Origin of the sequence: Lysobacter yangpyeongensis (genome assembly GCF_042655745.1) — a bacterium.
GTDB classification, from domain to species: domain Bacteria; phylum Pseudomonadota; class Gammaproteobacteria; order Xanthomonadales; family Xanthomonadaceae; genus Agrilutibacter; species Agrilutibacter yangpyeongensis.
In genome coordinates this window covers 1,257,925-1,370,466 of the sequence record NZ_JBHSNM010000001.1, presented here as the reverse complement: position 1 = coordinate 1,370,466, position 112,542 = coordinate 1,257,925, and the positions used below count along the sequence as shown (strand labels likewise).

The 112,542-nt window shown below is 67.3% G+C and carries 106 protein-coding genes, 10 tRNA genes and 1 other RNA gene (2 of these 117 cut by a window edge); 87 read left to right on the top strand and 30 right to left on the bottom strand.

The window, feature by feature from the left end; translation table 11 throughout:
• The 6 genes from ACFPN1_RS05885 to ACFPN1_RS05860 all read right to left on the bottom strand — a co-directional run.
• Positions 1–134 carry the 5' portion of a hypothetical protein gene (locus ACFPN1_RS05885; protein WP_386753745.1) on the bottom strand. Its footprint begins 310 nt before the window's first position, so the window shows 134 of its 444 coding nt (coding positions 1–134); the start codon lies at positions 132–134; its stop codon lies beyond the left edge, outside the window.
• 15 nt (positions 135–149) lie between these two features.
• Positions 150–944, bottom strand: coding sequence for a L,D-transpeptidase family protein (locus tag ACFPN1_RS05880; protein ID WP_386753744.1), 795 nt, complete (start codon positions 942–944; stop codon positions 150–152).
• A 17-nt stretch (positions 945–961) separates the two neighbouring features.
• Entirely contained in the window at positions 962–1,813 is an 852-nt protein-coding gene (locus ACFPN1_RS05875; protein ID WP_386753743.1) for a MurR/RpiR family transcriptional regulator, read from the bottom strand.
• A gap of 275 nt (positions 1,814–2,088) precedes the next feature.
• Positions 2,089–3,186, bottom strand: a complete 1,098-nt coding sequence (locus tag ACFPN1_RS05870) for a dipeptide epimerase (RefSeq protein ID WP_386753741.1) — start codon at positions 3,184–3,186, stop codon at positions 2,089–2,091.
• 189 nt (positions 3,187–3,375) lie between these two features.
• Positions 3,376–4,764, bottom strand: coding sequence for a C40 family peptidase (locus ACFPN1_RS05865; protein WP_386753739.1), 1,389 nt, complete (start codon positions 4,762–4,764; stop codon positions 3,376–3,378).
• A 3-nt stretch (positions 4,765–4,767) separates the two neighbouring features.
• Positions 4,768–5,937, bottom strand: coding sequence for a DUF819 family protein (locus tag ACFPN1_RS05860; protein WP_386753737.1), 1,170 nt, complete (start codon positions 5,935–5,937; stop codon positions 4,768–4,770).
• A gap of 228 nt (positions 5,938–6,165) precedes the next feature.
• Between ACFPN1_RS05860 and ACFPN1_RS05855 the strand changes: the two genes are divergently transcribed.
• The 5 genes from ACFPN1_RS05855 to ACFPN1_RS05835 all read left to right on the top strand — a co-directional run bounded on the left by ACFPN1_RS05855 (position 6,166) and on the right by ACFPN1_RS05835 (position 14,540).
• A complete protein-coding gene (locus ACFPN1_RS05855; protein ID WP_386754056.1) occupies positions 6,166–7,626 on the top strand; it encodes a transglutaminase-like domain-containing protein in 1,461 nt (486 codons plus the stop codon).
• Positions 7,627–7,668: 42 nt separating this feature from the next.
• Complete coding sequence (locus tag ACFPN1_RS05850; protein WP_386753735.1) at positions 7,669–10,587, top strand: TonB-dependent receptor; 2,919 nt, start codon at positions 7,669–7,671, stop codon at positions 10,585–10,587.
• Positions 10,588–10,669: 82 nt separating this feature from the next.
• Entirely contained in the window at positions 10,670–11,941 is a 1,272-nt protein-coding gene (gene lysA, locus ACFPN1_RS05845) for a diaminopimelate decarboxylase (RefSeq protein WP_386753733.1), read from the top strand.
• Complete coding sequence (locus ACFPN1_RS05840; RefSeq protein WP_386753731.1) at positions 11,938–13,479, top strand: serine hydrolase; 1,542 nt, start codon at positions 11,938–11,940, stop codon at positions 13,477–13,479. The genes lysA and ACFPN1_RS05840 overlap by 4 nt, the downstream gene beginning before the upstream one ends.
• The gene (locus ACFPN1_RS05835; protein WP_386753730.1) at positions 13,476–14,540 is read left to right on the top strand and encodes a serine hydrolase domain-containing protein; all 1,065 of its coding nucleotides are present in this window, start codon (positions 13,476–13,478) and stop codon (positions 14,538–14,540) included. Before ACFPN1_RS05840 ends, ACFPN1_RS05835 begins: the two co-directional genes overlap by 4 nt.
• Before the next feature lie 92 nt (positions 14,541–14,632).
• On the opposite strand, the gene ACFPN1_RS05830 is transcribed toward ACFPN1_RS05835, so the two are convergent.
• Positions 14,633–15,673, bottom strand: coding sequence for a LysR family transcriptional regulator (locus ACFPN1_RS05830; RefSeq protein WP_386753729.1), 1,041 nt, complete (start codon positions 15,671–15,673; stop codon positions 14,633–14,635).
• Between the two features lie 202 nt (positions 15,674–15,875).
• Between ACFPN1_RS05830 and ACFPN1_RS05825 the strand changes: the two genes are divergently transcribed.
• The 17 genes from ACFPN1_RS05825 (at position 15,876) to ACFPN1_RS05745 (ending at position 34,724) form a co-directional block, all read left to right on the top strand.
• A complete protein-coding gene (locus ACFPN1_RS05825) occupies positions 15,876–16,145 on the top strand; it encodes a DUF2798 domain-containing protein (protein WP_386753728.1) in 270 nt (89 codons plus the stop codon).
• On the top strand, positions 16,142–17,101 hold the full coding sequence (locus ACFPN1_RS05820; protein ID WP_386753726.1) for an SDR family oxidoreductase: 960 nt from the start codon (positions 16,142–16,144) through the stop codon (positions 17,099–17,101). The genes ACFPN1_RS05825 and ACFPN1_RS05820 overlap by 4 nt, the downstream gene beginning before the upstream one ends.
• Positions 17,098–18,312 (top strand): efflux RND transporter periplasmic adaptor subunit, encoded by a 1,215-nt coding sequence (locus ACFPN1_RS05815; RefSeq protein WP_386753725.1) that lies wholly within the window; start codon positions 17,098–17,100, stop codon positions 18,310–18,312. Before ACFPN1_RS05820 ends, ACFPN1_RS05815 begins: the two co-directional genes overlap by 4 nt.
• A gap of 187 nt (positions 18,313–18,499) precedes the next feature.
• Complete coding sequence (locus tag ACFPN1_RS05810) at positions 18,500–21,685, top strand: efflux RND transporter permease subunit (protein WP_386753724.1); 3,186 nt, start codon at positions 18,500–18,502, stop codon at positions 21,683–21,685.
• A gap of 124 nt (positions 21,686–21,809) precedes the next feature.
• Complete coding sequence (locus ACFPN1_RS05805; RefSeq protein WP_386753723.1) at positions 21,810–22,547, top strand: SDR family oxidoreductase; 738 nt, start codon at positions 21,810–21,812, stop codon at positions 22,545–22,547.
• Positions 22,541–24,034 carry an efflux transporter outer membrane subunit gene (locus ACFPN1_RS05800; RefSeq protein WP_386753721.1) on the top strand — a complete coding sequence of 498 codons (1,494 nt, stop codon included), beginning with the start codon at positions 22,541–22,543 and terminating at the stop codon, positions 24,032–24,034. The genes ACFPN1_RS05805 and ACFPN1_RS05800 overlap by 7 nt, the downstream gene beginning before the upstream one ends.
• 167 nt (positions 24,035–24,201) lie before the next feature.
• Positions 24,202–24,609, top strand: a complete 408-nt coding sequence (locus ACFPN1_RS05795; protein WP_386753719.1) for a GFA family protein — start codon at positions 24,202–24,204, stop codon at positions 24,607–24,609.
• A gap of 499 nt (positions 24,610–25,108) precedes the next feature.
• Entirely contained in the window at positions 25,109–27,007 is a 1,899-nt protein-coding gene (gene thrS / locus ACFPN1_RS05790; protein ID WP_386753717.1) for a threonine--tRNA ligase, read from the top strand.
• A 120-nt stretch (positions 27,008–27,127) separates the two neighbouring features.
• Positions 27,128–27,649 (top strand): translation initiation factor IF-3, encoded by a 522-nt coding sequence (gene infC / locus ACFPN1_RS05785; protein WP_386754055.1) that lies wholly within the window; start codon positions 27,128–27,130, stop codon positions 27,647–27,649.
• Between the two features lie 636 nt (positions 27,650–28,285).
• The gene (rpmI, locus tag ACFPN1_RS05780) at positions 28,286–28,483 is read left to right on the top strand and encodes a 50S ribosomal protein L35 (RefSeq protein WP_027083463.1); all 198 of its coding nucleotides are present in this window, start codon (positions 28,286–28,288) and stop codon (positions 28,481–28,483) included.
• 14 nt (positions 28,484–28,497) lie between these two features.
• Entirely contained in the window at positions 28,498–28,857 is a 360-nt protein-coding gene (gene rplT / locus ACFPN1_RS05775; protein ID WP_207525558.1) for a 50S ribosomal protein L20, read from the top strand.
• Positions 28,858–29,088: 231 nt separating this feature from the next.
• Positions 29,089–30,084 (top strand): phenylalanine--tRNA ligase subunit alpha, encoded by a 996-nt coding sequence (pheS, locus tag ACFPN1_RS05770; RefSeq protein ID WP_386753715.1) that lies wholly within the window; start codon positions 29,089–29,091, stop codon positions 30,082–30,084.
• Between the two features lie 103 nt (positions 30,085–30,187).
• On the top strand, positions 30,188–32,575 hold the full coding sequence (gene pheT / locus ACFPN1_RS05765; protein WP_386753713.1) for a phenylalanine--tRNA ligase subunit beta: 2,388 nt from the start codon (positions 30,188–30,190) through the stop codon (positions 32,573–32,575).
• Positions 32,576–32,596: 21 nt separating this feature from the next.
• Positions 32,597–32,899, top strand: a complete 303-nt coding sequence (locus ACFPN1_RS05760) for an integration host factor subunit alpha (protein WP_386753711.1) — start codon at positions 32,597–32,599, stop codon at positions 32,897–32,899.
• The gene (locus tag ACFPN1_RS05755) at positions 32,892–33,248 is read left to right on the top strand and encodes a MerR family transcriptional regulator (protein WP_386753710.1); all 357 of its coding nucleotides are present in this window, start codon (positions 32,892–32,894) and stop codon (positions 33,246–33,248) included. Before ACFPN1_RS05760 ends, ACFPN1_RS05755 begins: the two co-directional genes overlap by 8 nt.
• 154 nt (positions 33,249–33,402) lie before the next feature.
• Positions 33,403–33,479, top strand: a tRNA-Pro gene (locus tag ACFPN1_RS05750).
• Between the two features lie 36 nt (positions 33,480–33,515).
• On the top strand, positions 33,516–34,724 hold the full coding sequence (locus ACFPN1_RS05745; RefSeq protein ID WP_386753708.1) for a TraB/GumN family protein: 1,209 nt from the start codon (positions 33,516–33,518) through the stop codon (positions 34,722–34,724).
• A gap of 16 nt (positions 34,725–34,740) precedes the next feature.
• On the opposite strand, the gene ppx is transcribed toward ACFPN1_RS05745, so the two are convergent.
• The 5 genes from ppx to ACFPN1_RS05720 all read right to left on the bottom strand — a co-directional run bounded on the left by ppx (position 34,741) and on the right by ACFPN1_RS05720 (position 42,372).
• The gene (gene ppx / locus ACFPN1_RS05740; protein ID WP_386753706.1) at positions 34,741–36,270 is read right to left on the bottom strand and encodes an exopolyphosphatase; all 1,530 of its coding nucleotides are present in this window, start codon (positions 36,268–36,270) and stop codon (positions 34,741–34,743) included.
• 122 nt (positions 36,271–36,392) lie between these two features.
• Complete coding sequence (gene ppk1, locus ACFPN1_RS05735) at positions 36,393–38,492, bottom strand: polyphosphate kinase 1 (RefSeq protein ID WP_386754054.1); 2,100 nt, start codon at positions 38,490–38,492, stop codon at positions 36,393–36,395.
• A gap of 17 nt (positions 38,493–38,509) precedes the next feature.
• The gene (phoR, locus tag ACFPN1_RS05730) at positions 38,510–39,868 is read right to left on the bottom strand and encodes a phosphate regulon sensor histidine kinase PhoR (RefSeq protein WP_386753704.1); all 1,359 of its coding nucleotides are present in this window, start codon (positions 39,866–39,868) and stop codon (positions 38,510–38,512) included.
• 117 nt (positions 39,869–39,985) lie between these two features.
• The gene (phoB, locus tag ACFPN1_RS05725) at positions 39,986–40,693 is read right to left on the bottom strand and encodes a phosphate regulon transcriptional regulator PhoB (protein ID WP_386753702.1); all 708 of its coding nucleotides are present in this window, start codon (positions 40,691–40,693) and stop codon (positions 39,986–39,988) included.
• Between the two features lie 101 nt (positions 40,694–40,794).
• Complete coding sequence (locus tag ACFPN1_RS05720) at positions 40,795–42,372, bottom strand: M48 family metalloprotease (protein WP_386753700.1); 1,578 nt, start codon at positions 42,370–42,372, stop codon at positions 40,795–40,797.
• Positions 42,373–42,571: 199 nt separating this feature from the next.
• Here ACFPN1_RS05720 and grxC point away from each other — a divergent pair, with 199 nt between their 5' ends.
• The 17 genes from grxC to ACFPN1_RS05635 all read left to right on the top strand — a co-directional run bounded on the left by grxC (position 42,572) and on the right by ACFPN1_RS05635 (position 55,373).
• Entirely contained in the window at positions 42,572–42,841 is a 270-nt protein-coding gene (gene grxC, locus ACFPN1_RS05715) for a glutaredoxin 3 (protein ID WP_465262149.1), read from the top strand.
• Complete coding sequence (locus ACFPN1_RS05710; RefSeq protein WP_386753699.1) at positions 42,838–43,230, top strand: carboxymuconolactone decarboxylase family protein; 393 nt, start codon at positions 42,838–42,840, stop codon at positions 43,228–43,230. Before grxC ends, ACFPN1_RS05710 begins: the two co-directional genes overlap by 4 nt.
• A 108-nt stretch (positions 43,231–43,338) precedes the next feature.
• Positions 43,339–44,346: an isocitrate dehydrogenase gene (locus ACFPN1_RS05705; RefSeq protein WP_386753698.1), complete on the top strand. Its 1,008-nt coding sequence runs from the start codon at positions 43,339–43,341 to the stop codon at positions 44,344–44,346.
• Positions 44,347–44,645: 299 nt separating this feature from the next.
• Positions 44,646–44,722, top strand: a tRNA-Pro gene (locus ACFPN1_RS05700).
• 46 nt (positions 44,723–44,768) lie between these two features.
• Positions 44,769–44,845 (top strand) — tRNA-Arg (locus ACFPN1_RS05695).
• A 25-nt stretch (positions 44,846–44,870) separates the two neighbouring features.
• Positions 44,871–44,947, top strand: a tRNA-His gene (locus ACFPN1_RS05690).
• 62 nt (positions 44,948–45,009) lie between these two features.
• A tRNA-Lys gene (locus ACFPN1_RS05685) sits at positions 45,010–45,085 on the top strand.
• Positions 45,086–45,239: 154 nt separating this feature from the next.
• A tRNA-Leu gene (locus tag ACFPN1_RS05680) sits at positions 45,240–45,324 on the top strand.
• A gap of 229 nt (positions 45,325–45,553) precedes the next feature.
• A complete protein-coding gene (gene tig / locus ACFPN1_RS05675) occupies positions 45,554–46,849 on the top strand; it encodes a trigger factor (protein ID WP_386753696.1) in 1,296 nt (431 codons plus the stop codon).
• Between the two features lie 148 nt (positions 46,850–46,997).
• The gene (clpP, locus tag ACFPN1_RS05670; protein ID WP_386753694.1) at positions 46,998–47,624 is read left to right on the top strand and encodes an ATP-dependent Clp endopeptidase proteolytic subunit ClpP; all 627 of its coding nucleotides are present in this window, start codon (positions 46,998–47,000) and stop codon (positions 47,622–47,624) included.
• A gap of 136 nt (positions 47,625–47,760) precedes the next feature.
• Complete coding sequence (gene clpX, locus ACFPN1_RS05665; RefSeq protein WP_386753692.1) at positions 47,761–49,044, top strand: ATP-dependent Clp protease ATP-binding subunit ClpX; 1,284 nt, start codon at positions 47,761–47,763, stop codon at positions 49,042–49,044.
• A 305-nt stretch (positions 49,045–49,349) separates the two neighbouring features.
• Positions 49,350–51,791, top strand: coding sequence for an endopeptidase La (gene lon, locus ACFPN1_RS05660; protein WP_386753691.1), 2,442 nt, complete (start codon positions 49,350–49,352; stop codon positions 51,789–51,791).
• A gap of 225 nt (positions 51,792–52,016) precedes the next feature.
• Complete coding sequence (locus ACFPN1_RS05655; RefSeq protein ID WP_386753689.1) at positions 52,017–52,289, top strand: HU family DNA-binding protein; 273 nt, start codon at positions 52,017–52,019, stop codon at positions 52,287–52,289.
• 131 nt (positions 52,290–52,420) lie between these two features.
• Positions 52,421–52,495 (top strand) — tRNA-Val (locus ACFPN1_RS05650).
• Between the two features lie 66 nt (positions 52,496–52,561).
• Positions 52,562–52,638 (top strand) — tRNA-Asp (locus ACFPN1_RS05645).
• A 117-nt stretch (positions 52,639–52,755) separates the two neighbouring features.
• Positions 52,756–54,732, top strand: a complete 1,977-nt coding sequence (locus ACFPN1_RS05640) for a SurA N-terminal domain-containing protein (RefSeq protein WP_386753687.1) — start codon at positions 52,756–52,758, stop codon at positions 54,730–54,732.
• Between the two features lie 29 nt (positions 54,733–54,761).
• Positions 54,762–55,373 (top strand): hypothetical protein, encoded by a 612-nt coding sequence (locus tag ACFPN1_RS05635; RefSeq protein ID WP_386753685.1) that lies wholly within the window; start codon positions 54,762–54,764, stop codon positions 55,371–55,373.
• 70 nt (positions 55,374–55,443) lie between these two features.
• Here the strand turns inward: ACFPN1_RS05635 and ACFPN1_RS05630 are convergent, their stop codons facing one another.
• The 3 genes from ACFPN1_RS05630 to gloB form a co-directional block, all read right to left on the bottom strand.
• Positions 55,444–56,241 carry an enoyl-ACP reductase FabI gene (locus ACFPN1_RS05630; RefSeq protein ID WP_386753684.1) on the bottom strand — a complete coding sequence of 266 codons (798 nt, stop codon included), beginning with the start codon at positions 56,239–56,241 and terminating at the stop codon, positions 55,444–55,446.
• Positions 56,242–56,343: 102 nt separating this feature from the next.
• Positions 56,344–57,567 carry a lytic transglycosylase domain-containing protein gene (locus ACFPN1_RS05625; RefSeq protein ID WP_386753682.1) on the bottom strand — a complete coding sequence of 408 codons (1,224 nt, stop codon included), beginning with the start codon at positions 57,565–57,567 and terminating at the stop codon, positions 56,344–56,346.
• A complete protein-coding gene (gene gloB, locus ACFPN1_RS05620; RefSeq protein ID WP_386753680.1) occupies positions 57,564–58,328 on the bottom strand; it encodes a hydroxyacylglutathione hydrolase in 765 nt (254 codons plus the stop codon). The genes ACFPN1_RS05625 and gloB overlap by 4 nt, the downstream gene beginning before the upstream one ends.
• Positions 58,329–58,373: 45 nt before the next feature.
• Here gloB and ACFPN1_RS05615 point away from each other — a divergent pair, with 45 nt between their 5' ends.
• The 3 genes from ACFPN1_RS05615 to dnaQ all read left to right on the top strand — a co-directional run bounded on the left by ACFPN1_RS05615 (position 58,374) and on the right by dnaQ (position 60,408).
• Positions 58,374–59,123: a methyltransferase domain-containing protein gene (locus ACFPN1_RS05615; protein WP_386753678.1), complete on the top strand. Its 750-nt coding sequence runs from the start codon at positions 58,374–58,376 to the stop codon at positions 59,121–59,123.
• 7 nt (positions 59,124–59,130) lie between these two features.
• Positions 59,131–59,598 carry a ribonuclease HI gene (gene rnhA, locus ACFPN1_RS05610; protein ID WP_386753676.1) on the top strand — a complete coding sequence of 156 codons (468 nt, stop codon included), beginning with the start codon at positions 59,131–59,133 and terminating at the stop codon, positions 59,596–59,598.
• Between the two features lie 63 nt (positions 59,599–59,661).
• Positions 59,662–60,408, top strand: coding sequence for a DNA polymerase III subunit epsilon (gene dnaQ, locus ACFPN1_RS05605; protein WP_386753674.1), 747 nt, complete (start codon positions 59,662–59,664; stop codon positions 60,406–60,408).
• Between the two features lie 25 nt (positions 60,409–60,433).
• On the opposite strand, the gene ACFPN1_RS05600 is transcribed toward dnaQ, so the two are convergent.
• Complete coding sequence (locus ACFPN1_RS05600) at positions 60,434–61,138, bottom strand: PP2C family protein-serine/threonine phosphatase (protein ID WP_386753672.1); 705 nt, start codon at positions 61,136–61,138, stop codon at positions 60,434–60,436.
• 148 nt (positions 61,139–61,286) lie between these two features.
• Positions 61,287–61,377, bottom strand: a tRNA-Ser gene (locus ACFPN1_RS05595).
• A 142-nt stretch (positions 61,378–61,519) separates the two neighbouring features.
• On the opposite strand from ACFPN1_RS05595, the gene ACFPN1_RS05590 reads away from it, so the two are divergent.
• Positions 61,520–61,927, top strand: coding sequence for a DUF6165 family protein (locus tag ACFPN1_RS05590; RefSeq protein WP_386753671.1), 408 nt, complete (start codon positions 61,520–61,522; stop codon positions 61,925–61,927).
• 3 nt (positions 61,928–61,930) lie between these two features.
• Here ACFPN1_RS05590 and ACFPN1_RS05585 read toward each other — a convergent pair whose 3' ends face one another.
• Positions 61,931–62,380 (bottom strand): nuclear transport factor 2 family protein, encoded by a 450-nt coding sequence (locus ACFPN1_RS05585; RefSeq protein WP_386753669.1) that lies wholly within the window; start codon positions 62,378–62,380, stop codon positions 61,931–61,933.
• A gap of 10 nt (positions 62,381–62,390) precedes the next feature.
• A complete protein-coding gene (locus tag ACFPN1_RS05580; RefSeq protein WP_386753667.1) occupies positions 62,391–63,449 on the bottom strand; it encodes a glycosyltransferase family 9 protein in 1,059 nt (352 codons plus the stop codon).
• Positions 63,450–63,470: 21 nt separating this feature from the next.
• Between ACFPN1_RS05580 and ACFPN1_RS05575 the strand changes: the two genes are divergently transcribed.
• Genes ACFPN1_RS05575 through ACFPN1_RS05550 form a run of 6 tightly spaced genes read left to right on the top strand, consistent with a single transcriptional unit; the run spans position 63,471 to position 67,211 of the window.
• Complete coding sequence (locus tag ACFPN1_RS05575) at positions 63,471–64,220, top strand: 3-deoxy-D-manno-octulosonic acid kinase (RefSeq protein WP_386753665.1); 750 nt, start codon at positions 63,471–63,473, stop codon at positions 64,218–64,220.
• Positions 64,220–64,975 carry an MBL fold metallo-hydrolase gene (locus tag ACFPN1_RS05570; protein WP_386753663.1) on the top strand — a complete coding sequence of 252 codons (756 nt, stop codon included), beginning with the start codon at positions 64,220–64,222 and terminating at the stop codon, positions 64,973–64,975. Before ACFPN1_RS05575 ends, ACFPN1_RS05570 begins: the two co-directional genes overlap by 1 nt.
• A gap of 5 nt (positions 64,976–64,980) precedes the next feature.
• The gene (gene moaA, locus ACFPN1_RS05565) at positions 64,981–66,006 is read left to right on the top strand and encodes a GTP 3',8-cyclase MoaA (RefSeq protein WP_386754052.1); all 1,026 of its coding nucleotides are present in this window, start codon (positions 64,981–64,983) and stop codon (positions 66,004–66,006) included.
• Between the two features lie 44 nt (positions 66,007–66,050).
• The gene (gene moaC, locus ACFPN1_RS05560; RefSeq protein WP_386753662.1) at positions 66,051–66,542 is read left to right on the top strand and encodes a cyclic pyranopterin monophosphate synthase MoaC; all 492 of its coding nucleotides are present in this window, start codon (positions 66,051–66,053) and stop codon (positions 66,540–66,542) included.
• Complete coding sequence (locus ACFPN1_RS05555) at positions 66,542–66,787, top strand: MoaD/ThiS family protein (RefSeq protein ID WP_386753660.1); 246 nt, start codon at positions 66,542–66,544, stop codon at positions 66,785–66,787. The genes moaC and ACFPN1_RS05555 overlap by 1 nt, the downstream gene beginning before the upstream one ends.
• Position 66,788: 1 nt before the next feature.
• The gene (locus tag ACFPN1_RS05550; protein ID WP_386753658.1) at positions 66,789–67,211 is read left to right on the top strand and encodes a molybdenum cofactor biosynthesis protein MoaE; all 423 of its coding nucleotides are present in this window, start codon (positions 66,789–66,791) and stop codon (positions 67,209–67,211) included.
• 60 nt (positions 67,212–67,271) lie between these two features.
• On the opposite strand, the gene ACFPN1_RS05545 is transcribed toward ACFPN1_RS05550, so the two are convergent.
• From ACFPN1_RS05545 to ACFPN1_RS05535, 3 genes are all read right to left on the bottom strand, one after another.
• Positions 67,272–67,790 carry a hemerythrin domain-containing protein gene (locus tag ACFPN1_RS05545; protein ID WP_386753656.1) on the bottom strand — a complete coding sequence of 173 codons (519 nt, stop codon included), beginning with the start codon at positions 67,788–67,790 and terminating at the stop codon, positions 67,272–67,274.
• A 335-nt stretch (positions 67,791–68,125) separates the two neighbouring features.
• Positions 68,126–68,222, bottom strand: an RNA gene (ffs, locus tag ACFPN1_RS05540) — signal recognition particle sRNA small type.
• Positions 68,223–68,286: 64 nt separating this feature from the next.
• A tRNA-Ser gene (locus ACFPN1_RS05535) sits at positions 68,287–68,379 on the bottom strand.
• Between the two features lie 175 nt (positions 68,380–68,554).
• Here ACFPN1_RS05535 and dnaX point away from each other — a divergent pair.
• The 4 genes from dnaX to ACFPN1_RS05515 are packed head-to-tail and all read left to right on the top strand — an operon-like array spanning position 68,555 to position 71,655.
• Positions 68,555–70,306, top strand: a complete 1,752-nt coding sequence (gene dnaX / locus ACFPN1_RS05530) for a DNA polymerase III subunit gamma/tau (RefSeq protein ID WP_386753654.1) — start codon at positions 68,555–68,557, stop codon at positions 70,304–70,306.
• 53 nt (positions 70,307–70,359) lie between these two features.
• Positions 70,360–70,680 carry a YbaB/EbfC family nucleoid-associated protein gene (locus tag ACFPN1_RS05525; RefSeq protein ID WP_386753652.1) on the top strand — a complete coding sequence of 107 codons (321 nt, stop codon included), beginning with the start codon at positions 70,360–70,362 and terminating at the stop codon, positions 70,678–70,680.
• A 13-nt stretch (positions 70,681–70,693) separates the two neighbouring features.
• Positions 70,694–71,287 carry a recombination mediator RecR gene (recR, locus tag ACFPN1_RS05520; protein ID WP_386753651.1) on the top strand — a complete coding sequence of 198 codons (594 nt, stop codon included), beginning with the start codon at positions 70,694–70,696 and terminating at the stop codon, positions 71,285–71,287.
• Positions 71,288–71,304: 17 nt separating this feature from the next.
• Positions 71,305–71,655, top strand: coding sequence for a histidine triad nucleotide-binding protein (locus ACFPN1_RS05515; protein ID WP_386753650.1), 351 nt, complete (start codon positions 71,305–71,307; stop codon positions 71,653–71,655).
• An 87-nt stretch (positions 71,656–71,742) separates the two neighbouring features.
• On the opposite strand, the gene ACFPN1_RS05510 is transcribed toward ACFPN1_RS05515, so the two are convergent.
• From ACFPN1_RS05510 to ACFPN1_RS05495, 4 genes are read right to left on the bottom strand one after another with little or no spacing between them, the layout of a single operon-like run.
• Positions 71,743–72,228 (bottom strand): Slp family lipoprotein, encoded by a 486-nt coding sequence (locus tag ACFPN1_RS05510; protein ID WP_386753649.1) that lies wholly within the window; start codon positions 72,226–72,228, stop codon positions 71,743–71,745.
• A gap of 57 nt (positions 72,229–72,285) precedes the next feature.
• Positions 72,286–74,259, bottom strand: coding sequence for a transglutaminase TgpA family protein (locus ACFPN1_RS05505; protein ID WP_386753647.1), 1,974 nt, complete (start codon positions 74,257–74,259; stop codon positions 72,286–72,288).
• Positions 74,256–75,224 carry a DUF58 domain-containing protein gene (locus ACFPN1_RS05500; RefSeq protein WP_386753645.1) on the bottom strand — a complete coding sequence of 323 codons (969 nt, stop codon included), beginning with the start codon at positions 75,222–75,224 and terminating at the stop codon, positions 74,256–74,258. Before ACFPN1_RS05500 ends, ACFPN1_RS05505 begins: the two co-directional genes overlap by 4 nt.
• Positions 75,225–75,241: 17 nt before the next feature.
• Positions 75,242–76,195, bottom strand: coding sequence for an AAA family ATPase (locus ACFPN1_RS05495; protein ID WP_386753643.1), 954 nt, complete (start codon positions 76,193–76,195; stop codon positions 75,242–75,244).
• Positions 76,196–76,244: 49 nt separating this feature from the next.
• Here ACFPN1_RS05495 and ACFPN1_RS05490 point away from each other — a divergent pair, with 49 nt between their 5' ends.
• On the top strand, positions 76,245–78,113 hold the full coding sequence (locus ACFPN1_RS05490; protein WP_386753642.1) for an ArnT family glycosyltransferase: 1,869 nt from the start codon (positions 76,245–76,247) through the stop codon (positions 78,111–78,113).
• A 15-nt stretch (positions 78,114–78,128) separates the two neighbouring features.
• Here the strand turns inward: ACFPN1_RS05490 and ACFPN1_RS05485 are convergent, their stop codons facing one another.
• A complete protein-coding gene (locus tag ACFPN1_RS05485; protein WP_386753641.1) occupies positions 78,129–78,704 on the bottom strand; it encodes a Maf family protein in 576 nt (191 codons plus the stop codon).
• A gap of 5 nt (positions 78,705–78,709) precedes the next feature.
• On the bottom strand, positions 78,710–79,081 hold the full coding sequence (locus ACFPN1_RS05480; RefSeq protein ID WP_386753639.1) for a hypothetical protein: 372 nt from the start codon (positions 79,079–79,081) through the stop codon (positions 78,710–78,712).
• Positions 79,082–79,226: 145 nt separating this feature from the next.
• On the opposite strand from ACFPN1_RS05480, the gene ACFPN1_RS05475 reads away from it, so the two are divergent.
• The 14 genes from ACFPN1_RS05475 (at position 79,227) to ACFPN1_RS05410 (ending at position 91,735) form a co-directional block, all read left to right on the top strand.
• The gene (locus tag ACFPN1_RS05475) at positions 79,227–79,772 is read left to right on the top strand and encodes a YceD family protein (protein ID WP_386753638.1); all 546 of its coding nucleotides are present in this window, start codon (positions 79,227–79,229) and stop codon (positions 79,770–79,772) included.
• Between the two features lie 28 nt (positions 79,773–79,800).
• Positions 79,801–79,995 carry a 50S ribosomal protein L32 gene (gene rpmF / locus ACFPN1_RS05470; RefSeq protein WP_386753636.1) on the top strand — a complete coding sequence of 65 codons (195 nt, stop codon included), beginning with the start codon at positions 79,801–79,803 and terminating at the stop codon, positions 79,993–79,995.
• A gap of 312 nt (positions 79,996–80,307) precedes the next feature.
• On the top strand, positions 80,308–81,288 hold the full coding sequence (locus ACFPN1_RS05465) for a beta-ketoacyl-ACP synthase III (RefSeq protein WP_386753634.1): 981 nt from the start codon (positions 80,308–80,310) through the stop codon (positions 81,286–81,288).
• A 126-nt stretch (positions 81,289–81,414) separates the two neighbouring features.
• A complete protein-coding gene (gene fabD / locus ACFPN1_RS05460) occupies positions 81,415–82,350 on the top strand; it encodes an ACP S-malonyltransferase (RefSeq protein ID WP_386753632.1) in 936 nt (311 codons plus the stop codon).
• Positions 82,347–83,093 (top strand): 3-oxoacyl-ACP reductase FabG, encoded by a 747-nt coding sequence (gene fabG / locus ACFPN1_RS05455; RefSeq protein WP_386753631.1) that lies wholly within the window; start codon positions 82,347–82,349, stop codon positions 83,091–83,093. Before fabD ends, fabG begins: the two co-directional genes overlap by 4 nt.
• 131 nt (positions 83,094–83,224) lie before the next feature.
• Positions 83,225–83,464: an acyl carrier protein gene (acpP, locus tag ACFPN1_RS05450; RefSeq protein WP_200613703.1), complete on the top strand. Its 240-nt coding sequence runs from the start codon at positions 83,225–83,227 to the stop codon at positions 83,462–83,464.
• 185 nt (positions 83,465–83,649) lie between these two features.
• Entirely contained in the window at positions 83,650–84,888 is a 1,239-nt protein-coding gene (fabF, locus tag ACFPN1_RS05445) for a beta-ketoacyl-ACP synthase II (protein WP_386753629.1), read from the top strand.
• 434 nt (positions 84,889–85,322) lie between these two features.
• Positions 85,323–86,678 carry an aminodeoxychorismate synthase component I gene (locus tag ACFPN1_RS05440; RefSeq protein WP_386753627.1) on the top strand — a complete coding sequence of 452 codons (1,356 nt, stop codon included), beginning with the start codon at positions 85,323–85,325 and terminating at the stop codon, positions 86,676–86,678.
• Positions 86,675–87,514 (top strand): aminodeoxychorismate lyase, encoded by an 840-nt coding sequence (gene pabC / locus ACFPN1_RS05435; protein ID WP_386753626.1) that lies wholly within the window; start codon positions 86,675–86,677, stop codon positions 87,512–87,514. Before ACFPN1_RS05440 ends, pabC begins: the two co-directional genes overlap by 4 nt.
• Entirely contained in the window at positions 87,511–88,575 is a 1,065-nt protein-coding gene (mltG, locus tag ACFPN1_RS05430; RefSeq protein WP_386753625.1) for an endolytic transglycosylase MltG, read from the top strand. The genes pabC and mltG overlap by 4 nt, the downstream gene beginning before the upstream one ends.
• On the top strand, positions 88,572–89,222 hold the full coding sequence (gene tmk / locus ACFPN1_RS05425) for a dTMP kinase (protein ID WP_386753624.1): 651 nt from the start codon (positions 88,572–88,574) through the stop codon (positions 89,220–89,222). Before mltG ends, tmk begins: the two co-directional genes overlap by 4 nt.
• Positions 89,219–90,205 carry a DNA polymerase III subunit delta' gene (locus ACFPN1_RS05420; RefSeq protein ID WP_386753622.1) on the top strand — a complete coding sequence of 329 codons (987 nt, stop codon included), beginning with the start codon at positions 89,219–89,221 and terminating at the stop codon, positions 90,203–90,205. Before tmk ends, ACFPN1_RS05420 begins: the two co-directional genes overlap by 4 nt.
• On the top strand, positions 90,202–90,567 hold the full coding sequence (locus tag ACFPN1_RS05415; RefSeq protein ID WP_386753621.1) for a PilZ domain-containing protein: 366 nt from the start codon (positions 90,202–90,204) through the stop codon (positions 90,565–90,567). The genes ACFPN1_RS05420 and ACFPN1_RS05415 overlap by 4 nt, the downstream gene beginning before the upstream one ends.
• A gap of 154 nt (positions 90,568–90,721) precedes the next feature.
• On the top strand, positions 90,722–91,735 hold the full coding sequence (locus tag ACFPN1_RS05410) for a diguanylate cyclase (protein WP_386753619.1): 1,014 nt from the start codon (positions 90,722–90,724) through the stop codon (positions 91,733–91,735).
• 41 nt (positions 91,736–91,776) lie between these two features.
• Here the strand turns inward: ACFPN1_RS05410 and ACFPN1_RS05405 are convergent, their stop codons facing one another.
• Positions 91,777–93,819 carry a 3-hydroxyacyl-CoA dehydrogenase NAD-binding domain-containing protein gene (locus tag ACFPN1_RS05405; RefSeq protein WP_386753617.1) on the bottom strand — a complete coding sequence of 681 codons (2,043 nt, stop codon included), beginning with the start codon at positions 93,817–93,819 and terminating at the stop codon, positions 91,777–91,779.
• A 247-nt stretch (positions 93,820–94,066) separates the two neighbouring features.
• On the opposite strand from ACFPN1_RS05405, the gene rpoE reads away from it, so the two are divergent.
• The 9 genes from rpoE to recO all read left to right on the top strand — a co-directional run bounded on the left by rpoE (position 94,067) and on the right by recO (position 102,839).
• Positions 94,067–94,693: an RNA polymerase sigma factor RpoE gene (gene rpoE / locus ACFPN1_RS05400; protein ID WP_386753615.1), complete on the top strand. Its 627-nt coding sequence runs from the start codon at positions 94,067–94,069 to the stop codon at positions 94,691–94,693.
• Positions 94,690–95,589: a sigma-E factor negative regulatory protein gene (locus tag ACFPN1_RS05395; RefSeq protein WP_386753614.1), complete on the top strand. Its 900-nt coding sequence runs from the start codon at positions 94,690–94,692 to the stop codon at positions 95,587–95,589. The genes rpoE and ACFPN1_RS05395 overlap by 4 nt, the downstream gene beginning before the upstream one ends.
• Before the next feature lie 82 nt (positions 95,590–95,671).
• Positions 95,672–97,204: a DegQ family serine endoprotease gene (locus ACFPN1_RS05390; RefSeq protein ID WP_386753612.1), complete on the top strand. Its 1,533-nt coding sequence runs from the start codon at positions 95,672–95,674 to the stop codon at positions 97,202–97,204.
• Between the two features lie 109 nt (positions 97,205–97,313).
• Positions 97,314–99,107, top strand: a complete 1,794-nt coding sequence (gene lepA / locus ACFPN1_RS05385) for a translation elongation factor 4 (protein ID WP_386753611.1) — start codon at positions 97,314–97,316, stop codon at positions 99,105–99,107.
• Between the two features lie 135 nt (positions 99,108–99,242).
• Positions 99,243–100,046 carry a signal peptidase I gene (lepB, locus tag ACFPN1_RS05380; protein ID WP_386753610.1) on the top strand — a complete coding sequence of 268 codons (804 nt, stop codon included), beginning with the start codon at positions 99,243–99,245 and terminating at the stop codon, positions 100,044–100,046.
• A gap of 30 nt (positions 100,047–100,076) precedes the next feature.
• Positions 100,077–100,460, top strand: coding sequence for a DUF4845 domain-containing protein (locus ACFPN1_RS05375; RefSeq protein WP_386753609.1), 384 nt, complete (start codon positions 100,077–100,079; stop codon positions 100,458–100,460).
• Positions 100,461–101,120 (top strand): ribonuclease III, encoded by a 660-nt coding sequence (gene rnc, locus ACFPN1_RS05370; protein WP_386753608.1) that lies wholly within the window; start codon positions 100,461–100,463, stop codon positions 101,118–101,120.
• 63 nt (positions 101,121–101,183) lie between these two features.
• The gene (gene era / locus ACFPN1_RS05365; RefSeq protein WP_386753607.1) at positions 101,184–102,092 is read left to right on the top strand and encodes a GTPase Era; all 909 of its coding nucleotides are present in this window, start codon (positions 101,184–101,186) and stop codon (positions 102,090–102,092) included.
• 15 nt (positions 102,093–102,107) lie between these two features.
• Positions 102,108–102,839, top strand: a complete 732-nt coding sequence (recO, locus tag ACFPN1_RS05360) for a DNA repair protein RecO (RefSeq protein ID WP_386754051.1) — start codon at positions 102,108–102,110, stop codon at positions 102,837–102,839.
• A 14-nt stretch (positions 102,840–102,853) separates the two neighbouring features.
• Here the strand turns inward: recO and ACFPN1_RS05355 are convergent, their stop codons facing one another.
• Positions 102,854–103,564 carry an Hpt domain-containing response regulator gene (locus ACFPN1_RS05355; protein WP_386753605.1) on the bottom strand — a complete coding sequence of 237 codons (711 nt, stop codon included), beginning with the start codon at positions 103,562–103,564 and terminating at the stop codon, positions 102,854–102,856.
• 40 nt (positions 103,565–103,604) lie between these two features.
• Here ACFPN1_RS05355 and ACFPN1_RS05350 point away from each other — a divergent pair, with 40 nt between their 5' ends.
• The 10 genes from ACFPN1_RS05350 to ACFPN1_RS05305 all read left to right on the top strand — a co-directional run.
• Complete coding sequence (locus ACFPN1_RS05350) at positions 103,605–105,614, top strand: hypothetical protein (protein WP_386753604.1); 2,010 nt, start codon at positions 103,605–103,607, stop codon at positions 105,612–105,614.
• Between the two features lie 49 nt (positions 105,615–105,663).
• The gene (locus ACFPN1_RS05345) at positions 105,664–106,287 is read left to right on the top strand and encodes a YdbL family probable chaperone protein (RefSeq protein ID WP_386753602.1); all 624 of its coding nucleotides are present in this window, start codon (positions 105,664–105,666) and stop codon (positions 106,285–106,287) included.
• Between the two features lie 180 nt (positions 106,288–106,467).
• Positions 106,468–107,805: a 23S rRNA (uracil(1939)-C(5))-methyltransferase RlmD gene (rlmD, locus tag ACFPN1_RS05340; protein WP_386753601.1), complete on the top strand. Its 1,338-nt coding sequence runs from the start codon at positions 106,468–106,470 to the stop codon at positions 107,803–107,805.
• Positions 107,806–107,883: 78 nt separating this feature from the next.
• Positions 107,884–108,399 carry a CYTH domain-containing protein gene (locus tag ACFPN1_RS05335; protein WP_386753599.1) on the top strand — a complete coding sequence of 172 codons (516 nt, stop codon included), beginning with the start codon at positions 107,884–107,886 and terminating at the stop codon, positions 108,397–108,399.
• Between the two features lie 59 nt (positions 108,400–108,458).
• Positions 108,459–109,454 (top strand): beta-N-acetylhexosaminidase, encoded by a 996-nt coding sequence (gene nagZ, locus ACFPN1_RS05330; protein WP_386753597.1) that lies wholly within the window; start codon positions 108,459–108,461, stop codon positions 109,452–109,454.
• A complete protein-coding gene (locus ACFPN1_RS05325; RefSeq protein WP_386753595.1) occupies positions 109,454–110,002 on the top strand; it encodes a hypoxanthine-guanine phosphoribosyltransferase in 549 nt (182 codons plus the stop codon). Before nagZ ends, ACFPN1_RS05325 begins: the two co-directional genes overlap by 1 nt.
• Before the next feature lie 2 nt (positions 110,003–110,004).
• Positions 110,005–110,772: an S-methyl-5'-thioinosine phosphorylase gene (locus ACFPN1_RS05320; RefSeq protein ID WP_386753593.1), complete on the top strand. Its 768-nt coding sequence runs from the start codon at positions 110,005–110,007 to the stop codon at positions 110,770–110,772.
• A 128-nt stretch (positions 110,773–110,900) separates the two neighbouring features.
• Entirely contained in the window at positions 110,901–111,104 is a 204-nt protein-coding gene (locus ACFPN1_RS05315) for a cold-shock protein (protein WP_386753592.1), read from the top strand.
• Between the two features lie 96 nt (positions 111,105–111,200).
• Positions 111,201–112,460 (top strand): FAD-dependent oxidoreductase, encoded by a 1,260-nt coding sequence (locus ACFPN1_RS05310; protein ID WP_386753590.1) that lies wholly within the window; start codon positions 111,201–111,203, stop codon positions 112,458–112,460.
• 31 nt (positions 112,461–112,491) lie between these two features.
• Positions 112,492–112,542, top strand: the beginning of a protein-coding gene (locus tag ACFPN1_RS05305) for an acyl-CoA dehydrogenase family protein (RefSeq protein WP_386754050.1). Its footprint extends 1,590 nt past the window's final position; the window shows 51 of its 1,641 coding nt (coding positions 1–51); it begins with the start codon at positions 112,492–112,494; its stop codon lies off the right edge, out of view.

The following is a 112,542-nucleotide window of genomic DNA, read 5'->3' as shown; positions in this document are numbered from 1 at the left end:
AACAGCAACAACAGCAACAACAGCAACAACAGCAACAACAGCAACAACAGCAACAACAGCAACAACAGCAACAACAGCAACAACAGCAACAACAGCAACAAAGCAACAACGGCAACAACAGCAACAACAAACATCAGACGCAGGTGGCGCTACCGGGGCGGCGCAGGCAACTGCCACTGCAAAGCCACTCGTCGGTACTCTGCCTCCGGCAGCAGCACGAACACCGGTGCGCTTCGCGGATCCAGCCACTCCAGCAACTGCTGCATCACGCCATCGGCCATCGCCGTGCATCCCGCGGTCGGCTGGCCCGGCGCCTTCCACAGGTGCGCGAAGATGCAACTGCCGGCACCCGGTTGCGCGCCGGGGTTGTGTTCGATGACGAAGCCCAGGCGGTAGCGCGTGTCGCCGTTGGCATGCAGGTCGCGGCGCATCGGTTCGGTGGAACCGGCGACGGCCTGCTCACCGACATCCGCTGCGCTGACGATGGCGTTGTAGTGCGGTGAGCCGACCACGTCGATGCAATAGTCGGTCGCGTCCATGCCCCGATACGGCCACGCCGTCGCGGCGCTATCCGCGTAGCCGAACGCCGTGCCGAGGGCGAAGACGCCGGCGGGGGCGCGGCCGTCGCCCTCGCGTTTCTGCGGCCCGGTGGATTGCGCAGGATGCAGGCCGATGCCCCAGGCACTGCCGTTGCGGCCGACCATCACCGGCGCGGCGACACCGACTTCGCGCCAGTGCGCGGTCTGGCCTGCGTCAGTCGTCTTCTCGAAACGGCGCAGCTGTCCGCTGTCGGCATTCCAGTCGGCCGTAGTCACCAGGATCAGTTGCCGCGCATCCGACCAGGGCAGCGCGGTGCGTGGCGCGCTCGCGCAGGCGCTCAGTGTCAGCAGCAAGGCGGCGAGCGCGAGGCGAGGCAACCGGCGTAGCGGATTCGATCGGGACATGGTCGATGGGTCCGGATTCAGCTGTCGAGCAGATCCTGCATGTGTTCGAGGTTCTGATCGAGCAATCCGCGGCGCGCCTCGCTGGATTCGCACAGCAGCACGAAGATCAGGTCGAGCAGGTGCGACAGCGCGGACTGGTAGAGCAGCGGTTCGATATAGCGGCGGTCGTCGTGCGCCGACACCAGCAGCGCGAGTTCGGCGTGTGCGCGCAGCGGGTTCGGCGTGTGTCGCGTCACCGAGACCACGTGTCCGCCGCGTTCGCGCGCGCGGTGGCTGATCTGGCACAACGTGGGCTGGCGGCCGTGTTCCGAGAACACGAACAGGACATCGTCGGCCGATGTGGTCGACACGCCCGCGTGCATCAGTGCGGCGTCGACGTAATGCACCGTCAGCACGCCCAGCATCGACAGGCGTGTCGCGAAGGCACGCGCATGGATGCCGTCCTCCCCCAGTCCGATGATGTAGACCTTGCCGGCATCCTGGATCAGCCGCGCCACCGCATCGATCTGCTCGGGCGGGTTGATCAGGCGCGTCGCTGCCTCGGCCTGCGCCTTCAGCTGCCACAGCGCATCGGCCAGGGCGCTGTGCGGGTGCCCGACCGCGGGTATGGAAGTAGCGGCAACCTCTTCCTTGCCGTCGCCGCGCGCCATCGCCTGGACGATGGAGTACTTGAGGTCGGGATAGCCCTTGAAGCCGAATTTCTGGCTGAATTTCACCACGCTGGACTGGCTGATCCCCAGCGCGTTGGCGAGTTGCTGCGAGGAGTAGTCGCGCAGCAGATGCGCATTCTCCAGCAGGAAGTCGGCGATGCGGCGTTCGATCGCGGACATCTGGTCGCGCTCGGCGCGGATTTTCAGCAGGGGCGACATGGAACGCATTCCGACATTTGCGACCAATCCGTGTGAGGTCTTCGTTCGTCCCGAGCGTAGCGGACGTGGTCCGCGGAGTCGAAGGGCGTGGCTTTGAGGGGTGCGGGCACGAGGTCCTTCGACTTCATGCCTGCGGCGCTACGCTCAGGACGAACGGGAAGCGGAACGGTGTGTCGAGCCGACGAAGCCGCGGCTTGAGGCGGGCCCTTCGACTTCGGTGCTTCGCACCTACGCTCAGGGCGAACGGGCGGGTGAGGTGACTTCATACCCATTGCCTACGCCGCAATCGGCTCCATTCCCTGGATGCTACGGATGCCCAGTCCCGGCGCATCCGTGATCGAAATCTCCGACTCGTTGAAGAGCACGCCGCCGTCCACCGGGTTGTAGGCGCACAGCGAGGGGCCGTCGAGGTCGACCTTGGTGATCGCGTGCGACTTGGCCACCGCCAGGTGCACCGCGGCGGCGACGCTGATGCTGGATTCGAGCATGCAGCCGATCATGCATTCCACGCCGTACAGCGCGGCGATGTCGGCGATGCGGATCGCGTTGGACAGGCCGCCGGTCTTCATCAGCTTGATGTTGATGATGTCCGCGGCACGCATGCGGATCAGGTCGATGACTTCGGTCGGGCCGAACACGCTTTCGTCGGCCATGATCGGCGTGTGCACGCGCGAGGTGACGTAGCGCATGCCTTCCAGGTCCTGCGCCTTGACCGGCTGCTCGACCAGTTCCAGGTGGACGCCGGCTTCCTCGAGCATGGTGATCGCATAGACCGCCTGCTTCGCGGTCCAGCCCTGGTTGGCGTCCAGGCGCAACAGCGCGCGGCCTTCGACCGCGGCGTAGATCGCCTTGACCCGCTCGATGTCGACGCCGATGTCCTTGCCGACCTTGATCTTCAGCGATTCGAAGCCGCGGTCCACCGCGCTGATCGAATCGGCCACCATCTTGTCGATGTAGTCGACGCTGATGGTGATGTCGGTGGTGATCACCGGATCGCCACCTCCCAGCATCCTGTACAGCGGCACGCCGTAGAGCTGGCCGAACAGGTCGTATACCGCGATTTCCACCGCGGCCTTGGCACTGGTGTTCTTCTCCAGCGCGCCCTGGATCAGCTGGGTGATCCGGTTGAGGTTGGCGACGTCCTGGCCGATCACGCGCGGCGCGATGAACTTGCGGATCGCCTCGAGGATCGAGCCGTGCGTGTCGCCGGTGATCACCGCCGTCGCCGGCGCTTCGCCGTAGCCGATGTGGCCGGTATCGGTATGCAGTTCGACGACGATGTCCTCGACCGCCTCGACCGTGCGCAGCGCGGTCTTGAACGGAGTCTTCAGCGGGACCTTCAGCAGGCCGAAGCGGATGTCGGTGATTTTCATGGGTGGATTGAGCGGGGAAGTAGAAGCGGGAACGGGGAACCGGGAAGCGGGAATGAGGGAGCGCCGTGGCCCCTGCGATGCGGTGGCGATGAGCATGGGGCGGGAGTACGCACCTGGAGCGGACGCGGGATCGCCAACTTGCGCTTCCCCGTTCCCTGTTCCCCGTTCCCGCTCTTCATTCCCCCGCCCTCACTTCCGGATGCGCTGGATGTTGGTGATGCGATCCACGTAGCTGTGCTCGCGGCTCGCCATCAGCGGCGTCAGCGGCGAGACGGTCACGCCATTGGTTTTGGCGCGATGCGCGGTGCCGTCGCGGTCGTACCAGGTGAGCCCGGTCGTGTCGTGGATGACGTAGGGCTCGCCGTCGATCTGGCCGATCACCATCATCACGTGGCCCGGGATGTAGACGAGGTCGCCGACCTGCAGATCTCGCACGAGCGCCATGCGGCGGGCGCGGTCGTCCTTCGCGGTCAGTTCGATGCGGTTGAGCGCCGGACTCACCGCCTGGTCGCGCGTGTTGCGCGGCAGCTGCACGCCCAGGCTGCGGTAGACCTCCGAGACGAAGCCGCTGCAGTCGCGGGCGTCGTAGCCGTGGCCCCAGCCGTAGCGTTCGCCGAGGAAGCGGAAGGCCTGGCGGATGATGTTCGCCTTGGTCAGCGGCAGGTAGTCGGCGCTGCTGGGCTCGCGGCGCGGCAGCAGGGCGGGCGCGAAGCGCAGCGAGCCGTCGTCGTTGCGTACCGGCAGTTCGATCACGTGCGCGGTGTAGCCGTGCTGGCCGTTGACCGGATCCGACGTCGGCCAGTCGGCCAGCACCGGTACGCGCACGCCCATGTCGAGCTGCAGTTCGGACACTTCGGGCGCTTCCGGCGTGAACACCGTATGCACTTCGCCGTCGGTGACGATGCGGTAGGGCGTCTTGCGGCCATAGCCGAGCACCGCATCCTTCGCGCCGAGGGCGACGAAGCGCTTCTCGATCCACGCCGCGTAGCGCGGGCTGACCACGAACCACCAGGCGCCGTCGCGACTCTCGTGCGCGATCGCGACCGGATCGCCCGGGAACAGCGCGCTTTCCTGGAAGCGGTCGATATCGTGATCGTCGGCCGAGCTGAAGATGCGCTGCATCGTCGGGAAGGCGCGCAGCGGCGCGCGCTGCACGACCAGGCCGAAGCGGGTTTCGCGCGTGGCGGGCACGCCGGCGACGTTCGCGTTGTCGACGATTGCCTCGATGGTCGCGTGCGGCACCGATTGCCCGTGTTCGTCGAACAGCGGCTTGTCGGGCGGCGTCGACAGCGACTCCACCCACTGCTGCACCGTGGCACGAGGCAGCGCGGCGGGCAGGGCACCGAGGTCATGGATGCTCTTGTCGAGCGCGAGCAGGCGCTCGTTCTGACGTGCAATCGCGTCCGTATCGAGCACTACGCGGTCGGCATCCGGCAGACGATCGATCCAGTACTGCGGCTCCAGTTGCGCGGTGTCGACGCCGATCACGCCGGTATCCGCCGGCACCGGCCATTCGCGGGCGTGCAACGGGACGGCGGCGAACAGGAATCCGGCGAGGAAGCAGGTGAGCAGACGCATGGTTCAGATTCCCGATGTATGCAACGCGGGCGAAAGCGAAGACAGCAGTCCGGCCATCGACAGGCCCACGCCGGTGCCGAGTACGAGGCCGAGAGTCGCCAGCAGCACTGCCGCCGGCACCAGGGCGCGCGAATAGGTCGCCGCCAGCACTGGCGCGGTGGCGACGCCCCCGATCTGCGCCAGCGAGGCGATGCCGCACGAATACAGGTCGAAGCGGAACAGGCGCGCGAGCAGGGCGAGCAGGGCGATATGCAGCAGCAGCACGCAGAAGCCGACCACGACGAACAGCGGTGCCGTGGCGAGTCCGGCGAAGTTGCTCTGCGAGGCGAGCACGGCAACGAGCAAGGCCAGCATCGCACTCGCCAGCGGCGCGGGGACCGGCGAGCGGGCGGCGCTGGTGCGCGCGATGACCAGCCCCACCACGGTCGCGATCAACACCGTCCACGCCGTCGTCGTGAGCAGACCGTTGACGGGAAGCCGCGCCGCGATCGCGCTCGACACGTTGCCCACGACCAGCGCCATGCCGATCCACAGCAGGACGTTGCCCGCGCCCGCGTTGCCGGAGGCCTGCAGTTCGACGTCCGGCAGCGGCGGCCGCGTATCCGCGCGCGTCCAGCGATCGAACGTCGGCGCGAACCGTCCGGCCGAAAACAGCACCACCACCCACACCGAGTAGCACAGCGCATCGGCGAGCAGCACCGAGGGCAGCAGGTTGTCGGGCAGGCCGATCGACTGCTTCACCGCGACCAGGTTGGCCGAACCGCCGGTCCAGGTCGCGCTCAGTGCGGACAGCATCATCCAGCCTTCGCGCGGCAGGGCGTGGCGGAAGAAGAGATAGACGATCGCGATCGCGGCCAGGATGCTCGTCATCGCGCAGGCGAACACCGCGAGCATGCGCGGCCCGAGTTTCAGGATCGCGCGCAGGTCGCAACCGATCATCAGCAGGAACAGCAGCGCGGGCAGCAGCTGCGCGGTCAGCGTGCGCTGCGTCGCGGCGATCTCGTCCGTGGCGTGCCACGCGCCGCCGACCGCGAGTGCGGTGACGAACAGATACGTCAGGACGATCGGCGGCAGGATCGAGAACAGCCGCCAGCCGAACCGGCGCTCCAGGGTGGGGAAGAGGCCGGCCGCCAACAGCAGGACCGCGACGTAGGGCCAAACCGTTTCGATCATCAGGTTGCAGCTTCCCCGGGACGCGCCGTCCGACTCGAGAATAAAAACTTCTTAATTTCGGATAGTCAAGAATAAATTATTGACCAGCCCATCCGGCCATGTTACACAGCGGCTACTTGCCCTATCCGGTGCGCCCGCATCGTGGATCGTTTTTCGCTTCCCGCGGCATCGACGACACCCGTCCAGCGCGCTGCCCACGCCGGCTGGCGCTGGTATCTGGCGACGGCGGTGTCCGGCGCGATCCTGTTTTCCTGGGCCGCGGGCGCCAGCGAACACGTCGGGGAAGTCACCGCGCGCATCGACGCCGGCCAGTTCCGTGCGGCCGAAACGCGCATAGATGCCGCTCTGCGGCAACCGGGCCTGGCGCCGGAGACGCGCCACGATCTGGAATTCCAGCGCGAGCGCATGCGCCGCATCCGCCTCGACTTCCCCATGACCGAGGCGCAGGTGAAGCAGCGTCTGCGCGAACGCATTCCCGATCTGCGCGACGACGAATTCGCGCAGTGGAAGGCGTCGAACCAGCTCGAGCACTACGACATCGACGGCGAGCCGTTCTACTTCACGCGCTCGGTTTCCAACCTCTTCCTGCTGAATCCGCAGGCCGCCGCCCGCCGCACGCCGCCGGTGAAGCCGCCCGCCTACGGTCCGATGGAGCGGCCCAATGCCTACCACTTAAAAGCGCTGCGCGAAGCGCATGCGACCGGCAAGCACAGCGTCGCGCCGCGGCGCGTGCGCGTGACCCAATCCCTGATCGTCAATGCCGATGCGGTGCCGGCCGGTGAAACGCTGCGCGCGTGGATCCCTCTCCCACGCGCGTTGCCGGGCCAGCAGGAGGGCCTCCGTGTCCTGGCCTCGCAACCGGCCGCGCACCGCATCGCACCCGAATCCACGCTGCAGCGCACGGTCTATCTGGAGCAGCCCGCGAAGGCCGGCACGCCGACGAAATTCTCGATCAGCTACGAAGTCACCGTCTTCGGCCAGGCCTACCTGCCGGATCCGGCAAAGGTCGAGCCGCTGCGCGGCGAAGCGCTGGTCGCGAAGCATCCGGAACTCGCCGCGCACCTGGGCGAACGCCCGCCGCACATCGTCTTCAGCGACGACATTCGCGCGTTTTCCAGACAGGTCGTCGGCGACGAAATCAATCCGTACACCATCGCGCGCAAGCTGTTCGAAGCCGTCGACCGCATTCCCTGGGCCGGCGCGCGCGAGTACTCCACGATCACCAACATCAGCGACTACGCGCTGCATGCCGGGCACGCGGACTGCGGTCAGCAGACCTTGTTGCTGATGACGCTGCTGCGCCTCAACGGCATTCCCGCGCGCTGGCAGTCGGGAATGGTTTTCTCGGATGGCGACTACGACAACCTGCACGACTGGGGCTGGTTCTACCTCGCCCCGTACGGCTGGATGCCGATGGACGTCACCACCGGCCGGCTCACGGACGCCGGCGACATCACCGGGAAGGATCCTGGCGTCGAGTGGTTCTACTTCGGCGGGCTCGACGCCTATCGCCTTGCCTTCAACGACGACTACGGAACGCAGTTCGTTCCGCCGAAACAGCATTTCCGATCGGAAACCGTGGATTCCCAGCGCGGCGAAGTGGAGTGGAAAGGGGGAAATCTCTATTTCGACCAGTGGGATTACACGTTCGAGGCTCACGTATTGCCGGAGTCGAAGGCCAGCAACTGACGCTCGCGACGGACGGCTCACACATCACGGGGTGGAGGGGACATGAAAGCCAAGCGGTTGGTGTCGAAGCGGTTGAGGAAGTCGGCGTTGTGCGCCGCCATGGGGCTGTGCCTTTCGTCGGGCCTGTTGTGGCAGCCGGCGTTCGCGGCGAATACGGATGGCTCGCTGGTGGGGCGCACGACGCCCGGCGCGACAGTGACGGTGCGCAGTCCGGACACGGGTTTCACCCGTACGGTCACGGCTGACGCCGAAGGCAACTATCGCTTTCCGTTCCTGCCGGTGGGCAACTATCAGGTCGAAGCGACGCGTGACGGCCAGCAGGTGACGCAGCCGTTGCAGACCAGTATCAGCCTGGGCAACGCGACCGTGCTCAACATGGGCGGCGGCGATGGTGCTACCAACCTTGCCGCGGTGCAGGTCACCGGCTCGCGGGTCATCACTCCTGTCGATGTCACTTCCACCGAGTCGGCCACCAACATTCGTCGCGAAGAGATCGAGCGCTTGCCGGTGCAGCGCGACATTACCGACGTGGCCACACTGGCTCCCGGAGTCAATCGTGGCGAGTTCGGCGGCATTTCCTTCGGCGGCTCCTCGGTGGCCGAGAACACCGTCTACATCAACGGCCTGAACGTCACCGACTTCTACAACCGCGTCGGCTTCTCGTCGCTGCCGTTCTCGTTCCTCGACGAATTCCAGATCAAGACTGGCGGCTACTCGGTCGAATATGGACGCAGCACCGGTGGCGTGATCAATGCCGTGACGCGTCGTGGTACCAACGAGTTCCAGGGCGGTGTCGACCTCGTAGTCGACGGCTTATGGCAGGCGGAAGGCGAAAACCACCCGAACCTGTTCCGGCGCTGGGACGAGTCCCGCCAGAATGACTACGCGGCCTGGGGCTCGGGCGCGCTGATCCAGGATCGCCTGTTCTTCTTCGGCATCTACGAGAAGCGCGACCTCGACTCGCAGAACACCGACGACGGCGGCGAGAACTTCTTCGACAACCGGGGCGACAACGATTTCTGGGGCGCGAAGCTCGACTGGCAGATCAACGACGCCAATCTGCTGGAACTGTTCGGTTTCTCGGACAAGAGCAAGACGGTCAGCGACAACTACGAATTCGACACAACCACCGGCAGGCGGGGGCAACTGCGCAACACTGTCACCAGCGAGAACGGCGGCGACAACTGGGCGGCGACCTACACCGGCTACTTCACCGACAACTTCTCGATGAAGGCGATGTACGGCGAGAACGAACGCTCGGCGTCGGCGCTGGGGGCCAACGACGATCGCTGCAGCCTGGTCCAGGACCGGCGCATGAGCGACTCGTTCCTCGGCTGCACCAGCAATACCTCCGTGATCGACCGCAACGACACGCGCGAGGCGACGCGCCTGGACTTCGAGTGGAACATCGGCGACCACCTGCTGCGCTTCGGTGCGGACCACGAGACCAACACGTCCGACTACAACAGCCACTATCCGGGCGACGGGCTGCGTTACGAAGTCAACAACGCCGGCGCGCGCGTCAACGGCGTCGACGTGCCCGCGGGGACCGTGTACGTGCGAACGCGTCAGGTCGCCAACCAGGGCACGTTCGAAACCGAGAACGCGGCCTACTACATCGAGGACAACTGGAACGTCACGTCCAACCTGCTGCTGAACCTGGGCGTGCGCGTGGAAAGTTTCGACAACAAGGACGCGGCCGGGCACAGCTACATCAAGCTGGACAACATGGTTGCGCCGCGCTTCGGCTTCTCCTGGGACATGAACGGCGACGGCCGCTCCAAGCTGTTCGGCAATGCCGGACGCTATTACCTGCCGGTTGCCAACGTGATCAACATCAAACAGGCTGGGCCGTTCCTGGATGCGCGCCGGTTCTACTTCTGGGACGGCACCTTCGCGCCGGGCGACAATCCGATTCCGGGTCTCGGGCCCGAAATCGGCACGGTCGACGATTCCCAGGGCGACGGCAGCGTCGCCGACTTGCGCGGCGAAGTCGACAAGGACATGGACCCGGTCTACCAGGACGAGTACATCCTCGGATTCCAGCAGGTTCTGGGCGAGAAGTGGTCGTGGGGCGTAAGCGGGACCTACCGCAAGATGCACAACGCCATCGACGACATGGAAGTGGTCAACGCATGCGGCGACAGCGGATTCGTGATGGGCAACCCCGGCCAGGACCTGACCTATTTCACCGACACCGACTGCGATGGCGAAAGCGACGGCTTTGTCACCATCGATACGTCCAAGACCGGTTGGGAACTGCGTGACGGGACCATGATCGGTTGGGTCAAGCCCGAGCGCACATACAAGGCCGTCGAACTCCAGCTTGATCGTGCCTGGGACGACAAGTGGTCGTTCAATGCCACCTACGTGTGGTCGCAGAGCAAGGGCAACTACGAGGGGCCGGTGAACTCGGACACCGACTTCTCCGATTCCGGCCGCACCGAGGCCTTCGACAACCCGTTCGTGGAAATCGGAGGCTATGGCTACCTGCCCAACGACCATCGCCACCAGATCAAGCTGCGCGGCAACTACGCGATCACCGACCACTGGATCGTCGGTGCAAGCCTGGATGCCAAGTCCGGGCGGCCGATGAGCGAATACGGCGCGGGCAACCCGTTCGACGACAACGAGTTCCTGACCCACTACATCTGCGAAAGCGAACCGAGCCTGTGCTACACGCCAGACGGCCAGTGGCGGCTCGCGCAGCGCGGTACCTACGACACGCTGCCGTGGACGTACAACCTCGGTGCGAGCCTCGCCTACAACGCGACGTTCGGCCGGGTGAAGCTCAACGCCAAGTTCGCGGTCTACAACCTGCTCAACGATCAGCGCGTTATCGAGCGCAACGAAACTCGGCAGGAAGAAGAGGGCGTGGGTCTGATGAATCCGTTCTTCGGCCAGGGCACGGCGTACCAGTCGCCACGCAGCGCCCAGTTCATCCTGTCGCTCGTGTTCTGACGCTCGACCGGACGGCTCGCATTGCGGGCCGTCCGGCATGCAGCGGCGCGGAGCATCATGCGCTTCGCAAGAGGTCTTTCCGTTGACGATCTATCAGTCCTTCCTGCCCGCAGCCGGCACGCTCGATGGCGTTGACCTACCGACACTCGCAGCCCACCTGCCCACGCCCTTCTACGCCTACTCCGCGAGCGCGATCCGCAATCGCGTCACGCAGCTGCAGCAGGCGCTGAAGGGCCTGGACGCACGCCTGTGCTTCGCGGTAAAGGCGAATTCCAACATCGGCGTGCTGAACCTGATGGCGGGGCTCGGCGTCGGCGCGGACATCGTGTCGCTGGGCGAACTGCGGCGTGCGCAACGCGCCGGCATCGCGGCTTCGCGCATCGTGTTCTCCGGCGTCGGCAAGACCGAGGAGGAGATCGCGGCGGCGCTGGTCGCCGGCGTGTGGCGGTTCAATCTGGAATCCGCCGACGAACTGGCGTTGCTGCAGGCGGTGGCAAGACGTCAGGGCGTGATCGCGCGCGCAGCGGTGCGCGTCAATCCGGACGTCGATGCGCGCACCCACGCGAAGATCTCCACCGGCAAGGCGGAGAACAAGTTCGGCGTCGGTTTCGACGAGGCGCGGATCTGGTTCGACGATGCGGCGCGCTATCCCAATGTCCGGCTCGATGGCCTGCATGCACACATCGGCTCGCAGATCCTGGAACTCGCGCCGTTCGAGGAAGCGCTTGGCCGGCTGGCCACCTTCTGGCGTGAACTCCGGGACGACGGGCACATCATCGAGAGCATCGACGTTGGCGGTGGCCTGGGCGTGTGCTATCGCGCCGGTACGGACAGGCCGCTGGCCGTGGCGGACTATGTCGCGGCGATCCGCCGCGGACTCGAGGGTTATCGCGGCCGCATCGTGCTGGAGCCGGGTCGCCATCTCGTCGCCGAAGCCGGCGTGCTGGTCACGCGCGTGATCCGGGTCAAGCATGGCCAGGAGCGCGACTTCCTCGTGCTCGATGCGGCGATGAACGACCTGATGCGTCCCGCGCTGTACGACGCCTGGCACGACATGCATCCGCTGCACGCCGAACCGCGCCCGCTGCAACGCTACGACGTGGTCGGCCCGGTGTGCGAGACCGGTGACACCTTCGCCCGGGACCGGCAACTGCCGCGCTGCGAGGCGGGCGACCTGTTGCTGATTGCCGGCGCCGGTGCCTATGGTGCGTCCATGGGTTCGAACTACAACTCGCGGCCCTTGCCCGCCGAGGTGCTGCTGGATGGCGGCCGCTACGCGGTGGTGCGTCGCCGCCAGAGCTTCGAGCAGATGCTCGCCGGCGAACAGTTGCCGCAGGCATGGCACGCGGCATGAAGATGCTCTGGTTGCTGCTGCTGGGATGGCTGCTTTCGCCCGCCGCGATGGCGGCCGACGCCGCGTTCGACGCCGCCTTCGACGACGTCATGGCGCGCTATGCGTTGCCGGGCCTCGCCGTTGGCGTCGTCGAGAACGGCGAAGTCGTCTACACGCGTACCGCGGGCGAACTCGTCGCCGGCGAAGGACGCAAGGTCGATGCGCAGACGCTGTTCAAGATCGCCTCGAACACCAAGGCGATGACCACCGCCACGCTGGCGCGACTGGTCGATGCCGGCAAGCTGCGGTGGGACGATCCGGTGACGAAGTATCTGCCGCAGTTCCGCATGCACGATCCGTGGGTCACGGCGAACATGCAGGTACGCGACCTGCTGATCCACAACAGCGGCCTGCGCGCCGGTGCGGGCGACCTGATGCTGTGGCCGGAACCGAACACGTTCACGCGTGCCGACATCATCCACGGGCTTGGGTACCTGCAGCCGCAACACAGCTTCCGTTCGCGCTACGACTACGACAACCTGCTGTACATCGTCGCCGGCGAGGTCGCCGCGGCCGCCGGCGGCGCGCCGTACGAGACGCTGGTCCGGCGCGAGGTCTTCGCGCCGCTCGGCATGGAACGTTGCCGGGTCGGCGAGTGGCACGTCGATGAAGTCGGCAACGTCGCACAACCGCACATGCACCGGGACGGGCGCAACGTGCCGGTGCGCAGCGATGGCGACGTCATCCATGCGACCACGATGGAGGCGGCCGGCGGCATCCGCTGCAGCCTCGACGACATGCTGACCTGGGTGCGCGCGTGGCTGGCGCCGCAGGGCAGCGCGAAGGCGTGGCTGTCGCCGGCGCAACGCCAGACCGTGTGGACGCCGCAGATGACGATGCCGGTGTCGCAGCGCATGCGCGAGTGGGACGGCAGCCATTTCTCGGCCTACGGCTATGGCTGGCGGCTGGCCGATGTCGACGGCGACTTCAAGGTGTCGCACACCGGCACGCTGATGGGGATGTATTCGGCGGTGACGATGCTGCCCGAGCGCGGCGTGGGTTTCGTGATCCTCATCAACGGCGAGGGCGACGAGGCGCGCACGGTGCTGACGGAAGTGCTGGTGAAGCACTACACACGGCGCGATCCGTCGCTGACGGTCGCGCATTACGCCGGGCTGATCGCGGCGGAAGAGGGCGCGCGTCCGGTCGCCGAAAAGGCTCCGGACACTTCGGACCGTCGTCAGGCCACGGCGAGCGAATTGCGGGCCCGTTTGGGCATCTACCGCGATCCGTGGTTCGGCGAAGTCTCATTGTGTCGCGATGGCGACGCGGTGCGTCTGCGCGCCACGAAGTCGTCGCTGCTCGACGGCATCGTGCAGCGCGTCGGCGACCGTTGGCTGGTCGACTGGGATGATCCCAGCGTCGATGCGGAGGCGTGGCTGCAGTTTGCGGATCGAAGCGACGTGCCGGCCCTGCGCCTGGGCAAGGTCGATCCGCAGGCCGACTTCAGCTACGACTACGAGGATCTCGCGTTCGCGCGCGTGCGCGAGTGCCCATGAACCGCCGTCGCGCGTGGCATGCGATCGCGGTCGTCGTCGCCATCGCGCTGCTGGCCGCCTGCGCCACCGGAGGAAGGAGCTTGGATCGCGAAATCGACACGCTGATGCGCGATTACACCGGCGATGTCCCGGGTGCCGCGGTGCTGGTGCTCCGCGACGGCGCGCCGCTCGTGCGCCGCGGGTACGGCCTGGCCGATCTCGAAGCCGGCACGCCGGCGACGCCGCAGACGAACTACCGCCTGGCGTCGGTGAGCAAGCAGTTCACCGCCGCCGCGATCCTCCTGCTGGCGCAGGACGGCCGCCTGCGCCTGGACGACAAGGTGCGCCGCTGGCTGCCGGACCTGCCGCCCGCGGCGGCCGACATCACCATCGAGCACCTGCTAACGCACACCTCGGGCCTGGTCGATTACGAAGACCTGATGGATCCCGCCGACACCCGCCAGGTCCACGATGCCGATGTGCTGAGCCTGCTCGCAGCGCAGGACCGCACCTATTTCCCTCCGGGCAGCGGTTATCGCTACAGCAACAGCGGTTATGCCCTGCTGGCGCTGATCGTCGAGCGCGCCTCGGGCCTGCGTTACGCCGATTTCCTGCGCGAGCGGATCTTCCGGCCGCTGGGCATGGACGCCACCGTCGCGTATGAATCGGGCATCTCGGAGGTCGCGCATCGCGCCTACGGCTACAGCTTCGAAAACGGTGCCTGGCGGCGCACCGACCAGAGCACCACCAGCGCCGTGCTGGGCGATGGCGGCAACTATTCGTCGCTCGACGACCTGGCGAAGTGGGATGCCGCGCTCTACGACGAGCGCCTGCTCAAGGCGTCGTCGCTGCAGGCAGCCTTCGCGCCGCACACCGCCACCGACGACCCGCAGGTGCGCTACGGCTACGGCTGGCGCATCACCGGCGAGACCCTGTGGCATTCGGGCGAGACGATCGGATTCCGCAACGTCATCGTGCGTTACCCGCGCCGGCACCTGACCGTCGTGGTGCTCACCAATCGCAACGATCCGGAACCCTACGCCCTGGCCAAGAAAATCGCGGAATCGGTATTGCGCCCATGAGCGGTGCGTCGTCCGCGTAGCCGGCGCGCTGCATTCGGCTCGACACGCCAACGGCGCGATCCTCCCGGACCGCGCCGTTGGCCTTTTGCGCGTCAGACCAGCGCTTCCTCTTCGGACGGCTCCTCCGCGGCCGCCGGCGCGGGGCTGAGCTTCTTCTTCGCCTTGCCCCCGGCCGTCGCCAGCGCCTGTTCCTGCTGGCGCTTGAAGATCGGGCAGAGCTCTTCCATGTAGTTCGCGTCGAAGTTCAGGCGTTCGACCAGGAAGTCCACGAACGCGCGCACCTTCGGCGATTGCGTCATGCCGCGCGGGAACACCGCGTTGAATTCGTACTCCGGTCCGGTCCAGCCCGCCAGCACGCGCTGCACGAAACCGTGCTCGGCGAGCGGCTTCATCATCACGTCGGCGGCGAGCATCAGGCCTTCGCCGCAGAGCAGGGCGCCCTTGATCGCGCCGTAGTCGTTGGCGACGAAGATCGGATCGATGCGGTAGTCGTTGGTGCGCTCGCCGTCGCTGAGCGACCACACGAAACCGTTGCCGTTGCGCCGCGCCTTGTGCATCGCCAGCGTCGCGTGATGCACGAGATCGTCGGGGTGCAGCGGCTCGCCGTGGCGCTCGATGTACTGCGGACTGGCGAAGACCTGGGTGCGGAACACGGCGAGGCGGCGCGCGACGAGGTTCGAATCGGGCAGGTGGCCCACGCGCAGCGCGACGTCGATTTCCTTGTCGATCAGGTCGAGCGGTTCGTTGCTCAGCAGCATCTCCACGCGCACCTCGGGATGGCGCGAGCGGAATTCGCCCAGCAGCGGCGCGATCTTGTCGATGCCCAGCGAGTAGGGCGCGGTGAAGCGCAGCCAGCCGCGCGGGCCGCTCTGCAACTGGCCGACGGCGCTTTCGGCTTCGTCGAGTTCGCGCGCGATGCGCTGGCAGTGCTCGAAGTACACGTTGCCGGCTTCGGTGAGACCGAGCTTGCGCGTCGTCCGGTGCAGCAGTTGCGCGCCCAGGCGCGTTTCGAGTTCCTGCACCTTGCGGCTGACGGTGGTCTTGGGAAGGCGCAACGAACGCGCCGCGGAAATGAAGCTGCCGTGTTCGACGACCTTGACGAAGATCAGGGTGTCGTTGAGATCGCGGGTCATGGAGAGGGCCTGATAAGGCCTTGAATGGGCGGTTGCCGCGGATCGGACCGCGGCGGGTGCGTCCATGGAAGGCGGGTGGGGAAGGGGGAACGCCTTGAACTGCAATTGGACCGATTCCGGGACAATTATTCCCTTAATCGACGGCTAATCAAGTGCCACCTGCGGGACTAATCTGCGCGCCATTCCATCCGGTGTTGCAGTCATGTTGTCCTCGCCCCGCGCCCGTCTCGCTTACCTGCTGACCATGCTGCTGGCCTTCGCTGGCATCCTCGGGTTGGCCGTAATCGCGTTGGAACAAGCCATTTCGGCGGGTCCGGCCGAGGCGTGGATGATGGCAGGCGTGCTGGCCGTGGTCGTCGCGCTGCCCCTGGCCCTGGTCCTGCTGCCGGTGGCCGGCTGGCTGCAGCGGCGGGCCCGCAAGGTGGTGATCGTCCCGAATGCGGGCCAAAATGTCCCGAGGGCGGGACGATGAAGTCCTCGATCCTGATCCTGGATGCGACCGGGCCCGTCGGCCTGGGCGCGGTCAAGGCGACGGTCGAGGCCGGTTGGCCGGTGGTCGCCGTGGCGTCGGACCCGCAGGCGCTCGAGGCGCTGCGCCGGCGCTATCCCGAAGCCCGCCTGCAGACGGTCGTCGGTTCGGTCGCCGACGAAGCGGCTGCGGCGGCGCTGATCACCGAGCTGCGCCGCTTCGGCCAGCCGTTCCTGGGCGTCATCGCCGCGCTGGGCGTGGGCGACGCCCGCGGCCGCTTGCTCGACCAGTCCTCCGAACTGTTGCGCCGCAGCTTCGACGAAACCGTGCTGCCGCACCTGATCGCCGCGCGTCATCTGCTGCCGTGGCTGGCCGAGTCGGGCCGCAACTGCGGTTATGTCGTCATCGGCGGTCCCGGTGGTCGCAATCCGTGGGCCGGTTACGGTCACCGTTCGATCGCGGCGGCGGCGATCCGCATGCTTTCGCGTGTGCTGCACGGCGAAGCGCAGGCCTACGCCGTACGGCTGCAGCTGCTCGAAGTCGAATCGCCGCTGCGCACCGATGCCAACGAGAAATACGCGTGCCAGCAATGGCCGTGCGCCGACCACATCGGCCGCAAGGCGCTGGCGCTGCTCAGGCACCGCAACGACGCGAGCTGCAACGACGCGATCGTCGATTACCGCCACTGCAGCGGCCATGACACCGCGGAGGACGATGCCGCCTCGGACAGCGACGATGTCGAAGCGCCGCCGCCCCGTTCGTCGCTCACGCAGGACCGCGGGTTGACCTTCCCATCGGGGCAGGCTTCATCGTCCGCCTCCGCCGATCCACCGCAAGAAATGGATAGCGACGCATCCCTGCTGCCAGCACGATGTCTGCAGGACGTGCACAAGCTGCTCGAACACTTTTCCCCCCGCCGATCCTCCCCCAGGAAGAAGAATCAGGAGCGTACGAAATGAGCCGCAGGAACCTCTCCCGCTCAGGACTGTTCCGGCCCCACGCCGGTTTGTCGTGGCTGGCCGTCGCGGCCGGCATCACCCTGCTGCTCGCGCTGTCGGGCTGCAGCAGCGAAGCGGCGCCGAACGCCGGCATGCCGCCGCCGCCCGAAGTCAGCGTCGCCAACGTGCTGGCGAAGAACGTGCACCAGTGGGACGAATTCACCGGCCGCGTCGCGGCGGTGGAAACCGTCGAGCTGCGCCCGCGCGTGAGCGGCTACGTGCAGAACGTCGTCTACAAGGAAGGCCAGGAAGTCCACAAGGGCGACCTGCTGTTCGTGATCGACCAGCGGCCGTACCTTGCCGCCCTCGATCGCGCCCGCGCCGAGCTCGAACGCGCACGCGCCGAAGCCCGTCTCGCCCAGGCGCAGGACGCGCGCGCGCAGACGCTGATCGAAGCCAAGGCGATCTCGCGCGAGGAGTTCGAACAGCGCAAGGCCAACACCTCCGGCACGAATGCGGCCGTGCGTGCGGCCGAAGCTGCCGTCACTGCCGCGCAGCTCGATCTGCAGTTCACCCAGGTGCGCTCGCCGATCGACGGTCGTGCGGGCAGGGCGCTGGTGACCGAGGGCAACCTCGCCCAGGCCGACAGCACGCTGCTGACCACGGTCGTGTCGCAGGATCCGGTGTACGTCTACTTCGAAAGCGACGAACAGAGCTTCCTGCGCTACACCGAACTCGCGCGCAAGGGCGAGCGGGCCGCGACGAAGAATCCGGTTCGCGTCGGTCTGGCCACCGAGACGGGCTACCCGCACGAAGGCACGGTCGATTTCGTCGACAACCAGGTCGATCCACGTACCGGCACCATCCGCGCTCGCGCGGTGCTGAAGAACCCGGACCGCCTGTTCACGCCGGGCCTGTTCGCGCGCGTGCAGTTGCAGGGCAGCGGCGAGTTCAAGGCGCTGCTGATCGACGACAAGGCCGTGCTCACCGACCAGGATCGCAAGTACGTCTACGTGCTCGGGCCGAAGAACGCGGCAGTGCGCAAGGACGTCGTGCTCGGTCGCAGCATCGATGGCCTGCGCGTGGTCGAGTCGGGCCTGACGCCGGAGGACAAGGTGATCGTCCACGGCGTGCAGAAGGTCTTCTTCCCGGGCATGCCGGTGTCGCCCAAGCAGATCGCCATGGGTGCGCCGCCGCCGAAGCTGGTCGCGACCGCCGCCGGTTCCAGGTAACGCGTACCGCGCTTCAACCGGATCGATCGTCGCAGGTTTCGATCGTTCCGGACGTTTGCAGGCCGCCGATCCTCCTCGCTCTCCCTCCCCCTCCCGCGGGGAGGGTCGGCCGGTCTTTTCCTTCCGCACGCGCAGGGCGGGCCCCGGTCCGCCGGTGCCAAGGCCCGCCGTCACCAGGAATTTCCCCATGGATTTCTCCAAATTCTTCATCGACCGGCCGATCTTCGCCGCGGTGCTGTCGATCGTGATCTTCGCCGCCGGCCTGATCTCGATCCCGCTGCTGCCGATCGGCGAATACCCGGAAGTAGTGCCGCCTTCGGTGATGGTGCGCACGGTGTATCCGGGCGCGAATCCCAAGGTCATCGCCGAAACCGTCGCCACGCCGCTGGAGGAATCCATCCGCGGCGTCGAAGGCATGATGTACATGAAGTCGGTGGCGAGCTCGGACGGCTCGCTGCAGACCACGGTGACCTTCAATCCCGAGGTCGACGCCGACGAGGCGACCGTGCGCGTGCAGAACCGCGTGAGCCAGGCGCTCGCGCGACTGCCCGAGGACGTGCGCCGGCAGGGCGTGACGACGCAGAAGCAGTCGCCGGTGTTCCTGATGGTGGTGCACCTGACTTCGCCCAACGGCAAGTACGACACGCTGTACCTGCGCAACTACCTGCGCCTGCACGTGAAGGATCAGCTGGCGAGCATTCCCGGCGTCGGCGATGCGCAGGCTTTCGGCGGCGGCGACTACGCGATGCGCGTGTGGCTGGATCCCGACAGGATCGCCTCGCGTGGCCTGACCGCCGGTGATGTCGTCAACGCGATCCGCGAGCAGAACATCCAGGTGTCCGCCGGCCAGCTCGGTGCCGAGCCGATGCCCAACGGCAGCGACTTCCTCACCCTGATCAACGCGAAGGGGCGCCTGGAGTCCACGCAGGAATTCGGCAACGTCGTGATCAAGTCCGGTGCCGACGGCGAAGTCGTGCGCCTGTCCGACGTGGCCCGCATCGAACTCGCCGCCGGCGACTACAGCATGCGCGCCCGCCTCGACGGCGAGAACGCCGCCGCGATCGGCATCTTCCAGGCCCCGGGCGCCAATGCGCTGCAGATCCGCGACGAAGTCATCCGCCGCATGGACGAGCTGTCCAAGAGCTTCCCGCCGGGCATGGAATACAAGTCGATCTACGACACCACGATCTTCGTGCGCGACTCGATCAAGGCCGTGGTGACCACGCTGCTGGAAGCGACGCTGCTGGTGGTGCTGGTCGTCATCCTGTTCCTGCAGACCTGGCGCGCCTCGGTTATCCCGCTGATCGCGGTGCCGGTGTCGGTGGTCGGTACCTTCGCCGCGCTGTACCTGCTCGGTTTCTCGATCAATACGCTGACCCTGTTCGGCCTCGTGCTCGCCATCGGCATCGTGGTGGACGACGCGATCGTGGTGGTGGAAAACGTCGAACGCCATATCGAGGAAGGCGCCACGCCGCTGCAGGCCGCTCACCTGGCGATGCGCGAAGTGTCCGGCCCGATCATCGCGATCGCGCTGGTGCTGTGCGCGGTGTTCGTGCCGATGGCCTTCCTGTCGGGCGTGACCGGCCAGTTCTACAAGCAGTTCGCGGTGACGATTGCCATTTCGACGGTGATCTCGGCGGTCAACTCGCTGACCCTGTCGCCGGCGCTGGCCGCGCGCCTGCTCAAGCCGCATGGCGCGGCCAAGGACGCGCCGACGCGCCTGATCGACCGTCTGTTCGGCTGGGTGTTCCGTCCGTTCAACCGCTTCTTCGCCGTCAACGCCGAGCGTTACCAGCGCGGCGTGTCGAAGGCGCTGGGTCGCCGCGGTGCGGTGTTCGCGGTCTATGCGGGGCTGCTGCTGGCGACGGGCCTGATGTTCCAGATCGTGCCGAAGGGCTTCATTCCGGTGCAGGACAAGTCGTACATCATCGCCGGCATCAAGATGCCCGAAGGCTCCTCGATCGAGCGCACCGACGCGGCGCTGAAGAAGATCGGCCAGATCGCGATGTCGATCGAAGGCACGCAGAACGATGTCGCCTTCCCGGGCTTCAACCCGCTGCAGTTCATCAACACGCCCAACTACGGCGTGACCTTCATCAACCTCAAGCCGTTCGGCCAGCGCCATCGCACCGCGAAGGAGATCAGCGACGAACTCAACATGAAGATCCAGGGCATCCAGGAAGGCTTCGCCTTCGCGCTGATGCCGCCGCCGATCCAGGGTCTCGGCAATGGTTCGGGCTACTCATTCTTCATCGAGGATCGCGGCAACCTGGGCTACGGCGCGTTGCAGAGCGCGGTGCAGGGCTTCCAGGGTGCGGGTTCACAGACGCCGGGCCTGGGGTTCCCCAACAGCAGCTACCAGGCCAACGTGCCGCAGCTGGACGCGGAAGTGGATCGCGTGAAGGCGAAGGCGCAGGGCGTGCCGCTGACCGAGCTGTTCAGCACGCTGCAGACCTACCTGGGTTCGGCCTACGTCAACGACTTCAACATGTTCGGCCGCACCTGGCAGGTGATCGCACAGGCCGACGGCCAGTACCGCGACAGCGTCGAGGACATCGCCAACCTGCGCACCCGCAACGTCAACGGCGAGATGGTGCCGATCGGCAGCATGGTGAAGGTGAGCCGGACCTACGGTCCCGATCCGGTGATCCGCTACAACGGCTATCCGGCCGCCGACATCCTCGGTGAAGCCGATCCGCGCGTGCTGTCGTCGGCGCAGGCGATGGAAACCCTCGAAGGACTGGCGCAGAAGGTGCTGCCCAATGGCATGGGCATCGAATGGACCGACCTGAGCTACCAGCAGGCGACGCAGGGCAAGGCCGCGCTGGTGGTATTCCCGCTCGCGGTGCTGCTGGTGTTCCTGGTGCTGGCCGCGCTGTACGAGAGCTGGACGCTGCCGCTGGCGGTGATCCTGATCGTGCCGATCGTGATGCTGTCCGCGCTGCTGGGCGTGTGGCTGACGGGCGACAACAACGTGTTCGTGCAGGTGGGTCTGGTGGTGCTGATGGGCCTGGCGTGCAAGAACGCGATCCTGATCGTCGAGTTCGCCCGCGAGCTGGAGATGCAGGGCAAGGGCATCGTGGAATCCGCGCTGGAAGCCTGCCGCCTACGCCTGCGTCCGATCGTGATGACCTCGATCGCGTTCATCGCCGGCACCGTGCCGCTGGTGCTGTCGCACGGGGCAGGTGCGGAAGTGCGCTCGGTCACCGGCATCACGGTGTTCTCGGGAATGCTCGGCGTGACCCTGTTCGGCCTGTTCCTCACCCCTGTGTTCTACGTCGCGCTGCGGAAGCTCGCCGGCAAGCCGCTGGTGCGTCACGACGAGGGCAAGTCGCTGGCGGCGCATTCGATCACGGCTTCGTCGGTGCTTTGACCTGAAATCGCATCCACCGTAGGGCGGGTTCAAGCCCGCCTTGCGGATCCTCCCAGTCGCGGCGGGCCCGGGCCCGCCCTACACAAATGACGGTGGGCCAGGACCCACCCTACGGAGATCCCCCATGTCCGCTTCGAACAACAACAAGATCGCCCTCGTCACCGGTGCCACGCGCGGCATCGGTTTCGAGACCGTGCGTCAGCTCGCGAACAGCGGCGTCCATGTGCTGCTCGCCGGGCGCGACCGCAGCAAGGCGGTGGAAGCTTCGCTGAAGCTGCAGTCGGAAGGCCTGTCGGTCGAGGCGATCGCCCTCGACGTGACCAAGCCCGACACCATCGCCGCTGCGGCGGAAGAAGTCGCGCGCAAGCACGGCAGGCTCGACATCCTCGTCAACAATGCCGGCGTGTTCCGCGATGACATGCAGCGCAAGCCGTCGGAGCAGTCGCTGGAGACCTGGCGCGAGACCTTCGACACCAACGTCTTCGGCGTCGTCGCCACCACGCAGGCTTTCCTGCCGCTGCTGAAGCTGGCGCCGGCCGCGCGCATCGTCAACGTGTCGAGCATCCTGGGCTCGGTCGCGGCGAATGCCGATCCGGCTTCGCCAATCTTCGACTTCAAGGTGCCGGCCTACAACGTGTCCAAGAGCGCGGTGAACGCGTGGACGGTGCAACTGGCGCACGAACTGCGCGACACGAAGATCAAGGTCAACGCGGTGCATCCCGGTTCGGTGAAGACCGACATGAATGCGCACGGTGAAATCGAAGTCGCCGACGGCGCGAAGACCAGCGTGCGCATGGCCCTGCTCGACGAGGCGGGGCAGAGCGGTGGCTTCGTCTACTTCGAGGACACGCTGCCATGGTGATCAACACCTTCAACATCCGGACGCTCACGCTCGGCATCGCTGCGGCGCTGCTGGCGGCGTGCGCGGTCGGGCCGGACTACGTGCGTCCGGACATGCCGGTGCCGGAGCACTTCGCGCAGGCTTCCACCGATGCGTCGGTGGAGACGCAGGCTGCTTCGACCGGGGCGCCGGACGCGAACGCATCGCTCGTCACGGACAGCGAATTCTGGCGCGGCTTCAACGACCCGCTGCTGACGCGGCTGGTCGAGGACGCGCTGTCGGCCAACCACGACCTGCGCATCGCGCTCGCCAACTACGATCGCGCGAATGCCTTGTTGCGCGGGGCGAAGTTCGACTACTTCCCGACGATTACCGCACACGGCGAAGCTTCCGACGGCCGGGCCAGCGCCGACCAGGCGCCGGGCGTGTCGCGCGCCGACCGCGATGCGGAGAGCTACAGCGCGCAAGCGCAGGTGTCGTGGGAACTCGACCTGTGGGGCCGCGTGCGTCGCGGTGTGGAAGCGCAACGCGCCGGCGCGCAGGCCTCGGCCGCGGACCTGCAGGCGATGCAGGTCGCGATCGTGGGCGAGGTCGCGCGCAGCTATGTGGACCTGCGCGGACTGCAGGAGCGGCTGCGCGTGGCGCGCGAGAACGCCGACAACCAGGCGCAGACGCTGAAGCTGGTCGAGGCACGCTTCAACGCGGGCCGCGGCACCGAGTTCGACACGTCGCGCGCGCGGGCGCAGCTGGAAGCCACGCGCTCGCGCGTGCCGGCGCTGGAAGCGCAGGTGGCGGTGACCATGCATCGCATTGCGGTGCTCACCGGCCGCACGCCCGACGCGCTGATCGCCGAACTCTCGCCGCAGCAGGCGTTGCCATCGCTGCCGGCGCGCATCGATCCCGCGACGCCGGGCGACCTGCTGCGCAACCGCCCCGACGTCGCGGCCGCGGAGCAGCGACTGCACGCATCGACCGCGCGCATCGGCGTGGCGACGGCGGATTTGTTCCCGCGCTTCACCCTGGGCGGCCTGATCGGCTCGCAGGCGGTCGACAGCAGCGCGCTGTTCGAACGCGACAGCGAGACGCGGCTGGTCGCCCTGGGCATCGACTGGTCCTTCCTGGACATCGGCCGCGTGCGCGCGCGCATCAAGGCCGCCGACGCGGATGCGGAAGGCGAGCTGGCGCAGTACGAGAAGACCGTGCTGCTGGCGCTGGAGGACACCGAGAACGCGCTGGTGCGGCATGCACGTGCGCGTGTCGAGGACCAGCACCTGGAACAGGCGGCGCTGGACAGCGCGAAGGCGGCGCAACTGGCGCGCGTGCGGTTCGAAGCGGGCGCGGCGGACCTGTTCGAAGTGCTGGATGCCGAGCGCACGCAGCTGCAGGCCCAGGACGCCTTCGCCGACGGCCGCACGCGCAGCGTCAACAGCGCGGTGGCACTGTACAAGGCATTGGCGGGCGGGTGGCCGGAGCGGATGCCGGAGCGGAAGAAGCTGGCGGGGAATTAGGCTCGAGGTTCGGGTCTGGCCTTCCCCCGCATAGCGCGCGGGCAAGGTGACTTCTCTTCTCCCCGCCTCGCGGGGAGAAGATGTCCGAAGGGCAGATGAGGGGCGCTTTTGCCTTCGTTTCTTGCTTAGCTTTGCCGGGTCACGACCCCACATCCAAGGAGCGCAACATGCACACCGGAAGCTGCCTCTGCGGCAGCGTGCGTTACGAGATCCGCGGCGACATCGGCCCCGGCTTCTATTGCCACTGCACCCGCTGCCGCAAGGCGAGCGGCACCGCGTTCGCATCGAACGCCCTCGTGGCCGCGGACGACTTCGTCATCACCGCGGGCCGCGAGGCCCTCAAGACCTTCATCGCCGAGAGCGGCCTGCACCGCTCGTTCTGCGGCAACTGCGGCTCGCCGATCATCAGCCAGCGCGCCGGCGTCCCCCAGGTGCGCGTGCGCCTGGGCACCCTCGATACGCCGCTGGGGCACGGCCCGCAGGCACATATCTATGTGGACTCGAAGGCAGAGTGGTGGGACATCCACGACGACCTGACGCAGTACCCGGAAGCGCCGCCGCGGCCGGGGAAGTAGCGGCGGGTGCGGTGGAGCAGGCCCGGCGTGCCGGGCAACAAGGCGAGGCGTCGCCCAAGAAGGACGAGGGTCCGAGCAAAAGCCAGGAAGGCTGCGCCACGGCCTGAATGGCCCGAACGCAGAGTCGCGGCGACCCGTGCGGCCCCGGCAACCGGAGCAGAAGCGCGGAGTGCCAGGCTCAAGTCACGTAGGCGCAGCCACCAGGCACCAGTGCACCGACGCCGCCACCCGCGCAAACCCGAGTTGACTTGGCTGCGGCGGTCCCCAACCATTGCCACCTGCCGCGGCGTCCGCCGCGACTTCACGACACAGGATCAGGTGGCCCGCGGGAACCCGCCGGCCGAGCGTGCGACATGAGCACTACCACCGCCCATTGCTGAAACGCTCCGAGGTCCCGTGCAACGGCGCCTCGCGGCGCCGTTTTCGTTTCCGGGGTTCGCCGCGCCGCGACGCCGGCCTTCCGAATCCCGAATCCCCAATCCCGAATCCACGCTCTCAAATGATCGCCATCACGCTCCCCGACGGCAGCCGCCGCGAATTCGACAACCCCGTGACCGTTGGCGACGTCGCCGCGTCCATCGGCGCCGGCCTGGCCAAGGCCGCGCTCGCCGGCAAGGTCGACGGCAAACTGGTCGACACCAGCTTCCGCATCGACCACGACGCCTCGCTCGAGATCGTCACCGACAAGCACCCCGACGCCCTCGAAGTGCTGCGCCATTCCACCGCGCACCTGCTCGCGCAGGCCGTGCAGCGCCTGTATCCCGGCGCGCAGGTCACGATCGGCCCGGTGATCGACAACGGCTTCTATTACGACTTCGCCTACGAGCGCCCCTTCACGCCGGAAGACCTGCCGGCGATCGAGGCGGAGATGCAGAAGATCGTCAAGGAAGCGCTGCCGGTCTCGCGCAGCGTGAAGTCGCGCGACGAGGCGGTCGCCTTCTTCAAGGGCATGGGCGAGAACTACAAGGCCGAGATCATCGAGTCGATCCCGGCCAACGAGGACCTCTCGCTGTACACGCAGGGCGAATTCACTGACCTGTGCCGCGGCCCGCACGTGCCGGGCACGGACAAGCTGCGCGCCTTCAAGCTGATGAAGGTCGCGGGCGCCTACTGGCGTGGCGATTCCAACAACCAGATGCTCAGCCGCATCTACGGTACGGCCTGGTTGAACGACAAGGACCTCAAGGCCTATCTGCACCAGCTGGAAGAGGCCGAGAAGCGCGACCACCGCAAGATCGCCAGGCAGCAGGACCTCTTCCACCTGCAGGAAGAAGCGCCTGGCCTGATCTTCTGGCACCCGAAGGGCTGGTCGGTGTGGCAGGTCGTGGAGCAATACATGCGCCGCGTCTACCGCGAGACCGGCTATGGCGAGGTGCGCTGCCCGCAGATCCTCGACGTGTCGCTGTGGAAGGCCTCGGGCCACTGGGACAACTACCAGAACAACATGTTCTTCACCGAGTCGGAGAAGCGCACCTACGCGGTCAAGCCGATGAACTGCCCGGGCCACGTCCAGGTGTTCAAGCAGGGCCTGCACAGCTACCGCGACCTGCCGATCCGCTACGGCGAGTTCGGCGCCTGCCACCGCAACGAACCGTCGGGCGCGCTGCACGGCATCCTGCGCGTGCGCGGCTTCACCCAGGACGACGGCCACATCTTCTGCACCGAGGACCAGATCGAGTCCGAAGTGACGGCCTTCCACCAGCAGGCGATGAAGGTGTACTCGGATTTCGGTTTCAGCGACGTGCAGCTGAAGATCGCCCTGCGCCCGGAACCCCGCCTGGGCGACGACGCCACCTGGGACAAGGCCGAGAATGCCCTGCGCTCGGCCTTGCGCGCCGCCGGCGTGGAATGGGAGGAGCTGCCGGGCGAGGGTGCCTTCTACGGCCCCAAGATCGAATACCACCTCAAGGACGCCATCGGCCGGACCTGGCAGCTGGGCACGATGCAGGTCGATTTCATGATGCCGGGCCGCCTCGGCGCCGAATACGTGGACGAACACAGCCAGAAGCGGCACCCGGTGATGCTGCACCGGGCCATCGTGGGCTCGATGGAGCGCTTCATCGGCATCCTGATCGAGCACCACGCCGGCCATTTCCCGGCCTGGCTGGCCCCGGTCCAGGCGGTCGTGGCCAATATCACCGACGCCCAGGCCGACTGGGTGGAGGAGGTCCGGAAAACCCTTACGAATCAAGGCTTCCGGGTCCAATCCGATTTGCGGAACGAAAAGATCGGCTATAAGATTCGCGAGCACACGCTGCAGCGCGTGCCGTACCTGCTGGTGGTCGGAGACCGCGAAAAGGAAAACGGCATGGTCGCTGTGCGTACGCGGGGAGGGGAAGATCTCGGCACCATGTCCGTCGCCGATTTCGCCTCGCGTTTGCGCAGTGAGAGCGCGTAGGACGGGATAAGCGCAAGCGCATCCCGCCATGTGGACGGCTCGCAGCTGCTGGCCGTCCATGCAACGAAAGGCCCGGTCACACTCGGATGACCGGCACAGTTTCTCCTTGGAGATTGCAACATCAGCACCCCCGAAAAGCCGAATCGAAAGAACAACGAAATCCGCGTCCCGCGCGTCCGTGTGATCGGCAGCGACGGCGAGATGATCGGCGTGCTTTCGCGCGACGAAGCCCTGCGCATGGCCGAGGACGAAGACCTCGACCTGGTCGAGATCCAGCCCAATGCGGATCCGCCGGTCTGCAAGATCATGGATTTCGGCAAGTTCAAGTTCGAGATGCAGAAGAAGGCGAACGAGGCCAAGAAGAAGCAGAAGCAGGTCGAGATCAAGGAACTCAAGTTCCGGCCGGTCACGGATGAAGGCGACTATCAGATCAAGATGCGCAACATCCGCCGCTTCCTCGAGGAAGGCGACAAGGTCAAGATCAACATCCGCTTCCGTGGCCGCGAGATGAGCCACCAGGAGCTGGGTCGCGCGATGGCCGAACGCATCGAGGCGGACCTGGGCGACGAGATCGTGATCGAGTCGCGCCCGCGCCTGGAAGGGCGGCAGATGGTGATGATGATCGCGCCCAAGAAGAAATAATCGGCCGCAGGCCGATGCCAACCGTTCCCCTCGCCCCGCTTGCGGGGAGAGGGCAAAGGGTGAGGGGAGGGCGCCGCAAGGCGCCCTTCGCTTTTTGAAATCGGCCGCAGGCCGATGCCAACCGCTCCCCTCGCCCCGCTTGCGGGGAGAGGGTTAAGGGTGAGGGGGAGGGCGCCGCAAGGCGCCCTTCGCTTTTGTAAAGCAAAAGCCCCCTCATCCGCCCTTCGGGCACCTTCTCCCCGCCAGGGCGGGGAGAAGGGCGAGGCGCCCCGCTTAGGGTGAGGGACGCTTATGCGCCACTGGCGCATGTCCGACTGGACGCTCTTGCGCCACGCGCAAGGGCCGGGGGCAGAGCGAGGGACAACGTTGCGCCAGTCGCGAAGCGGGCAGGGTGAGGGGACGCCTGCTCGAGCCAGGTTGCCCCTAACCCCCGGAATTGCAAGGAAAACCATCTCCCGGCATAATGCGCGGCCCGGTTCGCCGGGTTTCGCAGTACGCAACACCACGGAACCTGTCGGGATCCCTTCGGGATCAACGACTTACAAGCCGGCAAGGGCAGGACGGAAAGACCGGAACCTCGGGTTCAACCCAGGTCGAGGCGCCCAGGCCAGTCATAGATTTCGCAAGGACACCCCAATGCCCAAGATCAAGACCAATCGGGCGGCGGCCAAGCGCTTCCGGAAGACGGCTTCCGGCAAGTACAAGTGCGGCCACGCCAACAAGAGCCACATCCTCACCAAGAAGGCGACCAAGCGGAAGCGCAACCTGCGGCAGACGAACCATGTTCGTGCCGAGGACGCGGGCCGCCTGGACCGCATGCTTCCGTATCTCTGAGGAGGGCTTAGAAAATGGCACGAGTTAAGCGTGGTGTGACGGCACGAGCCCGCCACAAGAAAATCCTGAAGCAGGCCAAGGGCTACTACAACGCCCGTCGCAAGGTCTTCCGCGTCGCCAAGCAGGCGGTGACGAAGGCCCTGCAGTACGCCTACATCGGTCGCAAGCAGAAGAAGCGCAACTTCCGTTCGCTGTGGATCACCCGCATCAACGCGGCGGCCCGCATCAACGGCATGAGCTACAGCCGATTTATCAACGGCCTGCTGAAGGCCGGCATCACCCTCGACCGCAAGGTGCTGGCGGACATCGCCGTGCACGACGCGAAGGGTTTTGCGGCGCTGGCAGAGAAGGCGAAGAGCGCACTCGCAGCGTAAGTTGATCGGCGGCAATCCCTCGCGGAATTGCCCGCACGCACAACGCAGTACACGCATGGGGAAGGGCGCGAGTCCTTCCCCATGTTTCGTTTTGGAGCTTTGCTTTTCGCTCGTCATTCCAGCGAAGGCTGGAATCCATTTCGCTTCTCGCGCTCCGACGCGGGCAGGCAACGACAAAATGGATCCCGGCTTGCGCCGGGATGCCGATCCGATAATTCCCGGGTTCTGGACATGAGTGGAATCGAATCACTGACCCAGCAGGCACTGAGCGACATCGCGTCGGCCGAAACGCCCGACGCGATCGAAGCCTTGCGCGTCGCCCTGCTCGGCAAGAGCGGCAGCGTCACCGCGCAGTTGAAGCAGCTCGGCACCTTGCCTGCCGACCAGCGCAAGAGCGCCGGCGAAGCGATCAACCGGGCGCGCGACGCGCTGACCACCGCGCTGCACGAGCGCAAGATCGTGCTCGAGGACGCCGCGCTCGACGCGCGTCTGGCCTCCGAATCCATCGATGTCACGCTGCCCGGCATCGATGCCGGTCGCGGCGGCCTGCATCCGGTCAGCCGCACGATGGAACGCATCGCCGACATCTTCGGCCGCCTCGGCTTCGAGTTGAGCAACGGTCCGGAGATCGAGGACGACTGGCACAACTTCGAGGCGCTGAACTTCCCGCCGCACCATCCGGCGCGCGCGATGCACGACACCTTCTATTTCGGCGACGGCCGCCTGCTGCGCACGCACACCTCCGGCGTGCAGGTGCGCTACATGCTGGGCAACAAGCCGCCGCTGCGCATGATCGCGCTCGGCAAGGTGTACCGCAGCGACAGCGACCAGACCCACACGCCGATGTTCCACCAGTGCGAAGGCCTGCTGGTCGACGAGCATTCGAGCTTCGCCGACCTCAAGGGCACGCTGGCCGAATTCGTGCGCGCGTTCTTCGAGCGCGACTTCGAGATGCGCTTCCGCCCGAGCTACTTCCCCTTCACCGAGCCGTCGGCCGAAGTCGACATCGCCTGGCAGCAGCCGGACGGTTCGACGCGCTGGCTGGAAGTGCTCGGCTGCGGCATGGTCCATCCGAACGTGCTGCGCAACGTCGGCATCGATCCCGAGAAGTACACCGGCTACGCCTTCGGCCTGGGCGTGGAGCGCTTCGCGATGCTGCGTTACGGCGTCGATGACCTGCGCAGCTTCTTCGAGAACGATGTGCGGTTTTTGAGGCAGTTCTCTTGATTCTGAAAGGCGGGAACGGGGAACGGGGAACGGGGAAGCAGAAGCGCTTCGAACCGTTGCCGTTGCTTTCCTGTTCCCCGTTCCCTGTTCCCGGATTTTCACCATGAAATTCTCCGAAAACTGGCTCCGCCACCACGTCCCCACGAACGCCTCGCGCGACGAACTCGCCGCGACGCTCACTGCGATCGGGCTGGAAGTGGAAGACATGACCGTGCTGGGCGAGTCGCTCGACGGCGTGGTGGTCGCGCAGATCGTCAGCGCGGAAAAGCATCCGGAAGCCGACCGCCTGCAGGTCTGCCAGGTCGATACCGGCAACGGCATCGTGCAGATCGTGTGCGGCGCGCCGAATGCGCGCGCGGGCCTGAAGGCGCCGCTCGCCACCGTCGGCGCGAACCTGCCCGGCGGCATCGCGATCAAGGCCGCGAAGCTGCGCGGCGTCGAGTCGCAGGGCATGTTGTGCTCGGCAAAGGAATTGGGCGTGGATCCCGATGCCTCCGGCCTGCTCGAATTGCCCGGCGATGCGCCGGTCGGCGCGAAGCTCGCCGACTACCTGGGCCTGCCCGATGCCACGATTGAACTGAAGCTCACGCCCAACCGCGCCGACTGCTTCAGCGTGCGCGGCATCGCCTTCGATGTCGCCGCTGCGCTCGGCAGCGAAGTGAAGGCGCTGGATGCCGCCGCCGTGCCGGCGCGCAGCGATTCCACGATGGCTGTCGAACTCGACGCCGGCGCCCGGGTGCCGCGCTTCGCCGGTCGCGTGATCGCAGGCATCGATCCAGCCATCGCCACGCCGTCATGGATGGCCGAGCGTCTGCGCCGCAGCGGCGTGCGTCCGATCAGTTTCCTCGTCGACGTGACGCAGTACGTGATGCTGGAACTTGGCCAGCCCATGCATGCCTTCGACCAGGACACGCTGGACGGACCGGTTGTCGTGCGCGCGGGACGCGCAGGCGAAACTCTCAAGCTGCTCGACGGCCGCACCATCGCGCTGGACGACGACTTCCTCGTCGTCTCCGACAGTCAGGGCGGCCGCGGCGCGCGCGCAGTCGCGCTCGGCGGAATCATGGGCGGTTACGACACGCGCGTTACCGATGCGACCCGCAACGTCTTCCTCGAAGCCGCGCACTGGATTCCGTCGGCCATCATCGGCCGCAGCCGCCGGCTGGGCATGCACACCGACGCCGGCCATCGCTTCGAGCGTGGCGTCGATCCCGAACTGCCGCCGATCGCGATCGAATACGCGACGCGACTGATCGTGGACATCGCCGGCGGTACGCCGGGGGCGCTGATCGACGTGGTACGCGAAATGGACATGCCCCGGCCGCAGGTCATCGCGCTGCGTCGCGAACGGCTGGCGCGCGTGCTTGGCGTCCGCGTCGCCGATACCGAGGTCGAGCGCATCCTGCGTGCGCTGGGACTGGGCGTCGAGACCACCGGCGACGGCTGGCGAGTGACTGCGCCGACGCGCCGCTTCGATCTGGCGATCGAGGAAGACCTGATCGAGGAAGTGGCCCGCATCCATGGCTACGACCGGATTCCCACCACGCTGCCGGCCGGTGCCTCGCGCCTGGTCGCGCCGTCGGAGACGCGCGTCGACGAAGGCACCGCGCGCCGTCACCTGGCATCGCGCGATTGCCTGGAAGCGGTGAATTACGCCTTCGTCGACGAGAGCCTGCTGGCGAAGTGGCACGCCACTGACGGTGCGGTGCCGCTGGCGAATCCGCTCAGCGCCGAACTCGGCGTCATGCGCACTTCGCTGCTGCCGGGCCTGGTGTCCGCACTGGCGCGCAACGTCGCGCGGCAGCAGTCGCGCGTGCGCCTGTTCGAGCTGGGCAATGTGTTCGCCGCCAACGAAGGCGGCGCGCCGCTGGAGACCCAGCGCATCGCCGCCGCGGCTTGCGGCAACGTGCACGGCGAGCAGTGGTCGGGGAAGTCGCAACCGGTCGGATTCCATGACCTCAAGGGCGACCTGGAGAGTCTGGCGGCCGTGGCTGGCGCCGCACTCGAGTTCCGCGCCGCGCAACCGGCCTGGGCCCACCCCGGCCGCTCGGCCGATGTCTTCCGCGATGGCGTGAAGCTCGGCTGGATCGGGCAATTGCACCCGCGCCTGCAACGCGCGCTGGATCTGGACAGCGACGTGATCGCCTTCGAGCTGGACCTGGGCGGGCTGCTGGCCCGTGCCGTGCCCAAGGCCGGCCACCTCTCGCGCTTCCCGTCCGTCCGCCGGGATCTCGCGTTCGTCCTGCCCGAAAGCGTCACCTGGGCGGCCGTCTCGGCGACCGTGAGACAGGCCGCGGGCCCGTCCCTGCGGGACCTCGTGCTGTTCGACCGCTACGCCGGCAAGGGCGTGGAAACGGGATTCAAGAGTCTGGCTATGGGCTTGATTCTGCAGGAAGAATCCCGCACGCTCGCCGAGCCCGATGTGGATGCGGCGGTGGCGGCGGTGATCGCCGCGCTGCAGCAGCAACATGGTGCGGTGATACGCGGCTGAAGCGAGTCGAGGGTAGAAGCGATGGCACTGACCAAGGCAGAAATGGCCGAACGCCTGTTCGACGAAGTCGGACTGAACAAGCGCGAGGCCAAGGAATTCGTCGACGCGTTCTTCGACGCGTTGCGCGAGGCCCTGGAGCAGGGCCGCCAGGTCAAGCTGTCCGGCTTCGGCAACTTCGACCTGCGCCGCAAGAACCAGCGCCCGGGCCGCAATCCCAAGACCGGCGAGGAGATCCCGATCTCCGCGCGCACGGTGGTGACCTTCCGCACCGGCCAGAAGCTGAAGGAACGCGTCGAGGCCTACACCGGAGCCGAGAATGCTTGACCCCGGCAGCAATCGCGAACTCCCGCCGATTCCGGCCAAGCGCTACTTCACCATCGGCGAAGTCAGCGAACTGTGCGATGTGAAGCCGCACGTGCTGCGCTACTGGGAAACCGAATTCCCGATGCTCAGCCCGGTCAAGCGTCGCGGCAACCGCCGCTACTACCAGCGCCATGAGGTGCTGATGGTCCGGCAGATCCGCGGCCTGCTGTACGAACAGGGCTACACCATCGGCGGCGCCCGCCTGCGCCTGGAAGGCGAGAACGCGAAGGAAGAGTCCGCGTTGAGCTCGCAGATCATCCGGCAGGTCCGGATGGAGCTGGAAGAAGTCCTGCAGTTGCTGAAGCGGTAAAAGCCGTCGTTGCCGGCGTCACGGCGCGCTGCGGTTCGGCATCCTCGCGTTGGCAATGTCGCCGGGGCGCGGCCAGCGACGATGCCTGTGGCGGCGAAGCTCGCGACGCGGCTATACTTGCCGCCCCGCGCGAAAGTGCGGATGCGCAAGACCTCGGGGTATAGCGCAGCCTGGTAGCGCACCAGTCTGGGGGACTGGTGGTCGTCGGTTCGAATCCGGCTACCCCGACCAATTCGATGTACCGCAGTGCCCGGCCTGTGCCGGGCATTGTCGTTTCTGGTCTCCCGTCGGCGCTTTGCCATTAGCGGCCATGGGGCCGCTCCTGCAGGTCCGTGTGCGCAGGAGCGCCCCATGGGCGCGGTGGGTGATGTGCCACCGGGGATCGGTGCGCAAGGTGAACTCGGCGGCCATCGGGATGTCTGTGTTTCCTCCCCCATGAGCGAAGGAGTGCAACGGATGCGTGTGCTGATGCTGGGAAGTCTGTTGGCCGTGCTCGCTTTGGTCGCGGTTGCGGCGCAGGAAGCGGGCGCGACGTCATCGCCGCCGATCCGCGACGAGGCACCGGTGGTGGTGTCCGGTGCCTTGCCGGGTCCGGGCATGTGGAAGGTGTCGCGCAATGGGCATGTGATGTACGTGCTGGGCACGGTGTCGCCTTTGCCCAAGGGCATGGAGTGGATTTCGCGCGACGTTGAGCAGGTGTTGTCGCAGACGAGCGAGGTCGTCACCCGTCCGAGCTACCAGGTCGATGCCGACGTCGGCTTCTTCGGCAAGCTGGCGCTGATGCCGTCGCTGATCGGGGTGCGCAAGAACCCTGACGACAAGAAGCTCCAGGACGTCGTTCCCGCCGAATCCTACGCCCGCTGGTTGACGCTCAAGCAGCGTTACATCGGTCGCGACGGAGGCGTGGAGAAGATGCGGCCCATCTTCGCGGCGAACGAGCTTTATCAGGCGGCGATCGACGATGCCGGTTTGCGCAGCAAGGGCATCGTCTGGCCGGTGGTGGAGCGCGCGATCGACGCCCACGACATCAGGCTCACCGAGCCGAGCGTGAAAGTGATGATCAAGGATCCGAAAGCCGCGCTGAAGGAATTCCGCAACGCGCCGGTCAGCGATCTGGCGTGCTTCGACAAGATGCTCGTCAATCTCGAAAGCGACATTGCGCGCATGACCGAGCGGGCGAACGCGTGGGCCGTGGGCGATATCGCCGCATTGCGCGCGCTGCCGCTGGGCGATCAGTACCAGGCCTGCCAGGACGCGCTCATGCAGACGACGGTCGCGCAGAAGCGGGGCATCGGCAATGCCGAAGCCGAAGTGCGCCAGGCGTGGCTGACCGCCGCCGAATCGGCGATCGCCAACAACGCCGTCAGCTTCTCGGTCCTGCCGATGGCGGAGCTATTGAAGGCCGACGGCTATCTCGCTGCGTTGCAGGCGAAGGGATACGCGGTGGAAAGTCCGGAGGAAACCGGCAGCGAGTGACGCGTGACCAGAACGCTCAGGCCGCGATGATCTGCAGCTGGATGCCCAGTCCGGCCATGTCTTCCGGTTCGCCGTAGAGATCCGCCTTGACCAGCGGGCGCGCTTCCAGCCAGCGCCTGGAGACCGTCAGCGTGAGCTGGTTGCCGTCGGCCTGCAGGTCCAGGCGCGGAATTTCGCCGTTTTCGTGCGAGCGGTGCAACAGCACGGCCAGGCGCAGCAACGCGGAACTACGGCGGGCCACGGCGAGCAGGCGATCGGGCAGGGCATCGAAGGCCGACTTGGGGATGCTGCGGCGGTGCGTGCGGATCAGCGCGGCGAGGAAGCGCTGCTGCTGTTGCGAGAAGCCGGCGATGTCCGAATTCTCCACGACGTACGAACCGTGCACGTGGTACTGGCTGTGTGCGATCACCAGGCCGAGTTCGTGCAGGCGCGCGGCGCGCGCGAGCATCAGGCGATCGTCCGCGTCCATCGACCATGCCTTCTCGACCTGGTCGAACAGGCGCATGAGCGATCCTTCCACGCGCGCGGCCTGCTTCTGGTCGATCGCGTAGCGCACCATCAGGGCCTCGACCGCTGCATCGCGTGGATCGTGTTCGCCGCCGCGACCGATCATGTCGTAGAGGATGCCTTCGCGCATCGCGGCCTTGCTGACCGCCATCCGCTGCAGGTTGAGGGCGGCGAACGCGGCTTCCAGCACGAGCACGCCGCCGGCAATGACCGGACGGCGCTCGGCGGACAGGCCCGGCAGGTCGATGCCGTCGATGTGGTCGGCCTGCAGGATCCGGTCGCGCACCTGCGGCAGGGCTTCGGCCGTGACCGCGCCCTTGGTGAGCTTCATCGCGGCGCAGATGTCGCCGATCGCCTTGTTGGTGCCGGACGAGCCGATGACCTCGTGCCAGCCCAGCGCCCGGTACGTGCCGGTGAATTGCTGGAACTCGGCGCTGGCTTCCGTCAGGCCGTCGCGCCACTTCTTCTTCGACAGCTTGCCGCTCGGGAAGAACCGGCGCGTGCTGGCGACGCAGCCGAGCTGCAGGCTTTCGCGTTCGATCGCCTCGAAGCCGGAGCCGATGATGCATTCGGTCGAGCCACCGCCGATGTCGATCACCAGGCGCAGTTCGCCCGGTCGCGATGGTTGCGCATGCGCCACGCCCAGGTACACCAGGCGTGCTTCCTCTCGACCGGAAACGACTTCGACCGCATGTCCCAGCGCGGCTTCCGCCGGCACCAGGAACGACTGCGGCTGCGCGAGGCTGCGCACGGTGTTCGTGGCGATGGCGCGGATGCGTTGCGGCGCGAGGTCCTGCACGCGCTGGCCGAAGCGGGACAGGCAGTCGATGGCGCGCTGGCGCACGGCCGGGTCGAGTCCACCCTTGCCGTCGAGGCCCTCGGCGAGGCGCACGGTTTCGCGCAGGCGGTCGACGATGCGCAACTGGCCTAACAGGTAGCGCGCCACCACCATGTGGAAACTGTTGGAGCCCAGGTCGACGGCCGCGAGCATGTCGCCGTCTTCCAGGGGAAGGCGGGTGCTCGGGTAGAGGTCATTCATGCGCGAATGATCCCACGTTCATGAGCGGCAGGTCCCTGGCGCGCCCCTTGGGCTCGCAGCACATGGGCGCGGAATCGCGCACGGCGGCTGGGTAATGGACGTGCATGCGCCGGATGCCTGCTTCAGGCGCAGATCTTCGCCAGCAACGTGCCCTGCGCCGAATGCGGCGGCTCGCCGTCGTGCGGTTCGCGACGTTCGTAGCTGCCGTCGGCGCGCAGCTCCCATGCGCTCATGTTGTCGGCCAGGTAGTTGGACAGCGCCTCGTCGAACACGCGCCTGGACAGGTCCGGGTCGATCACCGGAAAGGCGGTCTCGACCCGGCGCAACAGATTGCGTTCGAGCCAGTCCGCGCTGGAGCAGAACAGGTCCGGCGCGCCGTCGTTGGCGAACCAGTAGACGCGATGGTGTTCCAGGAAGCGGCCGACGATCGAGCGCACCCGGATGTTGTCGGAGATGCCGGGCACGCCCGGCCGCAGCGTGCAGGCGCCGCGCACCACCAGGTCGATCTGCACGCCGGCCTGCGAAGCCTGGTAAAGCGCGCGGATGACCTGCGGTTCGTTGAGGGCATTCATCTTGGCGACGATGCGCGCGGGTTTGCCCGCTCGCGCGTGCCGCGCTTCGCGATCGATCCGCTGGAGCACGCCGGCATGCAGCGTGAAGGGGGACTGCAGCAGGCGCTTGAGCTTGATCGCGGGGGCGAGGCCGGAGATCTGCTGGAAGATCTGGTGGACGTCGCTGCCGATGTCGGGATCGGCGGTGATCAGGCCGAAGTCCGTGTACACCCGTGCCGTGCCGCTGTGGTAATTGCCCGTGCCCAGATGCACGTAGCGACGCAGCCTGCGGCCCTCTCGGCGCACGATCAGCAGCATCTTCGCGTGCGTCTTGTAGTTCACCACGCCGTACACGACCTGCACGCCGGCGTCCTGCAGACGGTCGGCCAGGCCGAGGTTCGCTTCCTCGTCGAAGCGCGCGCGCAGTTCCACCACGACGGTGACGTCCTTGCCATTGCGTGCAGCCTGCACGAGATGGTCGACGATCGGCGAATCCTTGCCGGTGCGGTACAGCGTCTGCTTGATGGCGAGGACGTTCGGGTCCTCCGCCGCCTGTTTGATCAGCTCGAGCACCGGCGCGAACGACTCGAACGGATGGTGCAGCAGCACGTCGCGTTCGCCGACGATGTCGAACATTCCCTCGAGCCCCGGCATCACCCGCGACTGGAACGGCGGGAACTTCAGGTCCGGCCGCTGCACCAGGTCGTAGACCTGGATCACGCGGTTGAGGTTGACCGGGCCGTTGATGCGGTAGACCGCGGTCTCGGGCAAGTCGAAGTTTTCCAGCAGCGTGCGCACGATGGGCTTGGGGCACTGCTCGGCGATCTCCAGCCGGACCGCGCGCAGGTAGCCGCGCCCGGCGAGCTCGTCGCGCAGCGCCAGTGCGATGTTGTCGACTTCCTCCTCGTCGACGACCAGTTCGGAATTGCGGGTGACGCGGAACTGGTAGGCGCCCTCGACCTTCATGCCGGGGAACAATTCGTCGACGAAACTCGACAGCACGGCCGACAGGAACACGAAGTCCGTCGGCCCGCCGGACACGTCTTCCGGCAACTGGATGATGCGCGGCAGCGAACGCGGCGCGCGCACGATCGCCAGGTGTCCGGCGCGGCCGAAGGCATCGCGACCCTTGAGCACGACGACGATGTTCAGCGACTTGTTGAGGATCTTCGGGAACGGATGCGCCGGATCCAGTCCGAGCGGCGACAGCACCGGCATGATTTCCTCGCGGAAATACGTGCGCAGCCACTCGGTCTGGCGATCGGTCCAGTTGTCGCGATGGAGCACGCGCACGCCGGCTTCGGACAGGGCCGGCCGCAGCACGCTGTTCCAGCATTCGTACTGGTCCTTCACCAGATCCGCCGCGCGATCGTGGATGCGGGCCAGCACCGCGGCCGGCGCGAGGCCGTCGGGGCCCGGTGCCAGACCCAGATCCTGTGCATGGCGCAGCGTGCCGGCGCGGATCTCGAAGAACTCGTCCAGGTTCGTGCACGAGATGCACAGGTAGCGCAGTCGCTCCAGCAGCGGCATGTTCGCGTCCTGCGCCTGGGCCAGCACGCGGAAATTGAAATCCAGCTGCGACAACTCGCGATTGAAGTAGAGCGCCGGATCGCGCAGCCGGTCGGATTCGCTGCCGCCTTCGTAGCTGCTGGTGTTCGCGGCGGTGGCGATGACGTCGGCGGCGGGCTTCATGGCAGGGCGATGTCCAGGGATTCGCGCGGGCGAACGCGCTCGGCGCCGAAATGGCAGGAAAACGTGCTGCCGCGTCCGACCTCGCTGGCGATTTCCAGCCGGGCCTGGTGCAGGTTCAGCACGTGCTTGACGATCGACAGTCCCAGGCCGGTGCCGCCGCTTTCGCGCGAGCGGCTGGTGGAGACGCGGTAGAAGCGTTCGGTGATGCGCGGCAGGTGCGTCGCGGGAATCCCGTAGCCGGTGTCGGCGACCTCGAGCACCACCCCGGTCCTGCCTGCGAGCACGCCGCTGGCGAGGCGCTCGGGCCGGTCCTTGCGGAACCGCACCGTGACCTGGCCGCCGGCCGGTGTGTAACGGATCGCATTGGCGACGAGGTTCGAGAACGCGCTGTGCAATTCCTTGTGGGAGCCGAACAGGTCGACGCCGGCGCTGTCTTCCACGCGGATGTCGTGCCGGTTCTGGCTCAACGCGAGTGCTTCGCGGCGCAGGGTGTCGAGCAGCGCCGGCATCGCGATCGTTTCCTCGTTCGCAAGGTGATCGGCGGATTCCAGCCGCGACAGCGTCAGCAGGTCTTCGACCAGCTGGGTCATGCGCTGCGATTGGCGCTGCATCTCGGCCAGCATCGGCGCCCAGTCCGGATGTTCGGTGGGATCGAGCATATCGAGGTAGCCGTGCACCACTGTCAACGGGGTGCGCAGTTCGTGCGAGACGTTGGCGACGAAGTCGCGGCGCATCCGCTCGAGCTGGAGCAGGCGGGTGACGTCGCGCGCCACCAGCAGCCAGAGATTCTCCGAATAAGGGATCAGGCGCAGGCTGAGGGTGACCGGGGGATTCCAGGGCGAAGCCACTTCCAGCGGCTCGGCATTGCGCCCCGCGGCCAGCCAGTGCGAAAGCTGCAGGGGCTGCAGGCGCTTCGCGATCGGCGCGCCCAGATCCTGCGGGTAACCCAGCTGGAGCAGATTCCGCGCGGCTTCGTTGAACCACTGGATCCGCTGGCTGTTGCGTTCGACCACGACGATGGCATCGGGCAGTGCGGCCGCCGCGGCGCGGTAGGCGCGCAGCATCTCGATCAGGCGTCGCTTGCGTCCGCGCATCTCCTGTTGTCCGCGGAAGAGGAGGCGGTCGAGTTCGTCCCACATGCCTCCGCCCCGCGGCGGCGTGTGCCGCCGGCGCGCGGTCAGGCGCATCAGCAGCCTGCGCAGGCGCCAGTAGTGCCAGGCGACGATGCCCAGGGCCGCGGTCGTGACCACCTGCCACGGATAACCGCTCAGGACACCCGCCAGCGCGGCAGCCGCCAGCACCAGGCCCAGCTGACCCAGGGTACGGAACCAGGCGGAGCGGGTTCGTGGCGGCATGCGTGTGGGAATCCGTTCGTCAGGGCCTGATGGATGTAAAGAGCGCGCGCAGCGGCTGGCGCGATCGCATTCTGCCCCCGTTCGCCGCGCCGCGGTTCGGGCGGCGGCGCAATGGCCTCACGCTTCCAGGGCAGCGGAGAAGCGGTAGCCTGCGCCGCGCACGGTCTGGACCATGCCATCGAGCCGGTGCGGTTCGAGCGTCTTGCGCAGCCGGCGGATATGCACGTCGACGGTCCGTTCCTCCACGTACACGCTTCCTCCCCACACGTGGTCGAGCAGCTGGGTGCGCGAATAGACGCGTTCGGGATGGGTCATGAAGAAGTGCAGCAGGCGGTATTCGGTCGGGCCGATCTGCACCGCCTGTTCGGCACCGTTGGTGTCGGCGAAGACGCGGTGCGCGGCGCCGTCGATGCGCAGCGGGCCGATGCCGACGCTGCCGTCCTCGTCGTCCTCGCGCGAGCGCCGCAGCACGGCACGGATGCGGGCGAGGAGTTCGCGGGCCGAGAACGGCTTGACCACGTAGTCGTCGACCCCCGCTTCCAGACCGCCCACGCGATCGTTCTCCTCGCCGCGGGCGGTCAGCATGATGATCGGGATTTCGCGGGTGAGCTGTTCCTTGCGCCAGCGGCGGGCGAGTTCGAGGCCACTGGTGCCGGGCAGCATCCAGTCGAGCAGGATCAGGTCCGGGACGCGGTCGGCGATGGCCGCCTGGGCTTCGCGGGCGTCGCCGGCATGGACGGGATCGTATTCTCCCTTGCGCAGGGCAAAGGACACCATGTCGCGGATCGCGGGTTCGTCTTCGACGATGAGGATGCGCTTCTGCACGGATCACCGGTGGGGAAGGGCAGCGGAACCGCGCCAGTACACTACCGTTTTGTGACCGGACGATGACACCGCACGCGGCCGCAGAAGCGGCTACGCGACGGTCAGCGGCGCTTGAGGTCCGGATCCTCGATGCCCTGCCGCTTCAGCTCCAGCACGGTGGGCGTGATGGCGGCAATGCGTGCGTCGATGCGCGCCCGGGCGTAGTAGTCGAGATCGGAGCGCCGCTTGAGGTTGTTGAGCTGCACCAGTGCCGCCTCGGCGCGACCGTTCAGATAGGCGGCTTCCGCGTACGCCTCGCCCGCGCGGACCGGATCTCCGGCGATTTCGCTGGCGCGGCCGAACGCCTGCTGGAACTCTGGATCCTCCGCCGACTGTCCCAGCAACGGCCGCAGGATGGCCTGGGCACGCTTGCCCGCGGCGACCGTGTTGCGCTCGGAAAGGACGCGGGCGTAGGTCAGGGCGGCCGGACGGTTGTGCGGCATGCTCCGCAGCACGGCTTCGAAGCGGGCATCGGCTTCCTCGGTCTTGCCGGCCCGGGCTTCCGCTTCGCCCAGCGCCAGTGTGAGCCAGAGGTCGCCGGGATGCTTGTCGAGCAGCCCGGCCAGGATCGTTGCGGCCGCGGCGCCCTGGTTGGCACGCAGCTTCGCGATGGCCAGGCCGTAATTCTGCGCATCGTCCAGCGGCTTCGCCCTGGCCATGCGGTCGTATTCGCGGATGGCGTCGGTCGGCGATTCGGCACTCAGCACGCGCAGGCGTTCGCGCGCGTAGTCGAACTGCCCGGTGCCGCCGCCGGGCGTCGCCGCTCCGAGTTTCAGTCCGCTGGGGAGCAGGGGATTGTCGCTGGCGATGTCCGCAGTGAAGGGTGCGGGTGCGCGCGCCATCTTGGCGGCGAGGTCCTTGGCTTCGCTGATGCGCGTCGTCGTCACCGGATGCGTCATCAGGTAGCTGGGCGTCTCGCCGTAATAGCCCGCGCGGTTCGCGCGCGAGCGCGCATTGAGCGTGCCGAAGAAGCCGGCCATGGCGCCGGTGTCGTAATGGCTGCGCGACAGCGTCTGGATGCCGATGCGATCGGCTTCGGCTTCGTTCGAACGCGTGTAGTCGATCTGGCGTTGCTGCATCAGTCCCTGCGCCGACACCACCGCAGCCTGGATGGCGTCGTCGGAGGAATTGCCGCCCGCCGCCTGCGCCGCGACCACGGCACCCAGCATGGCGAGCAGGATCGGGATGCTGTCGCGCTGGGCGCGCTCCGCGCCACGCAGGACGTGCTGCTGGGTGACGTGGGCGATTTCGTGCGACAGCACGGCAGCGACCTCGTCTTCGCGTTCGGCAGCCAGCACGAGGCCCGAATTGACGCCGATGTAGCCACCGAGTGTCGCGAAGGCGTTGATCTGCCGCTCGCGGAGCATGAAGAACGTGAAGGGCTGTCGCGGCTTGTCGCTGTTGGCTGCCAGGCGAGTGCCGAGCGTATCCAGCCAGCTGGCGATCAACGGATCTTCAAGCGTGTAGTCGTAATGGCGCAGCTGCGCCAGCATCATCGATCCGTATTCCTGCTGCTTGCGCGGCGTGAGCAGTTCACCCGCGGACGAACCGATGTCGGGCAGGCGCGACTCCTGCGCACCGGCGCAAACCGACCCCAGGGCGAAAATGAGCGCGGACGAGAGCAGGGTGAGGCGACGCAAGCGGGAAATCCTCGGAATTGCCGGCCCGGGCAGGATGCAGGTCGAGCGGCCCGGCCATGTGAATCATGAGTTAATCAGGGCGGATGCGGGTTCGTGCCCCGCACGCAAGTCATTGTTCCGCGGGCAGGGTGGAAAACGGGAAACGCCGGGCCCATATTTTCGACCGGAAGAAATTTCGCAAGTTTCCCAGGAGACGGTCTTGAGCGGCGCCCCTCGCATTCTCATCTACAGCACGGCGGTCTGCCCCTATTGCGTGGCAGCCAAGAATTTCCTCAAGAGCAAGGGTCTGGAGTGGACGGAAATCCGGGTGGATACCGATCCGGCCGAGCGCGAGAAGATGGTCGCCCTGACCCGGCGCACGAGCGTGCCGCAGATCTTCGTCGGCGATACCCACCTGGGCGGATACGACGACATGATGGCCCTGCATCGCGCCGGCGGTTTCGAGCCGCTCCTGGCGGGTGCCGCATGAGCGGCGCAGACGAGAAGGATCGCGTCGCCGAGTTCACCGCCTTCCGCAAGCGGATGAACGAACGCATCCTCGCCGAGCCCAACCAGGTGGTCCGGCGCTTCTTCGCGCTGGACACGCAGACCTACCAGCCCGGCGCGCTGGACGTGAAGACCAAGGAACTGCTGGGACTGGTCGCGTCGCTGGTCCTGCGCTGCGACGATTGCATCAGCTACCACGTCGCCCAGTGCAGGGAGGCGGGGGTCAACCGGGACGAGATGTTCGAGGCGTTCTCGGTGGGCCTGGTGGTCGGCGGTTCGATCGTGATCCCGCACTTGCGCCGGGCCGTCGATTTCCTCGACCGCCTGGAGGGCGGGAACGCGGAATCCCCGACTGTGCACGATCACGCGTAAAGGTTCGCCGGCGTACGGGACGACGCCGCATCTGTCATAATTCCGGGCTCCAAAAGCCTTCGACGGCGCCACGCTTCGAGCGTGGCGCCGGCCTGTCTGGAATATCAAATGACGACGACAATCACGGTGATCCGCGGCGACGGCATCGGCCCGGAAATCATGGACGCCACCCTGCACGTGCTGGATTCGATGAATCTCGGCCTGCAGTACGAATTCGCCGACGCCGGCATGGTCGCGCTGGAAAAGCACGGCGAGCTGCTGCCGGCGGCGACCATGGATTCGATCCGCAAGAACCGCATCGCCCTGAAATCGCCGCTGACCACGCCGGTGGGCGAGGGCTTTTCCTCGATCAACGTCGAGCTGCGCAAGCGCTTCGACCTGTACGCCAACGTGCGTCCGGCCAAGTCGTTCCCGAATACGAAGTCGCGCTTCCCCTCGGGCGTGGACCTGATCACGGTCCGCGAGAACACCGAAGGCGCCTACATCGGCGAAGGCCAGCAGCTCAGTGAAGACGGCGAAACGGCCGTGCTGACGCAGAAGGTGACCCGTCGCGGCTCCGAACGCATCGTCCGCTATGCGTTCGAACTGGCGCGCAAGACCGGCCGCAGGAAGGTGACGGTCGTGCACAAGGCCAACATCCTCAAGTCGACGTCGGGCCTGTTCCTGAAGACGGCGCGTGCAGTGGCCGCGGAATACCCGGACATCCAGTGCAACGAGATGATCGTCGACAACACCTGCATGCAGCTGGTGATGAAGCCCGAGCAGTTCGACATCATCGTCACCACCAATCTGTTCGGCGACATAATTTCCGACCTGTGCGCGGGGCTGGTGGGCGGTCTCGGCCTGGCGCCCGGCGCCAACATCGGTACCGATGCCGCGATTTTCGAAGCCGTGCACGGTTCCGCACCTGATATTGCCGGCAAGGGCATCGCCAATCCCTGCGCCCTCCTGCTGGGCGCGGCGCAGATGCTCGATCACCTGGGCATGAGCGAAAAGGCCGAGCGGCTGCGCGCCGCCATCATCGCGACGCTGGAGGCCAAGGACACGCTGACGCCGGATCTGGGTGGCGAAGGCACGACCATGAGCTTCGCCAAGGCGATCGCCAGTCGTCTCTGAGCTGTCAGGCCGGTCCGGACCGTCGCGGGGCGCCTTTGGGCGCCCCGTTTCGTTTGCTTCGCTCGGGGCGGTGTCGCCGCTATCGTTTGCCGCAGCGTCCACTACGCCTGGCTGCTCGGCGCTATCGCAATTGGCTTCCTGCTCTGGCCATCACCACGCGCGGAGCTGCCCGGGGCCGCCTGAAGGGGAGTTCATTCGGATGCCCTGCAGCGCCGAACGTCGTGCATACATTGACAGTGCGCGCGCCTGCCACGAAAATGTCCGGCCTTTCGCGGCGTAAGTGCGCAAGGTACCGGCTTCGGGGTATAGCTCAGCCTGGTAGAGCGCCAGCTTTGGGAGCTGGATGTCGTGGGTTCGAATCCCTCTGCCCCGACCATCCTTTCCTGCTGGTTGAAATCGCGGTCAGCTAAGATTCGAATCTGGCGCCCGTAGCTCAACCGGATAGAGCACCGGCCTTCTAAGCCGGTGGTTGTGGGTTCGAGTCCCGCCGGGCGCGCCAGATTTGCAGTGAAAACAGTTTTACGGTGGCTGTAGCTCAGTTGGTTAGAGTACTGGATTGTGATTCCAGTTGTCGGGGGTTCGAGTCCCCTCAGCCACCCCAGTTTGCGAAGTTGGGTTTGCTAATCCGAAACGGTTTGCTTACAATTTCGCTCCCGTTGTTCGGGGCCGTTAGCTCAGTTGGTAGAGCAGTTGACTCTTAATCAATAGGTCCAAGGTTCGAATCCTTGACGGCCCACCAAACACCGAAACGCCCGGCTCTGCCGGGCGTTTCGTTTTTGTGTCCCAGCCAGTCGCGGCATGGGCGCGGGTGCCTGCCACGGCGATGGCGCCCGATCTGCGTCCGGGGCGCACCATCCGGATGGCAGGGGAAAGACGGCTAGAATGCGGCGCTCGCGAAAGTGGCGGAATTGGTAGACGCACTGGATTTAGGTTCCAGCGGGTAACCCCGTGAGGGTTCGAGTCCCTCCTTTCGCACCACGTTGCCGCCCCGGTCGGCGGCCGGCCCGGTGGCCGTCATGGCAGGGCCGCGAAATTCGCTGCGGCTTCAAACGGACAGGCATCCGGTCTGGCTGGCAACCAGCCCCGCAATCGGCGAAACTAGCAAGTTCGCCGGGCCCCGGTTTCCGAACCGCTCCGCCGGCAGCGAACCGTCAACCAGCCTTCAATACCGCCCGCGGGAGCTCCGCGGCAGCAGGAGTCTTCAGCAATGCAAGCTTCGGTCGAAACCCTGGGCAATCTCGAACGCCGCGTCACTTTCACGCTTCCGGCGGATCGCCTGGAGAGCGTGGTGGACGGCCGCCTGCGCGAGATCGCGCGCGGCGCCAAGATCAAGGGCTTCCGCCCGGGCAAGGTGCCGGCCAAGGTGATCGAGCAGCGTTTCGGCCAGCAGGTCCGCGCCGAGGCCCTCGACGCGCTGCTGCGCGAAGGCTTCGGCAATGCCGTGCGCGAGCATTCGCTGCACATCGCCGGCAGCCCGCGCATCGAACCCAAGGGCGGCGAAGACCTCGCCTATGTCGCGACGTTCGAAGTGGTGCCCGATTTCGGTGATATCGATGTCGCCAAGCTCAACGTGACCCGGCATACCGCGGAAGTGCTGGATGCCGACATCGACGCGATGATCGACAACCTTCGCCTGCAGCGCCGCACCTGGAACCCGGTGGAGCGCGCCGCCCAGGACGGCGATGCCGTCGAGATCGAGACGTGGTCGCAGGCGGGTGACGAACGCGTGCCCGCCGAAGGCGTGGAACGCGGCGCCACCGTGCTCGGTTCCGGCAACATGTTTGCCGCGATCGAGTCCGCGCTCGTCGGCATGAAGGCCGGCGAAGAGAAGACCCTCGACGTCGATTTCCCCGCCGACTGGCGCGTCCCGCAATTCGCGGGCCGGACGGTGAAGGTGAACGTGAAGGCCACCCGCGTGTCCGAGCCGGTGCTGCCCGAAGTGGACGCCGCGTTCATCAAGAGCTTCGGCATCAGGAGCGGCGACATGGACCAGTTCCGCGCCGACATCCGCAGCAACCTCGAGCGCGAACTGAAGGGCGCGCTGATGAACCGCCTGCGCCGCGAAGTCGGCGAGCAGCTGATCGCGGCCTACTCGCACGTCGAAATGCCTCCGCGCCTGGTCGAGGCCGAAGCGCGCAACATGGCGCAGCAGGCGGTCGAACAGGCCCGCCGCCAGGCACAGTATGTTCCGGAGGTTCCGCAAGACGCCTACTTGGGCTTCATGGAACCCGCCCGCAAGCGTGTCCTGGTCGGTCTGATCGTCGGCGAGATCTCCCGCCGCAACGAACTGCGCCTGGATCCGCGTCGCGTGACCGAAACCCTCAAGCTGATCGCCTCGACCTACGAGGAGCCCCAGCAGGTCATCGAGCTGTACCGGAACGATGCGCAGCTGATGGCCGGCCTGCAGGCGCGGGTGATGGAAGAGCAGGTGATCGACTGGATCGCCGAGCGCGCCCAGCACACCGAGCAGCCGCTCTCCTTCAGCGAAGCCATCCGCCAGTAAGGCGGGCGCGACCGATCCGCACGGACGGCAATCTCGGGCGCGGCTCCGGCCGCGCCCGAATCGTTTGAAGGCCTGGAGCGTCGCACTTGCGCTGGCGCACCATTGGCCCCAACTTGCAGGCATCCCAGACCACCAGGTGCATTTCCAGATGGACAACCGAACCCGAGCCCTGAACCTCGTCCCCATGGTGGTCGAGCAGACCAGCCGCGGCGAGCGCGCGTACGACATCTATTCGCGCCTGCTGAAGGAGCGGGTCATCTTCCTCGTGGGCGGCATCGATGACCATGTGGCCAACGTGATCGTGGCGCAGATGCTCTTCCTCGAGGCCGAAAATCCCGAGAAGGACATCAGCCTCTACATCAACTCCCCCGGCGGCATCGTGACCGCGGGCATGGCGATCTACGACACCATGCAGTACATCAAGCCGGACGTGAGCACGATCTGCGTGGGCCAGGCCGCCTCGATGGGGGCCCTGCTGCTGGCCGCGGGTGCCAAGGGCAAGCGTTATGCGCTGCCGAATTCACGGGTCATGATCCACCAGCCGCTCGGCGGCTTCCAGGGCCAGGCCACGGACATCGACATCCATGCCCGCGAGATCCTGACCCTGCGCCAGAGGCTGAACGAGGTCCTGTCCAAGCACACCGGCCAGGCGCTCGAAACCATCGCCCGGGACACCGAGCGCGACAACTTCAAGAGCGCGGAGGCCGCACGCGAGTACGGTCTCGTGGACCAGGTGCTGGAGCGGCGCCCCGAAGAGTCGATCCAGGCCGGTTGATTCCGGATGGCCGGCTTTCCAAATTATTGATTTCTAACACAATTCAGCATGAAATCCGGGCTGCAGGCAGCCCGGAACGCTGTGGTATTCTCGGGCCGCCGGCCAATCGGCGGCCAGCAACACGCAAGGCAGGGGCATGAGCGACGAACGACAAGGCCGCGGCGACAGCAACAAGATTCTCTATTGCTCGTTCTGCGGCAAAAGCCAGCACGAAGTACGCAAGCTGATCGCAGGCCCCAGTGTCTTCATCTGCGACGAGTGCGTCGAGCTGTGCAACGACATCATCCGCGAGGAACTCGAGGAGAAGGCGCAGTCGGCCCGTAGCCACCTGCCCAAGCCGCGCGAGATCCTGGAAGTGCTCGATCAGTACGTGATCGGCCAGCAGCGCGCCAAGAAGACGCTCGCCGTGGCTGTGTACAACCACTACAAGCGTATCGAGAGCCGGCAGAAGAACGACGACGTCGAACTGGCGAAGTCGAACATCCTTCTGGTCGGTCCGACCGGTTCGGGCAAGACGCTGCTGGCCGAAACGCTGGCACGCCTGCTCAACGTGCCCTTCACCATGGCCGACGCCACCACGCTGACCGAAGCCGGCTATGTCGGCGAGGACGTGGAGAACATCATCCAGAAGCTGCTGCAGAAGTGCGACTACGACGTCGAGAAGGCGCAGCAGGGCATCGTCTACATCGACGAAATCGACAAGATTTCGCGCAAGTCCGACAACCCGTCGATCACGCGCGACGTGTCGGGCGAGGGCGTGCAGCAGGCGCTGCTGAAGCTGATCGAGGGCACGGTCGCGAGCGTCCCGCCGCAGGGCGGGCGCAAGCATCCGCAGCAGGAATTCCTGCAGGTCGACACGCGCAACATCCTGTTCATCGTCGGCGGCGCTTTTGCCGGTCTGGACAAGATCATCCAGCAGCGTTCGACCGAAGCGGGCGGCATCGGCTTCGGCGCCAAGGTCAAGAGCTCGGCTCGCAAGGCCGACACGAGCAAGGTCCTGGCCGACGTCGAGCCGGAAGACCTGATCAAGTTTGGCCTGATCCCCGAATTCGTCGGCCGCCTGCCGGTGGTCGCAACGCTGGAGGAACTGGACGAGTCCGCGCTGGTGACCATCCTCACCGAGCCGAAGAACGCCATTACCAAGCAGTTCAAGCGACTGTTCGACATGGAGGGCGTGGAGCTCGAGTTCCGCCCCGACGCGCTCACCGCGATCGCGCGCAAGGCGCTCAAGCGCAAGACCGGCGCACGCGGCCTGCGCACCATCGTCGAGAGCGTCCTGCTCGACACCATGTACGACCTGCCGTCGCTGGAAAATGTCAGCAAGGTGGTGGTCGACGAGTCGGTGGTCGAGCACAAGTCCGACCCCTACCTGATCTACCAGACCCCGCCGGCGGCTCCCAAGCTCGCCTCGGCAGAATGAAGAAGGGCGGCTACGGCCGCCCTTCTTTTTTGCCCGAAGCCGCCACCGATCCGCCCGGTGGCCCGGCCGTCGGAGGCGGGTCGGAATTGGGGAATGCCCGCAGCGCGGGAGGCCTGAAGCCGGCGGCGCCAGCCGCTCGGTTTTCACCCCCAAGTCACTGATTTGGCCGGGCTTTCCTGGCAAAAAGACAATCGGTGAACACCATCGCTTGCATCCTGTGGCGGACAGCCCCATAACCGTCCGGAGCGCGGCGCGTTTGCTGAATCGCGGCCGCGCCACGTATCCGCCTGATTCCTGGAGTTGCCATGACCGTCCCCTCCGACCGAGAAACGATGAACCTGCCGGTATTGCCGCTGCGGGACGTCGTGGTCTTCCCGCACATGGTGATTCCGCTCTTCGTCGGCCGCGACAAGTCCATCCGCGCCCTCGACCTGGCGATGGAATCCGACAAGCGCATCCTGCTGGTGGCCCAGCGTTCGGCCGAGACCGACGACCCCTCCGGCAAGGACCTGTACGAAACCGGCACGCTCGCGCAGGTGCTGCAGTTGCTGAAGCTGCCCGATGGCACGATCAAGGTGCTGGTCGAGGGCGTTTCGCGCGTCGTTGTCGACCAGGTCGGCGAAAGCAATGGTGCGCTTGCCGGACGCGCGCAGGTGGTCGATCCGGTCATCGATCGCGACGAGCGTGAACTCGATGCCATCACGCGCTCGCTGATGGGCCTGTTCGAGCAATACGTGAAGACCAACCGCAAGCTGCCGCCGGAACTGATGCAGACGCTCGCGGGCATCGACGAAGCGGGGCGCCTGGCCGATACGATTGCCGCGCACCTGGGCGTGCGCCTGAGCGACAAGCAGAAGCTGCTGGAAACCCACGCCGTCGGTGCCCGGCTGGAGCAGCTGGTCGGACTGGTGGACGGCGAGATCGACGTGCAGCAGCTGGAAAAGCGCATCCGCGGCCGCGTGAAGTCGCAGATGGAGAAGAGCCAGCGCGAGTACTACCTCAACGAGCAGATGAAGGCGATCCAGAAGGAGCTCGGCGAAATCGACGACGCACCGAACGACGTCGACGAGCTGGCCCGCAAGATCGCCGAAGCCGGCATGCCCAAGCCGGTCGAGACCAAGGCGCGCAACGAGCTCAACAAGCTCAAGCAGATGTCGCCGATGTCCGCCGAAGCGGCGGTCGTGCGCAATTACCTCGAATGGGTGCTCGGCGTGCCGTGGAAGAAGCGCACCAAAATCCGCAAGGACCTCAAGGCCGCGCAGGACGTGCTCGATGCCGACCACTTCGGCCTGGAGAAGGTGAAGGAACGCATCCTCGAATACCTCGCAGTGCAGTCGCGCGTGGCGAAGATGAAAGGCGCGATCCTGTGCCTGGTCGGTCCGCCGGGTGTTGGCAAGACCTCGCTGGGGCAGTCCATCGCCAAGGCTACCAATCGCAAATTCGTGCGCATGTCGCTGGGTGGCGTGCGCGACGAGGCCGAGATCCGCGGTCATCGCCGCACCTATGTCGGCTCCATGCCGGGCCGCATCGTGCAGAACCTCAACAAGGTCGGCAGCAAGAATCCGCTGTTCGTGCTCGACGAGATCGACAAGATGTCGATGGACTTCCGCGGCGACCCGTCTTCGGCGCTGCTGGAAGTCCTCGATCCGGAGCAGAACACCGCCTTCAACGACCACTACCTGGAGGTCGATCTCGACCTGTCCGAAGTGATGTTCGTCGCGACTTCGAACTCGCTGAACATCCCCGGACCGTTGCTGGATCGCATGGAAGTGATCCGCATCCCGGGCTATACCGAGGAAGAGAAGCTCAACATCGCCACGCGCTACCTGCTGCCGAAGCAGATCAAGGCGAATGGCCTCAAGCCCGAGGAGATCAGGATCTCCGAAGACGCGGTGCAGGACATCGTCCGGTATTACACGCGCGAATCGGGCGTGCGCAATCTCGAACGCGAGATTTCCAAGATCTGCCGCAAGGTCGTCAAGGAGATCGCGCTCGCTGGGCCCGAAAAGACGAAGAAGGGCGGCAAGTCGAAAGCTGTCAGTGTCACGTCGAAGAACCTCGACAAGTACCTGGGCGTGCGTCGTTACGACTTCGGCCGGGCCGAGGAGCAGAACGAAATCGGCTTGGTCACGGGACTTGCGTGGACCGAGGTTGGCGGCGATCTCCTGCAGGTCGAGTCGACGCTCGTGCCCGGCAAGGGGCAGCTGCTGCTGACCGGCCAGCTGGGCGACGTGATGAAGGAATCCGCCTCCGCGGCGCTTTCCGTCGTGCGTGCACGAACCGATCGCCTGGGTATCGATCTCGATTTCCTGCAGAAGCACGACATCCACGTGCATGTTCCCGAAGGCGCGACGCCGAAGGACGGTCCGAGCGCAGGCATCGCCATGGCAACTGCGCTCGTGTCGATGCTGACGAAGAACCCGGTCAAGGCGGACGTTGCCATGACCGGCGAGATCACGCTGCGTGGCAAGGTGCTGGCGATCGGTGGATTGAAGGAGAAGCTGCTCGCGGCACTGCGTGGCGGCATTCGCACCGTGATCATCCCCGACGAGAACAAGAAGGATCTCGCCGATCTTCCCAAGGCGGTGACGCAGGGCATGAAGATCGTGACCGCGAAGTGGATCGACGAGGTGCTCGACGTGGCGCTCGAGCGTCCGCTGACGCCTACGCCGGCCATTCCGCCGGATGAATTGCCTGTACCCGACGGCGTGCAATCCGCGGCTTCTCAGGTCGATGTCAAGCACTGAGCGTTCGTCGCGCGTTTTTGCCGATCGAATGGAAAACACCTGGAAGCCGCGTCATTGCTGGCTTTCAGGGTTGCGGCGCCAGTAATGCCGCTGGTATAACGACGCCAGCCGCATCGCCGCTGTCCAGCGCATCAAGCGGTCCACTCGACCGGGGAGTCGCTGCAAGCCAGGCTTCCCGGTTATCTGCATACCCGCGGCGTTCTGCCGCACATGGAGTCCATACGAATGAACAAGGGCGAATTTGTAAACGCCGTCGCCGACGCTGCCGAACTTTCCAAGGCCGACGCCGCCAAGGCGGTCGATGCCGCCATCAGCGTGATCACCAAGGCGCTGAAGAAGGGCGATGCCGTTACCCTGGTGGGCTTCGGTACGTTCCAGGTGCGCGAGCGCGCCGCGCGCGAAGGTCGCAACCCGAAGACCGGCGAAACCATCAAGATCGCCAAGTCGAAGAACCCGTCGTTCAAGGCCGGCAAGGCGCTGAAGGATGCGGTCAACTGACCCACGCACCATGCGTGGTCCAAGAGCCCGGCGGAAGCCGGGCTTTTTGTTTGCGCGCGTCCCCCGACGAAGCGCTTCCCGGAAAATCCGTCGGGCGGATCATGTCGGCCTGCGCTATGATTCGCGCCCCCGGGTGCTTAGCTCAGCGGTAGAGCGTCTCCCTTACAAGGAGAGGGTCGGGGGTTCGAAACCCTCAGCACCCACCAGTTCGAAAAATCCGGATCGGGTGTTGCACATGTGGATTCCGATCTGTATTATTTTCGGCTCAGCGCGGAGTGGTAGTTCAGTCGGTTAGAATGCTGGCCTGTCACGCCGGAGGTCGCGGGTTCGAGTCCCGTCCACTCCGCCACTTTTTCGAAACGCCCGCAGCGATGCGGGCGTTTCTTTTTTGCGCCGGTCGAAGGCTCGACGGCGGGTCGAGACCCGCCCTACACTGCGCGGCTACGTCGTCACAAGACCGCTCCCCATGTTGCAAGCCATCCGCGAAAAGACTTCTGGCTGGATCGCCACGGTGATCCTGGGTTTCCTCGCACTGTTGCTGGTGCCGTTCGGTATCAGCCAGTACGAGGTCCAGCGCACGGAGGACTATGCCGCCCGCATCGACGCACCGCCGTCCTGGTGGCCGTCCGCGCCGTCCTGGTGGCCGTTGTCGGCGCTCTGGGAACACGAGGAAGTGACACGCGATGAATTCCGCATGGCGTTCGAGCGCGCGCGTCAGCAGCAGCGCGCCCAGCAGGGCGATGCGTTCGACGCGAAGGGTTTCGAAAGCGCCGAGACCAAGCTCCGCATCCTCGACCAGCTGGTCAATCAGCGCGTGCAGAAGCTTTCCGCGCGCGCGGCCGGCGTCAGCGTGAGCGATGCGATGGTGCGCAAGGAGATCATGGATATCCCGGCGTTCCAGGTCGACGGCAAGTTCAACTATGAGCGCTATCGCCTCGCCCTGTCGTCGCAGGTGCCGCAGCAGACGGAGAAGCAGTTCGAAGCGCTGGTTCGCCAGGGACTCGAGGGTTCGTTGATCAACGTCGCAATCGGCGAGAGCAGCTTCTACACGCCCGCCGAAACGGATCGCCTGCTCAAGCTGATGTACGAGACCCGCGACGCCAGCGTGGTGATGCTGCCGCCCCCGGCCGCCGATACCGCGCCGGTCAGCGAGGCCGAGATCAAGAAGTGGTACGACACGCACGCGTCCGCCTACCGCGCGCCAGAGACCGTGTCGCTCGAGTATGTCGAGATCAACGCGGCTGATCTGGATGTTCCTCCGCCGGACGAAGCGGCCCTGATGGCCCGTTTCGAGCAGGAGAAGAAGCAGTTCGTACAGCAGGAGCAGCGACTCGCGTCGCACATCCTGATCCAGGTTGCCGCCGACGCCGATGCGGCGACCAAAAAGGCGGCCGAAGCCAAGGCCCGGCAGATCTATGCCCAGGCCAAGGCGCCGGGTGCCGATTTCGCCGCGCTCGCACGCGCCAACAGCGACGACCCGGGTTCCAAGGCCGCCGGCGGCGACCTCGGCTGGAACACGAAGGGCGTGATGGTTCCCGAGTTCGACAAGGTGCTGTTCGCGCTGAAGCCCGGCGAGATCAGCGAACCGGTGAAGACGGAATTCGGCTGGCACATCATCCAGCTCCGCGAAGTGAAGAGCGCGCAGCAGCAGGATTTCGCTGCCGTGAGGGAAAAGCTCCTGCGTGAGGAAAGCGAGGCGGCGCGCGAGCGCGCCTTCAACGACCTGAGCGGAAAGCTCGTCGACGCGATCCTCAAGAACCCCGCGTCGCTGCAGGCCGCTGCGAGCGAATTGAAGCTGCCCGTCCGGACCCTGGGTCCAGTGGCGCGCAACGCGAACGAAGGCATCCTCGCCACCGCGGCGGTGAAGCGCCAGGCCTTCGACGAGGCACGCATCCAGGACGGCACGGTCAGTGATCCGATCGAGATCGGTCCCAACCACAGCGTCCTGTTGCGCGTGACGGCGCATACGCCGGAACGCGCGCTGCCGCTGGCCACCGTGCGCGACCAGGTGATTGCGGCCGTGCATGCGCAACGCACGCAGGCTGCGGCCGAGAAGGACGCGGATGCATTGCTGGCGCGACTGCGTGCGGGCGAAACGCTGGCGCAGGTGGCCGCCTCCAGGAACCTGCCCCCGCCGAACGTGCTTCCGGGCGTGCAGCGCGGGATGCCGGTGCCCAGCCCGGAGGTATCCGATGCCATCTTCGCCGCGCCGGTACCGGCCGCGGGCAAGAGCAGCCCGGGCAAGGCGACCATGCCGGGTGGCACGGTCGCGCTGTTCACGGTGGACAAGGTGACGCCGGGTGATCTCGCGAGCATGCCCCAGGCGCAGCGCGACCGCATGCGCGATCAGCTGGCGAATATTGCCGCCGATGAGGAACTGAAGACCCTGGTCACGTCGTTGCGGAAGGGAATGAAGGTCAAGATCGTCGAGCGGAATCTCTGAGCGACCGCTCGCGCGCTCCTGTGACATGCATGAAAGGCCCGGCGAATGCCGGGCCTTTGCTTTTGTCGATCACGCGCCGCGAATTGGACTGCCGTCCGCGTCAGCGAGTGGCCCGTGATCCGCACAACGCGCGGCCTATCGTCGTGATGGGAATGGTCCCGCGCCACAGGAGCAACACGATGAACGCGCATTCGATCCGAGGACTGCGATGGCTGCTTGCGATCCTGTCCGTGGCGGCTGCGCCATCCGCGTTCGCCGAAGATGCGGCCGGATGCGCCCGGCAGTTCGAGACGGCGCAGCGGATGGACATGGAATCCTTCCGCGATTTCGACGAGGAAACCTGGCTGGCGGGGCACGACCCGCGTGCCGTGACCGTGTTCGCCAGCGGCGCGAAGCGCATCGGCCTCGATGCCATCGAACAGACGATGGCATCGCATTTCGCCAATCGGGAAGCCGTATGGAGCTGGACCGAGCTTTACCGCGTGGTGGACGGGTGTCGTTCCGCGGTCATCCTGTATGACACCGTGTACGAGATACCCCGGCTCGGTTTTCGCCAGCACGCCCTGACGAGCGTCACCTATGCCCACGAGGGCAACAAGTGGCTGTCGATCGCCGATCAGGGCACGTTGCCGCCGCCGTAGCGGCGTGTGAATTCGATCTTCGCTGCGGCGTCATCGCGGGGCCTGCGCGCCGCAGGCCCCGTTGCAGGCATCACTCGGCCGTATCGAGGCCGGTCATGCCCAGGATGTTGTAGCCGGAGTCGACATAGGTGACTTCGCCGGTCACGCCGGAAGCGAGGTCGGAGCAGAGGAACGCCGCAACGTTGCCGACCTGCTCGATGGTCACCGTGCGGCGCAGCGGCGCGTTCTCCTCGACGTGGCCGAGGATCTTGCGGAAACCGGCGATGCCGGCGGCCGCGAGTGTCTTGATCGGACCGGCCGAGATCGCGTTGACGCGGGTGCCTTCCGGGCCGAGGTTGTAGGCGAGGTAGCGCACGGTCGCCTCCAGACTCGCCTTGGCCACGCCCATCACGTTGTAGCCCGCCAGTGCGCGTTCGGCGCCGAGATAGCTCAGCGTGAGGATGGAGCCATTGCGACCCTGCATCTGCGGACGCGCCGCCTTGGCCATCGCGGCCAGCGAGTAAGCGGAGATGTCGTGGGCGATCGCGAAGTTCTCCCGCGTGAGGCCGTCGAGGAACTGGCCTGCGATGGCTTCGCGCGGTGCATAGGCGATCGCATGGACGAGGATGTCGAAGCCGTCGGTCCAGTGCTTGCCGAGCTCGTCGAAGCAGGCGGCGATCTGTTCGTCGCTGGCGACGTCGAGCGGGATGACGATGTTGCTGCCGAATTCCTCGGCGGCCTTTTCCACGCGCGACTTGAGCTTCTCGGTCTGGTAGGTGAACGCGAGTTGCGCGCCTTCGCGATGCATGGCTTCGGCGATGCCGCTGGCGATGGAGCGGTCGCTGGCGATGCCGGTGATCAGTGCGCGCTTGCCTTGCAGGAAACCCATGACTCGTCCTCTTCGATGGCCGCATGCGCGGCCGAGCAAAGGCTCTAGTGTAGCGGACGCACGGAGCCCGCCCGCGATGCGTGGCCGGGCTCCCGCGTGGCCTCAGGGCGTGGCGGCCGCGGCGGCCGGCACTTCACCCGGCGCCGCGACGGCATCGATCAACAGCACCTTGCCCGGTCGCAGCACGCTGTCCGCCCGCAGGCCGTTGCGTTCGAGCAAGTCCCTGACCCGCACCCCGTAGCGCGCCGCGATCTTCGTGGGGTTGTCGCCGCGAACGACGGTGTGCCTGCGACCTTCGGCGATTGCGACGGGCATTTCGGGAGCGGGCGGTGAATCCGGCGCGCTGCCGGTAGCAGGCGCAGGTGTTTCGAGTGTGGCGACGGATGCCACGACGCCGTCATCCAGCGCACCAGCGGCCGGCGAAGGCGGCGCGGGCAGGGCTGCCAGCAACCGCGCCGGCTTACCATTCGCGCGCGAGATGCGGCCATGGACGAAGACCGGATTGAGGCGCTGAACCCGGGCCGGATCCTGTCCGTTGCGGCGGGCCCAGGTCGCCAGGTCGGTGATGTCTTGGGGGATCGCCACGGCGGCGAGCAGTGGTACCGGCCGGTCCAGTGCGCGCAGCCATTCCTCGCGGTCGTCCGCCCGTTCCAGCAAGCACGACAGTGCATGGAGTTTGCGGACGTAGGCGTGGGTGATGGGCGACAGGCCGGGAAGAGCTTCCGGCCGGGCAGCGCGGGCGGTCTGGCCCGCGCGCCGCAACGCACCCAGCACCCGGTATTCGCCCGCGTTGTAGGCCATCACCGCCAGCCGCCAGTCGCCGGCGAACATGCCGTACAGCGTCTTGAGATAACGCACCGCCGCGGTCGTCGAATCGATGGGCGAGAGGCGGCCGTCGTAACCCGCCCGCATCGGCACCTTATGGTTGCGCGCCGTGATCGCGATCATCTGCCAGAGACCGGTCGGACCCTGGGCGCTGCGCGCCGCCGGCCGGTAGCCGCTCTCGACGAAGGGGATCAGGGCGAACTCGGTCGGCAGGCCGGCGGCCCGCACCGCGTCCACCACGTAGCCGAACAACGGCAGCACGTCCTCGTCGCGCGACACCAGCCGGGTAGGCGCATGAGCGAAGTGCGCCTGCCAGCGCGCGCTCGCATCGGCTTTGCACGCGGGGTCGGCGAGGCCTTCGCGGAACTGCCGGTAGATCTCCTGTCCGTTTCGGGTGTTGGCCGGCGCCAGTACGGCTTCCGGACCCGGTTCGGCGGCGCCGGCCGGCAGCGCGCACGCCAGCCACGCGATCAGGGCGAGGCCCGCCCGCCGCGCGCTCATGAGCTGAACCCGTCTTTCCAGCGCCGAAGTTCGGCGAACGCTTCCACGGCATCGGCCGGTTCGCGGCCGAGCCGCTCGCGCAGGCTGCACCGGACCTCTGGTGCGTCCACACGGAGGAAGGGGTTGGCGGCGAGCTCGTCGGCGAGCGTGCTGGGCAGGGTCGGCAGTCCGCGTTCGCGCATGGTCCGGGCCTCCTCGATGCGACGCCGCAGCGCCGGGTTGCCGGGTTCTACCACGCAGGCGAAGCGGCCGTTGTTAACGGTGTACTCATGTCCGCAACAGACCCGGGTTTCCGGGGGTAACGCGGCCAGTTTTGTGAGGGACGCCCGCATCTGCGCCGGGCTGCCCTCGAACAGCCGCCCGCAGCCCAGGCTGAACAGGGTGTCGCCGCAGAACAGCAGGCCGTGGCCGTGGAAGGCCACATGGCTGAGGGTGTGTCCGGGGATCTCCAGCACTTCGAACCGCCAGCCCGCGACGGCCACCGTGTCGCCCTCGGCGACGACGTCCGTCTGGTAGGGAATGCGCTCGTCTTGCGGGCCGATGACCGGCAATTGCGGCCATTTTCGCAACAGATCTCGCACGCCGCCGATGTGGTCGGGATGGTGGTGGGTGAGCAGCACCGCGGCCGGCCGCAGTCCGTCGCGGGCGGCGTCGAAGACCGGGGCCGCGTCGCCAGGATCCACGATCAGGGCCGCACCGCTTTCGTCCGCCAGCGTCCAGATGTAGTTGTCGGCGAAGGCGGGCAGCGGGTGCAGGCGCATGACGGGCGTTCTCCATTCGCGGCGGCGATCCCGCACAATCCGACCATGTCCCCGGCCACCGTCAGCCGTCAATCCGAAGGGCCGCTGGCCTGGTTCGCGAGCGTGCCCGGCCAGGGCCTGCTCGCGGTCGAAACCGCGGCCATCTCGCGTGTGCTGGCCGGGATCCCGGCCTTGCCCTGGTGCTGGCTCGGGGTGCCCGGCACGGTGCCGCCCGCCGGTTCGGGCGGGCGCGGAGTGCTCCTGCGACGCGAGGGCGGGCGCATCGCGAACCTGCAGTTCGGCGGCGCCGTCCGCTGCGGTCTGCCGTTGCCGCTGGCGAACGAGAGTTTCGGTGCCGTCCTGCTCCAGCACGCGCTCGACGACGGCGCCGATCGAAATGCGCTGCTGGGCGAATGCGAACGCATCCTCGCCCCCGGCGGCACGCTGTGGCTGGCGGCGCTGAATCCGTGGAGTCCGTACCGCGCGCGCTGGCTGCGGACCGGGCTGCATGCGCATGTCACCGGTGCGTGGCAGGCGTCGTTGCGGCGGGCCGGCTTCGCCCTCGATTCGGTGAACCTGCAATGGCTGGGGCCGCGCTGGCGCATGGACCAGGGCGACGTGGGCGTCGGCATGAACGACTGGCTGCGCGCCGGCATCGTCCTGAGCGTCAACAAACGCGTGCATGCGCTGGTGCCGCCCGCGCGCAAGCACAGCTTCCGCCTGCAGGGCGCGGCGCACTCGCGCGTGTCCTGGCGTTTCGAGGCGCTGCGCGAAGAGCAACTGCGACGCCAGGCCGCGGCCCTCGACAGGCGATAATCCGCGGATGACACAAGCAAAACGAAAGGCGGTCGAGGTCCACACCGATGGCGCCTGCCTCGGCAATCCCGGACCCGGCGGCTGGGCCGCGCTGTTGCGCTATGGCCGCCACGAACGCGAACTGGTCGGCGGCGAAGCGGCCACGACCAACAACCGGATGGAACTGATGGCGGCGATTTCGGGACTCGAAGCGCTGACCGAAGCTTGCGAGGTGATCCTCTTCACCGACTCGCAGTACGTCCGCCAGGGCATTACCGAATGGATGCCCGGCTGGATCCGGCGCGGCTGGAAGACTGCCGGCGGCGATCCGGTCAAGAACCGGGAACTGTGGGAACGCCTGCACGCCGCCGCGCAACGGCACCGCATCGACTGGCGGTGGGTCAAGGGCCATTCGGGCGATCCCGACAACGAACGCGTCGACACGCTGGCGCGCAACGAGGCGGTGCGCTTCAAGCAGGTCGCGGCGGTGTCCTGACCATTGCCGATGCCGCGGCCGCCCGAAGGCCGTAAGCTTCTCCCGCCCCGTACCGGATTCCGCATGCGCCAGATCATCCTCGATACCGAAACCACCGGCCTGAGCTGGGCGAGCGGCAACCGCGTGGTGGAAATCGGCTGCGTCGAGATGGTGGAGCGTCGTCCCACCGGCCGCACCTTCCACTGCTACCTCAATCCGGAACGCGAATTCGAGGCCGGGGCGCAGGAAGTCACCGGACTGACCCTGGAATTCCTCGCCGACAAGCCGCTGTTCGCGGCGATCGCCGACGAGTTCCTCGCCTTCATCGACGGCGCCGAACTGGTGATCCACAACGCGGCGTTCGACGTCGGCTTCCTCGACCACGAGCTGAGCCGGCTGGGGCCGCATTACGGCACGATCGCCGATCGCTGCAGCATCGAAGACACCCTGCTGCTGGCCCGCCAGCGGTTTCCGGGGCAGCGCAACTCACTCGATGCGCTCTGCCGGCGCTTCGGCGTCGACAACACGCACCGTCAGTTGCACGGCGCACTGCTCGACGCCCAGCTGCTGGCCGAGGTCTACATCGGGCTGACCTCGGGGCAGGGCGAAATCGGCTTCGAAGCCGGCGTCGAGGCGGCGGATGCGTCGGCGGTCACGTTCGAAGTCGACCTGCAGGCGCCGCGGCCGCGCGTCACGGTCGCCAGCGACGAGTGGGAAGCCCACGAAGCGCGACTGGCCCAGCTGCGCAAGAAGGCCGGCAAGGCCCTGTGGGATGCATGGACGGAGGCGGAAGCCGCAGTCGCGGCTCCCCTGGAAGCACTGCCGGCGTAAGTTCCGCGCCGGACCCGCGGTCCGCTCAGTGGTTGCGGACCAGCACGACCGTGACGTTGTCCGAACCGCCGCCGTCGAGCGCGGCCGCGACCAGCTCGTCGACGCACTCCTGCGCGCTGCAGTCGTTGTGCGACAGCACCCGGGCGATGTTGCGGTCGTCTACTTCCTCGGTCAGGCCGTCGCTGCACAGCAGCAGCTGCATGCCGGGGCGCAATTCTCCGGTCATGGTCTCGACGTTGAGATTGCGCGGGTCGGTCACCCCCAGCGCCTGCGTCACCACGTTGCGGTGCGGGTGGCTGCGCGCCTGCTCATGGGTGATCGCGCCGTTGGCGATCAGTTCCTGCACGTAACTGTGGTCCTGGGACAGCTGGACCAGTTGGTTGTCGCGCCACAGGTAAACGCGGCTGTCGCCGACCCAGGCCACTTCGAAGCGGTTGCCGTTGACGCGCGCGGCGACCACGGTCGTGCCCATCGGCAGGGCATCGTTGCGGCGGCGGGAGATGCGGATGATCTCCTCGTCGGCGATGCGGATCGCCGTCGCCAGCGGAGTGCCGTCGCGGATCTCGCGGACGATGGTTTCGCGGGCCAGGGCGCTGGCGACTTCGCCGTATTCATGGCCGCCCATGCCGTCGGCGACCAGCCAGAGCCCGAGCTCGCTGTCCCCGTAGTACGTGTCCTCGTTGAGTTCCCGACGCAGTCCGACGTGCGTCAGGTGTCCGAATTCGATCATCTGGGAGGATACCGCGGGCGGGAAGGGGGCTTTCGGCAGGGTGAACGGGATAATCGATGCCGACCGGCCGGGATGGCAAGCGACGCCGTCGCGTTGCGGAACCGCAGAAAAGCAGAACGCCCCGGTCAGGGGCGTTCTGCTTTGCATCTGGCGGAGAGGGAGGGATTCGAACCCTCGGTGCGCTATAAACGCACGCCTGATTTCGAGTCAGGTACATTCAACCGCTCTGCCACCTCTCCGGAAGTGGGCCGCGAATCATACGTGGCCGGGCCACCCGGGAGCAAGTTGCCGGGCAGGGCACTACACTGTCGCCCTTCCACGGGCCGGCAATTGCCCGGCCATCCCGGCCGCGGCGGACCCGGCCCCCAAAGCGGCTCCGTCATGTCCGAAATCCTCGTCCCCGTCTCCTTCGGCGAACTGCTCGACAAGATCGCCATCCTGCAGATCAAGTCGGAACGCATGAGCGACGAGGCCAAGCTGGCCAATGTCCGCAATGAACTGTCGGCGCTGGAGAAGACGTGGATGGCGCACCCCGCCGCCGGCAAGGACATCGTCGAGCTGCGTGCCGCGCTCAAGGCCGTCAACGAACGCCTGTGGGTGATCGAGGACGACATCCGCATCAAGGAGAAGGCGCAGGAATTCGATGCCGAATTCATCCGCCTGGCGCGCAGCGTCTACTTCGAGAACGACGAGCGCGCGCGCATCAAGAAGGACATCAACCTCGCCCTGGGCTCGGCCTACGTCGAGGAAAAGTCCTATCAGGACTACCGGACCGGCGCCACGCCGTAACGGTCAGCCGTCCGTTTCCAGCTGCAGGTTGCCGTCGACGTATTTCAGGTTGAAGCGGAACAGGACGATGCACCACGCGCCGTCCATGCGCTGCAGTTGCAGGTCGTAGCTGCCCACGAAGCTGCGCACGTCATCGCCGCTCGCGGTCGGTCGGTAATGCGTCGCGGTGCCGTAGCAGAAGGCCTGCGCCGAATCGCCGTCGACCGCGATGCGCAGGTTGCCGATCTGGTGATGCACGGCCTGGATCGGGCGAAGGCCGGTCTCCCACATCGTCGCCAGTTCGGTGCCGTCGATGTCCGACGGCGCGATGCCGGTCAGCGAGCTCATGTCCACGCGCAGGCGCGGTGCCAGTGCCGCGCGCACGGCGTCCCAGTCGCGCTGGTCGGTGGCCACGAACAGCTGGTGGACGACGTCCGCGATGGCGTCCTTGTCGAGCAGGGTTTCCAGATTCACTGCGATGCCCTCATTCCGAATGATCGGCGACGTAGCGTTCGAATGCCGCGATGGCATCGTCCACGGTCACCAGGTCCATGACGCTCTCGTGCTCGATCTTGGTGCCCCATCGCAGTTCCGCCGCCGGCTTCCCCAGGTACTTGCGCGCCGCGTCGTCGTAACGGTCCGCGCAATAGCGGCGATCCGAATAGGGGCCGCTGCGCGCCGGATTGCTGGCCGCATGCAGGCCCAGCACCTTGACGCCCATGGCGTTGGCGATGTGCATGGGGCCGGAGTCGGGCGTCATCACCAGGTCCGCGCGTTCCAGCAGCGCAGGCAATTGCTTGAGCGTGTCCTTGCCGACGAGGTCCAGCGCGGGCGCCTTCATCGCGCCGAGGATGGCATTGGTGGTGTCGCGCTCGAGCTGGCTGCGGCCTCCGCACAGCACGATGCGCCAGCCGCGCGCCGCGGCATGGTCGGCGACGGCCGCATAGCGGTCGGCGCGCCAGTTGCGCAGGGCATGGCTGGAACACGGCGAAATCAGCAGCGTCGGGCGCCCGTCTTCGATCCATTGCGCATCCGCCCATTCGCGTGCGGCATCCGGCACGGGCAGGTCCCAGCGCACCTGCGTCTGCTTCAGGCCGAGCGGCTCGCAGAAGCTTCCGATCGCATCGAGGACGTGGATCCCCGGCCGGTCGGGGATACGTTCGTTGACGAAGAGACCGTGCAGATCCTTCGAGCGCGAGCGGTCGTAGCCGATCCGCCGCGTTGCGGGAACGAAGGCCGACAGCAGGTTCGCGCGCGCGGCCACCTGCAGCTGCAGCAGCGCATCGAACCGTCCGCCGTCCACGCGTTCGAGCAGTTGTGCGCGCAGCGCACGCATCCCGGCAAAGCCGCTCTTCTTGTCGTATTCGACGAATGCGACGCCGGGCAGGCCCTCCAGCAGGCGGTGCTCGCCCCGGCCGATCACCCACGTCAACGCCACGTCGGGCCAGGCCTCCTGCAGAGTCCTCACCAGAGGTACGACGTGGGTCACATCGCCCAGTGCGGACAGCCGCAGCAGGCAGATCGACAGGGGTGTTTGCGGCATGGGTCTTGCTAGACTCGCTGGATGACCGGCTATGACGCTGCCGAAGGATTGATGCCGTTCCGCGACGAACGCGGGTACGGCGCGATTCTGTTCGACAACACGCGCGTGCGACAAGCCAAGGCCGAATGGTTCTCGCCTGCTTCCTGGGGCGAACACGCGCGGCCCGTCGCCAGCGGCGGACGTGGCGGTGCGTGGTACGTCGATGCGCCCTTCGGCGCCTGCGTGCTGCGTCGCTACCTGCGCGGCGGCCTCGCGGCGAGTTTCAGCCGGGATCACTACTGGTGGCGCGGCGCCAACCGCACGCGCAGCTTTGCCGAATTCCGCCTCACGCGTGAAATGGCCGCCAAGGGCGTGCCGGTACCCAGGCCCATCGCCGCGTATTACCGGCGCGAAGGCTATTTCTACAGCGCGGCCATCCTCATCGAGCGCATCGACGACGTGCGCACCCTGGCCGATCGCGCGGCGGTTGCCGGCGACGGCGCACCCTGGGAAGAAGCGGGCCGGTTGATCGCGCGCATCCATCGTGCGGGCCTCGACCACGCCGACCTCAATGCCCACAACCTCCTGTTCGATCCCACCGGCCGGGGCTGGGTGATCGACCTGGATCGCGGCGAACAACGCATCCCCGCCACCGGCTGGCGCGAGGGCAATCTGGCGCGGCTGAAGCGCTCGCTGTTGAAAGTGCGCGGAAATCGCCCCATCGAAGACGTGGAACGGGATTTCGCCCGTTTGCGCGCGGCATACGACCGCGTCTGGGCACGAGGCACCTGATGAGCTGGGCGCTGCGACTGCAGGGCGTGGGCAACGCATCGGCGGTCCAACTGGGATCCGCGATGGCCACCATCGAACGCGACGGCAGGCCGTGGCTGACGATCGATTGCGGCAACGAAGGCCTGACCCACTATCTCGATCAGTATGGCCAGGCGCCTTCCGCGCTGTTCATCACCCACACGCACCTGGACCATGTCGCTGGATTCGAGCGTCTGTTCGTATCGAGTTATTTCGATGCGGAACGGCGCGGCTCGGTGCGGCTGTACGTGCCGGCCGCGCTCGTGCCGCTGCTGCATCAGCGCGTGGGCGACTATCCGAATCCGCTGGCGGAAGGCGGAGCGAATTTCTGGGACGCGTTCCGCGTGATCCCGGTCGGCGCCGCTTTCTGGCACGACGGCGTGCGCCTGGATGTCTTCCCGACGCGCCACCATTGGCCCGAGACGGCGTTCGGTCTGCGGTTGCAGGGCAGCGTGGTGTGGACCGGCGATACGCGGCCGATTCCCGAGCAACTGGCGAAGCACGCCGGCGACGGCGAACTCGTCGCCCACGACTGCGCCCTGCACGGCAATCCGTCGCACAGCGGGATCGAGGACCTCGAACGCGAATACCCGGCCGAATTGCTGTCGCGATGCGTGCTCTACCACTACGCGAGCCGCGAGGAAGGCGATGCGCTGACCGCGCGCGGCTACCGCGTGGCGAAGCCCGGCGACGTGCTGGCACTGGCCGAACCGACGGCAGCGCGGGCGCAGCCATGAGTGCCATGTTCGAAGCGGCGCGGGGAGTGCCGACCGATGTCCGTGATCGGCTGGGCAGACCGCTGCGCGACCTGCGCCTGTCGGTGATCGAAGCCTGCAACTTCCGCTGCCCGTACTGCATGCCCGCCGATCGCGTGCCCGACGACCACGGCTTCGGTTCGGCGCAGCGCCTGTCGTTCGACGAGATCGAGACGCTGGTGCGCGGCTTCGTGCGCGCCGGCGTGACCAAGCTGCGGCTGACCGGTGGCGAGCCCTTGCTGCGCAAGCAGCTCCCGGAACTCATCGCCCGTCTGGCACGCATCGCCGGCCTGGAGGACATCGCGCTCACCACCAACGGTTCCCTGCTCGCCGCGCAGGCGTCCGCGTTGCGCGAGGCCGGTCTGCACCGGATCACCGTCAGCCTGGATGCACTGGATCCGGCGCTGTTCCATGCGCTGTCCGGAGGACGGGGCAGGGTGGCGGACGTGCTGTCCGGCATCGAGGCCGCCAGGGCTGCCGGCTTTGCCCCGATCAAGCTCAACTGCGTGGTGGAGCGCGGCGTCAACGAGCAGGAAGTGCTGCCGCTGGTGGAATTCGCCCGCGCGCACGGCCATGTCCTGCGCTTCATCGAATTCATGGACGTGGGCACCTGCAACGGCTGGCAGCGCGAACGCGTGGTGCCGTCCGCCGAACTGCGCGACCGCATCCACGCGCGCTGGCCGTTGCGGCCGCTCGAAGCCAACTATCGCGGCGAGGTCGCATCGCGTTACGGCTTCGTCGACGGGCAGGGCGAAGTCGGCTTCGTCAGTTCCGTCAGCGAGCCGTTCTGCGGCGACTGCCATCGCGCGCGCGTGTCGGCCGATGGCCGCCTCTACACTTGCCTGTTCGCCGCCGAAGGACGCGACCTGCGGCCGATCCTGGCGGAAGGCGACGCAGCGCTCGCATCGCTGCTGGCCGCGCACTGGTCGCGTCGCGGCGATCGCTACAGCGAGCTGCGTGGCAGTGCCACGGCGCCGCGCCGGCATGTCGAGATGTATCTGGTCGGCGGCTGACGTCCGCGATTCCGCCCCACTGGCAATCGATGCAGAATCCGCACGTGAAAAAGCCCGTCCGCAAGCAGTTGACGCATATCGATCCCGCCGGCCGGCCGGCCATGGTCGACGTTTCCGCCAAACCGGCGACGGCACGCGAAGCGGTTGCGACGTGCCAGGTGCGTTTTCCCGGCGAAGTGGCCACGCAGCTGCGCGCAAACGGCCTGCGGAGTGCGAAGGGCGGCATCGTCGAGACCGCGATCATCGCCGGCACCATGGCCGTGAAGCGCACGCACGAGCTGATCCCGTTCTGCCACCCGCTGCCGATCGACGGCTGCCGCATCGGCATCGAGTGGAACGGCGAGCGCGACCTGCGCATCGAATGCGCCGTCAGGACCACGCATCGCACCGGCGTGGAGATGGAAGCGTTGACCGGCGCGAGCGTTGCCGCGCTCACCGTCTACGACATGTGCAAGGCGCTGTCGCATCGCATCGTCATCGGTCCGGCCAGGCTGCTGTCCAAGCGCGGCGGTCGCAGCGACTTCGGAGCCGCATGATGGGTACGAGGATCACCGTGCTGTATTTCGCGTCGCTGCGCGACGCCGCGGGCCGCGCCGCGGAACCGGTGGAAACGGACGCGGCGGATCTGCGCGGGCTCTATGCCGAAGTGCAGGCGCGTCATGCGCTGCCGTTTCCGGCGCGCCAGCTGCGCGTGGCGGTGGATGGCGAATTCTCGCGCTGGGACGATGCCCCGCGCGACGGGAGCGAAGTCGCCTTCATCCCGCCGGTGAGCGGTGGCTGACATGACCAGGCGCTTTTCCCTGTCGGAAACACCTGTCGATACGGCCGTGCTGCGTGCCGGCCTGCTGGACGATCGCGTCGGCGGTTACGCCAGCTTCGAAGGCTGGGTGCGCAACCACAACGCCGATCGCGTCGTGCGCGGCCTGCGTTACGAGGCCTATGCGGCACTGGCCGAAAGCGAGGGCGAGAAGATCATTGCCGAGGCGCTGCAGAAGTTCGCGCTCATCGACGCGCGCTGCGTGCATCGCGTGGGCGACCTGGCCATCGGCGAGCTGGCGGTCTGGGTCGGTGTCAGCGCCGCCCATCGCGACGCGGCATTCGCCGCGTGCCGCTACATCATCGACGAAGTGAAGCAGCGCGTGCCGATCTGGAAGCACGAGCAATACCTGGAAGGCGACGCCGGCTGGCTGCATCCGCAGCCGTAAGCCGCAAAAGCGAAGCGGGCTTTCGCCCGCCTCGCATGCTTCCGCCGGAGCGTGGTTCGCCTACGGTGCGTACAGCGGATACAGATTCCCTTCCTCGCGCTCGATCCGCATCACCAGCAGCTTCCCGACTTCGTCGTATTCGCGCATGAAGTCGCCGGCGTTGGCGGCCGTCACGCGCGTCTGCTGGTAGCGGCGCACGAACTCGACGACGCCCCGCGCAATGCCGTTCATTTCGCGGCGGAAGTCGCGGATGATCGCCATGTTCTCGCTGTCGTGGGTCAGCGCCTGCTCGAGGTAGACGTAGAAGCGCACGTTTTCGATGAGCAGGTGCGCTTCCAGGCGGGTCTTGAAGGCCAGCAGCCCGTTCGGGATGCGCTGGTAATGGCCGTCGCGCACGTCCTGCCCCAGTTGGCCGTACATGGCCACCAGTTCGGAGTGATCGTCCTTCAGGCTTGCGACCAGGCCCGGGTCGTAGCGGATCGACCGCTCCGGTGGCTTCACGTATTCCAGCGTGCTTGCGGCGGGTCGCGTGTCTTGCGGCTGCGGTTTTCCCTTGAACCAGTTGCCAAACAATCCCATGTGGCGCTCCTTGCGTAAGCCGGTCCCCCATGACCGGCAATCCCGCCCGACTGTGGGACGTCGGCCGGGGATTCGCAAGCGAAATCCGCGGGAACTGCGGCCTGCTTCAAATCGCCGGACGAGCGGTGATGGCTGACCGGCACAGGAGGCAACAAAAGGCCTTCGCGCAATCGACCGCGATCAAACTGCCGTCAGGCGTGCCCGGAACCTTCAGGAGCAAAGCCCCCTTAGTAAGGGGGCGCCCCGACAGGGGCGGGGATTGGGGGCGCATAGCCGGGGCCCAAAGTTTGCGTCAGCAAACTTTGGGATTTCATGCGGAGCATGAAATGGCGATGACCCCGCCGGCTGGCCTCGGCGCCCGCGTCGATCGATACCGTTGCTGCCTTCCGGCCCTGGCGGGGTTTTCGACCTAGCGTCGCGAGGGGCCGACGGGGCCACCATGGAGACTTGCTGGTATTGCGGTTCGCGCGTTGCACGCGATTTGCGACGCTGCGGCTGGCGGAGAGAGGGGGATTCGAACCCCCGAAGCGCGGTTTAGACGCTTACACACTTTCCAGGCGTGCTCCTTCAACCACTCGGACACCTCTCCGCACCTGGTACCGCAGGCCTGAATGCGGCGTCCGGCCGACTTCAGGGGCGTGGATTCTAGCTTTTGGGCGGGAACCGGACAAGCTAGCGGATGCCGGCGGCCAAGCCCATGCGCGCGGCGGCGTGCTCCGGCCGCCGGGCGGGCAAAGTTTTTCGCGCCACGGCAGAATGGCGGCATGTCCTATCTCGTCCTCGCCCGGAAGTGGCGTCCCAAGCGTTTCGCCGAACTGGTCGGGCAGGAGCACGTGGTCCGTGCGCTCACCAATGCGCTGGACTCAGGGCGCGTGCACCACGCCTTCCTGTTCACCGGTACCCGCGGCGTCGGCAAGACCACGATTGCGCGCATCTTCGCCAAGTCGCTCAACTGCGAGCGCGGCACGTCGGCCGATCCCTGCGGCGAATGCGAGACCTGTCGCGCGATCGATGCCGGCCGCTACATCGACCTGCTGGAAATCGACGCGGCCAGCAACACCGGCGTCGACAACGTCCGTGAGCTGATCGAGAACGCGCAATACCTGCCGTCGCGCGGCCGCTACAAGGTCTACCTGATCGACGAAGTGCACATGCTGTCGAAGGCGGCGTTCAACGCGCTGCTGAAGACGCTCGAGGAGCCGCCGGAACACGTGAAGTTCCTCTTCGCGACCACCGACCCGGAGAAGCTGCTGGTGACGGTGCTGTCGCGCTGCCTGCAGTTCAATCTCAAGCGCCTGGACGAACAGCAGATCACCGGGCAGATCACGCGCATCCTCGAGGCCGAAGGCATTCCCGCGGAGCCGGGCGCGATCCGTCTGCTCGCACGGGCCGCGGACGGCAGCCTGCGCGACGGCCTTTCGCTACTGGACCAGGCCATCGCGTATACCGGCGGCAAGCTGGAAGACGCGACCGTGGCCGCGATGCTGGGCACCGTGGACCGCACGCGCGTCGGCGCGCTGCTGGAGGCGCTGTCGCGCGGCGATGGTGCAGGCCTGCTCGCCGAAGTCGGCGTGCTGGCGGAATTCTCGCCGGACTGGAACGGGGTGCTCGATGCGCTGGCGGACGCGCTGCATCGTGTGCAGGTGCGGCAGCTGGTGCCGGAAGCGCCGGTGGAAGGCGAGGGCGTCGACATCGATGCGCTCGCATCCGCTCTGCGCCCCGAGGTCGTCCAGCTCTGGTACCAGATGGCGCTCAATGGTCGCCGCGATCTGCAGTACGCCCCGAGCCCGCGCGCCGGTTTCGAGATGAGCGTGCTGCGCATGCTGGCGTTCCGTCCGGCGGAAGGCGAAGGCATGCGTGCGCCGGCTGTGGCTTCGCGCACGGAAACACCCACGCGCGCAGCGTCGGCAACGGCACCGGCGAGCCTGTCGGCCGCCAGCGCCGCGCGTGCCGAATTGGAACGCGACGCCATGGTTCCGGAACCCCGGCGTGCGCCGCCGGCGATGCCCGAGCCCGCGCCCGCTGCGCGCCCCACGCCCATTGCGAGCGCGCCCGTGGCCATTCAGAACACGCCCGTCGCCGCCGCTCCGGAAGCGCACTCTGCAGCGGGCGCGTCAACCGCCATCGCCGATGCGAGTGCGTGGCATGCACTGGTCGCGGGCAGCGCCCTGCGCGGTCCGGCACGGCTGCTCGCCGAGCATTCGATCTTCGTCGGCTACGACGGCACGACCCTGCGCCTGGCGCTGCCGGCAACGGATGAGCACCTGAAGTCCAGCGCGTTGATCGCGATGATGGCCAATGCGCTGGAACCCATCCTCGGCAGCGCGCCGCAGATCCGCTTCGAGAACGCGCCGGCCGAAGGCGAGTCGCTGCGCGAGCGCAAGGAGCGGGCGCGCGACGAACGGCAGAGCGCTGCCGAAGCCGCCTTCCTCAACGATGTCGACGTGCAGCGGCTCATCACCCAGCACGGCGCGAAACTGGTGCCGGACTCGATCCGGCCGTTCGACGAGAACTAGCTTCCACCCCCGCGTCGCCTTCGCGAGCGGCGCCTATCCCAGAGAGCAAGACTATGCGTGGCAACATCGCCCAAATGATGCAGCAGGCCCAGCGCATGCAGGAAAACCTGCAGCGCGCCCAGGAAGAAATCGCCAAGATCGAAGCCACCGGCTCGGCCGGCGGCGGCATGGTGACGGTGACCCTGACCGGTCGCAAGGAGTGCCGCAAGGTGCGTATCGATCCGAGCGTGCTGTCCGACCAGGAAATGGTCGAGGACCTGATCGCGGCTGCCTTCAACGACGCGTCCAACAAGATCGACGCCGAATCTCAGGCGAAGATGTCGGCCGCCACCGCCGGCATGCCGCTGCCGCCCGGAATGAAGCTGCCGTTCTGACCACTGCCGCAGCGTGAGCGCGTTACTCGAACAACTGATCGAAGCGCTGCGTGTGTTGCCGGGCGTCGGACCGAAATCGGCGCAGCGCATGGCCTACCACGTGCTGGAGCGCGATCGCGACGGCGGCCGGCGCCTTGCGGATGCATTGGCGACGGCGGTCGAGCGCATCGGCCATTGCGCGCGCTGCCGCGATTTCAGCGAGACCGAAATCTGCGCCACCTGCGCGAGCGCGTCACGCGATGCCTACCTGCTGTGCGCAGTGGAATCGCCCGCCGACCGGCTGGCGATCGAGCAGGCGACCGGTTATCGCGGGCTGTACTTCGTGCTGCAGGGTCGGCTGTCGCCGTTGGACGGCATCGGTCCGCGCGAGCTCGGACTGGACCGGCTGGCCGCGCGCCTGGCCGAAGGCGAAGTGCAGGAACTCATCATCGCGACCAATCCCACCGTGGAGGGCGAAGCCACGGCGCACTACCTGGGCCAGCTGGCGCGCCAGCACAAGGTGCGACCGAGCCGCCTCGCGCACGGCGTACCGCTCGGCGGCGAACTGGAATACGTGGATCGCGGCACGCTGTCGCATGCGTTCGGCAGCCGCAGCGAAATGCCTTGAACACAGAGGGAACGACGATGTCCGACACCATCTTCCACAAGATCATCCGACGCGAGATCCCGGCCACGATCGTGTACGAGGACGAGCACCTCATCGCGTTCCGCGACATCGCGCCGCAGGCGCCGGTGCACGTGCTGTTCGTGCCCAAGGTGGACATCGCCACCCTCAACGACGTGGCGCCCTCGCAGGCGGAGATCATCGGTCGCCTGCACATCGCCGCGGCCAGCTACGCCAAGGAGCAGGGCTTCGCCGAGGACGGTTACCGCGTCGTCATGAACTGCAACGGCAACGGCGGGCAGACCGTGTTCCAGGTGCACCTGCACCTGCTGGCCGGCGCGCAACTGGGGCGCTTCGGCACGCCGGTGTGACGCGCGCGCGCCGGACGTATCGGCGGACGTCCTTGTGCGAAAGCAAAACGCCCGGCTGGACCGGGCGTTTTCGCGTGCGGATGCCGCTTACCACCAGCCCCACCACGGCCACGGCGCCGGGCGGGTCACCACGTCGACGCGTTCGCGCACGGGCCACAGGTAGATCACGTCGGCTTCGACGCGCGGGAAGCGATAGTCGTATTCGCCGATGCGGCGGCTTTCGTATCCGTCGATGCGGCCGGTGAAGGTGACCTCGCGGTTCTTCTCGAACAGGGCCGGATCGTAGAAGCCGGTCTTGCAGGCGATGAAGCGGCCGCCGACGTCATCGGTCGCCCAGTAGGGACGGCCGTATTGCGAAAGTCGGGTGGAAATCATCTGGAAACAGGTGCGGTTGCTCTGCGGTTCGACTTCGACGATGCGCCCGCCCCAGCGCACGGTTGCGCCGGTCGATTCCGAAGCGGCGGCCTGTTGCGGCGTGATCTCGGTGAACGTGCCCTGCAGCGGGCGGGGTTGCGATGCGCACGCCGCGAGCAGGGTCGCGGCGATGACGGGGATTACGATTCGGGCCTTCATTTTCCTTGCCTCCATTGGGCGGATCCGTCGCGGGGTTCCCGTTCGTCCGTGCGCGGGTCAGGTTCGAAACTTCGGTCGATGGCGACGCAGTGCCCGGATCAGCTCCGAGGCGGCACGGGTACCACGCGTCCCGGGTCGGGGGTCAGCGTAGCGCCAATTGACGAAACGGTGGCTGAGTTCCTGCAGGTCGGGAGCCAGGTCCGGACGCGTTGCCGCAACGCGCGTCACCCAATCGCCCGCCGCTTCGTGCGGTACGCGCTCGAGTCCGAGCCTGCGGTAGCGCAGGCCCAACCGGTGCCAGGCACGCAGCACCGGGTCCGGTTCGCGTCGCCCGCGCGCGCTCAGCCACACCATCCACAGCAAAGCGAGTGCGGCGCACGTGGCGAAAACCACGCCGAGCTGGCTGGCGCTGACTTTTCCAAAGCCGAGGGGCTCGAACAGCCGCGACTGGCGGGTGGCGTCGAAGCCGAGCACCAGGTCGTTCCAGTTGCGACGCAGCCAGTCGCGCACGTTCCACAGCGGCATGCCGAAGTCGCCCAGCAGGTTGCCGGTGCCGGGCAGGCGGTCGGCGACGGTGTCGTAGATGCGCTCGGGCGCGACCGCCGCCGTCGGGTCGACGCGCACCCAGCCGCGTGCCGGAAGCCACACTTCCGCCCATGCATGCGCATCGGAGCGGCGCACGATCCAGTACCCGCCGATGGGATTGCGATAGCCGCCCGCATAGCCCGTCACCACGCGCGCGGGAATGCCGGCGCCACGCATGAGCACGACGAAGGACGAACTGAAGTGCTGGCAAAACCCGGCCCTGGTATCGAACAGGAATTCGTCGACGGCGTTGCGCCCCCACGGCGGCGTTGCCAGCGTGTAGGCGAAATCGTGCCGGATCCACTGCAGGGCGCGATCCACGATCGCGGCATCGTCGTTGCCTGCCTCGCGTCGCCACTGTCGCGCGAGTGCGAGCGTCCTGGGATTGAATCCGGCGGGCAGTTCCAGCGCCGCGGCGCGCAAGGCTGGGGCCAGCACGCCCTTCTGCTGCAGTGGCATGGCGGATTGCAGGCGCCAGCGCGTCAGCGAGGTGAGCGGCGCCGTCGTGCGCAGCGACCAGTCACTGATCAACCGGGTGCCGGAGGGCGGCTGTACCGGCAGGTCGAGTGCGGGCAACTGGCGGCGGTCCGTCGGCTCCACTTCCAGTTCGTAGTCCCAGCGAGGCCCGAATACCGGCAGCTCTTGCGGTGCCATATCGCGCATCCAGCGCGGTGAGGTCCACTCCTCGCCGTCGAACTGCCACAGCGTGAGGTGGCGCCAGTACATCTCGTCGCGGCGGGGCGTGGCGCCGAAAAAGCGCACCCGCAGAGTGGGCGTGTCGTCGCCCATCATGTCCACCCAGTCGCTCGGCCGCATCGTTTCGGACAGGCCGGGTCGCGCGAGCGCGCGGTCCGGCACGCCCCACATCGGCGAGGCCAGGCGCGGGAACAGCCAGAACGTGACCAGCGCCAGCGGCATGCCGATGAGCAGCAGGTGCAGGACGCTGCGCACGCGGTGTTGCCAGGGCATGTTGAAGCCGGTGTCGCCGGACTCGAAATCGGCGAGCCGTTGCAGCGCCGCGAGCGCGCCGGTCGCGGCACTGAGGCCGAGCACCAGCGACAACGGGCCTTCATCGAGCAGGAAAGTTGCGAACGGCGCGAACAACGCAAACCCGATCAGGCTGCGCGCATCGCGCAGGCGCGCCGTTTCGGCGGGCTTGATCGCGAGCATCGCCGCCAGCAGCGCGCAGCCGGTGTCGCGACCGAAGCGGATGCCGGACACGCCGAGTACCGCCATCACCACCAGCAAGGTCAGCACCACGCGGATCGCGGTAGGCAGCGGGTTGCGCCAGGCCAGCGCGGTCGTCGCCGCGCCTGCCGCCGCGATCGGCCACGCGAGCGAAGCCGGCAATTGCAGAAGCAGAGGCACCACGCAGCCGACCGCGGCGAGCAAGGCCCAGTGGCGACCATTGCGGTCGAGCGCCAGGGGATCAGCGACGACGCTCATCCCGTTGCCACTGCGGATTGCGGAAGCAGCGCCAGCGCACGCTGGCAGGCGTGGCGATGCAGGGGGCCGCGATCCGGCCCGATATCGGGATGACCGGGCAGCCGCAGGCAGTAGCGGCGACCGTCGCGTTCGGCCTCATCGACCCAGCGCGCGAGCCGGGAAATGCGCTGCTCGTAGCCGAGATCTCCGAGGCGGTGCCAGTCCAGCATCACGTCGGCCCCCAGCGGTTGCTCGTATTCGCGGACGAGCAGGACGTCGCGGCGCGCCGACGGTTTCCACGCGATCGCACGTCGCGCATCGCCCGCGCGGTAGCTGCGCAGGTGATGCACGTCGTCGCCCGCCGGATGCAGGCGGGTCTGTGCCTGTTCGCCCGAACCGAGCGGCAACGGCGGGCCGTCCTGCTCGGGCGCGGCATACACCAGCAGCGGCGCATTGCTCCAGACGTAGGTCCACGCGCGCGCCAGTCCCAGCGGCCGCGTGGTGTACAACCGCAGCCGGTCCGTTTCGAGCCAGCCGCGCCGGTGCGTGGGCACGGAGATTTCGGCTTCGCCATGCCCCTGTTCCAGGTTCAGCAACGACGCTTGCGTCGTGTCTTCGCCATCCAGGCGCAGTCCGCGGCGCACGCGCGACGGGTCGGCCTGCGCGTGCAGGCGCACTCGCATCGCACGACCGGCGGCCACCGGTTCGGCATCCAGCGCCGTCACGCTCATGCCGGTGAGCTGCATCTGCGCGGCGATCAGGCTGGCGAGCCCGGCGCCGCCCAGCAGCAGACACAGCAGCAGCGCGGGATTGTTGTTGTAGTTCAGCGCGCCGCCCGCCATGCCGACGATCAGGCCGACATAGAACAGGCCGAACCGGGTCGGCAATACGTAGACGCGACGGGCGTCGATGGTGACCGGCAGGGCTTCGGGAGCGCGCGGGCGCGCCAGCCGGGCGGCAAATGCACGAAACCTGCGCCAGGGCATCGCGGCGGATCCGATGGTCAGTCCACGGGTACCGAGTGGAGGATGGCCTTCGCGAGCGATGCATCGCTGCCGGCTTCGGCATCGGCCACCAGCCGGTGCGCGGCGACCGCGCCGAACAACGCCTGCACGTCCTCCGGAAGCACATGCGACCGTCCCAGCAGCAGCGCATAGGCGCGCGCGGCGCGCAGCAGCGCAAGGCCCGCGCGCGGGGACAGGCCCACGCGCACGCCGGGATGCTTGCGGCTGCGCGCGAGCAGCGCCTGCACATACGCGATCAGCGCTTCGCTCGCATGCACGTTCTGGACCGCGCGCTTCGCGCCGATCACGTCCTCGGCGCCGAGCAGCGGCATGGTCTGCGCGATCAGGTCGCGGCGATCGACACCGGCAAGCAGGTCGCGCTCCGCGGCTTCGCCGGGATAGCCCAGCGCCAGGCGCAGCAGGAAGCGGTCGAGCTGCGAATCGGGTAGCGGGTAGGTGCCTGCCAGGTCCACCGGATTCTGGGTGGCGATGACGAAGAAGGGATCGGGCAGCGCGTGCGTGGTCCCGTCGACGGTCACCTGGTGCTCGGCCATCGCCTCGAGCAACGCACTCTGCGTGCGCGGCGGTGCGCGGTTGATTTCGTCGGCGAGCAGTACCTGCGCGAACACCGGCCCCGGATGGAACTGGAAGCCGCGCGTCTGCGGATCGAACACGGAAACGCCCACCACGTCGGCCGGCAGGAGGTCGGAAGTGAACTGCACGCGCTGGAAGTCGAGACCGAGCGTGGTGGCCATCGCCCGCGCCAGCGTCGTCTTGCCCAGGCCCGGCAGGTCCTCGATGAGGAGGTGGCCGCCCGCCAGCAGTGCCACGAAGGCGAGCCGCACTTCCTGCACCTTGCCCAGCACCAGCGAATTGACCTGTGCCTGGGCGCGTTCAAGGGTCAGGCGCAGGGCATCGGGTAGCATGTCCGCCGCGGTCGGGGATGCCGCCATTCGAGTTCTCCTTCCAGTGCGTTCAGTGTAACGGGGTTGCTCTTCTTCAATGCGCGATGAAGCAATGCATGCCGGGCAGGCGCCCGGTCCGGCACGACGCGGCTTCTGGCTGTTGTGGGCCGCGGTCCTGCTGGCGAAGCTGATGGTCGCCGCACGCCTGCCGTTGTTCGTGGACGAGGCGTTCTACTGGCAGGAAGGCCACCACCTGGCCGCGGCCTATTCCGATCTGCCCGGATTGACGGCCTGGCTGGCCCGGCTCGGCGTGGCCATGGGCGGAGAACACGCCTTCGCGCTTCGCGCGCCCTTCCTTTTCATCGCGGCGCTGGTGCCGCTGTTGGTCGTGCGGATCACCACGCGCGAATTCGGCGAACGCGCGGGTTGGCAGGCGGGCTGCTTCGCGCTGCTGCTGCCTCTGGCCGGCACGCTGGGCCTGCTGGCGCTGCCCGACGCGATGATGGCGCTGGCGACCTTGCTGTGCGCCGACGCCGGTGCGCGACTGCTGCGTGAAGTCGACGCCGCCGACGCGCTGGAACTCGCCATCGGCCTGGTGCTCGGTGCGCTGAGCCACTATCGCTTCGTCGCCGTGATCGGCGTCGGTTTCATCGCCTTGCTGCTCCTGCCGGATGGTCGCCGCGCCCTGCGCGACGTGCGCGTGTGGACCGCGATCGCGCTTGGCGCCTCGGCCTGGGTGCCGCTGCTGGCCTGGAACCTGGACAACGCGGACGCGGGCCTGCGCTTCCAGCTGGTGGACCGGCATCCCTGGGCCTTCCATGCCGACGGCATCCTGTTCCTCGGCATCCAGGCGTTGATGGCGACGCCGCTGCTGTTCGCCGCGCTGGCGTGGGCCGCCTGGCGCGGGCGCCATGGCACGCTGCCGGCCACGCGCTACTTCGCCTATCTCGGCGGGCTGGTGGTGCTCGGGTTCTTCGTGCTCGGCTTTTTCGCCGATACGGAGCGGGTGAGTTTCCATTGGCCGCTGCCGGGATACCTGGCCTTGCTGCCGCTGCTGCCGGCGGTGCTGGCGCGATGGCCGCGCTGGTTGCGCGTCGCGACCTGGGGCGTGGCCGGCGCCGGTCTGGCCGTGATGCTGACGTTCTACGCGGCCGTGTCGGTGCCGCACCTGCGTGCGCTCAGCGCCGCGACCAAATTCTATCCGTCGAACTTCGCCGGATGGGACGTGCTGGCCGATGCCACGGGGCGCCGGCTCGGGCAGATGCCGCCCGGCACCACGCTGCTGGCCGACAGCTTCAAGGTCGGCGCGGAACTCGGTTTCGCGCTCGGAAAGCCGGATATCCCGGTGCTCGACCATCCGCTCAACCGCAAGCACGGACGCGCGCCGCAGTTGCGCCTGTGGGGGCTGCAATCGGCGGGCGGCCACGAATGGGCGCGCCATCCGGCGTTGCTGGTGGTCGGCATCACCGAAGTGCCGTACAAGGACCTGCTGCATCGCTACCACGCCCTGTGCGACATGGTGGGCCCGCTGCCGCCGCCGCAGGTGCTGAACATCGACCACGGTCGCCAGCGCTTCGCCTTGTTCGCGCTTGATTCGCAGCGGACGGGTGCGTGCACGACGCCGGCGATGGCGTGGATCGACACGCCGGAAGCCGACGCGTCGGTCGAACGTGTGTTCGACCTGCGCGGTTGGGCATTCAAGGATGGCGTCGGTCTGGCCCGCGTGGACGTGCTGCTGGATGGACGACTCGTAGCCGAGGCCCGCTACGGCGAGCGCTACGAAGGCCTGCGCAACAACTGGCCGGAAACCAACGATCCGCGGCATCCCGATGTCGGTTTCAGCGCGCGCGTCGATCTGCGCGGAACAACCGCCGTGACGCCGGGGCGCCATTGGCTGGGGCTGCGCCTGCACGGCCGCGACGGTAGCGTCGAGGAATGGGCCGAGCAGCCGATCCGCATCCGCTGAAGCCCGCGCTGCGCGCTAGGGCAGGGTGAAGCCCGCTTCGCGCAGCAGGCGCGCCGTCGCAATCAACGGCAGCCCGATCAGGGCGGTGGGATCGCTCGAATCGATCGCTTCGAACAGGGCGATGCCGAGTCCTTCGGATTTGAAGCTGCCGGCGCAGTCCAGCGGTTGTTCCGCATCCACATAGCGCTCGATCTCGGCGAGCGACAGCGAGCGGAAACGCACGGTCGTCGTGTCCATGGCGATGCGCGGCGCGTCGCCCTGCCGCTGCACGCACACCGCGGTGCGAAAGCGCACTTCGCGGCCGGACATGGCACCCAGTTGCGCGATCGCACCGTCGCGGCTTCCGGGCTTGCCCAGCGGCTGTTCGCCGAGTTCGGCCACCTGGTCGGAACCGATCACGAAGGCACGGGGCTCGCGTTCGGCGATCACGCGCGCCTTGGCGATCGCCAGCCGCTCGGCGAGATAGGTTGGCGTTTCTCCCGGCAGCGGCCGCTCGTCGACTTCCGGGCGGGCCACGTCGAAGGGCAGGCGGAGCCGGGCGAGCAGCTCGCGCCGGTAGGCCGAAGTGGAGGCCAGGATCAGGCGCGTCATGCCGGTCAGCTCTGCGGTGCGCGGGCGCGCGCGATCCGGGCGAGCTGGGTGTCGATGCGGGTGCGGGCCGCGTCGATCGACACCCGCACCTCCGCCAGCTGTTCCAGGCTGGCCTCGCGGCCGTGGTCGCGCAGCCAGAGCCGCTGGCGGAGCATCTCCCGCATGGCTTCGCCCACCGGGTCCGGACCCTGTTCGCCGGCGACGGCCTCGATCTCGGCCCGGGCCATGCGCAGGCGCGATTCCAGGGCATCCGCAGCATCCAGGAGCTCGCGGACCGCACGGGCGCGGCGGCGCGGGCTCCGCTGCCGCAGCAGGGCCGCAACGACGATCACGACGCCGGCCGCGACCACGATCCAGATCAGCACAGGCAGGGTCACGGCACCGGCTTTCAGCGAGGGGGCTGCAGTCTGAACCGCCGGGCCCCGTTTACACAAATCGCCCGGGGCGACGACAAAACCCTCGTAGTCACAAGGACTTGCGGTTTGACACGGGGCGTGGCGAGGCTCTAACATCCCGCGTCTTATGTCAGCCGGCACGCCATCCGAACGGGTTCCCGAAGTTCTGGACGCCTGGCGGATGGTGGCGGCGCGGCGGGGAGTCGAAGGACGCCTGCCGCTGTCCACGCTGACGCGGCTGGAGAGCAGTCTGCTCGATACCGAAGGCGATGTCCGGTTCGCGCTCGATTTCGATCGCGATTCGCTGCAGGTGCCTTACGTCGAGTTGCGGATCGAAGCCGAGCTGCCGCTGGAATGCCAGCGCAGCCTGGAGCGGTTCCTCCTGCCGGTGAAGATCGTGCAGCGGCTCGGGCTCATTCGCGACGAAGCGGAAGAGGCTGCGCTGCCGCCGGGTTACGAACCGCTGTTGGTGCCCGAAAACGGCGAACTGCGGACGACCGAGCTGGTGGAGGATGAACTCATCCTCGCCGTGCCGGTGGTCCCGGTGAGTCCCGGCAGCGAGGCGGTGGAGCGCGACTGGCCCGTCACGCAGACGGAACAGGACGAGCTCAGCAAGAGCAGCGCAAATCCGTTCGCCGCCTTGTCGGCACTGAAGTCGAAACCGAACAAATAACCAGCTTTAATTTTTCCGGAGCAAGACCATGGCAGTTCAGAAGTCCCGCGTCACCCCGTCCAAGCGTGGCATGCGCCGTTCGCACGACGCGCTGTCGGCCAAGCAGCTGGCGACCGACCCGACCACCGGCGAGACCCATCTGCGCCATCACGTGACCGCCGACGGCTACTACCGCGGCAAGAAGGTCATCGACACCAAGTCGAAGGTCGCCGACGAAGAGTGAGTTGTTCCCGCGCCTGCGGCGCGGAATGACTGCCGTCGTCGGGGCGCCGCGTAGCGGCCGTACGACGCCGGAACGGGACGGGCGCGCAAGGCGCCCGTTCGCGTTTGCGTGATGGAAATTGCGGTTATTCCCGCTGTGCGCGAGCGGGAGGATATCGGGCGCCCTGTGCGCCCGTTTGCGTTTGTGCATTGCGCCAACGGCCGCCCAAGCGAGTAGCATTCAGCCTTTGCCGTCCGGGCTTCCGGGCGCCCAGACTTCCGTCGGCCGTCACGGGCAGCTTTGCGTCCGTCGCCGCTCCATGATGAGAAAAGCATGACCCAGCAAGTGTTCGCGCGCATCGCAGGTACCGGCAGCTACCTCCCGGAAAAGGTGCTCACCAACGACGACCTGTCGAAGATCGTCGACACCAGCGACGAATGGATCGCCGCACGCACCGGCATCCGCCAGCGTCATGTCGCCGCCGAAGGCCAGACCACCGGCGACCTGGGTTACAACGCAGCCGTGCGCGCGCTCGAAGCCGCCGGCGTCGATGCGAAGGATCTCGAGCTCATCGTGGTCGGCACCACCACGCCCGACCTGATCTTCCCGTCCACCGCCTGCCTGATCCAGCACCGCCTCGGCGCCGATGGCTGCCCGGCGTTCGACGTCAACGCGGCCTGCTCGGGTTTTGTCTATGCGCTGACGGTGGCCGACAAGTTCATCCGTTCCGGCGCGGTGAAGACCGCGCTGGTGATCGGTGCCGAAACGCTCACCCGCATGGTCGACTGGAGCGACCGCACCACCTGTGTGCTGTTCGGCGACGGCGCCGGCGCGGTCGTGCTCAAGGCCGATACCGAAACCGGCATCCTCAGCACACACATGCACGCCGACGGCGGCAAGAAGGAATTGCTGTGGAACCCGGTGGGCGTGTCGGTCGGCTTCAAGCCCGGCGAGGACAACGCCGGCGTGCGTATCCACATGAGCGGCAACGAGGTCTTCAAGCACGCAGTGAAGGCGCTCGACTCGGTCGTCGAGGAAACGCTCGAAGCCAACGGCCTGGATCGCCACGAGATCGACTGGCTGATCCCGCACCAGGCGAACCTGCGCATCATCGAGGCGACCGCGAAGCGCCTGGACATGCCGATGGACCGCGTCGTGGTCACCGTCGACAAGCATGGCAATACCTCGTCGGGCTCGGTGCCGCTGGCACTGGACCACGCGGTGCGCTCGGGCAAGGTGCAGCGCGGCCAGCTGGTGCTGCTGGAGGCCTTCGGCGGCGGCTTCACCTGGGGCTCGGCGCTGCTGCGTTACTGAGGATCACGGGCGCGGAGTAGACTTCCGCGTCCTCTCGCTGCATACGCACTGGTACAGACGGATGATCGGCTTCGCCCGTATCATGCCGCCTCTTTTTTGAAGGGAACCGCCGTGACGGAGCCTTCCGTGCAACTTGCATTCGTGTTTCCGGGGCAGGGCTCGCAATCCCTGGGCATGCTCGGTGAACTTGCCGGCGCGCACGCCGTGGTCCGCGAAGCCTTCGCCGAAGCCAGCGAAGGGGCAGGCGTCGACCTGTGGTCGCTTTCGCAGGAAGGCCCCGAAGAGCAGCTCAACCGCACCGAGTTCACGCAGCCGGCCCTGCTGGCCGCGGGCGTCGCGGCATGGCGCGCCTGGCAACAACAGGGCGGCGCGCAGCCGTCCGTGCTGGCCGGCCATAGCCTGGGCGAGTACACGGCGCTGGTCGCCGCCGGCGCGCTGTCGCTGCGCGACGGCGCGAAGCTCGTGCGCCTGCGCGGGCAGCTGATGCAGGACGCCGCGCCTGCCGGCACCGGCGCGATGGCCGCCGTGCTCGGCGCCGAGGACGAACTCGTGCTCGAGGTCTGCAAGGCGGCTTCCGGCGACGAAATCGTCGTGCCGGCCAACTTCAATTCGCCGGGCCAGATCGTGATCGGCGGACACGCCGCCGCAGTCGACCGCGCGCTGGCGATGCTCGGCGAACGCGGCGTGCGCAAGGCCGTGAAGCTCGCCGTCAGCGTGCCGTCGCACACGCCGCTGATGCGCGAAGCCGCGAACCGTCTTGCCGAAGCCATGAACGATCTCGCCTGGCATGCGCCGCAGTTGCCGATCGTGCAGAACGTCGACGCCGAAGTGCACGACGGCATCGACTCGATCCGCGGCGCGCTGGTCCGCCAGCTTTACCTGCCGGTGCAGTGGACCGGCTGCGTGCAGGCGCTGGCCGCGCGCGGCATCACCCGCATCGCGGAGTGCGGTCCGGGCAAGGTGCTTGCCGGCCTCGCCAAGCGCATCGACAAGTCTCTCGAGGCGCGCGCCCTGGGCACGCCCGCCGAATTCGAATCCGCACTCACGGAGTGGAAAGCATGAGCAACCTCCCGCTCACGGGTGAAATCGCGCTGGTCACCGGCGCGAGCCGCGGCATCGGCGCCGCGATCGCCGACGAGCTCGCCGCGCAGGGCGCCACGGTCATCGGCACTGCGACTTCCGAAGCGGGCGCGAAGGCGATCGCCGACCGCCTGGCGGCCAACGGCGGCCACGGCCGCGTGCTCGACGTCAGCAACGGCGAATCGATCGATGCGGTGATCGAAGGCATCGCCAAGGACATCGGGCCGGTTTCCATCCTCGTGAACAACGCCGGCATCACCCGCGACAACCTGCTGATGCGCATGAAGGACGAGGACTGGCAGGCCATCCTCGACACCAACCTCACCAGCGTCTATCGCACGTCGAAGGCGGTCATGCGCTCGATGATGAAGGCGCGCAAGGGCCGCATCATCAACATCGCCTCGGTCGTCGGCGTCACCGGCAATGCAGGTCAGACCAACTACGCCGCGGCCAAGGCCGGCATCATCGCCTTCAGCAAGTCGCTGGCGAAGGAAATCGGTTCGCGCGGCGTCACCGTCAATGTCGTCGCGCCCGGCTACATCGCGACCGACATGACCAGGGATCTGCCCGAAGACGCCAAGCAGGCGCTGATGAACCAGATCGCCCTGGGTCGCCTCGGTGAACCCGCGGACATCGCCCGTGCGGTAGCCTTCCTCGCAGGTCCCGCGGCCGCCTACATCACCGGCGAGACCCTGCACGTGAACGGCGGCATGTACATGCCTTGAGATTGGCTTCGACCGGTTGCCCATGCATCCGTAACCGGTTGAAGCGAAAGGGTTTTCGCGACCTTCGCGAACGCCCGCGATTCATTTAGACTATTCCATCGAATTCCCGATCCCGGGAGGAGTGAGACCCAATGAGCAGCATCGAAGAGCGCGTCAAGAAGATCGTCGTCGAACAACTCGGCGTGAAGGAAGAGGAAGTCACCAACAACGCTTCGTTCGTCGACGACCTCGGCGCGGACTCGCTCGACACCGTCGAGCTGGTGATGGCCCTCGAAGAAGAGTTCGAGTGCGAAATCCCGGACGAGGAAGCCGAGAAGATCACCTCGGTGCAGCAGGCCATCGACTACATCAAGGCGCACGTCAAGGCCTGATGCTGTCGCGGAGACCGGCCTTGCCGGCTCCGGTGGTTGGCCATCCGATCCGTCGCTGATGGCGAACCGCAAAACCAGACCGGGGCCGCGTTCTGCGGCCCCGCGTTTTTGAGCCACAGGCACCGTACTGTGGCGTTCAATCGCAATTCCAGCCGGCAAGGCCGGCGCAGCGTTCGGAGTGTTTCATGTCGAAAAGGCGCGTAGTGATCACCGGCATGGGTACCGTGTCGCCGCTGGGCAACGATCTGGCAACGACCTGGGACGGCATCGTCAACGGCCGCTCCGGCATCGGCCCCATCACCCACTTCGATCCGTCCGTGTTCACCACCCGCATCGGCGGCATGGTGAAGGACTTCGACGTCACCAAGTGGGTCAATCCGAAGGACGCCAGGAAGATGGATGAGTTCATCCATTACGGCGTCGCCGCCTCGCTTATGGCGCTGGAAGACGCGGGCCTGGAGATCGACGATTCCAATGCCGAGCGCATCGGTGCGCTGATCGGCTCGGGCATCGGCGGACTGCTCGGCATCGAGGAGCAGACCGTCAAGTTCCACGAGGGCGGCGCACGCAAGATCTCGCCGTTCTACGTACCCAGCACCATCATCAACATGCTGCCCGGCCAGGTGTCGTTGCTCACCGGCGCCAAGGGCCCGAATTTCTCCGCCGTTTCCGCCTGCGCCACCTCGAACCACTCGATCGGCATGGCGATGCGCATGATCCAGTACGGCGATGCCGACGTGATGATCGCCGGCGGCGCCGAGCGCGGCTCCTCGCCGACGTCGGTCGGTGGTTTCTGCGCGATGAAGGCGATGTCCACGCGCAATGACGAGCCGACCAAGGCCTCGCGCCCGTGGGATCGCGATCGCGACGGCTTCGTCCTCGGCGACGGCGCCGGCATCCTGATCCTGGAAGAGTACGAACGCGCCAAGGCGCGCGGTGCGCGCATCTATTGCGAACTCTCGGGTTTCGGCGCGTCCTCGGATGCGTTCCATATGACCGCGCCCAGCGAAAACGGCGAAGGCCCGGCCCGCTGCATGGTCGCGGCAATGAAGGACGCGGGCGTGAATCCGGAGCAGATCGGTTATCTCAACGCGCACGGCACCTCGACGCCGCTGGGCGACCTGGCCGAAACGCTGTCGATCAAGCGCGCGCTTGGCGACTACGCCTACAAGACCATGGTGTCTTCGACCAAGTCGATGACCGGCCATCTGCTCGGTGCCGCGGGCGGCGTCGAAGCGATCTTCACCGTGATGGCGATGCATACGGGTGTCATCCCGCCGACCATCAACCTCGACAATCCGGGCGAGGGTTGCGACCTCGATTACGTGCCGCACACCGCACGCGAAGCGAAGGTCGATGTCGCGGTGTCCAACGGCTTCGGTTTCGGCGGCACCAACGGCACGCTGGTGTTCAAGCGGATCTGACGCTGGCGCCAACTGCAGATGCATCCGGTCCCCGCTTCGGCGGGGATCTTTTTTGGAAGTCGGCTCCGGATCGGCGCTGCCCGCTCGGTGGGGGATAGCTCCGCCCACCCGACGACATCCTGTCTTTAGGGTGGGTCGCAGCCCATCCATGGGCTGCTCTCCGCTATCCCCCACCGGGCGGGCAGCGCGTCGCGAGGGTGAAGTCCGCGCTTCGTTTTGGCTTTTTTCTTCGAGCACCCGTGATCCCCGGACGCCGGTGGCCTCTGCGCGTGCGTGACGTGCGCGGCATGGCTGCCGCGCCCGAGTCCCCATGGATGGGTTCACGGCGTGTCGCGCAAGCCAGGGGCCGCCGGCGTCGCCACGAGGACCTGTCGGCACGCTTTTGCAGTTTCGACAACCGACCACGACAACCCAAACGCGGTCTAATACACACCATGCTGTTGACCCGACCCATCGCCCACCCCGTCGACCTGCTCGCGCTGCATCGCTTCGCGCCGTTGCGCTATCCGTTGCTGCTGGAGTCCAGCGCGCATGGCACTGCGCAGGGGCGCTGGGACATGCTGCTGGCGGCGGATGGCGATTCGTTGCGGCTCGATCGCGACGGCACGGTTCGCGATGGCGACGACCGCAGGATGGAAGGCGACTTTTTTTCCGCCCTCGATGCCGCATGGCGAACACAACGCATCCCGCGGGACGAACCGCGCTGGCCGTTCCGTGGCGGCTGGGCTCTGTTGCTGGGCTATGAACTCGCCGCACAGGTCGAGCCGGTCCTTCGCCTGCCTCCGGCGCCGGGCGGCTTGCCGATGGCGTTGGCATTGCGCTGTCCCGCGGCGGTGCTGCGCGATCATGCGACCGGCGAATGCGTCGTGGTGGCCGAAACGACCCATGCGGATCTGCTCGACGCGATCGCCCGGGATGTCGAAGGCGCGCGCGCCATGGAGCCGCTGCCGGCATGGCAATCGCCGTCGACCGTCGGGGAGGACGAACCGGCCCGTTACACCGATGGCGTGCAACGCGTCCTCGATTACCTCGCCGCCGGCGACGTGTTCCAGGTGAACCTCTCGCGCGGCTGGCAGGCCCGTTTCGACCACGCGCTCGATCCTGCCGCGCTGTTCCAGCGCCTGCGCGAGAACAACCCGGCGCCGTTCGCCGGGGTGTTCGCGCAGCAGGGCTGGGCGGTGGTGAGTTCCTCGCCGGAACGCCTGGTGTCCGTGCGCGGCGATCTCGTCGAAACGCGGCCGATCGCCGGCACGCGCGCGCGTTTCGCCGGCGACGACGACGCCGAGCGTATCCGCGAGCTGGTCGGCCATCCGAAGGAACGCGCCGAACACGTGATGCTGATCGACCTGGAACGCAACGATCTGGGACGCGTGTGCGTGCCGGGCAGCGTCGAAGTCGACGAACTGATGACGGTGGAGAGCTATACGCACGTGCACCACATCGTCAGCAACGTGCGGGGGCGGCTTCGTGCCGACGTCGCGCCGGGCGAGGTGATTCGCGCGGTGTTTCCGGGCGGCACGATCACGGGCTGCCCCAAAGTGCGCTGCATGCAGATCATCGCCGAACTCGAAGGCGAGGGTCGCAGTGCCTACACCGGCGCTATCGGCTGGCTCAACCGCGATGGCGACCTCGACCTCAACATCCTGATCCGCAGCGCGGAAGTGGAAGGCGCGACGCTGCGCTTCCGCACGGGCGCCGGCATCGTGGCCGACTCGGATCCGCAGCGGGAACTGGAGGAAACGCGCGCGAAGGCGCGGGGCATGCTGCGCGCGCTCGGAGTGGGCGGGTGAGCGAGCGCGTCTTCTCCGGCGCGACCCGGATCGAATCCGTCCCGGGCAATGATCGCGGCATCGCCTACGGCGATGGCGTGTTCGAAACCATGCGCGCCGCGCGCGGCGGGATCGCGTGGTGGCCGGCGCATTGGACGCGGCTGCAGGAAGGCGCGCGACGCCTGGGCATCACGCCTCCGGATCCCGCTTTCGTCCGCGCGCAGGCGGATGAGCTGCTGGCCGACGACGATGCCGTGCTCAAGTTGATCGTCACGCGCGGCAGCGGTGGGCGCGGCTACGCGCCCGACGCAGGCGCCGCGCCGACCTGGGTGCTGTCCCGGCACGCGCTGCCGCCTGCGGCACCCGCAGCGGGCGTGGTCCTGCGCTGGTGCAGCACCCGCCTGGCGCTGCAGCCGGCGCTCGCCGGCATCAAGCACTGCAATCGCCTGGAGCAGGTGCTCGCGCGCGGCGAATGGAACGATCCGGCGGCACCGGACCGCGATGCCTTCGAGGGTCTCATGCGAAGCGTCGAGGGCGACGTGGTGTCCGCGACCGCGGCCAATCTCTTCGTGCTGCGCACGGGCCGGTGGTGGACCCCGCGCATCGATCGCTGCGGCGTGGCGGGCGTGTGCCGCCGCTGGTTGCTGGATGACCTGGACGCACGGGAATCGCGGCTCGATGTGACCGACATCGAAACCGCGGATGCGGTTTTCCTGTGCAATGCGGTGCGGGGTATCCTGCCGGTCGCCAGGCTGGGCACCCGGACGTGGACTCCGCATGCGCAGGTAGCCGCCGCACGCGAACGCCTGGCGCAGGCCAACCCGGCTTTCAGTGCAATCAATCCGGAGACGACGTGAGTCGCAAATCCAGCCGCCGCTTCGGCGGGCTTCTTTTCCTGCTGTTGGTCATCGGAGCGGGGTACTGGGCCTGGCAGCACTATGCCGGCTTCGCGTACCGCCCCATGCCGGGTATTGCCGCGGGATCTTCGGTCATCGTCAAGCCGGGCGATTCGCTGCCGGCGGTGCTGCGCAAGCTGCGCGCGGCGGGCGTCGAACCCGGCGATTCGTTGCAATGGCGCCTGCTGGCGCGCCAGCTGCAGGCGGCGGGAAGACTACAGGTTGGCGAGTATCCCCTCGACACGAACACCACGCCGCGCGAACTGCTGATCGCAATGCGCGACGGCAAGGTGATCCAGCGCCGCTTCACCATCGTCGAAGGCTGGAACATCCGCGAGCTGCGCGCCGCGCTCTCGCGCGCGAAGCCGCTCGAGCAGGAAACCGCGCAACTCGACGATGCCGCGCTGATGGAGGCGCTGGGACACCCCGGGCAGCATCCGGAAGGTCGCTTCCTGCCGGAAACCTACCTCTACACCGCCGGCGACAGCGATCTCGACGTCCTGCGCCGCGCGCACGACGCGATGGACAAGGCATTGGCCAGCGCCTGGAAGCAACGGCACGAAGACAGCGTGTTGAAGACGCCGGACGAAATGCTGACGCTGGCCTCGATCGTGGAAAAGGAAACCGGCATCGCCGCCGAACGCCCGCAGATCGCGGGCCTGTTCGAGAGACGCCTGAAGCTGGGAATGAAGCTGGAGACCGATCCCACCGTGATCTACGGCATGGGCTCGGGTTACGGCGGCAACATCCGCAAGGCGGACCTGCGCACGGATACGCCCTACAACACCTACGTGCGCGCGGGCCTGCCGCCCACGCCCATCGCGATGCCCGGCGTGGACGCGCTCCAGGCGGTCGCCAATCCGGCGCCGGGAGATGCGCTGTTCTTCGTCGCGGTCGGCGACGGCAGCGGGCGCCACCTGTTCGCACGCACCTACGCGGAGCATCAGGCGAACGTCGGCCGCTATCTGAAGAATTACCGCGCGCGGCAAGGCGCATCGGCCGCCACGACGGAGAAGCAATGACGCTGCAGAGCCAGGCCCGTTTCATCACGCTCGAAGGCGGCGAGGGCGCGGGCAAGTCGACGGTGCTGTCGGCGCTGCGCGGTTTCCTCGCCGAGCGCGGCTTCGAGGTCGTCTCCACGCGCGAACCCGGCGGCACGCCATTGGCCGAGCAGATCCGCGGTCTGCTCCTGGACACGCACCACGAGTCGCCCTCGGCCGAGGCCGAATTGCTGCTCATGTTCGCCGCGCGCGCGCAGCATGTCCGCGAAGTGATCCTGCCGGCGCTGCAACGCGGAGCCTGGGTGATCAGCGATCGCTTCACCGATTCCAGCTATGCCTACCAGGGCGCCGGCCGTGGCCTGGATCCGGACTTCATCGCCACGCTCGAGCATCGCGTCGTCGGCATCGCGCCGGCGATGACGCTGCTGCTGGACATCGGCGTCGCGCATGCGCGCGAGCGCACGCGCGGGCGCGATCTGGTGCCGGGCGGAAACGGTCCGGATCGCATCGAGCGCGAGCAGGACCACTTCTTCGAACGCGTGCGCGCCGGATTCCTTGCGCGCGCCGAGGCCGAGCCAGGGCGCTTCCGGGTCATCGATGCGACCCAATCCGTGGAGGCGGTCGCGACGCAGGCCGTGACCTGCCTGCGCGCGCTGGTGGCCGCATGAGCGGATCGGTTTTCGCGGGCTTCGCTCCCTGGCAGCAGCGGATCTACGGCCAGGCGTCCGCTGCGCTGGACGCGGGGCGACTCGGGCACGCGCTGCTGTTCGCCGGTCCCGCCCAGTTGGGCAAGCGCGCAGTCGCGCAGCGCATGGCGCAGCGGGTGCTGTGCGAGCAACGCGGCGCCGACGGCGAACCCTGCGGGCAATGCCGCGGTTGCCGTCTGTTCGAAGCGGGCACGCATCCCGATTACCAGTTCATCTCGTTCATCCCGAACAAGGAAGGCACGCGGCTGCGGACCGAGATCATCATCGAGCAGGTCCGCGAGTTGTCCCAGCGCCTGGCGCTGACGCCGCAATACGGTGGCGCCCAGGTCGCGATCATCGACCCGGCCGACGCCATCAACCACGCCGCCAGCAATGCCTTGCTGAAGACGCTCGAGGAACCGGTCGCCGGGCGCTATCTGTGGCTGGTGAGTGCGCATCCGTCGCGCCTGTCGGCAACGATCCGCAGTCGTTGCCAGAAGCTCGAGTTCCGCCTGCCGCCGCCCGAGGAAGCGGTGGCATGGCTGCGCGCGCGCGGCCACGCCGCCGCCGCGGCGAACGAGGCGCTCGACGCGGCCCGTGGCCATCCCGGCCTCGCGCACGAATGGCTCTTGGGCAGCGGGATGGCGCTGCGGCGCGAAGTCGCCTCCGACCTCGCGAAGCTGGGGCGCGGGGAAGCGACGGTCGCCGACACGGCCCAGCGCTGGGCCGCGGACGACGATCTCGGGCTGCGGCTGCGCCACGCGGCGGACCTCGCCCTGGCCGAAGCAGGACGCTTGACCGATCCGGCGCGAGCGCGCAGGCTGGCCGAGTGGTTCGATCGCGCCAACCAGGTCCGCGACCTGTTGCGGACCACGGTGCGTGCCGATCTGGCCGTCGTCGAATTGTTGCTGGCCTGGCGCGGTAGTGGAGCTGCCGCCGCGGCCTCCGGAGGAAGCAGGGGATGAGCGGTATGACGGGAGCAGGAGGCGCTCGACAGGGCATCCTGTCGCACGCAATCAAGGACAAGGCGGCGCTCTACAGCGCCTACATGCCCTTCCTCAAGTCCGGCGGCATATTCATTACCACCACCAAGCGCTATTTCCTCGGCGACGAGGTGTTCCTGCTGCTGACCCTGCCCGAGTCCACCGAGCGCCTTCCCGTCGCAGGCAAGGTGGTCTGGGTCACGCCCCCGGGCGCCCAGGGCAATCGTCCGGCGGGCATCGGCGTGCAGTTCCCGGACACGGCGGAAGGCGAAACGGTGAAGGGCCGGATCGAAGCCCTGCTTGCAGGCACCCTGACCGCCGAGCGGCCTACGCATACCATGTGAGCGGGTGCGGACGAATTCCGTCCCGCCCTTTGCGCCATCCGGACGGCTGCTGAGCTAACCTCGGCTCCGCAGGAGGGCGGACATGAGTGCGCCAAGCGAAGCACGGAAGCCGGCAGACAACGAGCATCTGCAATTCGTCGGGCGCATCTTCCGCATGCGCCTGCTCGGGCTGGGCGCCGGCTGCGTTGCCGTCGGCGGCGTGCTCTACCAGCAACATGCGGCCTGGCCCTGGTGGGCGCTGCTCGCCTTCGACGGTTACGTGTGGCCGTTCATCGCCTATCTGGTCGCCCGGCATAGCCGGAATCCCATCCAGGTGGAACGCAGGAGCCTGGTGGCGGATTCCATGGCCGGCGGCATGTGGATCGCGGTGATGCAGCTGAACCTGCTGCCCACCGTCCTGCTCGCGGTCATGCTTTCCGCCGACAAGGTGGGCGTGGGCGGATGGCGCTTCCTCGCCCGCACCGCAACCGGGCAGCTCATCGCCTTCTGCGTGACCTGGACGCTGCTCGGCTTTCCGTTCCGCCCTGAGACCTCGACGCTGACCATCCTGTTCAGCATCCCCTTCATGGTCCTCTACCCGATGGGATTGAGTACGGTGGCCTACGCCCTGGGTCGCAAGGTGGTGCGGCAGAACCGCGAGCTGGAGCGGCTTTCCCGACTCGATGCGCTGACCGGCCTGCCGAACCGGCGACAGTTGGAGGAGGCTGCCTCAACCGAGTTCTCGCGTGCGCGCCGCACCCAACGTGGCGCGGCCTTGCTGGTGCTGGACATCGACCACTTCAAGCAGATCAACGACGGCTTCGGGCACCCGATCGGCGATCTGGTCCTCAAGCAACTGGCCGCTGCCCTGCAGGCCAGCGTGCGCAGGATCGATACCCCGGGACGCTTCGGGGGCGACGAGTTCGGCGTGGTGCTTACCGAAGCGACGCTGGCGGAAGCGGCGGACATTGCGCAACGCATCCGCGAAAACATCCTCCGCGCGGCGGTGCGGTTCACCGTCAGCATCGGCGTCGCCGAACTCGATCCGGATATCGAAAGCGTCGGCGAATGGGTCCGGCGCGCCGACCAGGCCCTCTACATCGCGAAGCGGGAGGGCCGCAATCGGGTCGCGCACAGCCGGCCGGCGGATGCGCCGGTCACCTCCGCGACGGAGGCGTCCGTCGGTTAGGCAACGCTGCCACGCTGGCAGCGGCTGCCTTCACCTGTCGCCTACAGTCGATCCCAACCGGGGCGGGGCGCGAAGCGCTCGCCATGCGCCGCCTGCAGCGCCCTGAGTCGCTCCAGCAGCTTCTGCGTGCCGGTTTCGCGGATGTACTGGATGGGACCGCCGCGGAAGGGCGCAAAGCCGGTGCCGAAGATCACGCCCGCGTCGAGCAGGTCGGCGTCGGCGACGACGCCGTCGTGCAGGCAGGCCACCGCTTCGTTGAGCAGGGGCAGGATCAGGCGGTCTTCCAGATCCGCCGGCATCTTGTAGTCCTTGGGAAGCTCGGGCTTCTGCGCCTTGCCGTCGACCCAGCGGTACAGCCCCTGGCCGTCCTTCTTGCCCCGCTTGCCGGATTCCGGCGGCGTCGCCAGCGCGGCCGGGATCGGCAGGCCGAGGAAGGGGGCCAGTTCGGCGCCGACGCCCGCGGCGACGTCCAGCCCCACCGTGTCGATGAGTTCGATCGGTCCCATCGGCATGCCGAACTTCACCGCAGCCCGGTCGATCGCGGGGCCGGGGATGCCTTCGGCGAACGCGGTCGCGGCTTCGAGCATGTACGGGAACAGCACACGATTGACCAGGAAACCCGGCGTGCCGGCCACGGGCACCGGCAGCTTGTCGATCGCCCGGCAGAATGCCGCCAGGCGCTGCCCGGTTTCGGCGGCCATGCGGTCGTGATGGATGATTTCCACCAGCGGCATCAGCGCGACCGGATTGAAATAGTGCAGGCCGGCGAACTGCGCGGGACGCGCGATGTGTTCGCGCAGTTCGGTCAGCGGGATCGACGAGGTGTTCGTGGTGAGCAGCGCGTCCGGCTTCATGCGTGGCTCGACGGCGGAGTAAAGCTCGCGCTTGGCTTCCGCCTTCTCGATGATCGCCTCGATCACGAGGTCGGCCTGCGCGGCGCCGTCACCGGCGAGATCGCCTTTCAGGCGCGCGGCGACGGCAGTGCGCTTCGCCTCGTCCTTCACCTTCTTGTTGAACAGTTCGGTAGCACGCGCCAGCGCACCGTCGATGAAGCGCTGCTCGCGATCGCTCACTGTCACCTCGAAGCCGCGATACGCCGACCACGCCGCGATGTCGCCGCCCATCACGCCTGCGCCCACCACGTGCACGTGGCGGATTCCATGGTCCTTGCCCCCGGAAGACTTGAGGCGTTCCTGCAGGAAGAACACGCGGATGAGGTTGCGCGCGGTCGGCGTCGACGACAGCTTCACCACCGCTTTGCGCTCGGCCGCCAGCAGCGACTGCACGCCGCCGCTCGCACGTTGCCACGTGGTGATGAGCGCATACGGTGCCGGGTAGTGTTCCTTGCGCGCCTTGCGTGCGACCTGCTTGACCAGCATCGGCGCCAGCAACTGGCGCGCCGGCCAGGTGTTCGTCGCCCACGCGGTGAAGCGCTGCTTGAACGGACGTTGCGTGCCGCGTAGCGCCAGTTTTGCCGCTTCCTCCACCAGCGACGCAGGATCGACCACCCGGTCCACCAGGCCGATCGCGCGCGCGGCCGACGCCGAGAGCGAGCGTCCCGTCAGCATCATGTCGAACGCCGCCGGTGCGCCGACGAGGCGCGGCAGGCGCACGCTGCCGCCCCAGCCCGGGAAAATGCCGAGCTTCACTTCGGGTAGTCCGATCCGCGTGGAACCATCGCTGCTGGCCACGCGGTAACGGCAGGCCAGCGCCAGCTCCGTGCCTCCGCCCATGCAGAAGCCATGGATCGCGGCGACGGTGGGGAAGGGCAGTTCGGCCACGCGCTGGAAGACCTGCTGGCCGCGCCGGATGGCGTCGTTGACGTTGCCGCGCGCGTCGAACTCGGCGAATTCGCGGATGTCGGCGCCGGCGATGAACCCGCTCGTCTTGGCCGAGCGGATGAGCAGCCCTTTCGGCGGGTCCAGGGCCAGGCGCTCGAGCAGGCCGTCGAGCTCGATCAGCACCTCCTGCGCGAACGTGTTCACGCTCGCCCCCTCGCGATCGAACGAGAGCACGACGATCCCGTCGTCGCGTTGCTCGGGTTTCCAGTGCTGCAGGCGAAGACCGTCAAGGCCAGCGATCATGCGGGACCATCCTTACGAATCAGAGGAGCGGTGCCTGGCACCGGACTGGCCGCATTCGCGGCCGCTTGCTGCGTCCTATCATCCAGAGCTTGTTTCGACCGCGTCAAACCGTATGGTCGGACCATGACGCCTGGCGCTTGCAGCGTATGGTCCGCGCCCCCATGAATGTCCTCATGAGTGAACTTTCGCCCGTCAGGGGTGTCCCACGATTCGGCCTCGCCGAGCTGACAGGAGTGCCGGCGCAGTGATGGCCGAAAAATCGTCGACCCCGGAAACCGACCTGGACCAGGAGCTGGTCCGGCGCGTGCAGCGTGGCGACAGTGCCGCGTTCGATGCCTTGGTGCGCAAGTACCAGCATCGCATCGTGGCCCTGATCGGGCGCTACATCGCCGACTGGAGCGAATGCCAGGACGTGGCGCAGGAAACCTTCATCCGTGCGTATCGCGCGCTGCCCAATTTCCGGGGCGATTCGCAGTTCTATACGTGGTTGCATCGCATCGCCGTGAACACCGCCAAGAACCACCTCGTCGCGCAGAACCGCAGGCCGCCCACCGACGACGTCGATGCAACCGACGCCGAGCAGTACGACGCCGGCGCGCGCCTGCGCGAAACGGCGACGCCCGAGCATGAACTGTTGCGTCAGGAAATCGAACTTACCGTGATGCGCGCTGTCGAAGCCTTGCCCGACGAGCTGCGCATGGCGATCAGCCTGCGCGAGGTCGACGGGCTGAGTTACGAGGAGATCGCCGCTAGGATGGATTGTCCGATCGGCACGGTGCGTTCGCGCATCTTCCGCGCACGCGAAGCCATCGACAGCCAGCTGCGGCCCTTGCTGGACCATGACGCGAACCTGCGGGAGCGTGCCCACCGATGACGAACCGCGCCGACACGAGTTCCAACCCGAATTCCAACCATCATTCGCTGCACCCGCGTGACGATCGCGAGGCGCTCAGTGCGTTGTTCGATGGTGAATTGCCCGGCGATGCGATCCGTTTCGCACTCAAGCGCCTGGATCACGACATCGAATGGCGCGAGACCTGCGGTCGCTGGCAGCTGATCGGCGATGCATTGCGCGGCGAGGCCACCGTCGTCTCCGCCCCGGATTTCGCGGCAGGCGTCATGCGTGCACTGGCCGGGGAACGGCAGGTCGCCGGTCAGGCGGTGGCGCCGGCAATGGGTGAAGCGATGAAGGCGGCGCCTGCGCGTCGTCGCTGGATCGGCGGCGCGGCGCTCGCGGCGTCGGTCGCCGTCGCGGCTGTGCTGGTTCTCCGGCCGTACTCCACGGGTTCTTCGCCGACGGACTCTCCGTCGACCGGTACCCGGCTTGCCGCCGGGGCTGCGACTCCGCGCCCCGCGCCCACGCCGGCAGGTACGACGAGTACGCCAACCGACACTCCCGCCGCCACGACTCCTGCCGTGGTTGCCGCGTCGGCCGCTACCGCCGTTGCCAGCCTGGCGCGCCGACCGGAACGCCCGGTGCGGACCTCGCGGTCGACCCGCGCTCCGGTTCCGCCAACGACCACGGAACCCGATGCGATTGCCGCTGCCGCGGTGACGTTGTCTGCCACGGGCCATCCGTTCCATCCGCGCGTCGACGACATCGTCACGCGCCCTTGGCCGCGTTCGGTGTTGTCCGACAGTGCGGCCGGCGGAGTGACGGTCAGTTTCGGGCGGGAGCCCACGCGGTCGTCTTCGTTCTATCCGTTCGAGCCGCGTCTGCCCGCGGAAGCCGAATCCTCCCTGCCGCCGCCCGCCGATCCGCAGCGCTGATCCGCGCCGCCGGCTGATCCGCAGCCGCACGGCATGGCGCCGTGCTGCCGTCCTACCTCAACCCCTCGACTATCCGATGCCTATGAACCGACCGCTTCGCTCGCTGGCTGTGCTCGGCCTCATTGCCGCCGCACTGCCGACTGCCTGCACCGCCCAGCCCCCGGCCGACGCGTCCGTGCCGATTGCCACCACTGCGCAGACGGTGCCGGCCACGCCGCTCGTCACCGGGTTGCCGGACTTCACCAATCTGGTCCAGCAGGTAGCGCCGGCGGTGGTCAACATCAGTGCCGAAGTCGGTGCGCGCCGTGTCGCGCGCAGCGGCGGAACGCCGGACGAGGACCAGATCCCCGAATTCTTCCGCCGGATGTTGCCGCCGGGGATCTTCGAAGGACCGGAAGGTCCGCAGATGCCGCAGGTTCCGCACGGTTTTTCGATGGGAACCGGCTTCCTCATTTCCAACGACGGCTACGTGCTGACCAACCACCACGTGGTCGACGGCGCGGATACGGTGACGGTGAAGCTGTCGGACCGCCGCGAGTTCAAGGCCAAGGTGGTCGGCAGCGACCAGCAGTCCGACGTGGCGTTGCTCAAGATCGACGCCAAGGGGCTGCCGGCCCTGCGCATGGGCGATTCCACGCGCCTCAAGCCCGGTCAGTGGGTCGTCGCCATCGGCTCCCCGTTCGGGCTTGACCAGTCGGTGACCGCGGGCATCGTCAGCGCGGTGGGGCGGGCCAATCCCTACGCCGACCAGCGCTACGTGCCCTTCATTCAGACCGACGTGGCGATCAATCGCGGCAATTCCGGCGGGCCGCTGCTCAATACGGCCGGTGAGGTCGTCGGCATCAATTCGCAGATCTTCAGCAACTCCGGCGGGTACATGGGCGTCAGTTTCGCGATTCCCATCGACGTGGCGATGAGCGCGGCCGACCAGATCAAGAAGACCGGCAAGGTCAGCCGTGGCCAGCTGGGCGTGCAGGTGCAGGCGATTTCCGCCGACGACGCCCGCGGGCTCGGGCTGCCCGACGCCAGCGGCGCCCTGGTTGCCGTGGTCGTGCCGGGCAGCGCTGCGGCCAAGGCGGGCATCGAACGCGCGGACGTGATCCGTTCGGTCAACGGCCGCAAGATCAACGTTTCCAGCGACCTGCCGCCGCTCATCGGTGGCCTCGCCCCCGGTTCCCGGGTGCGCCTGGGCATCCTGCGCGACGGCAAGCCGCGTGAAATCGAGGTCACGCTCGATGCGCTCAACGAAGAACTCGCCGGTGGCGCCGTGGATCAGTCCGGTCCGGACGAAGAAGGCCCCGCGCCAGCCACGGGGCGCGGCAATGCGCTCGGCCTGGTCGGGCGCGACCTCAGCGCCGCCGAACGGCAGCAACTGGGCCTGCAGGCGAACGAGGGCGTGCGCCTGGCCCGTGTCGGCGATGCCGCGGCCGAAGCCGGGCTGCAGCCGGGAGACGTGATCCTGTCGGTGGGACGGACCAGCGTGGCCAACGCCGCGGCCCTGGATCGCGCCCTAGCGGGAGTGAAGGACGGCCAGACCGTGATGCTGCTGGTCCGGCGCGGCAACGCGACCCAGTTCATCGCCGTCACCGCGAGTGAGGACGAAGCCGCCGGGTGATCGGCCCTCTGCGCCGATTTCCGCTGCGCCCGCCCCCAACAGGGCGGGCGCAGGCGCGTATGCGATAATCGCGCGTTAACTTTTCCGAGACGGCACGAAGCCGCCCCGCATGCAGCGCATCCGCAATTTCTCCATCATCGCCCACGTCGACCACGGCAAGTCGACGCTTGCCGATCGCATCATCCAGCTCTGCGGCGGCCTGGAGGCCCGCGAGATGGAAGCCCAGGTGCTCGACTCCAATCCGATCGAGCGCGAACGCGGCATCACCATCAAGGCACAGTCGGTCTCGCTGCCGTACAAGGCGCAGGACGGGCAGGTCTACCAGCTCAATTTCATCGACACGCCGGGCCATGTCGACTTCAGCTACGAGGTGAGCCGTTCGCTGGCGGCGTGCGAAGGCGCGCTGCTGGTGGTCGATGCGGCGCAGGGCGTCGAGGCGCAGTCCGTCGCCAACTGCTACACGGCCGTCGAGCAGGGCCTCGAAGTCGTGCCGGTGCTCAACAAGATCGACCTGCCGACCGCCGACGTCGACCGCGCCAAGGCCGAGATCGAGGCCGTGATCGGCATCGACGCCACCGATGCCGTGGCAATCAGCGCCAAGACCGGCCTCAACGTCGAGCAGGTGCTGGAGGCGATCGTCCACCGCATCCCGCCGCCGAAGCCGCGCGATACCGACAAGCTGCAGGCGCTGATCATCGACTCCTGGTTCGACAATTACCTGGGCGTGGTGTCGCTGGTGCGCGTCATGCAGGGCGAGATCGTCCCGGGCAGCAAGATCCTGGTGATGTCGACCGGCAAGACGCACCAGGTCGACCAGGTCGGCGTGTTCACCCCGAAGCGCAAGGTGCTCAATAAGCTCGGCGCGGGCGAAGTGGGCTGGATCACCGCATCGGTGAAGGACGTGCACGGCGCGCCGGTCGGCGACACGCTGACGCTCGCCGGCGATCCGGCCCCGAAGCCGCTGCCCGGCTTCCAGGAAATGCAGCCGCGCGTGTTCGCGGGCCTGTTCCCGGTCGACGCCGAGGATTACCCCGCGCTGCGCGAATCGCTGGAGAAGCTGCGCCTCAACGACGCCGCGCTGCGTTTCGAGCCGGAGAGCTCGGAAGCGATGGGCTTCGGCTTCCGCTGCGGCTTCCTCGGCATGCTGCACATGGAAATCGTGCAGGAGCGTCTGGAGCGCGAGTACAACCTCAACCTGATCACCACCGCGCCGACGGTGATCTATGAAGTCCTCAAGACCGACGGCACCGTCGTGCCGATGGACAATCCGGCCAAGCTGCCGCCGGTGAACATGGTCGAGGAGATCCGCGAGCCGATCATCCGCGCGAACATCCTCACGCCGCCGGACTACATCGGCAACGTGATCAAGTTGTGCGAGGAGAAGCGCGGCGTGCAGCTGGGCATCCAGTACATGGCCAGCCAGGTGCAGATCAGCTACGAGCTGCCGATGGCGGAAGTGGTGCTCGATTTCTTCGACAAGCTCAAGTCGGTCTCGCGCGGCTACGCCTCGCTGGACTACCACTTCCTGCGCTTCGATGCGGGTCCGTTCGTGCGCGTGGACACGCTGATCAACGGCGACAAGGTCGACGCGCTCAGCATCATCTGCCACCGCAGCCACGCCGACCGCCGCGGGCGCGACCTGTGCGAGAAGATGAAGGACCTGATCCCGCGCCAGATGTTCGACGTGGCGATCCAGGCCGCGATCGGGTCGCAGATCATCGCGCGCAGCACGGTCAAGGCGATGCGCAAGAACGTGCTGGCCAAGTGCTACGGCGGCGACATTACCCGCAAGAAGAAGCTTCTCGAGAAGCAGAAGGAAGGCAAGAAGCGGATGAAGCAGGTGGGCCGCGTGGAAATCCCGCAGGAAGCCTTCCTTGCCGTGCTGCAGGTCGACAGCAAGTAGCGGCGAAGTCGCGCGTCGGCAGCGGCGGCGCGCGCCCGGCGTTTGTGGAAGGGGTGAACTCTTCGATACGCTCGGGGTCAGCTGTAGTCCCGATGTCCCGTCCGGACTTTTCAATCCGGCTCCGAAGGAGCAAGCATGAAGTGGTTTGAGATCATCCTCGTCATCCTGACCCTGTTCACCGGCGTGGTCTGGCTGCTGGACAAGCTGTTCCTCGCGAAGCGTCGCGCGGCCAGGGCGGGGTTGCTGGACGACGGGGAAGAGCCGTTGGTCGTCGACTACTCCAAGGCTTTCTTCCCGGTGCTGGCGGTCGTGCTGATCCTGCGCAGCTTCGTCGCCGAACCCTTCCGTATCCCCTCGAACTCGATGATGCCCACCTTGCTGACCGGCGACTTCATCCTGGTCAACAAGTTCGCCTACGGGCTGCGTCTTCCGATCACCAACCGGAAGTTCCTGGACGTCGGCGAGCCGCAGCGCGGCGACGTGGTGGTGTTCCACTTTCCCGGCCGTGGCCCTCAGGACCCGAACAAGGGCGTGGACTTCATCAAGCGCGTGATCGGACTGCCGGGCGACCGCATCGGTTACCACAACAATCAGGTCACGGTGAACGGCACGCCCGTCGGCTACGAGGAGATCGGCACCTACCAGGGGACCGGCAAGGGGGCGGAGATGACGGGCTCCCTGGAATTGCGTGAGAATCTGCCCGGGCGGCCGCATTCCGTCCTCGAATCCTCGGCTTCGCCGTTCATGGATCCAGGGGAAGGCGATTGGCAGGTGCCGCAGGGGCAGTATTTCGTGATGGGCGACAACCGCAAGAACAGCGACGACAGCCGATACTGGGGTTTCCTGCCGGAAAGTCAGCTTCGCGGCAAGGCATTCCTGATCTGGATGAGCTGGGACGGCGGGCTCGAATACCGGCGGATTGGCACCAGCATCCGCTGACGTTCGGTTCGACAACTGGGGAGAGCTCGGATGAAGCGTAAGCAGCAAGGCATGACCCTGATCGGGTTCATCATTTCAATGGCCGTGGCCGGCGTGTTCATCTACGTGGGCATGCAGTTGTTCCCGATGTACAGCGAGTTCTTCGCGGTCAAGAAGTCGCTTGCCAGCCTGGCCAACGAGCCGGGCATCGCCGAGGAAAGCCCGGACAAGATCAAGGACAAGTTCTTCAAGCGGATGTACATCAATTATTCCGAGGAACACGTCAAGTCCGAGAACATCAAGATCATCCGCCGCGACTACGGCTGGATGATGACCGTGGATTACGAAGTGCGCCGTCCGGTCATCGCGAACCTCGATGTGGTCGGCAAGTTCCACGCCGAGCAGGAGCTCAACCGCCACCTCGCGGGCGACTGATTGGGCACAAGCATCACGCACCGCTTCGCCCGCCAGGACCTGCTGACCCAGGCACTGACCCATCGGAGCGCGGGCGCTGCCCACAACGAGCGCCTCGAGTTCCTGGGCGACGCACTGGTGAACCTCATCGTCGCCGAGGCGCTGTTCCAGCACTGGCCGCATGCTGACGAAGGCGCGCTCACCCGGGCGCGCGCCGAGCTCGTCCGCGAATCCGCACTGGCGGCGATCGCGCGCGAACTGGATCTCGGCGCCCGGCTGATCCTCGGTCCGGGCGAGATGAAATCGGGCGGACACCGCCGCGATTCCATCCTGGCCGACGCCGTCGAAGCCGTGGTTGCCGCCATCTACCTGGACGCCGGATTCGAAAGCTGCCGCGATGCGGTGTTGCCCTGGTTCCAGGCGCCCATGGAAGCGCTGCCGCCGCCGCACAAGGTCGGGAAGGATGCGAAGACGCGCCTGCAGGAATGGCTGCAGGGCAAGCAGAAGCCGCTTCCGCTCTACGCATTGCTGTCCGAGAGTGGCGAAGAGCACGCCAAGACGTTCCATGTCTCCTGCACCCTGCAGGCCCCACCGCTGGTGACCGAAGGCGAGGGCGGCTCGCGTCGCGCGGCCGAGCAGAAGGCTGCCGAAGCCGCATTGAAGGCGCTGGGCGCTACCTGATCCTCCATCGATTCCGCCGTGCACCGTTTGCCCTCGCAGACCGGGGGGCGGACAATTCCTCCCATGACCGAATCCCCTCATCGCGCCGGCCACGTCGCCGTCATCGGCCGGCCCAACGTCGGCAAGTCCACGCTCGTCAACGCCCTCGTCGGGGCCAAGGTCAGCATCGTGTCGCCCCGCCCGCAGACCACGCGCCACCGGCTGCTGGGCATCGCTTCGTTTCCCGAAGGCCAGCTGCTTCTCGTCGATACGCCCGGCATCCACCGCGAGCAGAAGCGGGCGATGAACCGGCTGATGAACCGCGCCGCGCGCGGCGCGCTCGAAGGGGTCGACGCTGCGATGCTGGTCGTGCGCGCGGGGCAGTGGGACGACGAGGATACGCTGGCCTACGACGCGCTGAAGGGCGCCGGCCTTCCGGTCATCCTCGTGGTGAATCAGGTGGACCGGGTCACCGACAAGACGAGCTTGCTGCCGTATCTGGCGAAGATCTGCGAAGGGCGCGATTTCGCCGGCGTGCATCCGGTCTCCGCACTCAAGCGCAGTGGTCTCGATGCGCTGGTCAAGACGGTGCTGGGCCAGCTTCCCGAGCAGCCGGCGCTGTACGACGAAGACGAGATTACCGACAAGAGCCAGCGCTTCCTCGCAGGCGAGCTCGTGCGCGAACAACTGATGCGCCAGCTGGGCGAAGAACTGCCCTACGCGACCACCGTGGAGATCGAGCGCTTCGTCGAGGAACCCTCGCCCAAGGGCGTGCTGTTGCGCATCGGGGCCGTCATCTGGGTGGAGCGCGAGGGCCAGAAGAAGATCGTGATCGGCAAGGGCGGCGAACGCCTGCGCGAGATCGGCGCGAAATCACGCCTGCAGATGGAGCGCCTGTTCGATGCCAAGGTGTTCCTGGAGACCTGGGTCCGCGTACGCGAAGGCTGGTCGGACGACGAGGCCGCGCTGCGCGCGTTCGGCTACAACGACTGATCGTTGTCCATCGCCATGCGGTACACCGCCGAGCCCGCTTTCGTGTTGCATGCCCGGGCCTGGCGCGAAAGCAGCCTGCTGGTCGAAGTGCTCACGGCGGAGCATGGCCGGCTCGGACTGCTCGCCCGGGGCGTGCACGGATCCAAACGTCATCTGCTCCGTGCCGCCCTGCAACCCCTGCAGTTCATCCGCTTCGACGCCGTGCAACGCGGCGAGCTGGCCACGCTCGCCGGCGCCGAGGCACTGGATGCGGCGCCGCGCCTTGGCGGCGAGGCGACGCTCGCCGGCTTCTATCTCAACGAACTCACGCTGCGCCTGGCGCCGCGCGGGGATCCGCAACCGGAATTGTTCGAGGCCTATGCCAGCGCGCGCCGGCGACTGGGCGAGGGCGAGCCGCTGGCGTGGACGCTGCGTCGCTACGAGCGCAACCTGCTGGACGCGCTGGGGTTCGGATTCGACTGGACAAGCGATAGCGAAGGCGCCCCGGTCGATGGTGCTGCACGTTACCGCCTGGATCCCGAGGCTGGGCCGCGCCGGCTGCTCGCGGACCGCGGCCACGCCGACCGGCGCGGCGCGGCGACGGGCCGCGCATTGCTCGCGCTCGCGGCCGATGCCCTCCCGGGGGACGAAGACCTCGCCAGCCTGCGGCGCCCGATGCGCGAAGTGCTCGCCTACCACCTCGGGCCGCGTGGCCTGAAATCCTGGGAGATGCTGGGCGAGCTCGCGCGCGTGTCGTCGGGCGAGTGAGCCGGCATGCGCCGTCAGCCGTGCGCCGCGGATGGCGTTTCGAGCAATCCCCGCGAAGCGTTGGCGAACTCCTGCAGGAACGCATCGGAGCGTTGGTCGGCCCCGAGTTGCTGGACGGCCTGCAGCAGCTTTGTCGCGCCAACGAAGCCGCAGCTGGCCCGCAGCCGGTGCAGTTCGTCGTGCAGCCCCTGGAAATCCTCGTTGCGGAAGGCGTTGTGAACGCGTTCGACGACCGCGGGCAGTTCCGCGATGAAGAGCTTGCGGAGCGCCGCGATGTGCTCGCGATTGCCGTTCAGCGCGCGCGCTGCGGCATCGTCGTCCCAGTCCGGCGTGCTTTCGGACGTTGCCGTGGGCGCGAGCCCGAGCGCCTGCCGCAATGCATGCTGCACGGCCGACGCGGGCAAGGGTTTCACCAGCACCTGGCGGAAACCGGCGTCCAGCAGTTCCCGCTTCACCTCGTCCTCGCCGGTCGCCGTGTGTGCCAGCGCAGGCGTCAGTGCATCGCGATTGCGCAGGCGCGACAGCAGGTTCGCACCGCTGCCATCGGGAAGGTTGGCATCGATCAGCCAGAGGTCGTAGCGGTTGGCGGCCACGAGCGCGATCGCGGCAGACACGCTGTCGGCAGCGTCCACCGACGCCGGCAACGAGCGGATGGCGGCAACGAGGAACGCGCGGCTGACGGGGTCGTCCTCGACGAGCAGTACACAAGGCGAATTCGCGGTCACAGACGCTCCAGTCGGTATCCTTGTCCGAATGTCACGCCGGATGTTACGCCTGCTGTGTTGCCTGGGTGTCTGCGCTGCCGTGATCGGGCCGGTGCAGGCACGCTCGCTGGTCGCGCGCATCGCCACGGTGACCACGCCCGTGGCAACGCTGCGCGATGTCGTGGTGCGGCTGGAATGGCCGGAAACCGCGCCGCAGGGCGCGCTGCACCTGCAGGCTGGCCGCGTGGATGCTCCCGACCTGGGTTACCGCTTCCGCGAGCTGGACTGGCGCTGTCCCCTGCAACGCGACGGCCAGGGCGGCTGGCGCTGCGATGGCGCGATCCATAGCGGCCGCGCGCAGCCGTTGCGCCTGTCGCTCGAACTCGGCGTCGCGACGACCCATGCACGCCTGTCCGGCGGGGCCGCTGCCGTGTCCCTGCATCGCGATGCGGCTTCGCCGGACATCACCGATATCGATCTGGTGCGCGTCCCGTTGGCCTGGACGCAGGCGTTGCTGGCGACGGCCTGGAGCGAGGGCCGCATCACCGGCGGTGTCCTCGATGGCCGTCTGAGCGTGGTCGCCGCCGCCAACGCTCCGGTGCAGGTCAGTGGCCCGTTGCACATCGCAGGCGGAGCGTTCGATACGCCCGACGGCACGATCGCGGCCGATGGCCTGGGCGCCGATCTCGCAGTCGACCTGGCGTTCGGCCATCGCAGCCATGCGCGCGTAACCGGTCACCTGCGCGGCGGCGAACTGCTGTTCGGCAGCGCCTATGCATCGCTGCAGCGACGATCGGTCGAACTCGACATCGAGGCGGGCAAGGGAAAGGGCGGCGCTTGGTCGCTTCCGCAGTTGCACTGGCACGATCCCGGGATCCTCGATGCCGAAGGGTCGGCAAGTTTCACCAGCGCCGGCGACATCGACGCGCTCGACCTGCGCCTGCAGGGGCCCGACCTCGCACCGTTGCGCGATGCCTACCTGTCCGGCTGGCTGGGAATGGCCGGACTATCGCAACTGGAGTTTGCCGGCGCCGCGGACGCGGACCTGCACCTCGCGGGAGGATCGCTGCGGGATTTCCACGTGCGCGTCCGCGATGCGACGGTTACCGATCCGCAGCAACGCTTCGGCTTCGAGCGGCTCGACGGCGATCTCGCGCTGTCCTCGGCTTCGCCCGTCGAATCCACGCTGGCCTGGCAGGGCGGGCAGATCTACGGTCTTCGCTTCGGTGCATCCACGTTTCCGTTCGTGAGCCGGGACGGCCGGTTGTACTTCCGTGAAGCCGCGACCGTTCCCATGCTGGGCGGCCATCTGCGCCTGGACCAGTTGCAGCTGCAACCCCCGGGCGACGGACGCGGTCTCGATGTGCGCTTCGGCATGACGCTGCAGCGACTCGATGTCGGACAACTGGCGAGAGCGCTGGACTGGCCCGCGTTCACCGGCGAACTCAGCGGGGAAATTCCGCTCGCGCACTACGCCAGCGAGCGCCTGGATTTCGATGGCGGCCTGCGCATGCGCGTGTTCGATGGCGACGTCGCGGTCTCGGCGCTGTCGATGGAGCGCCCCTTCGGCGTCGCGCCGACGCTCTCTGCGGACGTGGCGCTGGACGATCTGGATCTGCAGGCGCTGACCGGCGTATTCGGTTTCGGCAGCATCACCGGCCGCCTCGATGGGCGTATCGACGCGCTGCGCATGGTCGACTGGCAACCTGTCGCTTTCGATGCCACCTTGCGCACCGAGCGCAAGCCCGGCGTCCGCCAGCGCATCAGCCAGCGCGCGGTGCAGGACCTGTCTAGCGTGGGCGATGCGTCCTTCGCCGGCAGCCTGCAGGCGAGTCTGATCGGCCTGTTCGACGATTTTGGCTACTCGCGCATCGGCATCTCGTGCCGACTGGCCGATGATGTGTGCAACATGGACGGACTGGGTTCAGCCGGTCGGGGATTTATTATCGTCGCCGGTGCGGGGCTGCCGCGCCTCACGGTGGTTGGTTTCAACCGTCGCGTCGACTGGCCCACGCTGGTGGAACGGCTCGGTGCGGTCGGCAAGGGCGACGTGAAGCCCGTGGTCGAATAGCAACGCGACAGCAAACGGCGGATGAGATCCGCCCCACAGGAGAATGAAGATGCGTCGTCTGATGGGAATTCCGGTCGCCGCCGTGCTGCTTACGGCCTGCGTCACGATCAATGTCTACTTCCCGGCCGCGGAAGCGAAGGAAGCGGCGAAGGAATTCGTCGAGAAGGTCATCGGGGACGAGGGCAAGGACGTCAACGTGAAGCCGGTTCCGGACGATGGCGGCGGCATGGCGATCCGCTCGCAGGGGCCGATCGATCATCTGCTGGCGTACGTGGACCTGTTGAGCATCGTCGGCATCGGTACCGCGCACGCCCAGTCGCAGCCCGACATCACCATCAAGACTCCGGCCATCCAGGCGATCCAGGCGCGCATGGCCGCGCGCTTCGATTCGCAGCTGCGGGCCGGGTTCGATGCCGGCGCGCTCGGGTTCGCCGGCGACGGCACCATCGTCGTGCGCGATGCGTCGAAGCTCGCGCTGAAGGATCGCGTGGCGGTGAACCAGGCCGTTGCCGACGACAACCGCGACCGCAAGGCGGTGTACCGCGAAGTCGCCGTCGCCAACGGCCATCCGGAGTGGGAAGCGCAGATCCGCGACGTGTTCGCCAGGCAATGGATCGCCAGCGCGCGACCGGGCTGGTGGTACCAGAGCGGGGGCGCCTGGAAGCAGAAGTGAGTGCGTCTGCCGGATTGCGTGGAGGGCCCGCTTCGGCGGGCCCTTCTGTTTTTGTACGCCGCGTCCATGCGGTGTTTTTCCGGCCACCGCCGCGGCCTCATTTTCCGGCGCCCAAGGGCCGCCGCGGTGCGGCCGCGCTCTGCGACAATAGGCGGCTCCGTTCCAGCGCCGAAGTCTTCCGTGGCACGTATCGACCAGACCCCGTTCGAAGCAGACATCATCGACCTGAGCCATGACGGCCGCGGCGTGGCCCGCCGCGAGGGCGCGGGAGGGAAGGTGACCTTCATTGCCGGTGCGCTGCCCGGCGAACGGGTGCTGGCGAAGCAGACGTCGCGTTCGCGCCACTTCGACGAGGCCCTGACGCTGGAAGTGCTGCACGCCGCGGACGACCGCGTGCCGGCGCGCTGCCCGCACTTCGGCACCTGCGGTGGCTGCGCGCTGCAGCACCTGGACGAAAGCAAGCAGATCCTCGCCAAGCAGCGCGTGCTGCTGGAAAACCTCGAACGCATCGGTCACGTGGTGCCGGAACGCGTGTTGCCGCCACTTACTGACGCCGCGTGGGGATATCGGCGAAAGGGGCGCTTCTCTGTGCGCCGTGTCGAGAAGAAGGACAAGACGCTGGTCGGCTTCCGCGAGCAGGATCCGCGCTTCGTTGCCGATCTGTCCGAATGCCATACGGTGATTCCGGAAATCGGCAGCAAGGTGGCCGCGCTTGCCGCGCTGGTCGATGGCTTGCAGGCGCGCCGCGATATTCCGCAGATCGAATTCATTGCCGGCGACCGCGCCGATGACTTCAGCGGCATCGCGCTGACCTTCCGCCATCTCTCGCCGCTGTCGGACGCCGATCAGGCGGCGTTGGTGGTGTTCGGCCAGCAGCACGGCTTCGCCATCTTCCTGCAGCCCGGGGGCGTCGACAGCGTGCATCCGCTGTGGCCGGCCGAGCCGAAACTGGCGTTCGCGCTGCCGCAGTGGAACATCGAGTTCGTGTTCCGTCCGCTCGACTTCATCCAGGTCAACGCCGGCCTCAACGGCAAGATGATCCAGTCCGCGCTGGACCTGCTCGATCCGCAACCCGAGGACCGCGTGCTCGATCTGTTCTGCGGGCTGGGCAATTTCACCCTGCCGATGGCACGGCGCGTGCGCGAAGTCGTGGGCGTGGAGGGCGAGGCCGGGCTGGTGCGCCGCGCGCGCGAGAACGCCGCCCACAACGGCATCGGCAACGCCGAATTCCATGCCGCCGACCTCGGCAAGGACCTGAGTGACCACACCTGGATGCGCGAAGGATTCGACCGGCTACTGCTCGATCCGCCGCGTTCGGGCGCGGACTTCGTCCTCACGCAGCTCAAGCTCAAGCAGTTCAAGCGGATCGTTTACGTGAGCTGCCATCCCGGCTCGCTCGCGCGCGACGCCGGTTATCTCGTCAACGAGAAGGGCTGGAAGCTGCGTGCTGCCGGGGTGATGGACATGTTTCCGCACACGGCGCACGTGGAATCGATCGCGATGTTCGAGAAGCCGTGATTCGTGATTGGTGATTCGTAAAGGCAAAAACACGATCACGACACTGCGCTCATTCCCCCGAATCCCGAATCCCAACCCATGGCCATCGAAATCGAACGCAAATTCCTCGTCACCGGCGGCGGCTGGCGCGCGGCGGCGCACAAGGTCGTGCCGATGGCGCAGGGCTACCTCAACGACCTGGCGGCAATGGACAGCGGCGCGACGAAGGCCTCGGTGCGGGTGCGCATCCAGGGCGACGAGGCTTATCTCAACCTGAAGTCGCGCGAACTCGGGCACACGCGTCAGGAATTCGACTACGCCATCCCGATGGCGGACGCGCGCGGGCTGCTCGCGCTCAGCGTCGGCGGGCTCGTGGACAAGCTGCGGCACTACGTCGACTTCGGCGGCCATCTGTGGGAAGTGGACGAATTCCTCGGCGACAACGCCGGGCTGGTGGTGGCCGAAATCGAGCTGCCTTCGGCCGATGCGGAATTCGCGAAGCCCGCCTGGATCGGGCGTGAAGTGACCGACAGCAAGCGCTACTACAATCTGGCCCTTGCCTCGCGGCCGTACTCGCAGTGGAGCGAGGCGGAGCAGGCCGGGGCAGCGGACTGAAAGCCCGCACGGCCCGCTTCGACGTACCGTGTGCCCGCGTTGTTCTCTGGAGTGCTGACATGTTGCTAATCGGGGTTGCCGGCAAGGAACTCACCACGCAGGAACGCGACTGGCTGCAGCACGACGCCTGCGCCGGCGTGATCCTGTTCGGTCGCAACTTCGCATCGAAGGCGCAGGTGGCCGAACTCGCGCAGGCGATCCGCGAAGCCGCGCCGCGCCCGCAGCTGGTCTGCGTGGACCAGGAAGGCGGGCGCGTGCAGCGCTTCCGCGACGGTTTCAGCGCGCTGCCGGCGCTGGAGGGATTCGGCCGGCTGTACGCGCAGGATCGCGACGCCGCGCTCCGGCTCGCCGAAGAGCACGCGTGGCTGATGGCCAGCGAAGTACGCGCGACCGGCGTGGACCTCAGCTTCGCACCGGTGGTCGATCTGGGCCGCGGCAATCGCGCCATCGGCGACCGCGCGTTTTCGGCGGAGCCCGAAGTCGTGGCCGAATTCACCCGCGCCTATGTCCGCGGCATGCACGCTGCCGGCATGGCCGCCACGCTCAAGCATTTCCCCGGACACGGGTCGGTGCTGGAGGACACGCACTTCGACAATGCCGTTGACCCGCGGCCGCTGGAGGAAATCCGCGCGCAGGACCTCGTGCCCTTCGTCGCCGGCATCGAGGCCAAGGCCGACGCGGTGATGATGGCGCACGTCGCCTATCCCGCGGTCGCACCCGAACCGGCGGGTTATTCGAAGCGCTGGATCGAAGACATCCTGCGCGGCGAACTGCATTTCCATGGCGTGGTATTCAGCGACGACATCGGCATGGCGGCGGCGAATTCCGCCGGTGGCGTGAAGCAGCGCGTCCACCAGCACCTGGATGCCGGTTGCGATGTGGTGCTGGTGTGCCACCCGGAACTGGTCGAGGAATCACTCGCAGCGGTCCGCAACCGCAAGCTCAACACCATGGCGTTGACCGGCCTGATCGGCCGCGGCGCGATGGGCTGGGACGGACTCATTGCGGACGCGCGCTACGACCAGGCGCGCAACCGACAGGAAGGATTGGCGTAATGGCAGACCTGCAGACCGCGCTGGCGAACAGCGACCTCATCCACGACCGCGTGACGCTGGAAACGGCGATCGTGCGCATGTCCGAGCGCATCCACGCCGATTACGTCGGCAGCGTGCCGCTGTACATCACGGTGATGCACGGCGGCCTGCCCTTCGCCGGGCAGCTGGCGCTGGAGCTGGGCGCGCGCGGGCTCGATCTCGAATTCGAGTACCTGCATGCGACGCGTTACCGCGGCGCCACCTCCGGCGGCGAACTCGCGTGGAAACATCGCCCCGCGACCCCGATGCAGGGACGACGCGTGCTGCTGGTCGACGACATCGTCGACGAAGGCCACACGCTGGCGGCGATCCGCGAGTGGTGCCACGAGCAGGGCGCGGCCGAGATCCGCATCGCCGCGCTCGCGGTCAAGGTGCACGACCGTTGCGTGCCGGGCCTGACCGCTGACTACATGGGTGTCGAAGTGCCGGATCGCTACGTCTACGGCTACGGCATGGACTATCACGAACAGGGTCGCGGCCTGCCGGCGATCTACGCGTTGAGGGACTGACGATGAACGTCGCGAGCGAAGCCAGCATCGAACTGGCGATCATCGGCGGAACCGGGCTGTACAAGCTGGCCGAACTGCAGGACGTCGAGACGCACCAGCCGGTGACGCATTACGGCGCGCTGTCCGGGCCGGTGCGGGTCGGCACGCTGGACGGCCACCGCGTGGCGTTCCTCGCGCGGCATGGCGAAGGCCATTCGCTGCCGCCACACAAGATCAACTACCGCGCGAATCTCGCGGCGCTGAAGGCGCTGGGCGCGCAGCGCGTGCTCGCGCTGAACACTGTGGGCGGCATCACCGAACGTTTCGGTCCGCGCGTGCTGGCCTGTCCGGACCAGTTGATCGACTACACCTGGGGGCGTATCTCCACGATCTGCGAGGAGCCCGGCACCGAGGTGCTCCACGTCGACTTCGGCGAGCCCTACACGCGCTCGCTGCGCACGGCCGTGATCGCGGCCGCGACGAAGGCCGGCGTGGCGATGGTGACGGACGGCTGCTACGGCGCCACGCAGGGCCCGCGCCTGGAAACGCGCGCGGAAATCGCGCGCATGCGCCGCGACGGCTGCGACCTGGTCGGCATGACCGGAATGCCGGAAGCCGGACTCGCGCGGGAAATGGGGCTGGACTACGCGTGCCTGGCGATCGTCGCCAACTGGGCGGCCGGCGCGGGCCCGGATCCTGACGAGGTCATCACACTTCAGGACGTGCTCGACAACGTGGCGGCCGCATCAGCCGGTTTGCCGGCGCTGCTGCGCGCCCTGCTGGCGCCCTGAAACCGGTCCGGCGCGGTCGCGCATTGGATGCGCCGGGGCGGGTTGCGCTCGTTCAGCAAGTTGGCATACTCGCGGTGCGCCGCCAGGGCCGGCGCTCGTCAACGCATCCAGCAGAGGTCATCAAGGACATGCAGTACGGTACAGTGAAGTGGTTCAACGACGCCAAGGGATTTGGCTTCATCTCGCCCGAAGACGGCAGCGCCGATGTTTTCGTGCATTTCTCCGCCATCAATGCCAAGGGCTTCCGCAGCCTGCAGGAAGGCCAGCGCGTCAGCTACCAGCTGACCCAGGGGCCGAAGGGCGCACAGGCGTCCGAAGTCGCAGTGGTCTGAACGGATCGCCGCGCTTGAGCCTCGCGGCTCGATGCAAGACTTTCCAGGCCCCGCTCCGGCGGGGCCTTTTCTTTGCGGTCGCGCGCAGGTGATGCGATGAAGCAGTCCCTGCGCATCGGCATCGTCGGCTATGGCACGGGTGGCCAGACCGCCGCGCTGCTGCTCTCGCGCGACGGTCATCGCGTGGAGGTGTTCGAGCAGGCACCCATGCTCGGTCCGGTCGGCGCCGGATTCCTGCTGCAGCCCACCGGCATGGAGGTGCTCTGGCATCTCGGCCTGCTCGATGCCGCGCTGATGCATGGCGCGCGCGTGCAACGCCTGTTCGGCGAAACGCGCGACGGTCGTCTGGTGATGGACATGCGGTATCGCGACCTCGACCGGCGTCTGTTCGGCCTGGGCATGCAACGCGGCGCGCTGTTCGCCCTGCTCGATGCCGCCTGGCAGGAGGAGCGCCGCATCCATTGCGGCCGCCGTATCGTCGCGATCGATGCCGAGCGCGGCGTGGTGCGCGACCAGGAGGGCATCGAACACGGCGCCTTCGACGTCATCGTGGTTGCGGACGGCGCCGCTTCGAAGCTGCGGGGCGACGTCGGCGTGCCCGAGTTCGATCGTCCCTATCCCTGGGGCGCGCAATGGTGCCTGGTGCCGCGCGGGGCCTGGCTCCACGCGGACGAATTGCGCCAGCGCTACGTCGGCGCGCGCAAGATGGCCGGCATGCTGCCGGTGGGTACGCGTCCCGGCGACGACACGCCACGCGTGAGTTTCTTCTGGAGCGTTCCGGCAGCAACGCTGGACGCCGAATGCGATCAAGCCCGCTGGCGCGCCGACGTCGCCGCGCTCTGGCCGCAGGCCGCGGACATGTTGCGTGACACGCCGGTGCCGCAGGGGCTGGCGAAGGCGCGCTATCGCGATGCGGCCCATCGCCGCTGGCATCGCGGCTGCGCCGTGCTGCTGGGCGATGCCGCGCATGCGATGAGTCCGCAACTGGGGCAGGGCGCGAACATGGCGCTGATCGACGCGATGGCGCTGCGCGATGCATTGCGCGCCCGCGACCGCCTCGGGCAGGCATTCGCGCACTACCAGCGCGTGCGCCGCGACCACGTGGCCATCTATCACTTCTGGAGCCGGTGGCTCACGCCGCTGTTCCAGTCCGACCGTGACACGCTCGCGGCCTGGCGCGATCGGCTGTTCCATCCGCTGACGCGCGCTCCCGGCGGGCGGCGCCAGGTACTGCGCGTGCTCACCGGCACGCGGCGCGGCTGGTTCGGCGTACTGCCGCTCGATCCGCGGTTCGTCGACGTGCTCCAGGCGCATGCTCCGGAACCCTCGGCGCTAGCCGATCCCGCATCGGCCTGACGCGTCCGCGCTAAAGTCGGGCCTCCACCGGCTGGAGGCGCCCGTGATGTCATCGACCTGCGAAACCCACGTCGTCGACAAC

Bases quoted from the DNA above. Each gene is read 5' to 3' on its own strand.
- rpmI (WP_027083463.1), top strand. From the start codon at position 28,286: ATGCCCAAGATCAAGACCAATCGGGCGGCGGCCAAGCGCTTCCGGAAG.
- ACFPN1_RS05415 (WP_386753621.1), top strand. From the start codon at position 90,202: ATGAGCGGTATGACGGGAGCAGGAGGCGCTCGACAGGGCATCCTGTCG.
- ACFPN1_RS05515 (WP_386753650.1), top strand. From the start codon at position 71,305: ATGTCCGACACCATCTTCCACAAGATCATCCGACGCGAGATCCCGGCC.
- rnhA (WP_386753676.1), top strand. From the start codon at position 59,131: ATGACACAAGCAAAACGAAAGGCGGTCGAGGTCCACACCGATGGCGCC.
- ACFPN1_RS05570 (WP_386753663.1), top strand. From the start codon at position 64,220: ATGAGCTGGGCGCTGCGACTGCAGGGCGTGGGCAACGCATCGGCGGTC.
- ACFPN1_RS05345 (WP_386753602.1), top strand. From the start codon at position 105,664: ATGCGTCGTCTGATGGGAATTCCGGTCGCCGCCGTGCTGCTTACGGCC.
- ACFPN1_RS05830 (WP_386753729.1), bottom strand. From the start codon at position 15,673: ATGACCCGCGATCTCAACGACACCCTGATCTTCGTCAAGGTCGTCGAA.
- gloB (WP_386753680.1), bottom strand. From the start codon at position 58,328: ATGCGCCTGCACCCGCTGCCCGCCTTCGCCGACAACTACATCTGGACG.
- ACFPN1_RS05880 (WP_386753744.1), bottom strand. From the start codon at position 944: ATGTCCCGATCGAATCCGCTACGCCGGTTGCCTCGCCTCGCGCTCGCC.
- rplT (WP_207525558.1), top strand. From the start codon at position 28,498: ATGGCACGAGTTAAGCGTGGTGTGACGGCACGAGCCCGCCACAAGAAA.
- ACFPN1_RS05465 (WP_386753634.1), top strand. From the start codon at position 80,308: ATGACCCAGCAAGTGTTCGCGCGCATCGCAGGTACCGGCAGCTACCTC.
- ACFPN1_RS05850 (WP_386753735.1), top strand. From the start codon at position 7,669: ATGAAAGCCAAGCGGTTGGTGTCGAAGCGGTTGAGGAAGTCGGCGTTG.
- ACFPN1_RS05840 (WP_386753731.1), top strand. From the start codon at position 11,938: ATGAAGATGCTCTGGTTGCTGCTGCTGGGATGGCTGCTTTCGCCCGCC.
- dnaX (WP_386753654.1), top strand. From the start codon at position 68,555: ATGTCCTATCTCGTCCTCGCCCGGAAGTGGCGTCCCAAGCGTTTCGCC.
- ACFPN1_RS05865 (WP_386753739.1), bottom strand. From the start codon at position 4,764: ATGCGTCTGCTCACCTGCTTCCTCGCCGGATTCCTGTTCGCCGCCGTC.
- ACFPN1_RS05600 (WP_386753672.1), bottom strand. From the start codon at position 61,138: ATGATCGAATTCGGACACCTGACGCACGTCGGACTGCGTCGGGAACTC.
- moaA (WP_386754052.1), top strand. From the start codon at position 64,981: ATGTTCGAAGCGGCGCGGGGAGTGCCGACCGATGTCCGTGATCGGCTG.
- ACFPN1_RS05320 (WP_386753593.1), top strand. From the start codon at position 110,005: ATGAACGTCGCGAGCGAAGCCAGCATCGAACTGGCGATCATCGGCGGA.
- ACFPN1_RS05510 (WP_386753649.1), bottom strand. From the start codon at position 72,228: ATGAAGGCCCGAATCGTAATCCCCGTCATCGCCGCGACCCTGCTCGCG.
- ACFPN1_RS05420 (WP_386753622.1), top strand. From the start codon at position 89,219: ATGAGCGGATCGGTTTTCGCGGGCTTCGCTCCCTGGCAGCAGCGGATC.
- ACFPN1_RS05555 (WP_386753660.1), top strand. From the start codon at position 66,542: ATGGGTACGAGGATCACCGTGCTGTATTTCGCGTCGCTGCGCGACGCC.
- ppx (WP_386753706.1), bottom strand. From the start codon at position 36,270: ATGAATGACCTCTACCCGAGCACCCGCCTTCCCCTGGAAGACGGCGAC.
- ACFPN1_RS05710 (WP_386753699.1), top strand. From the start codon at position 42,838: ATGAGCGGCGCAGACGAGAAGGATCGCGTCGCCGAGTTCACCGCCTTC.
- ACFPN1_RS05615 (WP_386753678.1), top strand. From the start codon at position 58,374: ATGTCCCCGGCCACCGTCAGCCGTCAATCCGAAGGGCCGCTGGCCTGG.
- clpX (WP_386753692.1), top strand. From the start codon at position 47,761: ATGAGCGACGAACGACAAGGCCGCGGCGACAGCAACAAGATTCTCTAT.
- ACFPN1_RS05755 (WP_386753710.1), top strand. From the start codon at position 32,892: ATGCTTGACCCCGGCAGCAATCGCGAACTCCCGCCGATTCCGGCCAAG.
- ACFPN1_RS05625 (WP_386753682.1), bottom strand. From the start codon at position 57,567: ATGAGCGCGCGGCGGGCGGGCCTCGCCCTGATCGCGTGGCTGGCGTGC.
- ACFPN1_RS05820 (WP_386753726.1), top strand. From the start codon at position 16,142: ATGAAGTCCTCGATCCTGATCCTGGATGCGACCGGGCCCGTCGGCCTG.
- rpmF (WP_386753636.1), top strand. From the start codon at position 79,801: ATGGCAGTTCAGAAGTCCCGCGTCACCCCGTCCAAGCGTGGCATGCGC.
- ACFPN1_RS05485 (WP_386753641.1), bottom strand. From the start codon at position 78,704: ATGACGCGCCTGATCCTGGCCTCCACTTCGGCCTACCGGCGCGAGCTG.
- ACFPN1_RS05655 (WP_386753689.1), top strand. From the start codon at position 52,017: ATGAACAAGGGCGAATTTGTAAACGCCGTCGCCGACGCTGCCGAACTT.
- clpP (WP_386753694.1), top strand. From the start codon at position 46,998: ATGGACAACCGAACCCGAGCCCTGAACCTCGTCCCCATGGTGGTCGAG.
- ACFPN1_RS05405 (WP_386753617.1), bottom strand. From the start codon at position 93,819: ATGATCGCTGGCCTTGACGGTCTTCGCCTGCAGCACTGGAAACCCGAG.
- ACFPN1_RS05870 (WP_386753741.1), bottom strand. From the start codon at position 3,186: ATGAAAATCACCGACATCCGCTTCGGCCTGCTGAAGGTCCCGCTGAAG.
- ACFPN1_RS05705 (WP_386753698.1), top strand. From the start codon at position 43,339: ATGACGACGACAATCACGGTGATCCGCGGCGACGGCATCGGCCCGGAA.
- ACFPN1_RS05810 (WP_386753724.1), top strand. From the start codon at position 18,500: ATGGATTTCTCCAAATTCTTCATCGACCGGCCGATCTTCGCCGCGGTG.
- ACFPN1_RS05490 (WP_386753642.1), top strand. From the start codon at position 76,245: ATGCGCGATGAAGCAATGCATGCCGGGCAGGCGCCCGGTCCGGCACGA.
- lepB (WP_386753610.1), top strand. From the start codon at position 99,243: ATGAAGTGGTTTGAGATCATCCTCGTCATCCTGACCCTGTTCACCGGC.
- thrS (WP_386753717.1), top strand. From the start codon at position 25,109: ATGATCGCCATCACGCTCCCCGACGGCAGCCGCCGCGAATTCGACAAC.
- ACFPN1_RS05640 (WP_386753687.1), top strand. From the start codon at position 52,756: ATGTTGCAAGCCATCCGCGAAAAGACTTCTGGCTGGATCGCCACGGTG.
- ACFPN1_RS05350 (WP_386753604.1), top strand. From the start codon at position 103,605: ATGTTACGCCTGCTGTGTTGCCTGGGTGTCTGCGCTGCCGTGATCGGG.
- lon (WP_386753691.1), top strand. From the start codon at position 49,350: ATGACCGTCCCCTCCGACCGAGAAACGATGAACCTGCCGGTATTGCCG.
- ACFPN1_RS05310 (WP_386753590.1), top strand. From the start codon at position 111,201: ATGAAGCAGTCCCTGCGCATCGGCATCGTCGGCTATGGCACGGGTGGC.
- fabF (WP_386753629.1), top strand. From the start codon at position 83,650: ATGTCGAAAAGGCGCGTAGTGATCACCGGCATGGGTACCGTGTCGCCG.
- recO (WP_386754051.1), top strand. From the start codon at position 102,108: ATGCGGTACACCGCCGAGCCCGCTTTCGTGTTGCATGCCCGGGCCTGG.
- ACFPN1_RS05590 (WP_386753671.1), top strand. From the start codon at position 61,520: ATGTCCGAAATCCTCGTCCCCGTCTCCTTCGGCGAACTGCTCGACAAG.
- era (WP_386753607.1), top strand. From the start codon at position 101,184: ATGACCGAATCCCCTCATCGCGCCGGCCACGTCGCCGTCATCGGCCGG.
- ACFPN1_RS05815 (WP_386753725.1), top strand. From the start codon at position 17,098: ATGAGCCGCAGGAACCTCTCCCGCTCAGGACTGTTCCGGCCCCACGCC.
- fabG (WP_386753631.1), top strand. From the start codon at position 82,347: ATGAGCAACCTCCCGCTCACGGGTGAAATCGCGCTGGTCACCGGCGCG.
- pheT (WP_386753713.1), top strand. From the start codon at position 30,188: ATGAAATTCTCCGAAAACTGGCTCCGCCACCACGTCCCCACGAACGCC.
- rpoE (WP_386753615.1), top strand. From the start codon at position 94,067: ATGGCCGAAAAATCGTCGACCCCGGAAACCGACCTGGACCAGGAGCTG.
- ACFPN1_RS05835 (WP_386753730.1), top strand. From the start codon at position 13,476: ATGAACCGCCGTCGCGCGTGGCATGCGATCGCGGTCGTCGTCGCCATC.
- ACFPN1_RS05475 (WP_386753638.1), top strand. From the start codon at position 79,227: ATGTCAGCCGGCACGCCATCCGAACGGGTTCCCGAAGTTCTGGACGCC.
- nagZ (WP_386753597.1), top strand. From the start codon at position 108,459: ATGTTGCTAATCGGGGTTGCCGGCAAGGAACTCACCACGCAGGAACGC.
- ACFPN1_RS05500 (WP_386753645.1), bottom strand. From the start codon at position 75,224: ATGCCCTGGCGCAGGTTTCGTGCATTTGCCGCCCGGCTGGCGCGCCCG.
- ACFPN1_RS05440 (WP_386753627.1), top strand. From the start codon at position 85,323: ATGCTGTTGACCCGACCCATCGCCCACCCCGTCGACCTGCTCGCGCTG.
- ACFPN1_RS05795 (WP_386753719.1), top strand. From the start codon at position 24,202: ATGCACACCGGAAGCTGCCTCTGCGGCAGCGTGCGTTACGAGATCCGC.
- ACFPN1_RS05580 (WP_386753667.1), bottom strand. From the start codon at position 63,449: ATGCCGCAAACACCCCTGTCGATCTGCCTGCTGCGGCTGTCCGCACTG.
- ACFPN1_RS05875 (WP_386753743.1), bottom strand. From the start codon at position 1,813: ATGTCGCCCCTGCTGAAAATCCGCGCCGAGCGCGACCAGATGTCCGCG.
- ACFPN1_RS05825 (WP_386753728.1), top strand. From the start codon at position 15,876: ATGTTGTCCTCGCCCCGCGCCCGTCTCGCTTACCTGCTGACCATGCTG.
- tmk (WP_386753624.1), top strand. From the start codon at position 88,572: ATGACGCTGCAGAGCCAGGCCCGTTTCATCACGCTCGAAGGCGGCGAG.
- tig (WP_386753696.1), top strand. From the start codon at position 45,554: ATGCAAGCTTCGGTCGAAACCCTGGGCAATCTCGAACGCCGCGTCACT.
- ACFPN1_RS05575 (WP_386753665.1), top strand. From the start codon at position 63,471: ATGACCGGCTATGACGCTGCCGAAGGATTGATGCCGTTCCGCGACGAA.
- ACFPN1_RS05805 (WP_386753723.1), top strand. From the start codon at position 21,810: ATGTCCGCTTCGAACAACAACAAGATCGCCCTCGTCACCGGTGCCACG.
- ACFPN1_RS05545 (WP_386753656.1), bottom strand. From the start codon at position 67,790: ATGGGATTGTTTGGCAACTGGTTCAAGGGAAAACCGCAGCCGCAAGAC.
- ACFPN1_RS05410 (WP_386753619.1), top strand. From the start codon at position 90,722: ATGCGCCTGCTCGGGCTGGGCGCCGGCTGCGTTGCCGTCGGCGGCGTG.
- ACFPN1_RS05525 (WP_386753652.1), top strand. From the start codon at position 70,360: ATGCGTGGCAACATCGCCCAAATGATGCAGCAGGCCCAGCGCATGCAG.
- ACFPN1_RS05505 (WP_386753647.1), bottom strand. From the start codon at position 74,259: ATGAGCGTCGTCGCTGATCCCCTGGCGCTCGACCGCAATGGTCGCCAC.
- acpP (WP_200613703.1), top strand. From the start codon at position 83,225: ATGAGCAGCATCGAAGAGCGCGTCAAGAAGATCGTCGTCGAACAACTC.
- ACFPN1_RS05335 (WP_386753599.1), top strand. From the start codon at position 107,884: ATGGCCATCGAAATCGAACGCAAATTCCTCGTCACCGGCGGCGGCTGG.
- ACFPN1_RS05325 (WP_386753595.1), top strand. From the start codon at position 109,454: ATGGCAGACCTGCAGACCGCGCTGGCGAACAGCGACCTCATCCACGAC.
- ACFPN1_RS05390 (WP_386753612.1), top strand. From the start codon at position 95,672: ATGAACCGACCGCTTCGCTCGCTGGCTGTGCTCGGCCTCATTGCCGCC.
- dnaQ (WP_386753674.1), top strand. From the start codon at position 59,662: ATGCGCCAGATCATCCTCGATACCGAAACCACCGGCCTGAGCTGGGCG.
- ACFPN1_RS05395 (WP_386753614.1), top strand. From the start codon at position 94,690: ATGACGAACCGCGCCGACACGAGTTCCAACCCGAATTCCAACCATCAT.
- pheS (WP_386753715.1), top strand. From the start codon at position 29,089: ATGAGTGGAATCGAATCACTGACCCAGCAGGCACTGAGCGACATCGCG.
- ACFPN1_RS05760 (WP_386753711.1), top strand. From the start codon at position 32,597: ATGGCACTGACCAAGGCAGAAATGGCCGAACGCCTGTTCGACGAAGTC.
- ACFPN1_RS05860 (WP_386753737.1), bottom strand. From the start codon at position 5,937: ATGATCGAAACGGTTTGGCCCTACGTCGCGGTCCTGCTGTTGGCGGCC.
- ACFPN1_RS05800 (WP_386753721.1), top strand. From the start codon at position 22,541: ATGGTGATCAACACCTTCAACATCCGGACGCTCACGCTCGGCATCGCT.
- phoR (WP_386753704.1), bottom strand. From the start codon at position 39,868: ATGCCGCCACGAACCCGCTCCGCCTGGTTCCGTACCCTGGGTCAGCTG.
- ACFPN1_RS05495 (WP_386753643.1), bottom strand. From the start codon at position 76,195: ATGGCGGCATCCCCGACCGCGGCGGACATGCTACCCGATGCCCTGCGC.
- ACFPN1_RS05315 (WP_386753592.1), top strand. From the start codon at position 110,901: ATGCAGTACGGTACAGTGAAGTGGTTCAACGACGCCAAGGGATTTGGC.
- ACFPN1_RS05630 (WP_386753684.1), bottom strand. From the start codon at position 56,241: ATGGGTTTCCTGCAAGGCAAGCGCGCACTGATCACCGGCATCGCCAGC.
- ACFPN1_RS05550 (WP_386753658.1), top strand. From the start codon at position 66,789: ATGACCAGGCGCTTTTCCCTGTCGGAAACACCTGTCGATACGGCCGTG.
- ACFPN1_RS05375 (WP_386753609.1), top strand. From the start codon at position 100,077: ATGAAGCGTAAGCAGCAAGGCATGACCCTGATCGGGTTCATCATTTCA.
- ACFPN1_RS05635 (WP_386753685.1), top strand. From the start codon at position 54,762: ATGAAAGGCCCGGCGAATGCCGGGCCTTTGCTTTTGTCGATCACGCGC.
- lepA (WP_386753611.1), top strand. From the start codon at position 97,314: ATGCAGCGCATCCGCAATTTCTCCATCATCGCCCACGTCGACCACGGC.